The organism is Mesorhizobium carmichaelinearum (genome assembly GCF_900199455.1).
GTDB lineage: Bacteria > Pseudomonadota > Alphaproteobacteria > Rhizobiales > Rhizobiaceae > Mesorhizobium > Mesorhizobium carmichaelinearum.
The window spans coordinates 223032-338110 of the sequence record NZ_FZQR01000004.1 but is presented as its reverse complement, the minus strand read 5'-3'; the positions used below and the strand labels follow the sequence as shown (position 1 = coordinate 338110).

Sequence of the window (115079 nt, the reverse complement as noted above, 5' to 3'; positions counted from 1 at the left end):
TGCCCGCCATCCTGAGCTTTACCGGCTGCATCTGGCCCATATCGATTGCGACGCATTCTACGCGGCGATCGAAAAGCGCGACAACCCGGCACTCAAGGACAAGCCGCTGATTATTGGCGGCGGCAAACGCGGCGTCGTTTCCACCGCATGCTACATCGCCCGCATCCGGGGCGTGCGCTCCGCCATGCCGATGTTCAAGGCGCTCGAGGCCTGCCCCGAGGCGGTCGTGATCCCGCCCAACATGGAAAAATATGTGCGTGTCGGCCGCGAAGTGCGTGCCATGATGCAGGCGCTGACGCCACTGGTTGAGCCGCTGTCGATCGACGAGGCGTTTCTCGACCTCGCCGGCACCGAACGCCTGCATGGCCTGCCGCCGGCCGTAGTGCTGGCGCGTTTCGCGCTGGCCGTCGAGAAGGAGATCGGCATCACCGTTTCGGCCGGCCTCTCCTATTGCAAATTCCTCGCCAAGATCGCGTCGGACTTCCGCAAGCCGCGCGGCTTCTCGGTGATTGGCGAAGCCGAGGCGATCGGCTTCCTGGCTGACCAACCGGTGACGATGATCTGGGGCGTCGGCAAGGCGTTCAACGCCACGCTGGAACGCGACGGCATCCGCACCATCGGCCAGTTGCAGACGATGGAGCGCGGCGATCTGATGCGCCGCTATGGCACAATGGGTGATCGGCTCTACCGGCTTTCGCGCGGTGAGGACGTCCGCCGCGTCGACCCCGACCAGGACGCCAAGAGCGTATCGGCCGAAACCACTTTCGACACCGACATCGCATCGCTGGAGGAACTGGTGTCGGTGTTGAGGGGCCTTTCGGAAAAGGTCTCGGCCCGGCTGAAAAAATCTGGCATTGCCGGGCGGACCGTGGTGCTGAAGCTGAAGACCCAGGATTTCAAGCTGCGCACGCGCAACCGCCAGCTCGGCGACCCGACCAGGCTCGCGGACCGCATCTTTCAGACCGGCGTGGAGCTGCTCCGCAAGGAAACCGACGGTACGAAATTCCGGTTGCTCGGCATTGGCGTCAGCGACCTCTCGGACGACGACAAGGCCGACCCGCCGGACCTGGTCGACGTCCAATCGCGCAAGCGCGCCATGGCCGAAGGCGCCATCGACGCGCTGCGCGACAAGTTCGGCCGCAAGGCGGTGGAAACCGGCTATACGTTCGGCAGGGGCCGCGATGCCCACCCCCCGGAGCCGCTGGAGGACTGAGCGCGGTCAGGTCCGCGTCAAGTCTATACGGCTCGTTACCACGTTCTTGCCGGTTTTCGGGTCGGTATCCGTGACCGTCAGCCGAATGCCGTTCTCGCCTCTCTTCTCGACCGTCATCCGCGCCGTGCGATCGCCATTGACCTCCTGGGCCCAGCGGATGCCAAGATTGATCGCGTTGCCCGACCGGCTGCCGTTCAGCTGCGCCGGCCCGGTGCGAGATCCGACATAGACGCCACTGTATTTCGCACCTGTGACCTTCAGATTGGCGCTGATGGCCCGTGACACCACAACGAGACCGCGGCAATTGCCATCCAGGGAGAGCGAGGTCGAGGTCGCATTCGACTTGAAGCTGCAGGAAACACTGACGTTCGGCACGTCCGTGGTCACCTGGACAGTGCCCTTGCCGGCGAAATTGCCCTTGAACGACTGGAGAAATTTGGTCTCGTCGGCATGAGCCGCGCCCGCGGCTATCGCCAGGCAGCCAGCAAGCGCGACTTGCGCGAATGGTCTCATGAAACTCTCCTTGTCGATATTGGAAAGGCAGGGTTGCAAAGCAGGGACAAAATATCAGGACTCAACGCCCATGGCCGTATCGGGTTCCGCCCGCGACTGTTTTGCAACGCCATCACTGCGACTGGCCCAGAAGAATGGAACGACTAGCGATTGCGGCAAAAGCCCCGGCCTGCGAGATAGCTGCCATGGCACCCACCCCTTCGATCCCCAAGGCCGCGTTCTGGATGGCGCTGTCGATTACCTCGTTCCTGGGGATGTCGATCGCCGGCCGCGCCACGACAGCCGAACTCAACGTCTTCCAGGTGCTGGAACTGCGCTCGGTGATCGGATTCTTCATTCTGCTGCCGTTGGTCATGACGAGCGGCGGCTTTGCGGCAATGCGCACACAGCGCCCCGTCGCCCATATCGCCCGCAATGTCATCCACTATACCGGCCAGGCGGCCTGGCTTTATGCATTGACGCTGATCCCGCTGGCGGTGCTGATCTCGATCGAATTCACCACGCCGATCTGGACCGCAATCCTGGCGGTGACGTTTCTCGGCGAAAGGCTGAGCCGGCCGAAGCTGGCGGCAGTCGTGCTCGGGCTGATCGGCGTGGTGGTCATCGTTCGCCCCGGTGTCGGCTCGGTCGATCCGGGACATCTCGTCGTGCTCGGTGCCGCGGTCTGCTTCGGCATCTCGGTGGTCATGGTCAAGTCGCTGACGCGAACGGACAGCGTCGTGCGCATCATCTTCTGGATGCTGATCATCCAGTCGGCGCTCGGCCTCATCCCCGCTCTCTATATGTGGCGCACCCCATCGCTTGAACTGTGGCCATGGATCCTGCTGATTGCCTTCACCGGCATGTCGTCGCATTTCTGCATGGCCCGCGCGCTCGGCTATGCCGACGCGACCGTCATTTCGCCGATGGATTTCCTGCGCGTACCGCTGTCGGCTCTGATCGGCTGGCTGCTTTACCACGAGCAGATCGACGCGTTCACCGCCGGTGGCGCGCTGCTGATCCTGATGGGCAATCTGCTCAACCTGCAGCGCAAGCCGGTACAGGCAGCCGAAGTGGCGGCATCGTAACGCTGCCGCTGCTCAGTTTCCCTCGTCGGGTATGTTGAGAACATGCCCGCAGGCCTTGCAGTGCACCGCGTCCGGCTCATGCCGCTGCAGCCCGCATTGCGGACAGGGGAAGAACACCTTGGCCGGCCGGAAGATCGCCTGCGCCAGCCTGACGAACAGCGATATGCCGATGATCATGGTGACGATCGCCGTCAGCTTGCCGGCTATGCCCGGCAGCACGATGTCGCCGAAGCCAGTTGTCGTCACCGTGGCGACGGTGAAATAAAGCGCGTCGATATAGTTTTCGAGCCCGGCGCCGTTGCGGAAAAAGAAGGTGTAGACGAAGCCGGTGATGACGAAGAGGAACGTCAACAGGTTGATCACCGCGTGACTTGCTTCGCGCCAGGGCCTGAGGCCACGCATCTCGAAATGCCGCCAGATCGAACCGCTGCGCGACAGCGACCATAACCGCAGGATGCGCAGAAAACCGAGGTTGGCGAGCGCCGTCGGCATCAGCAGCGTCAACAGGATGAAGACATCCACCCAGAAGGTCGGCTGCTTCATCAGGCGCAGCATGTCGTTGGAGGCCAGCAGCCTGGCGATGAGATCGGCACCGACGAGCGCCGCCGCCGCATAATCCAGCCACAGGAACGAAGCCGATTGCTGGATAACCGGTGTCGCGATGAAAAAGGCGATGATGGCCAGATCGATGACGACTGCCGCAACCTGAAAGCGGAAGGCGGCTGGCGTGCGCCCGTGGTAGAGCCTGCGCAGCGTGTCGCGCAGCCGCGCCAAGACCGACCCGTTCTGCAACTCGCCTCCGGCATCGCTGTTCATGACGAATGCGATAGCGACTGTGTCGCCACCAGTCCAGCCGGCCCGACGGCTCGAGCCCGGATCGCGCCAGCGCCCCCTGATGACCGGCGCGATCTATAGCGGACCCGATGCGATCTCAATCCAAAAGGGGCTGACCGACATCGATACGGTTGCCGTCGGGATCCTCGAAGACGAAGGCACGCAAACCAAAGTCCTTGTCGCGCAAGCCTTTGATGATGCGAAGACCATGCGCCTTGCATAGGTCATGCAGCGCGTCGGCGCTGTCGACCATCAGGTGAGCGACGTTGAACGGTGCCGGGCGATGATCCTTCTGCAGGGTCAGGTGAAGTTCGGCACCGTCCCGCTTGAGGATTATGAAACCGACCGGATTGCCGTTCTCGAATGTCTTGGAAAAGCCGAGGGCACCGCAATAGAAGGCGGTGGCGACTTGCATATCCTTGACGGGCAGTGTCGCCGCAATGCGTCCGAAATGCAGGGTTTTGGTGTCGTTCATCGTAAACCTCGAATGGCGGTTGCCGATCCTGCGCGATGGACGATGCCGGACGCGCGCCTCGACTTCCCTGTTATCGGTTCGATGAGACGGTGCCCACGTGTGCGTTCTATAGCTGATTGATCGCCGCGGCAAACGACGTTTGCTACACCAATTCCACTTCGACCACGCCGGGCACGGCGCGCATCGCCGAGGCGATCTGTGGCGAAACGCGGTAGCCGCCCTGCAAGGCGATCTCAACCTCGCCCTGCGCCTCTTCCTTGATGACGATGATGCTCACCTGGCTTTCACCGCGCTGCGTGAGCTGGGACTGGATGATCGCGGCAGGTCCTTCGTTCCTGACGAAAATGCGCAGCGCCTTCTGGATGCGGCTTGCCTCATCCTCCAGCGATTGCACGGAGTTGATGCGCAGATTGACGCCCTCGGGCCTGTCCTCCGCCGCGACCGTGATGACGACGGAGCGGCCGGCTTCCAGGAGGTCGCGGTACTGCGCCAAGGCTTCGGAAAACAGCACGGCCTCGTACTGGCCGGAGGTATCGGAAAACGCCACCACGCCCATCTTGTTGCCGGTGCGGGTCTTGCGCTCCTGCTTGCTGGTCACCGTGCCGGCCAGGCGGCCGGCGGAAGCGCCGCGCTTGACGGCGGCCGAGAACTCCGCCCAGTTCTGCACCCGCATCTTCTGCAAAGCCGCCTTGTATTCATCGAGCGGATGAGCCGAGAGATAGAAACCGACGACCTGGAATTCGCGGTGCAGCCTGTCGGCGGCGAGCCACGGATCCGTTTGCGGCAGATTGAGCGCCTGCGACTGAGCGCCCAGCGAGGCGCCGAAAATGTCGGCCTGGCCGGAAACGGCGTTCTGCTGGGCGAGCGACGCCAGCCCCATCATCCGTTCGACGCCAGCCAGCATCTGGGCGCGGTCGTGGCCGAAACAGTCGAGCGCGCCGGCCATGATCAGGCTTTCGAAGACCCGCTTGCCGACGATCTTGGGATCGACCCGCTCACAGAAATCGGCGAGGTTCTTGAATGGCTTTTCGCCACGCACGGCAACGATGTGCTCGACCGCCGCGTCACCGACACCCTTGAGCGCGGCCATCGAGTAATAGATGCGGTTCTCGCCGACCTCGAAAGGCCGGAAGCTTGTCATCACTGACGGTGCCAGCACCTCGATACCAAGGCGCAACGCGTCCTGGCGGAAATCGGCGAGCTTGTCGGTATTGCCCATATCAAGCGTCATCGACGCCGCCAGGAACTCGACCGGATAATGCGCCTTGAGATAGGCGGTCTGGTAGGAAACGACGGCGTAAGCGGCGGCGTGCGACTTGTTGAAACCATAGTCGGCGAACTTGGCCAGCAGGTCGAAAATGAAGTCGGCTTGCGGCTTGCTGACGCCGCGCTCGACCGCACCCGAGACGAAGCGCTCGCGCTGCTTGTCCATCTCGGCGCGGATCTTCTTGCCCATGGCGCGGCGCAGAAGGTCGGCTTCGCCGAGCGAGTAGCCGGACAGCTCCTGCGCGATCTGCATCACCTGTTCCTGGTAGACGATGACGCCTTGTGTCTCCTTCACCAGATGGTCAATCTTGGGATGGATCGACGCCATCTCCTCCTCGCCATGCTTTCTGGCGTTGTAGGTCGGGATGTTCTCCATCGGGCCTGGCCGATAGAGTGCCACCAGGGCGATAATGTCCTCGATGCAGTCGGGCCGCATGCCGATCAGCGCCTTGCGCATGCCGGCACTTTCCACCTGGAACACGCCGACCACTTCGCCGCGCGATAGCATGGCGTAGGTGTCCGGATCGTCGAGCGGGATCGTCGCCAGGTCGATGTCGATGCCTCGCCGGCGGATCAGTTTGACCGCCGTCTCCAGCACCGTCAGCGTCTTCAGGCCGAGGAAGTCGAACTTCACCAGCCCGGCCTGCTCGACATATTTCATGTTGAACTGGGTGACCGGCATGTCCGAACGCGGATCGCGGTACATCGGCACCAGTTCCGACAAGGGCCGGTCGCCGATGACGATGCCGGCGGCGTGCGTCGAGGCGTGGCGATAGAGCCCTTCCAGCTTCTGCGCCATGTCGAGCAGCGTCTGAACGATCGGCTCCTTCTCGGCCTCTTCGGCAAAGCGCGGCTCGTTGGCGATGGCGTCGGCAAGCTTGACCGGATTGGCCGGGTTCTGCGGCACCATTTTCGACAGCTTGTCGACCTGGCCATAGGGCATCTGCAGCACGCGGCCGACGTCGCGCAGCACGGCGCGGGCCTGCAGCGTACCGAAGGTGATGATCTGGCCGACCTGGTCGCGGCCGTATTTCTGCTGGACGTAGCGGATCACCTCATCGCGGCGATCCTGGCAGAAGTCGATGTCGAAGTCGGGCATCGACACGCGGTCCGGATTGAGGAAGCGCTCGAACAGCAGCGAGAAGCGCAGCGGATCGATGTCGGTGATGGTCGTCGAATAGGCGACCAGCGAACCGGCGCCCGAGCCACGGCCCGGCCCAACAGGAATGCCTTGCGCCTTGGCCCATTTGATGAAGTCGGCAACGATCAGGAAGTAGCCTGGGAATTTCATCTTCTCGATGATGCCGAGCTCGAATTCGAGCCGTTCGCGATACTGCTCGACCGTGTAACCCGGTGTCGGCCCGTGCAGCGCAAGCCGTGCGTCGAGCCCTTCACGAGCCTGGCGGGCGAGTTCCTCGGCCTCGGCCTTTTCGGCCGCGTCCTTGTCGGAGGCATCGCCGCCGGTGAAACGCGGCAGGATCGGGCTGCGGGTCTTTGGATAGTAGGAGCAGCGCAGCGCGATCTCGACCGTGTTGTCGATCGCTTCCGGCAGGTCGGCGAACAGCTTTGCCATGTCGGCCTGGCTGCGCAGGAAATTGTCCGGCGACAGCCGCCGGCGGGTGTCGACGGCGACGACCGAGCCTTCGGCGATGGCAATCAGCGCGTCATGCGCCTCATAATCATCGCGCGAGGAGAAAAACGCCTCATTGGTGGCGACAAGCGGAAGTTCGTGCGCGTAGGCGAGATCGATCGTCTGATGTTCGATGACCCGGTCGTAACCCGCGACCCGATCCAATTCGACATAGAGCCGGTCGCCAAACAGCGCCTTGAGCGTCAAAAGCCGCACCTCGGCCAGATCGCGGCGGTCCTCCTTCAAGGCGTTGCCGATCGGGCCGCGCGGCCCGCCGCTGAGGCAGATCAGCCCATCGGCCTTTCCCTCCAGCATCTCGGTTGTCAGATGCACGGCCTCGCCGGGCGGTGTTTCCAGATAGACGCGGCTGACCAGCCGGACCAGATTGGAATAGCCGGTCTCGGTCGCGGCGAGCAGCACAACCGGCCGCATCTCCGGGCCCTGCCGGCGGCGGTCGCGCTGGCCGTCGCTGTTCTCGCCGGAAAAAGCGAGCGCGGTCTGGCAGCCGATGATCGGCTGGATGCCGTCCTTCACCGCCTTCTGTGCGAACTCCAACGCACCGAACAGATTGTTGGTGTCGGTGACGGCGATGGCCGGCGCTTCGTCCTTCACGGCGTGGCCGACGATCTTGCCGAGTTGAAGCGCGCCCTCGAGCAGCGAATAGGCCGAATGCACGCGCAGATGCACGAACGGCCGCGCCGGCACCTCCGGTCGCGCGGCCGCGATCGCGGCTTCGCGCTTCAGAGGATCGCGTGGAAGTCTGTCATCCGCCATGGTTTCTCGCGCAGTCGAAGGCCTTGAGTCGATGGAGATGTATTGTCCGGGACCGGGCGATACCAGTCCAGCAGAAACCACCGCCAACCACAGGCTTCCGCCTGTTCAGGCGAATTCCATGATCACCGCGTCCACAGCCAGACTGTCGCCAGGCTTGGCGTTGAGTTTCGACACGACGAGATCGCGTTCGGCGCGCAGCACGTTTTCCATCTTCATCGCCTCGACCACGGCCAAAGTCTCGCCGGCCTTGACCTCTTGGCCCTCGGCAACAGCGATCGACACGACAAGGCCAGGCATCGGGCAAAGCAGCAGTTTCGACGTGTCGGGCGCCACCTTCTCTGGCATCAGTTTTTCGAGATCGGCGATGCGCGGCAGCATGGCGCGGGCGGTCACCGACATGCCTTTCCAGGCGATGCGAAGACCGTTGGCGACAGGCCGGATCTGGGCGACAACCCTGCGCTTGCCGACCGTGCCGCGCCAGATCAGGTCACCCGGACGCCAGTCGGATGAGACGGTCAGCGCCTTGCCGCCCTCGATCGACAGGTCGATCTCCATCGGGATGGAAATCATGCCTTCGAGGATGGACGCCCGGAGATAGTCGTCGCCGAGCTTCACCACCCAGTCGCGTTTGAGCACTCCCGAATGCGGCGCCAGCCGCCCGCCCAGCCGGTCAAGCCGGTCGCGGCGCAGCAACTCCACGGCAGTGACGATCGAGGCCAGCACGGCCTTTTCCCCGCTGTTCGGCACGACAGGTGCAAAACCGTCGGGATATTCCTCGGCGATGAACCCCGTCGATATCGCCCCTTCCCGCCAGCGCGGATGCTGCATCAGCGCCGCCAGGAACGGAATGTTGTGCTCGATGCCGTCGACGACAAAACTGTCGAGCGCTTCCGACATGGCGTCAATTGCCGCGATGCGCGTCGGCGCCCAGGTGCACAGTTTGGCGAGCATCGGGTCGTAGAACATCGAAATCTCGGAACCTTCGGTGACGCCGGTGTCGTTGCGGATGACGACATCGCCGAATTGCCCCTCCTCCGGCGGCCGGTAGCGGGTCAGCCGGCCGATCGACGGCAGGAAATTGCGATAGGGATCCTCGGCATAGAGCCGGCTTTCCACCGCCCAGCCATTCAGCTTGATGTCGCTTTGCTTCAGGCCAAGCTTTTCGCCGGCGGCGACGCGGATCATCTGTTCGACCAGATCGATGCCGGTGACGAGCTCGGTCACCGGATGCTCGACCTGCAATCGTGTATTCATTTCAAGGAAATAGAAGTTCTTGTCCTTGTCGACGATGAACTCGACCGTGCCGGCGCTCTGATAGTCGACGGCCCTGGCCAACGCCACCGACTGCTCGCCCATGGCCTTACGCGTCTTGGCATCGAGGAACGGCGACGGCGCCTCTTCCGCCACCTTCTGGTTGCGGCGCTGGATCGAGCATTCGCGCTCGCCGAGATAGAGCGCGTTGCCATGCGCGTCGGCCAGCACCTGAATCTCGATATGGCGCGGATCGACGACGAATTTCTCGATGAAGACGCGATCATCGCCGAACGAGCTTTTTGCCTCGGATCGAGCCCGATCAAAGCCGTCACGCACTTCCGACTGGTCCCAGGCAATGCGCATGCCTTTGCCACCGCCGCCGGCCGAGGCCTTGATCATCACGGGATAGCCGATCTCGCCGGCGATCTTTTCGGCGTGGTCGGCATTCTCGATGACGCCGAGCCAGCCGGGAACAGTGGAAACCTTGGCGGCGTTGGCGAATTTCTTCGATTCGATCTTGTCGCCCATCGCCTTGATCGCCTTGGGCTTCGGGCCGATGAAGACGATGCCTTCCTTCTCCAGCGCTTCGCAGAAGGCGGCGCGCTCGGAGAGGAAGCCATAGCCGGGATGCACGGCCTGAGCCCCGGTTTCCTTGCAGGCGGCGATGATCTTTTCAGGGACAAGATAACTCTGCGCGGCGGGCGAAGGCCCGATATGCACCGCCTCATCGGCCATCTCGACATGCACGGCATCGCGATCGGCATCGGAATAGACCGCGACCGTGGCAATCCCCATCTTGCGCGCCGTCTTGATGACGCGGCAGGCGATCTCGCCACGGTTGGCGATCAGGATTTTCGTGAACATGCTGAGGTCATTCCCCTCCGGTCGGTCGTTCCTTTTATGGCCTGTGCTTGCGGGGTCAAGCCGACCATGCAAATCACTGCCTTTCAATCGATTTGCGATTCCAATTCTTCGCTGTGGCCCAGTCTCGCCACCAGCTTCCAGTTGATCGTGTCGAAAAAACCTGAAACCTTGGAAAAAAATTCGCATTGGAGGACGCCTGATGAAAACCCGCGCCGCTGTCGCTGTCGCCGCCGGAAAGCCGCTGGAGATCATGGAGGTCGACCTCGACGGTCCGCGCGAGGGCGAGGTGCTGGTCGAGATCAAGGCGACCGGCATCTGCCACACCGACGAGTTCACTTTGTCGGGCGCCGATCCCGAGGGGCTGTTTCCGGCCATTCTTGGCCATGAAGGCGCCGGCGTCGTCGTCGATGTCGGCAAGGGCGTCACCTCGGTCAAGAAGGGCGACCACGTCATTCCGCTCTATACGCCTGAATGCCGGCAGTGCCCGTCCTGCCTGTCGAGAAAGACCAATCTGTGCACGGCCATCCGCGCCACCCAGGGCCAGGGCTTGATGCCGGACGGCTCGTCGCGCTTCTCGATCGGCAAGGACAAGATCTTTCACTATATGGGCTGCTCGACCTTCTCCAATTTCACCGTGCTGCCCGAGATCGCGCTGGCCAAGGTCAACCCGGACGCCCCCTTCGACAAGATCTGCTACATCGGCTGCGGCGTCACCACCGGCATTGGGGCCGTGATCAACACCGCCAAGGTCGAGCAAGGCGCGACATCAGTCGTCTTCGGCCTCGGCGGCATCGGCCTCAACGTCATCCAGGGCCTGAAGCTTGCCGGCGCCGACATGATCATCGGCGTCGATTTGAACAACGACAAGAAGGCGTGGGGCGAACGGTTCGGCATGACGCATTTCGTCAATCCGAAGGAGATCGGCGGCGACATCGTGCCTTACCTCGTCAACATGACCAAGCGCGGTGCCGACCAGATCGGCGGCGCCGACTACACGTTCGACTGCACCGGCAACACCAAGGTGATGCGCCAGGCGCTGGAAGCCTCGCACCGCGGCTGGGGCAAGTCGGTCATCATCGGCGTTGCCGGCGCCGGCCAGGAGATCTCGACCAGGCCGTTCCAATTGGTCACCGGCCGCACCTGGATGGGCACCGCCTTCGGCGGCGCGCGCGGCCGCACCGACGTGCCGAAGATCGTCGACTGGTACATGGACGGCAAGATCCAGATCGACCCGATGATCACCCATTTGCTGAAGCTGGAAGACATCAACAAGGGATTCGACCTCATGCATGAGGGCAAGTCGATCCGAAGCGTCGTCGTTTACTGAAGCAAAGCCACACGCCGCCGACCGACCGGCCAGCGACCTCTGTGGTTCATAACTGGGAGGAGAAAAGAATGGCGGAGAAACTGCATCCGAAAATCGACAATGGCCTGCCGAAGGAGAGCGCGAGCTTTGCCGGCGGCACGCTGGTCTGCGCTTGCACCAGCAAGCCGGTCAAGGTGAAGGTCAAGGGCCAGATCGCTCACAACCACGCCTGCGGCTGCACCAAATGCTGGAAGCCGGAAGGTGCAGTGTTCTCGGTGGTTGCCGTTGCCGGCACCGGCGATGTCACCGTCACCGAGAACGGCGACAAGCTGAAAGTGGTCGACGCTAGCGCGCTGATCCAGCGCCACGCCTGCACCGGCTGCGGCGTCCATATGCACGGCCCGGTCGAGCGCGACCATCCGTTCAAGGGCCTGACCTTCATCCACCCCGAGCGCTTCGTCGAGGATGGCTGGTCGCCGCCGGGCTTCACCGCCTTCGTCTCGTCAATCATCGAATCCGGCGTCGATCCAAAGCGGATGGACGGCATCCGGGCGCGGCTGAAGACAATCGGGCTGGAGCCCTATGACTGCCTCAACCCCGGCCTGATGGATTATATCGCCACCTGGACGGCGAAGAAGTCCGGCGCCTTGCCGGCCTGAACGCCATAAGATTTCAGGCAGGGGCCGGAAACGCTTCCGGCCCCTGTCCGTTTCGGAGAGACAATGCCTGCACCTGCCATCTACGTCGACGCCGACGCCTGCCCCGTCAAGGCCGAGGTCGAAAAGGTCGCCGAGCGCCTTGGCGTCGTCGTCACCTACGTCTCCAATGGCGGCCTGCGGCCGTCGCGCGATCCGATGATCCGCAATGTCGTGGTCTCCAAGGGCGCCGACGCCGCCGACGACTGGATCGTCGAGAACGCCAAATCCAACGATGTCGTGGTGACCGCGGATATTCCGCTCGCCGCTCGCGCCGTGGCGCTCGGCGCGCATGTGCTTGGGCCAACCGGGCGCCCATTCACGCCCGAAACCATCGGCATGGCGGTGGCGATGCGCGACCTCAAGCAGCATCTGCGCGAGACCGGTGAAAGCAAGGGCTACAATGCCTCCTTCGCACCGCAGGACCGTTCGCGGTTCCTCGGCGAACTCGACCGTATCTTGCGGCGCGCGCTGAAATCCGCCACACCCAGCTAGAAACCGAGCGCCATCCAGGGTGGAGACCGCCATGGCCGCCGAACCCCCGATCCAGAAACCCATGCAGCGCCACATGCTGTTCGCAATGTCGGCCTGCCTCGGCGCTGTGGCGCTCCTTGTGGCGCTGCTGCTGCATGCCCCGCTCGCCTATTCGATCGGCGCCAACGCCTTTTTCGCTGCTTACGTCATTCTTGTCGTCAGCCACATGCCCAAATTCACCGGCAAGTATCTGAGCAAGAATGCGCGCGCCACCGACATGCCGGTGCTGGTCATCTTCGCGGTGACGCTCATCGTCGTCGTGTTCGCCGTTATCTCGTTGTTCCTGCTGATCAATCAGAAGGACAGAGGCAATTCCGTCGAGCTCGGTTTCGCGCTGCTGTCGATCCCGCTTGGCTGGTTCACCATCCATGCCATGGCGGCACTGCACTATGCGCATGTCTACTGGATGGACGGCGACGCGGTCGACGCCGAAACCAAGAAGAAAATCCCGGTCGGCGGATTGCTGTTCCCAGGCGACAAGCGTCCGGAAGGCTGGGATTTCCTCTATTTCTCGACGGTCATCGGCATGACGGCGCAGACCGCCGATACCAACATCTCGACGACGCATATGCGCTGTGTCGTGCTTGTCCACTCGATCCTGTCGTTCTTCTTCAACACCGTCATCGTCGCGGCGGCCGTCAATCTCGCCGTCAGCCTGGGTGGTCCGTAATAAATCCGTGATCGGATGAAACATCGGTTTGGATCGCGACGTATCAGGAGGAGAATGAACGCGCAGGCCACGCCGCGAGGCCGGGAGAAGAGACAAGATGGAATCGGTTGCCAGAAGCCAATCCGCCACCGGGCCGGACGCCCCCGTGTCGAGCGACAGCACGCTGATCTACCGGCAGTCGCGCTGGACGCGGCTGACGCACTGGATCTGGGCCATCTCGCTGTTCTTCATGCTGCTTTCCGGCCTGCAGATCTTCAACGCCCGACCGCAGCTCTACATCGGCAAGCAATCCGGCTTCGGCTACAACAACACCATCTTCGAAATCGGCGCCGAAAACACCAACGCCGGTCCGCGCGGCTACACTGCAATCTTCGGGCACCGCTTCGACACGACAGGCGTGCTCGGTTGGTCAGGTCCGCCAGGCAACGAGACGGCGCGCGGCTTCCCGTCCTGGGCGACCATCCCGTCCTACTATGATCTCGGCACCGCTCGTGTCATCCATTTCTTCTTTGCCTGGATCCTGACGACGACCTTGCTCGTCTGGCTGGTCGCCAGCCTGATCAACGGCCATATCAGGCGCGATCTCGCCCCGCGCCTCGACGACCTCAAGCGGCTGCCGCGCGACATCGTCGACCACGCCAGGCTGAAATTCCATCACACACGCGAATACAACACGCTGCAGAAGATGGCTTATGGCGGGGTGCTGTTCGTACTGTTGCCGCTGATGATCATCACCGGCCTTGCCATGTCGCCCAGCATGAATTCGGTGCTGCCGTTCCTCAACGAACTGCTCGGCGGCCGGCAGACGGCGCGCACCATCCATTTCACCGTCATGCTGCTGCTCGTCGGCTTCTTCATCATCCACATCCTGATGATCCTGGCCGCCGGCCCGATCAACGAATTGCGCTCGATCATCACCGGCTGGTACCGCACCGACCCTCCCGCGCATGACGACAAGACGACCGAGAGGAGTGCCTGACATGGCGAAGTTTGAGATCAGCCCCAATTTTCAGATCAGTCGAAGAAAATTCCTGACCGCCGCCAGCCTTGGCGCCTCCGGCATCATGCTGTCGGGCTGCGACGCCTTCGACAGCCAGTTGAGCATCGGCAGCGGCCTGCGCAGTTTCCTCGAAAACGCCAATGGCCTGACATACCGCGCGCAGCGCCTGCTTGCCGGCCGCGATGCATTGGCGCCGGAATTCACAGAAGCCGATATCCGCCAGCCGCAGCGGCCGAATGGCGTTACCGCCCCTGACGATGACACCTACAAGGGCCTACTTGCCAACAATTTCGCCGACTGGCGGCTGGAGGTGTCGGGCCTTGTCGAAAAGCCGCTGTCGCTCAGCCGCGAGCAGCTTCAGAACATGCCGAGCCGCACCCAGATCACCCGCCATGACTGCGTCGAAGGCTGGAGCTGCATCGCCAAATGGACCGGCACGCCGCTGTCGCTGGTGCTCGACCAGGCGGTGGTCAAGCCGCAGGCGCGCTACGTCATGTTCCATTGCCTCGACACGATCGACCGCAGCCTGTCCGGCGACATCAAATATTACGGCACGATCGACCTGATCGACGCCCGCCACCCGCAAACGATCCTCGCCTACGGCGTGAACGGCAAGCCGCTACCGGTCGAAAACGGCGCACCGCTGCGCGTCCGCGTCGAGCGCCAGCTCGGCTACAAGATGCCGAAATATCTCTACAAGATCGAACTGGTCGACGGCTTCGCCAATGTCGGCGGCGGCCGTGGCGGCTACTGGGAAGACAATGGCTATGACTGGTACGGCGGGATTTGATGGAGTGAGACCGTGCAGGGTCCGTTGAGATTCAGGTCAGGCCGAGTCGAAAATGGTGGTTTCCGAGAACCGGAGCGGAGCGTACTTTTTGGGTACGTGAGCACCGGAAGCGCAGGAAACCGCCGTTTGCAGGCCGGCATCACCTGAATATCAATGGACCTAGGCGACCTTCTCGAGGAGCGGCCTTAGCGCCGGATGGATCTCAGGCGAGGCATGCTTGATCAGCGTCAGCAGCGCGCGCTCGTTTTCGTACAAGGGCCTGTCCAAGCCGATATGATCGACAAGCCATTTGGCTTCACCGGCATCGATTGTTTCGGCGCGGCGAGCCAAGGCCTCGGCCGCCCTGTTCTTGGCTTCCCACTCGGCCTCGATGTCATTGGGGGACCGGTAGGCCTCGATGATGCCGGCAAGGCCACCCGAGACCATGCGGCTGAAGAAGCCGCCGATTTCCGGATCGGTGTGTTCGAGGAAGCTTTCCTGGCGCAGCGCCACGTCGCGGGTCGGCGCTTCATAGCCGGCCGAGCACATAACGAAATTGGCGATCGCCTTGACGAAGAGGTCGTTCCAGGACGGATCGTTCTTGGCCTGGGCGGTCTGTTCGTTGATCTTGAACAGCACCTCGGCCTCGCCGCGGGTGATGGCGATGTTGCCGTCGCCGCCATGGGCGTGGAGGATGCGGCGCAGCAGCTCGACTTCCGCCTTGGCGATCAGTCCGGGCACCAGCGCGCCACCCAGCATCAGCGGCCCCTTGCCGTCGATGACGGCATGAGCGACCTGTTCCAGCGCATAGACGCAAAGCTTGCCCGGCGAGGATCTCGCCTCTTCCAGCACATGGACCAGCAATTCGAGTTCAGTGCGGCTGTCGACCATGCCGTCGCGCGAGATGGTGCGGACCAGCCAGTCGGCATTGTCCTGCGAGATGTAGCCCGACGGCTTTTCCTGATGGACGATGTAGTCGGTCACCGCCTCGACGAAGAACGGCGCCCACTCCGCGCATTTGTCCCGAGCCGTCTGGTCGAGCGCGAACAAGGCCTCGGCCTCGCCTCGAGTGACCACGCCATCGGCGAACACGTCTCGGCGCAGCATCACCACATCTTCCGAGGCAATGCGATTCTTCGACGTCAACCCCGCCACCGGCGCGCTCATGATCAGTTCGCCCATTGTCGTCCCCGTCCCCCAAAGCGTTACATCAGCCTGCTATATCAGGAGTGTCTTGAAAAACCGGCAAACGGCGTGGTTAGCGAAGACTTGTCGGCCAATGCATGTCGCCCCAAAAGACCGCAGCGGTTTTTGGGAGAACGATGTCGCTGGGAGGTGACAAGGTGTCGCCGACGGGCTATGGATGGCGCGTCGAGGGCTCGGTTCTGAGTCCTACCTGTTTGCGGGAGAGAGCAGCGAGAGCTGCCGCCGAAGGGGAAATCGCCCGAAATCTCTCAGGCAAAAGAACCGTAGACGGGAAAGACACTCTGGAAAGTCGGGGCTTGCCCCCGCGCCGAAGGTGTAAGCGCCGCTGACAGAGTTCCGGCTGCGCGAGTCTCTCAGGCTTCAGACAGAGGGGCACGGACTGGTCGCCATTCGCGGCCGATTGCGTGCGACTCTGGAGACGACATGACGGGCGACGACTCAAAACACCTTCCCCTCGAAGATATCCACGCAGCCGCCGGTGCGCGCTTCGGCGCCTTTGCCGGCTGGTCGATGCCGCTGACCTATCCGGCCGGCGTCATGAAGGAACATCTGCACACCCGCGAGCATGCCGGCCTGTTCGACATCTCGCACATGAAACTGTTCGAGGTCAGCGGACCAGGCGCGATTGCCTTGCTCAACCGCGCCTGCCCGCTGGATGCCGGTGCGCTCGAAATCTCGCAGTCGAAACTGTCCTTCTTCCTCAACGAGGCAGGCGGCATCCTTGACGACCTGATCGTCACCCGCCTCGGCGATACCAGGTTCATGGTGGTCGCCAATGCCGGCAATGCGGTCGCCGACGAAAAGCATCTGCGTGAGCTGGCCGCGAATTTTGATGTGAAGGTCGAGCCGCTCGAGCGCGTCTTCCTGGCCATCCAGGGGCCGGAGGCCTGGGCAGCCCTCTCCCGCGCAGGCATCGAGACCGGCTCGCTGCTATTCATGCACGGGGTCGAACCGCGGAAAGACTGGTTCATGAGCCGGTCGGGCTATACCGGCGAGGACGGTTTCGAGATCGGCCTGCCTGAAGCCGATGCGCGCGCCCTTGTCGCGAAGCTGCTCGAAGACGAGCGTGTGCTGTGGATCGGCCTTGCCGCGCGCGATAGCCTGCGGCTGGAGGCCGGGCTTTGCCTGCATGGCCAGGACATCACGCCGGAGACCGACCCGGCCGCCGCCGCACTGATGTGGGCGATCCCCAAGGACATCCGCGCTTCCGGCGCCTTCATCGGCGCAGACGCCCTGCGCGACGCCGTGGAACGCGGCCCAGCGCAAAAGCGCGTTGGGCTGAAGCCGGAGGGCCGCCAGCCGGTGCGCGCCGGTGCCGCCCTGTTCGACGCCGACGGCAATCCCGCCGGCCATGTCACATCGGGCGGCTTTGGCCCCTCGGCCGGCCATCCGGTCGCCATGGGCTATGTCGCTGCATCTCTGGCGAAGCCAGGCACACGGGTGTTCGCCGACGTGCGCGGCACGAAAATCCCCGTCGATATCAGTTCCCTGCCCTTCACCCCTCATCGCTACCGCAAAGGATGAATTCCATGGCAACGACCTATTTCACATCAGATCACGAATGGCTCCGCGTCGAAGGCGGTATCGCCACGGTCGGCATCACTGACTACGCGCAGGAACAGCTCGGCGACCTCGTCTTCGTCGAACTGCCGGAGACTGGAAAGAAGTTGGCCAAGGGCGACACCGCCGTCGTGGTCGAATCCGTCAAGGCGGCCTCTGACGTCTACGCGCCAGTCGACGGCGAGATCACCGAAGCCAACGGCACGCTGTCTTCCGACCCGTCGCTGGTCAACTCGGCGGCAACCGGCGCCGGCTGGCTGTGGAAGATGAGGTTGGCCGACGAAAGCCAGCTCGCCGGCCTCATGGATGAGGCCGCCTACAAAGCCCATATCGCCTGAAATCAGGACTAGAGATGATGACCACAGCACTCACCCCCTTCTCGGCCCGCCATATCGGTCCTGGCGTCAACGATGTCAGAGCCATGCTTGCCGTGATCGGCGTTCCCTCCGTCGAGACACTGATCAGCCAGGCCGTGCCGCAGTCGATTCGCCTCGACCTGCCGCTGACCTTGCCGGCGCCGGCCAGCGAGGCCGAAGCGCTGGCCGAATTGTCGGCGACCATGGCGAAGAACACGGTGCTGAAGAGCTTCATCGGCGCCGGCTATCACGGCGTCCACGTGCCGCCGGTCATCCAGCGCAATCTGTTCGAGAATCCGGCCTGGTACACGGCCTATACGCCCTATCAGGCCGAGATCAGCCAAGGCCGCCTCGAAATGCTGTTCAATTTCCAGACCTTGGTCACCGAATTGACCGGCCTGCCGGTGGCGTCAGCCTCGCTGCTCGATGAAGCAACCGCTGTCGCCGAAGCGGTCGGCATTGCGCTGCGCCACCACCGCGACAAGCGCACCAAGGTGGCGTTCGCCGGCACGCCGCACCCGCAGACGCTGGATGTCGTGCGCACCCGCGCCGAGCCGCTCGGCATCGAGATCGACGGCGAGACGATCGACGACAACACGGCCGCCCTGCTCGTCTCTTGGCCCGACACGTTCGGCGTCTATGGCGACCACAGGGCAGCGATCGACAAGGCCCGTGCCACCGGCGCGCTGGTCGTCTTCATCGCCGATCCGCTTGGCCTGACGCTGACGGATGCGCCGGCAAGACTCGGCGCCGACATCGCCGTCGGCCCGATGCAGCGCTTCGGCGTGCCGATGGGCTTTGGCGGCCCGCACGCTGCCTACTGCGCTGTCTCCGACAGGCTGACCCGGTTGATGCCCGGCCGCCTTGTCGGCCAGTCGACCGACAGCAAGGGCCGGCCCGGCTACCGCCTGGCCTTGCAGACGCGCGAACAGCATATCCGCCGCGACAAGGCAACCTCCAACATCTGCACCGCGCAGGCGCTGCTCGCCAATATGGCGACGGCCTATGCCATCTGGCACGGCCCCGCCGGGCTGCAGGCGATTGCCGGGCGCATCCACGCCCTGGCCAACCGCCTGGCGAGCGGCCTCGAGGCGGCAGGCGTGTCGGTGCTCGGCGCCAGCCGTTTCGACACGGTGACGGTGGTGGCGAAGGGCAAGGCCGCTGAAATCGCCGCCGCCGCCGAAAAAACCGGCCGGCTGCTGCGCGTCCTCGACGCCGACCATGTCGGCATCGCCTTCGACGAGACCTCGACCGACGCCGATCTCGACGCAATCGCTTCCCTGTTCGGCGCCAAGGCTGCCCCCTCGGCCGACAGCACCGTTCCCGGCAAGCCGCGTGGAAAAGAGTTTCTGACCCAGCCGGTGTTCAACGAGAACAAGTCGGAAACCGACATGATGCGCCTGCTGCGCCGGCTGGCCGACAAGGATCTGGCGCTCGACCGCTCAATGATCCCGCTCGGGTCATGCACCATGAAGCTCAATGCCGCGGCCGAAATGATGCCGGTGAGTTGGCCAAGCATCGCCAATCTGCATCCCTTCGCGCCGGCCAGCCATTCGGCCGGCTATCGCGCCATGATCGGCGAACTGGAGGGCTGGCTGTCGGAGATCACCGGCTTCGACGCGGTCAGCCTGCAGCCCAATGCCGGCAGCCAGGGCGAATATGCCGGCCTGCTCGCCATCCGCGCCTATCATCGTTCGCGCGGCGAAGGCCACCGCACCGTCTGCCTGATCCCCTCCTCCGCGCATGGTACCAATCCGGCGAGTGCGGCGATGGTCGGCATGAGCGTTGTCGTCGTGCGCTGCCTGGAAGACGGCAATATCGACATGGACGATATGCGGGCCAAGGCCAACGAGCATTCCAAAAATCTCGCGGCGCTGATGTTCACCTATCCCTCGACGCATGGCGTTTACGAAGAAGGCGCCCGCCACCTCTGCGCCCTCATTCACGAGCATGGCGGCCAGGTCTATTTCGACGGCGCCAACCTCAACGCGCTGGTCGCGCTCGCCCGGCCCGCCGATATCGGCGCCGATGTCTGCCATATGAACCTGCACAAGACCTTCTGCATCCCGCATGGCGGCGGCGGCCCCGGCATCGGCCCGATCGGTGTCAGGGCGCACCTGAAACCCTATCTGCCGGGCCATGTCACCGAAGGCTCCGCGCATGCAGTGTCGGCGGCACCCTTCGGCAGCGCTTCCATCCTGCCGATCACCTGGATGTATATCCGTATGATGGGCGCCGCGGGCCTGAAGCAGGCAACCGAGACAGCCATCATCTCGGCCAACTATGTGGCGACACGGCTCGCGCCGCACTTCCCGCTGCTTTACAAGGGCCGGCACGATCGTATCGCGCATGAATGCATCCTCGACACCCGCGTGCTCAAGGAGAGCGCCGGCATCAGCGTCGACGATATCGCCAAGCGCCTGATCGACTACGGCTTCCACGCCCCGACCATGTCGTTCCCAGTCGCCGGCACGCTGATGGTCGAGCCGACGGAATCCGAGCCCAAGCGCGAACTCGACCGTTTCTGCGAAGCGATGATCGCCATTGCGGGCGAAGCGGCGAAAGTTGCCAGGGGCGAGTGGCCTTTGACCGACAATCCGCTGGTCAACGCACCGCACACCGCCGCCGAGGCGCTGGCCGGCCAGTGGACCCATCCCTACTCGCGCCTGGAAGCGGCCTATCCCGCCGGCGACGCCGACACAGCGGCAAAGTACTGGCCGCCGGTGTCGCGCATCGACAATGTCGCCGGTGACCGCAATCTGGTCTGCTCCTGCCCGCCGCTGTCGGATTATCTCGGAGCGGCGGAGTAGCCAGAGCAGCTCACCGTTTCACGGAAACGGCGAACTGCTCTAACTCTTTGTTTTGACGCAATTCCGGACGGAAAACCGTTCACACTTTTCCTGGAATTGCTCTACGCTGAGCGCAAGGCCGGCTTGACCGGTTCGGCCTTGCCCATCCTTTTATGGCTGATGACGCAATTGCGGCCGGCGCGCTTGGCGGCGTAGAGCGCGGTGTCCGCTTCGGCCAGCACCTCGTCGAGGCTGCTGCCGTCGGCGCTGCCAAAGCCGATGCCGCCGCTGACCGTGCTGCGCAACGGACCGTGCGGGGTGGCAACGACTTCGGTGCCGAAGGCAACGCCGATCTTGCTGGCGAGATCATAGGCGCGCTCTTCCGTCATCCGCGACATGACGACGGTGAACTCCTCGCCGCCCAGGCGAAAGGCGTCGACGCCGGTTCTGGCATATTTCCGGATGACGGCGGCGAAGCGGCACAGGACCTGGTCTCCGACCGGGTGACCGTAGACGTCGTTGGTCCTCTTGAAATGATCGAGGTCGAACATGACGACCGCCATGAACGGACCAAAGGGGCGCTCGCCATGGAGTGACATCAATCCGCGACGGTTCATCAGCCCGGTCAATGGATCGGTCATGGTCTCGGCCTTCAGTTCGATCTGCGCCTGCAGATGGTGAAGCGAGAGCGTCAAGGCGCCGAGGCCGGTCATGCAGGCCACCGCAACGACGGAATTCAGGCGTTCGGCCCAGTTGTCCGGCGCCGCCCCGAGCGTCCACTGCCCCTTGGCCATCAGAACCGCGCCGCACAGGGCAAACGACACCGCACAGGTGCCGCTCAGGAACGAAACCACCAGCAGGATCCGGCGATCGTGACTGCCATTGACCCAGAACATGGCTCCGATCGTCGACAGCAGCACGGTGACCGTCGCGTAGGTGACGATGAAGCCGACACCGTCAAGGCCGAGGAAGGTCACGGCCGCGCAGATCGCCATGGCGGCAAGTGTCGGCAGGATCGCACGCCTGTGGTCCGGCACGCCGAGATACTGCATGGCCGAAATGCAGAGGATCAGGAAGCCCAGGCTGAGCAGCGCCAGCGCGATCTGGCAAAGCAGCGGATCAGGCCCCTTGGTGTAGCGCCAGAACAGGATCACATGCGCGACAAGCACGAGGATGCCGCACGCCACCGTCAGCACGAAACGCGCCCGCGGCGCAGTGAGCCAGATGGCAAACATGGTGACGGCCAGGCAGGTGCCCGACAGCGCGGCCGCGAGCAGGAGCGAACTGAAATCCAGCATATCGGGCGGAGGCCTCTCGAGCGTCGGCGGTTACGCCGCATTCTAGGTCAGCGGCTGTCCTCGGACATGGTTTTCAGCTGATCTATCGACCCAAGCTGCGGTTACGGTTTACAAAGCGTCGACAGTGCCTGTCTGGAAACCGCGCCCTCAGCCGGCGCGAGGATCAAGCGCGCGTCAGCCCTTGTTCAGCAGTGCGAGATTGGCGTTGACGACCGTGGGGTCGGCCATCCCGGCCTTCGCCTCGAGCAGCAGCGCCCTGGCCTTCTTCTTGTTGCCGCGCAACAGTTGCGAATAGCCCATATTGTTGACGATCTGCGGCTTGCGGCCGGCGACCTTCAAGAGCTGGCCGTAGGCACGGTCGGCAAAGTCGAAGCGGCCGAGCTCGTCATAGGAGGCGGCGAGCCCCATCCAGGCCTCGGCATTGTCGGCCTTCAACTCGACGGCCTTGCGGAAATGCTGTTCGGCGAGACCATAATTGGCGTCGCGAAACTGCGCCTTGCCTTGCGCCAGATCGGATGTGTCGACATCCTTGGCGGCCGGCTGAATGGCCGTGGTCTTGGTCGTGTCGACGTTGTTGTTCGTCGTGCACCCGGTGATCATCAGGACGGCCGCCATCGTGGCCGCCGCCGCAAATTTTATCTGACGCATGCCCTGCCCCGTCGCCCGATTTGCCGGGTCGTTCTTCAGGAAAGACACTACAGCACAGCGGTTAAGCTTCGGTGCCGAAATGCATCCAAGATTTGGTTTCAGGAATACCGGCCATTAACCACGGGGCCGCACCTCAAGCAGACGCGAACCGCGCTCTCACGGCGTGTCCAGGACCTTGAGCGCGACCGGAACCGGATAGCGGCTGCCGTCATAGCGCAGCCGGTACGTCTGGCTCACAGGCTTGCCGGGATGGGACTGGCACTCGCCATTCTTGTCGGGAGATGACGTGCCGGTATCCCTCCGCTCGACCACGATCATGTCGTGGTAGCCGCGATGGACCGTCGGGCTCATAGCCAGGCTGACCTGGCTCGAATGAAAGGATCCCGCACAATTGGTGTCGCTTTCGCCGCCATTGCTGGCCACAACGAGGCCGTCGAGCACCACGTGCAGCGCATCGCCGGCGATGGCGTAGAGCCGCAGGTCGGTTTCGCTGAAGGGATTGGGCTGCGAATGGTTGGCCATGTCGATGCGCAGGCCGAAGGCGGTGACACCGGGCGCCAGCCCATAGCGGCCGGAATCGAATTCGATGCCGCGGATGGCGACGGCATCGTCGTTCATCAGCCTCGGCTGCATAAGGCGCTGGCGTACCTGCAGGGTCTTCCTGTCGACGACCAGAAGCTCGATATCGCCAAAATGCTCGTCGTCGCTGGACCGGGCGCTGTCGATCAGCGGCACCGCGACCAGCAGCAGATCGTCATGGGCAGGCCAGACCTTGCAGACCAAGCCGGGCATAAGGTCCTGCGGATCCGCGAGCGCAATGCTGGTATGGGGTTCGAGCGTAAAGGAGTCGCCGTCGGCGCCTTTCTGAACCTTGGGATAGGCCTGCCGCAACAGCGCGGCAGCATCGCCGCAATCGTCTGCCGCGGCCTGGGCGGGCCACAGGCTGGCGGCGGCGAGAATGAGGGAGGCGGCACACAACACTATTCGCATGGGGTTCTCATGGCGCAGGGCCGCGTTCTGGCAGGATGATGGTTGTCAGCCCCTGCCCGGCGTTTGTCGATGATCATTTGCCGATTTTGCAGATGCCGATGTGCAGCTACCTGAACCGCTTTATCCAGCGTTCGCTGTTCCTTTCGTCACGGAATGCAGTTCGTCAACTGCTCAGGATTGTTTCAGCTGCGCTAAAATGTTGAAGTAAGGGGGCCGGCCTCCGTGTGAGGTGTCACTTGGATCCCATTGAAAGGAGGCAATAAACTCTTCTGCAGTCGAATTCTGACTGTTATCCGATTCTTGCGCAGATAAGTCCCAGTCATAGACAAATGGGGTTGGTATCGTTGGGCCGTTCTCTGTCGCCAGCCAGATGTCCACTCCAATTATTAAGTATCCAGATTCCTGCAGAATATTAATCACACTGAGCGCATCCTCCTTAGGCCAAGCAAGTTCCGACCTAGATCTATATGCTTTCTTTACGAGAGGTTTTGGCAGGATTTTTTCCCACTGCATTTTCTTATCCATTTTTCAAAAATCAAGAATTATGAGTGGATCCTCAAGTAAGTTTGGCGGCATCTCAGGCTCTAGTGGGACTTCGGGCTGTACAGGCCCTTGGAACGGCGGCGGCCTTACGCTCGCGCCCGGAACGTCGCCACTCTCCGGGCCAAATTTGAACCCCGGGCCCCCAACCTGCTTAATTTCACCTGTCCTATTGTTTACGACGACCGATTGACCTGTTGAAGGATCTATATATCGAGTGGCGGGGTCGCCGGTCGCTCTGTCGATTGCGTCGATCCGGTCTCCATTTCGAACCGCATCATCAATTTGGTCCGGTGTCCATCCCCTTGTTCGCATTTGCCTTTCAATCTTGCTCGAAAAGCTCAACCCTCCAGGTGTGCATGCTAGGCCTAGCACATCGGATAAATTGACAACGTTCCCTTCTACATAAGCGTAAAGGTTGCCTGCCGGATCGCTAATTTCCCCGATTGGGTCGCGAGATAGCCAGCGCCCCAGACTAGGATCGTAAGCGCGATAATTCGTCAGGTAGAGACCACTATCAGCATTATTCAGCATGCCCGCGTAGCCAAAGTCGGTAAGCGAGGCGGTGGCCTGAAGTGGATTGCCGTAAGGATCATAGCTATAGGCCGGTGCGTTGCTGGTGCTGGCAAAAACGCGCCGAACCGAGCCAATCTGATCCGGCCCATAGTAATATGTTTGAGACGGTGACGCGTGTACAAACTCGCCCTCGCCGTAGTACTCGCGTGATGTTGTGTTGCGAATTACGGTGACAGTGCACTTTAATCACTCTTCGATGCCCTGCGGCTGAACATCAGTGAAATTGGCCGTTCGTCATTTTGACGATGATCGGGATGACCGCGATCATCAGCACCACCGGCAGGATGCACACCGTCACCGGTATCGACATCTTGGCCGGCAAGGCATGCGCCTTCTCCTCGGCCAGCGACATGCGCTTGTGGCGCATTTCGTCGGAGAAGACGCGCAGCGCGCCCGACAGGCTGGTGCCGAGTTCCTTCGATTGCTGCAGCAGCGTGGCAAAGGAACGGACCTCGTCCAGGCTGAGGCGCTCGGCGAGCGCCTTCAGCGCATCGTCGAGGCTGCGCCCGGCCCGCAGTTCCAGCGACACCAGCTGCAGGTTCTGGCTGAGTGCCGGATAGGTCTTGGCAAGCTCCTTCGAGACGCGCTCGATGCCGGACTCCATGCTCATGCCGGCATCCGAGCAGACGATCATCAGGTCCATGAAGTCGGGAAAGCCGTTGCGGTATTCGCGCATCTTCTCCCGCACCTTCTGGGTCAGCACCAGGCCAGGCAGGAAATAGCCGGCCACGCCCGACAGGATGACGAACGCCCAGCGGCTGGCCATCGTCGCTTCGGCGCTGGCCATCCACTGGTTGAGGACAAAGGCGCCGAGCGCGGCGCCGATCAGCGCCGAGAAGCGGATGATGAAGAAGGTGCCAACGGCGCGCGGCTCCATATAGCCGGCCTGGATCAGCTTCATGCGCAACCGGGCGACATTTTCCGGATCGCTCTTGGCGTAGAATTCCTGCGCCCGCTTCACCGCCTTCTCGCGCACGACGCCGGTGTTCTTCTTCTGCAGCGGCTCCGGTTTCGCGGTCACGGCACTTTGGTCGACCTTGAGCCGGCGCTTCACCTCGTTGCGGTCGCCCTTAGCCATGACCATCGGCCAGGCAACCGCGACACTGCCCAGGGCCAAAAGCAGGATGGCCACCGGTATCAAGGAGGTCGGTGCAAGCGAGGCGAGGAACTCGATAAAGCCCTGCATGTCAGAACCTGAAATTCGACATTTTGAACATCATCAGATTGCCCAGCATCAGCCAGGCGACCGACCCGCCGATCAGGTACCAGGTTTTCGGCTCGCCCCAGACATCGCGGTAGAAGCCCGGCATCAGCGCCATGATGGCGGCAAACAAAAGCGCCGGTATCGCCGTCAGGATGTAGGCTGACATGCGGCCTTCGGTCGAGATGGCGCGCACCTTGCGGCGCAACTTGCCGCGCTCGCGGATCGTCAACGCCAGGCCATCGAGGATCTCGCGCAGATTGCCGCCCGAACTGGACTGGATCGAGACGGCGGTGATGAACAGCGGCAGATCCTCATGGCCGACCCTGTCGAACAGCGAATTCAATGCCGAGACCAGATCGGAACCATAGGTCACCTCATCGGCGATGACGCCGAACTCTGTGCCGATCGGATCGGGCATCTCGCGCGACACCATGGCGACGGCCACCGGCACAGGGTGACCGGCCTTGAGGCCGCGCGTGATCAGTTCCAGGGCCTCGGGCAACTGCATGCCGAAGCGCTTGAGCCGGCGCTTGCGCTTGAAGCGCATCACCATCACCGGCACCAACGGCAGCAGCACGACGAACAGGAGAAGCCCCATCAGCAGCGGCAACCCGTACCAGACCGCGACCAGGCTCATGGCCATCGCCACGCCCGAAGTGATCATCAGGAATTTCGACAGCGGCATGATCATGCCCGACTGTGTGCGCAGCGCGCGGAACCGATCCGGCGAGAGCAGCGAGGTGCCGGCGTCGAGGCCGCGCTCCTTGCGCAGCTGGATCAGCACCTGCTCCTGGCTGATCTTGTTTTCCTGCAGCTTCATGCGCCGGTTGATGGCGGTGCGCTTGTCGCTGCGGCCGGCATAGAGGAGATAACAGGCCTCGGCGATCATGATGCCGGTGAGCGCTGCTCCGGCATAGACGACATAGATTGCGCTCAGCCCGTCGAACACCTGGCTTACTCCTGCGGCCGGCCGGGTTCGAAATAGCGTCCGGGAAACTCGATGCCCATGGCGCGCATATCCTCAAGGAAGCGCGGCCGGATGCCGGTCGCCTCGAAATGGCCGAGAATGCCACCGTCGGCATCCATGCCGGTGCGCACGAAGCGGAAGATCTCCTGCGTCTGGATGACGTCGCCTTCCATGCCGGTCACCTCGGCGACGCTTGTCACCTTGCGCTTGCCGTCGGAAAGCCGGGTCAGCTGGACGATGATATCGATGGCGCTGGCGATCTGGCTGCGGATCGATTGCACCGTCATCGGCATGCCGGTCATGCCCAGCATCTGTTCGAGGCGCGAGATGGCGTCGCGCGGCGTGTTGGCGTGGATGGTCGCCATCGACCCCTCATGGCCGGTGTTCATCGCCTGCAGCATGTCGAAAGCCTCCTCGCCGCGGCACTCGCCGAGGATGACGCGGTCGGGGCGCATGCGCAGCGCGTTCTTGACGAGATCGCGCTGCTTCAACTCGCCATGGCCCTCAATGTTGGCGGGGCGCGTCTCCATGCGCGCGACATGCGGCTGCTGCAGCTGAAGTTCGGCCGCGTCCTCGATGGTGATCAGCCGCTCGTCTTCGGGAATGAAGGCCGACAGCGCGTTGAGCATCGTCGTCTTGCCGGTGCCGGTGCCGCCCGAGATGATCGTCGTCTTGCGGGCGTGCACCGCCGCCGCCAGCACTTCGGCCATGTTCTGGGTGATGGCGCCGAATTCGACCAGCTTGTGCAGGCCAAGCTTGTTCTTGGAGAATTTGCGGATCGACACCAGCGGCCCGTCGACGCCAACCGGGCGGATGGCGGCGTTGAAGCGTGAGCCATCCAGCATGCGCGCGTCGACCATCGGCTGCGATTCGTCGACGCGGCGGCCGACCGCGGCGACGATCTTGTTAATGATTCTAAGCAGATGCGCCTCGTCCTTGAACGGGATATGGACCTGCTGCAGCTTGCCTTTCTTTTCGATGAAGCAGTTCTGGTGGCCGTTGATCAGGATGTCGTTGATGTCGGGATCCTTGAGCAATGGCTCGAGCGGACCGAGGCCAACCATCTCGTCGACGATATCGTCGACCAGCGCTTCGAGTTCGACGGTGTTGATCGCCATCCGCTCCTGGCGGGTTTTTTCCGAAACGAAATCATGCACCTGCCGGCGCATCTCCTCCTTGGGCAAACGCTCCAGCGCCACGAGATTGATTTCTTCGAGCAGCATCCGGTGAATGCGTACGCGCGCATCGAGCACCTTGTTGGCGCTCTTTGCCGGTGCGACATCAGGCTTTGCCGGCGATGCCTTTCGGCTGGTCGGGATAACGACCGCATGATGCGCGACCGGCGTTGTATCAGCCGGACGCAGCGGGCGCGCGTCGCGGTTCTGCAGGGTGGAAAAACGGCTGGTCATCCGGCCTTCCTCCTCAAGAAGCCCTTGCCGAGACCGAACAGCGACTTCGACTTGGCTCCAGTCGCGGCCGCCTCCTCCGGAAGGATGATCTTCTTCAAATCGTTGACGACATTGGCGTTGGGATCGATCTCGTGCAGCGGCACGCCGCGGTCGACCGCCTCGCGCACCAGCCGGTAGTTGTTGGAGATGCCGCCGACGAAATGCTCGCCTAGGATTTCCTGGACGTCCGCCTGCTTGATGCCGTTGTCGAACATCTTCTGCTCGAAACGGTTGACGATGACGTTCGGCTTTACTTCCTTGCCGGCGGTCTCGTAGACCGCCTGGATCAGCCTTTGCGTGTGGCGCAGGCACGGCACCGTCATCTCGGCGACGATATAGAGCTTGTTGGAGCCGAGCAGCACGGTCTCCGTCCACGGAAACCAGGTGCGCGGCATGTCGATGACGACATTGTCGAAATAGGCCGAGACGAGGTCCAGCATGCGCACCACGACATCGGTCTTGAACGAGCGCATCTCCGCCGGATGCGTCGGCGCCGCCAGCACGCACAGTCCGCTGGCATGCTTGGACAGCATCACGTCGAGCAGTTGCCGGTCGAGGCGTTCGGGCTGGTTCTCGATCTCGGTGATGTCGAAGCGCGGCTCGAGGTCAAGATATTCGGCGCAGGCGCCCTGCTGGAAATTGAGGTCGACCACGCACGTCGAGGCGCCGCGCGTCACCGAATGATGCAGCTGGAACGCGGTCTGCAGCGCCAGTGTCGTGGTGCCGACGCCGCCGGCCGCCGGCATGAAGGTGTAGATCTGCGACTCGGTGTTTTCCTCACGCCCCGGCCCTTGCAGAGCCCGCACCACCGAGCGCACCAGATCGGCCGTGGTGATCGGCTTGACCAGGAAGTCCGCGACCTTGAGCTGCACCAGGATGCGCACGGCGGCGGCGTTGAACTCCTGGGTGACCACGACCACCGGCGCCTTGCCCTCCAGCCGGCGCATGATGCGCTGCAGCGACTCGACCTCCTCCAGCTTCGCCGCGTCCATGTCGACGATGATGGCGCCGAAATCGGCCTCCTGGACCTCGCCGCGCAATTCGGTGACATTCTTTTCCACCGCCGCGAGCTGGATGATCTCGGAGGCGGCGAATGCGGTCCGCGTGTCCTGCACGAAGGTCCTGTCCGTCGATACGAGCAGGATTTTCCGGGTCTTGATGCCGTTTGCCATTTTTTGTCAGCCTGTGAGCTTGATCGCCCTTTGGGGTCAGTTGCCCGCGGTGCCCGTGGGCGTCTGAGATGCCTTCGCGCCCGCCGCCTGATCGGGCGTGACAGGTCCGGCATCGCCACGCTTGGCAGGCACGAGAAGCCTGGTGTTCTGGACGCCGTATTTCCACGGGTCGACCATCTGCATGACGGTGTTGGCGGCCTGGGCGTTGCCGGCACCCGACGTCACCCCTTCGCTGCGGACATAATCGTCGCTGGTGCAGCCGCCGACCAAACCGGCAAGAAGCAAGGCGATGCTCGATCTCAGGACCAGTCGCATGGCTTCAGTCCTTCGGCAGGTCGAGGAAATGCCCGACCGTGGTGGCGGAAGCGGTCCGTCCGGCGCTGCCATCGGCCAGCGCCAGCGCGCGGCCGCTGTCCGACGCCTTCACTTCCTCGGTGTTGTTGAGGAAATAGTCGGCATTGCTGGCCGGCTGCGTGCCGCCGGTCGGCTCGACCATCTTCTTCGACGGATCTACCGGCTTGACCAGATAGGGCGTGACGATGATGACCAGATCGGTCTCGCGCCGCTGGTAGGATTTCGACGAGAACAGGGCCCCGAGCACCGGCATCTTGCCGAGGCCGGGAATGCGCGACGTGGTGATGTCGTTTTGCGACTGCAGCAGCCCTGCGATCATGAAGCTCTGGCCGTTCTTGAGATCGACCGACGTCCTGGCGCGGCGTACGATGAAGCCCGGCACGGAGATAGTGCCGATGTTGTAGGAGGACGACGCATCGATCGAAGAGACTTCCGGCGCGATGTCGAGGCTGACCAGCCCGTCCTTGAGCACGGTCGGCGTGAAGTCCAGGCTGACACCGTATTTCTTGTAGGTGACGGAGATCTTGCCGTTGTCTTCCGAAACCGGGATCGGGAATTCGCCGCCGGCCAGGAAGCTCGCCGTCTGACCGGAACGGGCGATCAGGTTCGGTTCGGCCAGCCGTCGGGCAAGGCCGCGCTCTTCCAGCGCCTTGATGGCGATATCGACCGACGCACCGTTCGACAGCAGCCGGCCGATGATTTCGCCGGTCCCTGCCGCCGGCACGGCGCCTGGATCGAGAGTCACATCGCGCCCGCCCAGGCCATAGGCGAAATTGGCGCTGTATTTGGCGCCGAGATCCTGGCCGGCCTGGCGGTTGATCTCGACAAAGCGGACGTTGAGCTGAACCTGCTGCGAGGACGAGATGTTGACCGAGTTGATCACTTCCTCATTGCCGGAAAAGCGGCTGGCGATCTTGCTTGCCTTGTCCGCCGCCACCGCGTCATCGGCCTCGCCCGACAGCACGACGCGGCCATTGGCCGAGCCGACCTTGATCTTGGCGTCCGGCACGCTGGCGCGGATGGTGCTGGCCAGCTGGTCGGTGTCGAGCGTCACCTCGATGTCGATGGTGCCGACAAGCTGCTTTTTGTCGTCGAACAGCGCGATGCCGGTGGTGCCGAGATTGTTGCCCAGCACGTAGAAGGATTTGTCGGTCAGTGGATTGACGTTGGCGATCTCCGGATCGCCGATGACGATCTGGTAGAAGGCAGCGCTCGTCATGATTGTCTTGGGCTTGCCCTTGGCGACCTTGATCGACGCATTCTTGGTCGACGAGACATAGACCACATCATTGTTCGCCTTGGCCGCGCCGGGCGCGAGCATGCCGCTCGCGGCCAGTGAAACCGCCATCGCCAGGATGCGCACGAAGCGCAGCCGGCCCGTCATTCGATATAGGGTACGCATCAACATTGCCCTGTCCCGTCCGGTCCCCACCGGCCTTTACTTCTGGTCCCGCGCAGGAACCTGATATTCCTCGGCCTTCGTGCCGCGCGTCACGACGATTGTCTTGAATTTCGGCTTCTCCGGCTCCTTGGTCATCGCATCGAACAGCGAGCCGGCCGCCGCCTGAGCCTTGGCCGCCACCGATCCGCCGAAGGAAGAGATGGTGGTGACGCCGTTCTTGCCATCGCCGCCTTCGCCCGCGGAACGAAGCGACAGCGACAGCGTGCCGACGGTGCGGGCAAGCGCCACTTTCTGCGCACCTTCGGTCGTCACCTCGATGGTCACCGAATTGGAGATCTGTGGCGTCGTCTGGCGCACATCGGCACCCTGGCCGACGCTCAGTACCTTGGCGTCGGCAACGACGATCTCGGAGGTGACGGTCGACCCGGCCGCCCCTTGCGCGTTCTTGGCCACTTCCTGGATTTCGCCGGCATCGCGCGTCAGCACGACATCGACGCGGTCGCCCGGCGTGACGAAGCCGCCGACACCGGCGATCTCATCGGTGCGGATGGTCACCGCCCGCATGCCGGGGGTCATCATGTTGGAAAGCGTTGCACGGCCATTTGGCCCCGACAGCTTGGTCAGCAGCACCGGTTCGTTGACCTCGATCGGCGAGAGCACGACGCGGCTGCCTTCGCCGAGCAATCCGTCGATGGTCGGGAAGGCGCCCTGCGGCAGGGAATCCTGCGGCCACGGGATTTCGCTGAGCTTGGCGCGGTCGAGTTCCATGCCGTAGCGCAACGGCGCGTTCGCCACCACGATGGTCTTGAACTCGATCCTGGGCGGTGCCGGAGCGGCGATCGACGCCGTCTTCTCCTCGGCATTGGGTTTGGTCTGGCTCTTGACCCAGAAATCCGCGGCAAAGATCGAGATCGCGCCGAAAACGGCGGCGATGCCGATCATCGTTATGGCCTTGCCCCTCACGCCGAAACCCCTGATGCCCGCAGTTTCTTGTTATGTTGGGCTCACGCTAGGCCGCTTTGTTAAAGAAACAGGAATGCGGAATGGCGGCATTCGATCTATTTCCGCCCGCTTGGTTATCGAATGGTTTTAGGATAAGAGGGGTCAGATCCCCGAACGTAACAGGAACCTCCGTCGCTTGGCGCTGAAAAGCGTGGCAGTATCGACGGGTGATTCGCAGCACCGGACCGTATGGCAGGCATGGACGACAACAACGACCTCTTCGGTAATATGGACAAGCAGCCGCAGCCTGTTCGCACACCCGCGCGCCCGGCGGATCCGCTGGTGCAGGCGGCAGCCAAGCGCCCGGCCGCGACCAAGGACGGCAGCGAAGGCTACAGCGCCGCCGACATCGAGGTGCTCGAAGGCCTGGAGCCGGTGCGCCGCCGGCCGGGCATGTATATTGGCGGCACCGACGACAAGGCGATGCACCATCTGTTCGCTGAGGTCATCGACAATTCCATGGACGAGGCGGTCGCCGGCCATGCCACCTTCATCGATGTCGAGCTTTCGGCCGACGGGTTTCTGACCGTTACCGACAATGGCCGCGGCATCCCGGTCGATCCCCATCCGAAATACAAGAAGCCGGCGCTCGAAGTCATCATGACGACGCTGCATTCGGGCGGCAAATTCGACTCCAAGGTCTATGAGACCTCGGGCGGCCTGCACGGCGTCGGCGTCTCCGTCGTCAACGCGCTGTCCGACCATCTCGAGGTCGAAGTGGCGCGAGGCCGCCAGCTTTACCGCCAAAGATTCTCGCGCGGCATTCCGGTAAGCGGTCTGGAGCACCTCGGCGAAGTCCAAAACCGCCGCGGCACCAAGACCCGCTTTCATCCCGACGAGCAGATCTTCGGCAAGGGCTGCGCCTTCGAGCCGGCTCGGCTCTACCGCATGACGCGTTCGAAGGCCTATCTCTTCGGCGGCGTCGAAATCCGCTGGACCTGCGATCCCTCCCTGATCAAGGACAAGGACCCGACGCCGGCCAAGGCTGAGTTCCATTTTCCGGGCGGCCTGAAGGATTATCTCAAGGCGTCGCTCGGCGACGACTTCCAGGTGACGCGCGAAATTTTCGCGGGAAAAAGCGAAAAGCAGGGCGGCCATGGCTCGCTCGAATGGGCGGTGACCTGGTTCGGCGGCGACGGCTTCATCAATTCCTACTGCAACACCATCCCGACGGCTGAAGGCGGCACCCACGAGGCCGGCTTCCGCAACGTGCTGACGCGCGGCTTGCGCGCCTATGCCGACCTGGTCGGCAACAAGCGTGCCTCCGTCGTCACCTCCGAAGACGTCATGATCTCGGCGGCCGGCATGCTGTCGGTGTTCATCCGCGAGCCCGAATTTGTCGGCCAGACCAAGGACAGGCTGGCAACGATCGAGGCCATCCGCATTGTCGAGACCGCGATCCGCGACCCGTTCGACCATTGGCTGGCCGACAATCCGCAGGAGGCCTCGAAGCTGCTCGACTGGGTGATCGCGCGCGCCGACGAGCGGGTGCGCCGGCGCCAGGAAAAAGAAGTGTCGCGCAAGAGCGCGGTGCGCAAGCTGCGCCTGCCGGGCAAGCTCGCCGACTGCACGCAGAACGCCGCGGCAGGTGCCGAACTCTTCATCGTCGAAGGCGACTCGGCCGGCGGCTCGGCCAAGCAGGCGCGCGACCGTGCCAGCCAGGCGGTACTGCCATTGCGCGGCAAAATCCTCAACGTCGCCAGTGCCGGCAACGACAAGCTGGCCGCCAACCAGCAGATATCGGACCTGATCCAGGCGCTCGGCTGCGGCACACGTTCAAAATACCGCGACGAGGATTTGCGCTACGACCGCGTGATCATCATGACCGACGCCGACGTCGACGGCGCCCACATCGCCTCGCTTTTGATCACCTTCTTCTACCAGGAAATGCCGGCGCTGGTGCGCGGCGGCCACCTCTTTCTGGCGGTCCCGCCGCTTTACTCGATCAGGCAAGGCGGCAAGGTTGCGTACGCCCGCGACGACGCGCACAAGGACGAGCTCCTGCGTACCGAATTCACCGGGCGCGGCAAGGTCGAGCTTGGCCGCTTCAAGGGTCTGGGCGAAATGATGGCCTCGCAGCTCAAGGAGACCACCATGGATCCGAGGAAGCGCACGCTGCTCAGGGTCGATGTGAACGAAATCGATTCAGCCACCAAGGACAGGGTCGATGAGCTGATGGGCACCAAGCCGGAAGCCCGCTTCCGCTTCATCCAGGAACGTGCCGAATTCGCCGAAACGGAAGTGCTGGATATCTAGCCGCCAGCCGGTCCATAACAGGCTCGACTTGCGGAGACGAGCATGTGACCGGCGCCCGGCTGAAAGCCTATTTCGAAACGAGCCTGGCCGGACTGACGCAACCGACGCGCTCGGACTGGATTTTCGCCCTGCGCACCGTTTCGGCCGGCCTGATCGCGCTTCTCGCTGCCTACGCCCTCAAGCTCGACCACCCGCAATGGGCGATGATGACGGTGTTCATCGTCGCCCAGCCGGTTGCCGGCATGGTGCTGGCGAAAGGTTTTTACCGGTTGCTCGGCACGCTCGCCGGTGGCGTTGCGGCGATCGGCATCACCACCGTCTTCGGCACCAATCCATGGGTACTGGTGACGGTACTCGCTGTCTGGATCGGCATCTGCACTCTGGTTTCTTCGCTGCTGCGCAATCCCGAAGCCTATGGTGCGGCACTTGCCGGCTACACCGCCATGATCATCGGCCTGCCCGCCTTCGGACAGCCGCATCTGGTCGTCGACCTCGCGGTCGCGCGTTGCGCGGAAATCGTGCTTGGCATCGTCTGCGCCGGCGTGACCAGCCGGCTGATCCTGCCGAAACTGGCCAGTGACGCTATCATTTCTCGGCTGAAACGCTGCATTCTCGATCTCGCCACCTATGCCGCGGGAGCCTTCTCGGGAGGTGATCCGGCGACACTTTCCGCACTGCATCGCAAACTCGTCGCCGACACCCAGACGCTGGGCGAGATGCGCGCCTATGCCAGGCTCGAGGCGCCGAGCTTCGCACCGCGCGCCCATCCCGTCCGGCGCACCATCGGGCAACTGCTCTCGGCGCTGTCGGCGGCCCGTGCGCTGCATTCGCACGCCGCTCCGAAAAACGCAGCCCTTATCCCGGTGCGCTCGGAATTGCAGGCGCTTGTCAGCGAGCTGGCGGCCAAGCCCGGCGCCTTGGATGACACCACGCCCTGGGTGGCACGCCTCGACGCCATCTCGGCCAAGGCCCGGCAAATGCCCGATGCCACGACCGATCAGGGCGACGACAGGGTCGGCACCATCACCCGCCTCACCATCGCCGCCGATTTCGCCGAGGCCTTCAAGCAGGTGCTGCGTGGTCTCGACGCCTTGCGCGCTCCCGCCACGCGCCCGGTTCGCGGCAGCAGGCAGCCTGCTCTGGTGGTTCACCGCGACTACCCCGGCGCATCGCGCAATGCCGTGCGCGCTGCCCTTGCCACCTTGCTGGTCGCGGCCTTCTGGTTGACGACGAAATGGTCCGAGGCAGCGGGCACGGTCATTCTCGTTGCCGTCGTATCCAGCCTTTTCGCCGCTCGCCCCGACCCGGTGCAGGTGTCCTGGGGCTTCTTCAAGGGAACGCTGCTGGCCTTGCCCTTTGCCTTCCTCGTCGGCCAGATCGCATTACCCGCCCTGCCCGGCTTCGGCTGGTTCGTCCTGTTTGTCGTGCCTATTCTGGTGCCGACGGCGCTGGGCATGGCCAATCCGCGCTATGTCGGCGTAGCCACGGCCTTCGCCATCAACTTCCTCGCTTTCCTCAGCCCGCATCAGGCGATGACCTATGATCCTGGCCCGTTCTTTGCTGGCTCGGCGTCGGTGCTGGTCGGTATCCTGCTGGCAATCGGCGTCTTCATTGTCGTGCTGCCCGCCGATCCGTGGCTCGCAGCCAATCGTATCGTGCGCGCCATGCGCGAGGATCTGGCGCGGCTTTGCCTGCACGAGCGCGTGCCAAGGCGTTCGGCCTTCGAGAGCCTCGCCTATGACCGGATCAACCAGCTGATGCCGCTGGTGCAGAACTCCGGCAGGAAGGGCGAGGCGGTCCTGGGTGGCGGCGTCGCCGCCGTCACGGTCGGCCTGGAGATCCTGCGGCTGCGCGATGCCAGCCAAAACCACGCCATCCCGCCCGAAACCACACTTTCGATCGCCAACTTCCTGAGAGGGCTGGCGCGCGAATTGCTCTTCCGCGCCCCCGGTGATCCGCAGACAGCGACCATCGCCGTCGCCAGGCAGTATGCGGCGGGCATCGCCCAGCGAAACGCCCCCGGCGACATGCTGCAGATCGCGGCATCCCTGCGCATCATTGCCGCTGCGATGGAGGATTTTCCGGATTTCTTCGCGAGGGATAAAACTTAGGCCGCGGCAATCACCAGCGCGTGCCCACGCGCGTTCTCGCGCAGCGCATCGAGATGGATCGACTTGACCAGGGCGGCGAGATCACCTTCCGCGGACTGCCCACCCAATTCCTTGAGCATCAGCCAGCTGACTTCCTGTACGCCGGCGACGCGCTTGCCATTGGCGACCTCACGCCAAATCTTCAGCGCGCGCAGGATGATTGCATGCGTAGGGGCAGCCAGACCTGCACTACGGAACAATGCCTGCAAGGCCACATCGTGGCCGCCGGCCAGCAGCGCCCTCACCCGCGGCTCGGATTGCTGGCTGAGTGCCACCAGCGCGGAGCCGAAGAAATCGACCTTGCCATGCGCGATGGTGCGGATCAGGAAGCTTGCGGTGAGATCGCCGCGCAGCCTGAGATGCTCGATCAGTGCTGCGTGCTCTTCCTGGCGCGTGCCCTCGATCAACGTCACCGAGGCTTTGACGCAGGCGTCCCGCATGACGCGATCAGCACGCGCGGCGCCCATCAACGCCATGACCAGTGGTGATGTCTTCAATGTCTCGCCGAGCTTGATCAACAGCATATGCCGGCAGTCGGCAGGCAAGCGTGCATCCGATATCAGCGCCTCGCGCACCAGCGGCAGATGCCCGTGGCGTTCGGCCATGCGGCGGAAGCTTAGCGAAGCGATGTCGGCGCCGCTGTTGGCCAGCAGCACGGCGCAGGCTTCCGCCTCGCCGATCTCGGCGATGGCCGCCGACAGCGCCATCGAGACAACAGGACGATCAGCGATAAGCTTCTGCGTTGCCTTCTGGCTCGCCGCCACGCGGTTGATCAGATCGGCGTCGGTGAGCAGCGGCGAGCGCGCCAGCACGACACCGGCGACTTCCGGCTGGTCGGATGCCAGCGCGCTGATGATCTGCAGCGGCGCATGCTGGCTCATGGAGAGCGCTTCGGCCATCGCCAGCCGCACTTTTGATGAGGCATCGTCGAGCAGCAGCGTCAGCGCCGCTTCTGCGGCACAGCGATCCTCGAACGGCAATTCGGAATTGACATAGGCCCGGGCCAGCGCGTTGGCCGCAGCGGCGCGCTCGGACACTCTTGCCGTGTAGATCCATTTCAGGAAATGCGAAACAACAACCATGCCCGTCTGCCTACGCCCCTTGCCGGAGGGTTCCCGGCCCCGCTGGAGACGGTAGGCAGAAATGGTTTACGAACGGTTCACCATGTTCATTAACTGGCTTGCGAGCGCTGGATGCAGCGCCTATCAACCGTCAATCAGCGCAGGAGACTGAAAATGGCCGGCCTATATCTCGAGGAATTTGTTGTCGGCCATGTCTTCCAGCACACGCTGCGCAAGACCGTGACCGAGAGCGACAACATGCTGTTTTCGGTGATGACGCTGAACCCGCAGCCGCTGCATATCGACTTCGATTTCGCCGCCAAGAGCGAGTGGGGCAAGCCGCTGGTCAACTCGCTGTTCACGCTCGGCCTGATGATCGGCATTTCGGTCAACGACATTACGGTCGGCACGACGGTCGCCAATCTCGGCATGAAGGAAACCACCTTTCCGCATCCGGTCTTTCACGGCGACACCATCCGCGTCGAGACCACGGTTATCTCGGTGCGCGAGTCCAAATCGAAGCCCGATCGCGGCATCGTCGAATTCGAGCACCGCGCCTACAACCAGCATGGCGACCTTGTCGCCAAATGCACCAGGCAAGCGATGATGCTGAAGAAGGCCGCCTGATGCGCTCGTTGCTGTTCCTCCCCGGCGATTCCGAGAGAAAACTGGAAAAAGGCTTTGGCGCCGGCGCCGACGTGGTGATCGTCGACCTCGAAGACTCTGTGGCCCCACAGAACAAGGCTGCGGCGCGCGACATCGCGGCACGCTTTATCGCCGAACGCAGGGGGCAAACCAGCTCGGCGATCTACATCAGGGTCAACGACCTCTCGACCGGATTGACGGACGATGATCTTGCCGCGCTCGTTCCGGCAAAGCCGGACGGCATCATGCTGCCCAAGTCCAACAGCGGCCAGGACGTCCAGCAGCTCTCGGCAAAGCTCAGGGTTCGCGAGGCCGAGAACGGCCTGCCCGACGGCGCGATCAAGATCCTGCCGATCATCACCGAAACGCCGGCGGGTGTGCTCGCCGCCGCCACCTACGCCGGCGCGAGCGCGCGGCTCGCCGGTCTTACATGGGGCGCGGAAGACCTGTCGGCGGCGATCGGCGCACGCACGGCCCGCGACGAGCAAGGCCGCTACACCGACGTGTTTCGCCACGCTCGCCTGACGACCATCCTTGCGGCCGGTGCCGCCGAGGTCGCGGCGATCGACACCGTGTTCCCGAGTTTTCGCGACATGGCGGCCTTCGCCGCGGAATGCACTGAAGCCGAGCGCGACGGCTTCACCGGCAAGATGGCGATCCACCCCGATCAGGTGCCCGTCATCAACGCTGCCTTCACGCCCTCGGCCGAGGCGGTAAAACAGTCGGCGGCAATCGTCGCGGCGTTCGAAGCGGCGGGAAATCCCGGCGTCGTCGGCATCGACGGCAAGATGTTCGACCGCCCGCATCTGCGCCTGGCCGAACGGTTGCTGGCACGCGCCAAGGCAGCCGGGATCTCCGCTTAGTCCCGCGCCAGCACGATGATCCGATCCTCCGGCAGATAGGCCAGCGCTTCCGACTTCAGCGGATTGACGGTGACGCCGCCCAGTGCCCGCTGGTCGGCATCTCCGGCGCGGATGCGCCGGTAGCCTATGGCGATCTCGCCGCGCAACCGCGCCGACTCCGCTATCGTCCAGAAGGTTACCGGCTGATCGATGGCGACATAATCGGCGACCGGACGCATATAGATTTCGGAACCCTGCTCGTCGAGCAGGTCATCGAAGATCGCAGCCAGGTGCTGGTTCTCGGACGCCTGCGCCAACATCAGGCTGACCAGCCGGTTGCTGACGACGAAATCATCGGCCTTGGTCACCGCCGCAAGCTCCCGATTGCGCACGTCGATCATCTCGCTGACGATGGAGATGTGCAGGCCGGTATCATCGGCGATCTTGCGCAGATGCAGCAGCGTCACCAACGTGCGCGTATCGGCCGGCTGCGCGGCCATGGTTTCGCTGTAGCCGAGGACGAGCACGTGGTCGTAGGACGGCACGTCGAGGCTTGAAAGCGCCGTGCTGCTCGACGTGTCGGTGATGCGGCAGGAAACCGACAGATTGTCACCGGCGACCGGCAGTCCGGCGACTTCCTGCTCAAGCCCAGGTGTGTCGGCGGCGATGGTCAGGATCGAACCGGGCGCGACGTAGCGCGACAGTTCATAGGTGATGATCGGCCCGCGCCGGTTCCAGCCGAGGATCAGCGTGCGCTCCGGCTTCGGCTCGACGGACCGAGGCCCGCGGATCGCCGCCGCGTCGATCTTGATCCCGGTGCTGCCGAGCTTGATCGCCGCGTCGTCCTCGGCAATGACAATGGCGCGCAGGTCCTTGCCGATCACCAGCTCCGACGGCGGGTTGAGATTGACGCTCCCCTTTTGGTCGCAAAGCCCGATCAGCGCGCAGTGCTCATACGCCATCACTGCCTCGCCAAAGGTCTTGCCGGTGAGATCAGGCTGCTCGATCGTATAGATTTCGCAGCCGTCGAAATCGAGCAGCTCCGAATAGACGCCGCTGAGGCCCGACTGCCGGCTCGAATGCACGACGATGCGCGAGATCAGTTGATCGGCCAGCACCAGCTGCACCTCGGCCCCGCCGACGACGCGGGCGACCTCGGCGTTCTTGCCGTCGCGGATTTCGGCGGCGATGTTGTACGGGTCGGTGCGCCGGTTGGGGTCGTTGACCAGCGCCAGCACCGTCTTGATGACCTGCGAATCCGGATCGTCGCCATCCGGCGACAGCACGATGACCGACCGCGAACTCTGTGGATTGACGATGGCGAGATCATAGAGATCGGTCGGATCGCCGCTGCGGCAGATGATGCGCGTGTTGCCCAGTTTGCCGACCTTGGCCGCGATCTCATCCTCCATCGCGACCTTGTCCATATTGGCCATGACGACGATGCGCGGTCGGCGGCGGCTGGCATTGGCAATGACGAGTTCGGAGATGACGTCGAAGATCGACGGCGACCAGTTGAGGATGATGGTGTGGTCGGCCTCGAGCACGCGCGAGCGGCCCTTGCGCAGTTCATCGAGCTTGCCATCGACGCCGGCGCTGAGCACGCCGATAAGGGCCGACACGACAAAAATGCCGGCAAGCGTGACGACCAGCATGACGAGGCGGAAGGCCCAGCCGGTATCGCCGCCCATCGTGCCGGAATCGAGCGTGCGCATCAGCGATTCCCAGAACGCTTCGAAGAAGCCCAACGGCTCGCCGCCCTCCGGCGCGATGCGGGTCACCGCAAGGAAAGCCGCGGCGGCGATGATGATCAGCAAGGAAACGACTGCAAGCCAGCCGATCAGCGCGATCGGGCCGGCGGCCATGCTCTTGTCGAAGCCGTAGCGCAGCCGGGTTCCCAGCGAGTATCGTTTCTTCATGCCGCCGGTGCCCCCGTACTATCCCCAAGGCCGATGCGCCGACGCAACGCCGAAGCCGCTCTCTTAACCTGTGTTTGGAGGAAGGGGAATCGCTTTTCGCGTGGTCACGGAATCAGCCGGGATGGCGAACCTGACGCACTGGTCTGGTACGGCTGCTACCAGACCATCGGGATCAGGCGGTAGCGCACCCGGGTTGCGTAGTCGTCATAGCCGCGCAGGCCGGTGCGAAGGGTTTTCTCCTCGATGAAGGTGCGGATGGCCAGGAGAATGATGAACACGAGCACCGATACCAGCCCCCACCACGAGCCAAGCAGGAGTGCCGTGCCGGCGAAGAAGAGGATGGCGCCGGCATACATCGGGTGGCGGACATAGCTGTAGGGGCCCGTGGTGATCACGCGCTGTCCGCGCTCATCCTGGATCTTCACCACGGGCGCCGCGAAACTGTTCTCCAACATAGTCAGGTAGCAGATCCAGATGCCGACCAGCAGGACCAGCGCGCCGACCACCTGCGCCCAGACGGGAACCGCCGACCAGCCGAAACGGAAGTCTAGCCCCATGAAAATCTGCCAGCCAAAGATGGCGATGAGAAGTATGGAGAGCAGGATCTTGTCGGCCGCGGCCTGATTCTTCTGGATGGGAGGGCTCAGCCGCTCATTCATCAGGCCTGGATCGCGCCGCGCCAGCGCCACGCCCATGGTGAGACTAAGCCCCACCATCACCACCAGGTAGATCCAGGCACCCGGCCAGGCAAGCGTGTCGGCTGACAGGAAGAGCAAGGCGCCCATGACGCCGAACCAGATGAATGTCTGAAGCACCAATTTCGCGATCATGATCGACCTTCCACTGTATGCCCCTCGCCGGCATTGGCAGAAATAGACCAATGGTCTACCATACCGACCGATGGTCTATAAATCAAGCGGGCGATCTGTTATCCCGTGCTGGACGGGAACGGCCATCGCGTGCAGAAGGTTTCGTCATGCCCCGTGTCATCAAGCATCCGGAACTCAGGCGAGAAGACATCCTGGACCATGCCCAGGCGCTGTTCCTGACGCAGGGCTATGACAGAGCGAGCCTCAACGACGTGATTGCCTCAGCCGGCATCTCGAAGGGCGCCTTCTATCACTACTTCTCCTCCAAAGAGGCTCTTCTCGAAGCACTGGCCGACCGCTTCGCGAGACAGGCACTGGCAGGCGTCCAGGGTATACTCGATGATCCCGGCCTCGACCCGCTTGGCCGCCTGAATGGCCTGCTCAGCCAGTCGCGGCAGGCCAAGATCGAGACCGCGGCGGAGGCCTGGGCTCTTTTCGAGACGATGTTCCGGCCTGAGAACCTCGTGCTTTTCCATCGCATCAATCTGGCGGCCAGCGCATCGTTTTCACCCCTGCTGGTCAGGATCATCCGGCAAGGTGTCGAAGACGGCACCTTCAGGACCTTCGATCCCGAGGGTGTCGCCGACATCGTCATGCAGTTCGGCTTGGCCACCCATGACGTCGTCGCCAAGGCAATCGCCAGCGGCAGCGACGCCGATATGGAGGTCGCGATCGAAATCCTGGAGAAACGCGTCAGGCTCTACGAGATCGCTCTCGACCGCATCCTCGGCCTTCCCGACGGCAGCATTCGGATCGGAGAGCCCGGCTATATCAGAGCCGTCATGACAGCCCGACGGAAAGCCGACAAGGCAGGGTGACCTGCCAGGTCCTGAAACCTACTCCTTACCCCAGCGTGGCCGGCGCATCGAAAAGACCTCGTCGACGCTGGCGTAATCCATATAGCCGAGACGAGCGACATTGCCGGCCTTGGTGATGTCGAACAAGCCGTCTTTCAGGAAGGCATCGTCGATGTGCACGCCGATCACCTCGCCGGCGACGACGACCGCACTGGTCGGGGTTCCGTCCAGCGCCTTTGGGCGAAACACTTCGGTCACCCGGCATTCCAGTGCGGCCGGCGCTGCCGCCACGCGCGGCGGCCTGACGAGACGTGAAGGCGCCATGGCGAGATCGGCGTAAACGAACTCGTTGACGCCACGCGGCGCGTTGACCGACGTGTAATTCATCTTCTCCGCAAGATCGCGGCCGACCAGATTGGCGACGAACTCACCGGTCTCCTGGGCAAAGGAAGCGCTGTCCTTCTCACCTTCCGAGGAGAACCAGACAATGAAGGGTCGCGTCGAAAGGGCGTTGAAGAAAGAGTATGGCGCCAGATTGATCTCGCCTGCCTTGTTCAGCGTCGATATCCAGCCGATCGGCCGCGGCGCCACGATCGCCTTCGACGGATCATGCGGCAGCCCGTGCCCCTTGGACGGCTCGTAGAACATTCAGCCCGCCCAAGGCCCAGAGTAATCGGCATAGAGCTTTGCCGGGTCGGGCCGTGGCCGCTCCGGCGCTGGCCCGGCATAAGAGCCGATATGGATGAAACCGACCACGCGCTCCTGCGACGCCAGTCCGAGGATCGCCCTGCCCTCCGGCACGTCGGAATACCAGTTGCTGATCATGTTGGTGCCATAGCCCAGCGCATTGGCAGCAATCATCAGATTCATCGCCGCCATGCCGCCGGACAGGAACATTTCCCATTGCGGGATCTTGGGGTTCTCCTTCGGCACCGACACCACACCGATCACCAGCGGCGCGCGCGAAAAGCGCGCCAGTTCCTGGTTGCGGCGGCCCTCAGACAGCGGCCCTTCCCGCTCTTCGGCAAGCGCCGCCAGCTTTTTGCCGATCTCGATGCGGACATCGCCGCGATAAACGATGAAGCGCCACGGCTCGAGCCGGCCATGGTCCGGCACGCGCGTGGCGGCGGCAATCATCGTTGCGATATCGGCGTCGCTGGGCGCCGGCTCCTTGAGGTCGGGAATCGGTGCCGAATTTCGGGTCAGCAGGAAGTCGATGATCGGCGACGCCATCGGCGCAAGTCTCCTAAACACTCTGTTTTGAGCTGAAGCGCACCATCGGGAATTCGGGCGGCTCGGGCAAAGGCGCGCAAGCGCCGGGCTGAAGAGTCATGGATTGGACTCTTAAGCCTTGAAATTGCCACCGCCATGGGCTTCAACGCAAGGCATGTTTGAGGGGCGACTGCGTCTTTTCCTGGTCTGGCTCTGCGCCGCGCTGTTCCTGCTGCCGGTCTCCATGGCCGCTGCGCAGCAAAAGGACGGCGTCGGCGACCTGAAACTTCCTGGAATTTCGAGCTATGCGACGCCCAAGAGCGAAACCCCGCTGGCGCTTGGCGGCGGTGGCTCCATCACTTTATCGGCCCAGCTGACCGACAAAGGCACCGACATCACCCGTGGTCTCGTCTGGCGTGTCTTCAAGCCTGAAGCCGTCAACGGCAAATTGCCGATGGTCGCCTCCGCCCATGGCGGCAGCGCCGTCTTCCAGCTCGAGCCCGGCAGCTATCTGGTCCATGCCTCCTATGGCCGCGCCGGCGCCACCAAGCGCATCACTGTCGGCAAGGAAGCCAAGCGGGAAAGCCTGGTGCTCGATGCCGGCGGCCTGAAGCTCGACGCGGTTCTGTCCGGCGGCGTGCGCATTCCGCCGAAGAAACTGCGCTTTTCGATCTATGAGGGCACCGCCGAGGCCAATGGCGACCGCGCGCTGATCATTCCCGATGTCGAGCCCAACAGCGTCGTGAGGTTGAACGCCGGCATCTACCATGTCGTCTCGACCTACGGCGCGGTCAATGCGGTCATCCGCTCCGACATCCGCGTCGAGGCCGGCAAGCTGACCGAAGCCACCGTCGAGCACCACGCAGCCGAGATCACCATGAAGCTGGTGCGCGAAGCCGGCGGCGAAGCCATCGCCGACACGTCGTGGTCGCTGCTCAACGAATCGGGCGATCCGATCAAGGAGACCGTCGGCGCCTTTGCCTCGATGGTGCTTGCCGAAGGCGACTACACCATCATCGCCAAGAACCGCGACCGCATCTACCAGAAGGATTTCACGGTCGTGGCCGGACAGAACCAGGAAATCGAGGTTCTCGCGACCGAGGCCGCGGCCATGGATCCGGAAGAAGGCGCAGACTAGCCTTCAGCCGTATGTTCCCGATCTCAGGCAGCCAGCTTGGTGCGTGCCGGCAGGAAGGGAATGCGGCGGCGCGGCAGCTGCGGCGCCAGGTCGAACACCCCGCGGTAAAGCCGGTCGAGCAATATTTTGCGGTCACGCAGCGGCTCCAGTTCGCTCCAGCTCAGCACATCGCCGACGCGCACGTCGATCGCCTTGCCGGACAGCCGCGCGAATTCGTGGATGAGCATCGAAAGGCGCAGTGTCAGCGACGCCTTGCCGACGAATTTGGCGACGCGGCCGTCGCGTTCAGCCATGTTCATCGGCCCGCTGACCAGATGGAACAGCCTGCCGTTCTGTCCGGAAAAATGCATTGGAATGACGGACGCCTTGGCATCCTGAACCAGGCGTGCCGGAAACATCTTCCATGGCAGGTCGCGCGCCCGGCCAAAGCCTTTCGGCGCGGTGGCGACACCACCGGCGGGAAACACCACGATGGTGACGCCCTCCTTCAGCAGCCGCACCGCCTCGTGGCGCACGGCCATGTTGTTCTTCAGCGCTTCCTTGGTCTCGGAAAAATCGATCGGCAGCGAATAGGGCTCCATCTCGCGGATCTTGAGCAGATCCTTGTGGATCATCACCCGGAACGGCCGCCCCAGCTGCTCCACCAATGAGAGCACGGCGATGCCGTCGCCGATGCCGAACGGATGGTTGGCCACGATCACCAGCGGTGTGTCCGGCAATGGCGCGGGCGGCCATTGGTCGGGGGTGCGTATGCGCACGTCGATGAGGTCGAGCATGCGGCTGAACACGCGCTCGCCTGATGGCACCACCTGACGGCGCCAGAAATCATAGAGCGCGGCATAACGGTCGCGCCCCGACAGGCCTTCAATGGAATGGATGACCCAGCGCGTTAGCACCGGTTGGTGCGGATTGGCGTAGGAAAGTTCGGGAAATGGTTTTTCGCGCAATTTCAGCTTGAGCATAGCGATTCATTACAAGATCGGCGTGACAGGGATATGAAAATGGCGGTGGATCGCTCCACCGCCATTCCTTGGGACTATGCAGATCAGGCAGCGCGTTTGCGCCTGCGATCCGGCGTCACCGCTTCTTCGGTCAGTTGCGCGATCGCCTCGGCAAGGCCAAGCGATTCCTGGTCGCGCGAGCCAAGCCGGCGCATGTTGACCGTCTGTTCCTCCGCCTCGCGTTTGCCGCAGACGAGGATGACCGGCACCTTGGCCAGGCTGTGCTCACGGACCTTGTAGTTGATCTTCTCGTTGCGCAGATCGGCTTCCGCCAGCAGCCCGGCAGCCTTCAGCTTTGCCACCACCTCGGTCGCATAGCCGTCTGCCTCGGAAGTGATCGTCGCCACCACCACCTGCAGCGGTGCGAACCACAGCGGGAAATGGCCGGAATAGTTCTCGATCAGAATGCCGAGGAAACGCTCCATCGAACCGCAGATGGCGCGATGCACCATGACCGGCTGCTTCTTTTCTGAATCCGAGCCGATGTAGAAGGCACCAAAGCGTTCCGGCAGGTTGAAGTCGACCTGCGTCGTGCCGCACTGCCATTCACGGCCGATGGCATCCTTCAGCACATATTCGAACTTCGGCCCGTAGAAGGCGCCCTCGCCCGGATTGATCGAGGTCTTGATCCGGTTGCCGGACCTTGTCCTGATCGTCTCAAGCACATTGCCCATGATCGCCTCGGCATGATCCCACGCCTCGTCGGTGCCGACCCGCTTGTCCGGCCGTGTCGACAGCTTGACGCTGACCTCTTCAAAACCGAAATCGGCATAGGTCGACAGGATCAGATCGTTGATGCGCAGGCATTCCGCCGCGAGCTGCTCTTCGGTGCAGAAGATATGCGCATCATCCTGCGTAAAGCCGCGCACGCGCATCAACCCGTGCAGTGCGCCTGAAGGTTCGTAGCGATGCACATTGCCAAATTCTGCAAGTTTTACGGGCAGATCGCGATAAGACTTCAACCCATGCTTGAAAATCTGCACATGGCCTGGGCAGTTCATTGGCTTCAGCGCAAAGACCCGGTCGTCGTCGGTGTCGTCACCGGCGACCGTCACCTTGAACATGGCGTCGCGATACCAGCCCCAATGGCCTGACGTTTCCCACAGGCTCTTGTCCAGAACCTGCGGCGCGTTAACCTCCTGGTAGCCCTGCTCGTCGAGACGGCGGCGCATGTAGTTGACCAGGTTCTGGAACATCTTCCAGCCCTTGGCGTGCCAAAAGACCACGCCCGGTCCCTCCTCCTGGAAATGGAACAGGTCCATCTCGCGTCCAAGTTTGCGGTGGTCGCGCTTCTCGGCCTCCTCCAGCATCGTCTGGTAGCCATCGAGCTGCGCCTGGTCGACCCAGGCGGTGCCGTAGATGCGCGTCAGCATCGGGTTGTTCGAATCGCCGCGCCAATAGGCGCCGGCCGCCTTCATCAGCTTGAAGGCATTGCCGATCTGACCGGTCGAGGCCATGTGCGGACCGCGGCAGAGGTCGAACCAGTCACCCTGGGCGTAGATCTTGAGGTCCTGATCCTCGGGAATGGCGTCGATCAGTTCCAGCTTGTAGCGCTCGCCCTTGTCGGCGAAGACCTTCTTGGCCTTGTCGCGCGACCAGACCTCCTTGGTGAACGGTTTGTTGCGCGCGATGATCTCGCGCATCTTCTTCTCGATCACCGGAAAGTCGTCCGGCGTGAACGGCTCGTTGCGGGCGAAGTCGTAATAGAATCCGTTCTCGATCACCGGCCCGATGGTCACCTGCGTCCCCGGCCACAATTCCTGCACGGCTTCCGCCAGCACGTGTGCTGCGTCGTGACGGATAAGTTCAAGCGCGCGCGCATCGTCGCGGGTGATGATCTCGACCTTGCCGGACTTGCCGAGCGGGTCGCTGAGGTCGCGCACGGTGCCGTCGATGGCGTAGGCCACGGCCTTCTTGGCCAGCGACTTCGAGATCGATTCGGCAAGGCCGGCACCAGTCATCGCCGCGTCGTAGTCGCGGACGGAGCCATCGGGAAATGTCAGGGAAACGGAATTCAGCATAAGGTTCTCCTATCCAGTCCCGCAAACGAGCGCGGGTGGTTGAAAATGCATGTCACCCAAAAGTGTATGGCGGTTTTGGGGTTACGACATCCATAAGTGAGCCGGATGCATCCGGCAGCGGGCGGGTTTTAGAGGCAGTGCCGAGCCAGGTAAAGAGCACTGATTGGCCTGGCCGTCAGGAAATGTCGGCAGGGATGTCGCAGGCCCGTCGCCCAGGCTTGCGAATATCCCCGCAATCTTATGGAATTGTCGATATGGAAGACGCAACACCCAGCCGAACCGCCCTTGGCGTCGCACGTATGAGGGCCCTGCATCAGTTTTCACCGCAGGCAGGGCTGTTTCGCGATCCCTACGCGATCGCGATTCTGGGTGAAGCGGCTCCCACGGCACAGGAGCTTGAACAGGAGGACGAACGCCGCCGGCGCATGCGCCTGTTCGTGGCGGCGCGCGCCCGCTTCGCCGAGGACTGGCTGGCGGCGGCGGTGCGTCGCGGCATCCGTCAGCTCGTCGTGCTTGGCGCCGGCCTCGACACGTTTTCGCTGCGCAATCCATATCCGGACCTCAGCGTGTTCGAAGTCGACCATCCGGCCACGCAAGCCTGGAAACGCAAATGCATTGCCGATAGTGGTCTTGTCGAGCCAGCCGCCACCACATTCGTACCGGTCGATTTCGAGCGGCAAAGCCTGTCCGCGGAATTGGCTGCGGCCGGTTTGCAGTCGACCGAGCCGAGCTTCTTCATCTGGCTGGGGGTCGTGCCCTACCTAACGAAAGAAGCGATCTTCAACACGCTGTCGTGGATTGCCGGCGTCCCCGGCTCGGAGGTCGTGTTCGACTACAGCGAACCGGCTGAGAACCGCGATGCGGCGGGGCAGGCTGCGCTGGCCTTCCATGCGGCGCGCGTCGCTTCTGTCGGCGAGCCATGGATCAGCTTCTTTGTTCCAACCGACCTGGCGAAATCCCTGACCGAGCTCGGCTTCGACGAGATCGAAGATATCGAGAGCGGCGATATGGCCGCCCGCCTTTCCGGGGCGCCGAAGGCAACAACGGCCAACTCCGGCGGCCACATCATCCGTGCCCGCCGAACCGCCTGACCAAGTTTATTTCATCAGCAGCGGCAGATCCTTCAGAAACCCGGAGCGTGTGCTCCAGCCCTTCGGCACATCGGTGCGCTTGGTGTCGACGATGAGACGCGCAAAGACGATCTGCTGACCATCCTTCTTTGCCCAGCCGACGAACCAGCCGAGCGAACGCTTGTCCCTGATCTTGTCGGCATCGTTGGCGAGCCTCGTGCTGCCGGTCTTGCCCTGCACCGTCCAGCCACCAGCCTGGAATGTCGGGATGATCGCTGACGTCATGTCGTAGGCCTTGGCCGAGACCGGCAGCTTGCGCGCCAGCAGCTTGCGCAGGAAATCGACCTGCTCGACCGGCGTGATCTTGAGTGAGGAATTCACCCAGGAATGGGTCAGGCCATCATTCTTGCCGGGATTGCCGGAGACGTCATTGTTGCCGTAGCCGAGTTTCGAGACATAGCCGGCAAAGGTCTCCGCCCCGAGCCGGCGCGTGATCTCGCGGGAGAACCAGATAATCGAATCGCGTTCCCAGATCACCGGATCGACGGTCTTCTGATCCCGCTTCACCGCATTGAATTCGGGCTTGTAGTCCCAGCTCGGTGTGTGCTCGTCGCTCAGGATCCCGGCGTCATAGCCGATCAGCGAAAGCGGCACCTTGAACGTCGAGGCCGGGCTGAAGCGCTGGTCGCAGGTGCCGTCCCGGTAGAGTGTCTTGCCGGTTGCTGCATCGGCGATCAACGTGCACTGCACATCCCCAAGCGGCGCTGACTGCGCGCGCATCGGGAACCCCAGCAGCCAGGCGAGCAGGAAGAGCACTCCAGCCACGATAAAGGGAAGACGGTCGATGTTACGCATTGATGCTCGCTCCAGAAGGGGTGTTCGCGAGCGGGCTTAGCGAGGTCTCTTGTCTCGATTTTGTCTCAAATGCGCAGTCTTTGTGCAGGCTTGCGTTAACCCTACTGGATCGTAAACATGCGCCGCCGCCCAAAGCGTGATCGACGCAATCAGGCCTTCGTTTCGGCGCTCTTACGGCCGATCCGCCAGTACCGCCAGGGCATGAACCAGACGTAACGATCCGCCAGCACTTCCGGCACCAGGTCGATGCCATGCGTGCCGAAGGGCCCGCAGCGCAGCACCCGGAAAAAGCCCATCCAGCCGCCGGCCCACAAGCCATGGCGGGCGATCGCCTCATGCGCATATTCCGAACAGGTCGGCAAATGCCGGCAGGAATTGCCGACAAAGCCGGACAGCGTCAGCTGGTAGAGGCGCACGAATGACGTGCCGAAGAGACGGCCAGGCGTCTTGCGCCACGGGCCGGGCCAGTTGCGGCCGCGCCCCGGCGGCCTGGCAGTGTGGGCATGCCCATGCGGGTCGTGCACCGCAGTCTCCGTATCGCGTTCTTCCCGCGATAGATGTGAGCTTCGTCGGTAGAACGCAATCCCTCCGCCCTTATCCGCCATGTTGCCATGGGCGGGAGCGGCGAAACGGCTGCCTGTCGACAGGAGGCGCCCAGCGGCCGGGGCCGGCCGGCTCGTCGCTGCGCTTTGCATGATGCATGTCGTCGCGCCATTGGAACGTTGCGATCCGCATGACATCGCCGAAAATGTTCAGGAACTGGATCATGATCGCGTCTCCTTTGACGCGATTAGACCGCCGCTGGCCTTGGCCTTCAAACGAGTATAATTTCCACTTCGGATAACCCTGGATTATGTGAAATGAAGCGCGGACGCCTGCCGTTGACGGCATTGAGGAGTTTCGAGGCGGCCGGCCGGCACCTGAGTTTCAGCAAGGCCGCCGAGGAGCTTTTCGTCTCGCAGGCGGCGATCAGCCGGCAGATCCGCGAACTCGAAACCTTCCTGCGCCAGCCCTTGTTCGAACGTCACCATCGCCGCGTCGAACTGACGGATGCCGGCCACAGGTTGCTCGCCCAATTGGTCAGGAGTTTCGACGACATCGACAGACTGCTTTCGGAATTGGTCGCTGTCCCCGCGCAGTCCGTGGTTCGTGTCAGCGTCGAGCCGTCGCTTGCCTCAGTCTGGCTGGTGCCCAGGCTCAACCGGTTTCGCCAATTGCGGCCCGACATCGACGTCTCGCTCGAAGTCGACCCGAGGCTGATCGAATTCCGCAGCGATCAGCCTGAGCTTGCCCTACGCTTCAGCGCCCATGCCATCTCCTGGCCTCGCAGTCAGGCCGAGCGGCTTGCCTCGACCGTCGATTCACCGGTTCTGTCGCCAGCACTGCTCGCCTCGGGCCCTGCCCTTGAGAAACCGATCGACCTCGCCAGCTACACACTTTTGCACGAGGAAAACCGCCAGGGATGGGCGCGCTGGTTCGAAGCGGCTGGCGTCCCCGTCGACGCCGTGCCCGCGCGAGGTCCCATGCTGGCGGACGCATCGCTTTCAAAGCAGGCCGCCCTGCTCGGACATGGCGTGGCGCTGGGCGACCTCTTGCAGATCGGTGGGGAAGTCGCAGCCGGCGCGCTGATCAAGCCATTCGATATCGACGTTGCATCCGGCGCCTACTGGCTGGTGGCCAGGAGCTTAAAGGATCTTTCCGAGCCAGCCGCGGCTTTCGCTGACTGGCTGAGAGGCGAATTTGCCGAAAGCAGACGGACTCTTGAAGCAACGGCTTGAACCGGTTCCCGAGCCTGGCTCCAGCTACTTTGCCTTCTTGTATTTTTCGAGAAATTTGTCGATGTCGTTCGCATCCACCTTCGAAGGCCCAGCCGGCGGGGCTTCTGCCGGGTTGAATGTGAGGACGACATCGCGCCACAGATCATAGTGGGCCGCGTAGGGTATCAGCCCGGGAAATGGCGCGCAGCGTGTGATCGCTCGAACGGCGGTCTCGGCAACCTTGTCCGGTGGCGGTGTGACGGGACCGAGGATCTTTGGCGGGCCGGCGAGCGATCCGTCCTTGTTCAGGCTGATCTGAACGCGTGCAATGCTCGTGGTATTTGCAGGCATGTTCCAGCAGACCTGGACGGCCTTCATGAGATAATCGCCGATATCGCGCGTGACTGCCACGTCGGCCCGGCTCGTGCCGCAGGTCGACAAAAGCGCGCCGGCAAGGCTCCAGATGAACACCAAGTCGCAGAAGGAACTGTGTTGCGAGCGGTCGCGACGTCCGCGCATGGTGAAAAAACGCAAGGTCAGGCCGCTTCTTCGGCGCGCTTCTTCTCGATCTGGCCGATGGCGTCGACCACGGCGTCGAAGGTCAGCATGGTCGAGGCATGGCGTGCCTTGTAGTCGCGCACCGGCTCCAGATACTTCAGGTCGGCGAAGCGCCCCTCGGGCGGCGCGCCATTTTCCTTCAGCATCTTCAACATGGTGTCGCGCACCGTGCGCAATTCCTCGGCGCTGGCGCCGACGACATGCTGCGCCATAATGGAGGACGAGGCTTGGCCGAGCGCGCATGCCTTCACGTCATGGGCGAAATCGGTGACCACGCCGTCCGCCATCTTGAGATCAACGGTAACGGTCGAGCCGCAAAGCTTGGAATGCGCCTTGGCGGTCGCGTCAGGATGATCGAGCCGGCCGATGCGGGCGATGTTTCCGGCGAAACCGAGAATTTTCGCGTTGTAGACATCGTTGATCATTATTTTCCAATCCGTCGCCGCCAAGCGAACAGCGATTGCCGCTGCTGCGTCTTCCTTTCGCTCGCTACGACCTTATATAATGCTGGCAGTCCGGTAACGACAAGGCGATGAGCGCCGCTGTCCTGGCCGGGAAGTTCACGCCGCTTACGGGGCTGGAAACGGGGCGAGTTTCCGACACCGAAAGGTCGTGGTCCGTTCAACTCGTTCCTCCTTGGAGAGGAACTACGGGAGACGCCTTTTATGGATGCCGTCATCAAGAAATTCATGCCCCAGTCCGCCTATATGGAAAAGCCGGTCACCGACCGGCCGAGCGAAGCAGAGGTCGAGGCCGCCGTGCATACGTTGCTGCGCTGGACCGGCGACAACCCCGACCGCGAAGGGCTGATCGACACGCCCAAGCGCGTGGCCAAGGCCTATCGCGAAATGTTCGGTGGCTACGACATGTGCCCGGCCGAGGAACTCGGCCGCACCTTCGAGGAGGTCGCCGGCTACGACGATCTCGTCATCGTTAAGGATATTCAGTTCCATTCGCATTGCGAGCACCACATGGTGCCGATCATCGGCAAGGCGCATGTCGGCTATCTGCCGGATGGCAAGGTGGTCGGCCTGTCCAAGATCGCGCGTGTGGTGGATATCTTCGCCCATCGCCTGCAGACGCAGGAAGCGCTGACCGCGCAGATCGCCGGCGTCATCCAGGATGTGCTCAACCCTCGCGGCGTCGCCGTCATGATCGAGGCCGAGCATATGTGCATGGCCATGCGCGGCATCCGCAAGCAGGGCTCCACCACACTCACCTCCACCTTCACCGGCGTCTTCAAGGATACGCCCGAGGAGCAGGTTCGTTTCGTCACCATGGTGCGCGGCGGGGCGTAAGCCCCTCCCCGGCATCACGGTCAACAGGAAAATAGACCGGCGATGTCGGCACTGGAATTTCCCAAAGCTCCGTCAGACAAGAAGGCCCTGGAAGAAGGCGCGGTGTTTTCACCGCGCTTCGATGCGGCCGGCCTCGTCACCGTCGTCGTCACCGATGCCGAAGACGGCATGCTGTTGATGGTCGCGCATATGAATGCGCAGGCATTGGCGCTGACGCTGGAAACGGGCATCGCCCACTACTGGTCGCGCTCGCGTAACGCGCTTTGGAAAAAGGGCGAAACCTCGGGCAATTTCCAGCATGTCGTCGAGATGCGCACCGACTGCGACCAGGATGCATTGTGGCTGCGCGTGAAAGTGTTGGGCCACGACGCAACCTGTCACACCGGCCGGCGTTCATGCTTTTATCGGACGGTGGGGCTGGTCGACGGCAAGGGGACGCTTCTTGACGACGGCAGCAAGCCGCTGTTCGATGCGGAAAACACGTATCGGAAGCCGTCAGCTTGAACCTTCTACTTCACACCAACCACACAGATTCATCATTTCGATACGGCCCGTCCGTATATTAGCCTTGGGACAAGGGAGATCATGATGCTCGAGTGGGCGTCATTGCGGACCAGACCAGATGTCAGGGAGGCCAACGGCCTGACCTCTCACGGCGGCGCGTCCGATCCGAAATCTCCCAAGAAAACAGGCATTTCGCTCGCTCTGGGCGGTGGTTGCGCCAGGGGCTGGGCTCATATCGGCGTGCTGCGCGCGCTCGATGAAGCCGGCATTGAAGTTTCGATGATCGCCGGCACCTCGATCGGCGCGCTGGTCGGCGGCTGTTATCTCGCCGGCAAACTGGACGAGCTGGAAGAGTTCGCCCGCAGCCTGACCAAGCGGCGCATTTTCGGCCTGCTCGATCTCAATCTGCGCGGCAGCGGCCTGTTCGGCGGCATGAAGCTCGACGCCCGTCTGCGCGAACATGTGAACGGCATCCGTTTCGAGGACCTGCCAAAACCCTTTGTCAGCGTCGCATCGGAAATCCGTACTGGCCACGAGATCTGGCTGTCGAGCGGCTCGCTGATCACGGCCATGCGCGCGTCCTACGCATTGCCTGGCGTGTTCGAGCCGGTGAACTGCAACGGCCGCATGCTGGTCGACGGCGCGCTGGTCAATCCGGTGCCGGTATCGGTCTGCCGCGCCTACGAGCAGCCGCTCGTCGTGGCGGTCAACCTTCACTACGACCTGTTCGGCCGCGCTGCCGTGATAAAACACAGCGCCGGCGAACTGGTTGTCGAAAAAGACGTGCCGCGCGCCGGCCGTGTCGACGCCGAGCACCAGTCGCATCAGAGCCGCCTCGGCATCACCGGCGTCATGGTCGAGGCCTTCAACATCATCCAGGACCGCATCTCGCGCGCCAGGCTTGCCGGCGATCCGCCCGACATGTCGCTGCAGCCGAAGCTCAGCCATATCGGCCTCACCGAATTCCATCGCGCCGACGAGGCGATCCAGCTCGGCTACCAGGCGACGATGGCGCAGATCGGCGAACTGACCCGGCTGCAGACCGTTCTCGCCTAGTTACGCACCGGCCAGCCAGCTGCATAGAGTCAGCCGCAGCTACGCCCTTGCCGCGTCGACAACGCGGAATTGCACCGTGCGGTTGCCGTTCCAGTGATTGCCCGACAGCGAACCGGCGACATGCACGGTCTTGCCCCGGTTCTTGAACAGGAATTCGCCAAGTGCGGTGTCGACGGCGCGAAAGGCGATCGCCTGGATGCGGCCGCCGCTGTCCGACTGCAATTCGCAGCGGATGTGGTTGGTGCCGACGGGCCGGGCGTCGGCCAGCCGATGGCGCGGCAGCACGAAGACCGGTGCGACGTGGCCGGCGCCGAAGGGACCAGCCTTTTCCAGCGCATCGAGCAGGCTGAGCGTCGCGCCTTCCGCGGCAAGCGCACCGTCGATCGCCAGGCTTTCCTCGTCCTGCAGCCGAAACACGTCGGCGGCCGCCCGTTCCTCGAAGAATGCCCTGAGTTCGCCGAGCTTGGCGCGCTCCACGGTGATGCCGGCCGCCATGCCATGGCCGCCGCCCTTGACGATCAGCCCGGCATCGGCGGCTTCACGCACCAATCGGCCGAGATCGAAACCAGACACCGAACGACCCGAACCGGTACCGATGCCCATAGCGTTGAAGGCGATGGCAAAAGCTGGCCGGCGCGCATGATCCTTCAGCCTCGAGGCGAGCAGGCCGACAATGCCGGGATGCCAGTTGTTGCTGGCGGTGACGACGATCGCCGGTCCGTTGCCACCGGCAAGCTCGGCATCGGCCTCGGCACGCGCCGCGGCCAGCATCTCCTGCTCCATCTGTTGCCGTTCCTGGTTCAGCCGGTCGAGCGTCTCGGCGATGGTCCGCGCCTCGACCGGATCGTCCGTCGCAAGCAGCCGGCTGCCGAGCGCCGCATCGCCGATGCGCCCGCCGGCATTGATACGTGGACCGATCAGATAGGCGAGATGAAAGGTGCTGATCGGTTCGCCAATACGGGAAACCCGCGCCAACGCGGCCAGGCCTTCGTTCTTCTGTTGGCGCGCCATTTGCAGGCCCTTGACGACGAAAGCGCGATTGACGCCGGTGAGCGGCACCACATCGCAAACGGTAGCGAGAGCCACGAGATCAAGCAGCGAAAGCAGGTCAGGCGGCGCGGCATCGCTCAGGCCACGCAGGACTTTTGCGGTCTGCACCAAGGTGAGGAAGACGACACCGGCGGCGCAGAGACGGCCCTGCCCGGAAAGATCGTCGTCACGGTTCGGATTGACGACGGCAATCGCCGCCGGCAACGCGCCGCCGACCTGGTGGTGGTCGAGCACCACGACATCGGCGCCGGCTTCGTTGGCAGCATCGACGGACACGGCACTGTTGGTGCCGCAATCGACGGTGACGATCAGCGTCGCACCGCGCGAAACGAGCTCGCGCATGGCATCGGGGTTGGGGCCGTAGCCTTCGAAGATACGGTCCGGAATATAGATTTCCGACGGTATGGAGAAATGCGCCAGGAACCGCTTCAGCAAGGCCGACGAGGCAGCGCCGTCGACATCGTAGTCGCCAAAGATCGCCACCTTTTCCCTCGCCATCACCGCCGCGGCGATGCGGGTGGCGGCCTTGTCCATGTCGGTCAGCGAGGCCGGATTGGGCAACAGGTCGCGGATCGTCGGGTCGAGGAAGCGCTCGGTCTCATCGGCGGTCACGCCGCGTCCGGCAAGCACGCGCGCGACGATGTCGGGCACGCCATTGCCCTGCGCGATGGCAAGCGCGACCATGTCCTGCCGCTCGGTCAGCCGGTGCTCCCAGGAGAGCCCGGTCGCCGACTGCCTGACATCGAGGAAGAGGCGCCTGTCCCCCATCATGCGCTTTGCCAATTCATGGTTGGCAGCAGGATAGTGCATATCGTCCAAAAAGTGTGCAGCGGTTTTGGGATAACGCCATGCACAACAACAGCCTGAAGCGCCTCGCCTGAACGCGACGCGCTTCAGGGCCAAGGGCGGGCAAAGCCAATCGGTTCGCGGCGGGTGGCGTCGCAGGAGAATTCAAGAAAAACTACGCTTTCCGCTTTTCAGCCTGGCGCCGGATCCATTCGTCGGCCGCATCCCCCATCGTCTTTTCCCGACCGTCCTTGAGCCAGGCCATGAAAGGTCGATCGAACCTGAACGCATCGCCGCATTCGCGGGTGAAAAAGCTGCGCACATTCTGGGTGTTGCGATAGGATTTCGTGATGGGCGTGGCACGCGAAATCGAATCCGCGTGCCAGTCGAACGCTTTCATCGTCAATCCTTGCGCGGCCAGGGTTCAGATGCAGCCAAGGGCTAACAACTGCGGTGCGGCTTCGCAAGCTGCTCTAGAACTTATCCAAATCCTGGTGCCGGGCCTTGATCTCGCGCACGGTCCGCGACGAGGAGCGCAGCACGATCGTGTGCGTGGTGATATAGGTGCGGCCGAACTTGACGCCCGCCAGCATGTTGCCGTCGGTGACGCCGGTGGCTGCAAACAGCACGTCGCCGCGCGCCATGTCTTCCGCCTGATAGATCCGCTTCGGATCGGAAATCCCCATCTTCGCCGCGCGGGCCATCTTCTCGGGTGTGTCGAGGATCAGCCGGCCCTGCATCTGGCCACCGGTGCAGCGCAGTGCCGCCGCGGCCAGAACGCCTTCCGGGGCGCCGCCGGTGCCGAGATAGATATCGATGCCGGTTTCTTCCGCGTCGGTTGTGTGGATGACGCCGGCGACGTCGCCGTCACCGATCAGCCGGATCGCGGCGCCCGTGGCGCGCACGGCATCGATCAGCTTGGCATGGCGCGGCCGGTCGAGGATGCAGGTGGTGATGTCGGTCACCGCGACGCCCTTGGCTCGCGCCAGGCTCGCGATGTTTTCGGCCGGCGAGGCATCGATATCGATGACGCCTTCGGCATAGCCCGGACCAATGGCGATCTTGTCCATGTAGACGTCGGGCGCGAACAGCAGGCTGCCCTTCTCGGCGATGGCAATGACGGCAAGCGCGTTGGGCAGGTTCTTGGCGCAGATCGTCGTGCCTTCGAGCGGATCGAGCGCGATGTCGACCGCCGGACCTTTGCCGGTGCCGACCTCCTCGCCAATATAGAGCATCGGCGCCTCGTCGCGCTCGCCCTCGCCGATCACCACCGTGCCCTTGATGGCAAGGCGGTTGAGCTCCTGGCGCATGGCATCGACCGCGACCTGGTCGGCCGCCTTCTCGTCGCCGCGCCCGCGCAGCCTGGCAGCCGCCACGGCGGCCCGTTCGGTGACGCGCACCAGTTCCATGGTGAGTATCCGGTCAAGGCCGGCGACAATGTTCTGGGCCACATTCATTTTCGGGAAATCCTCGTTCGCGTAGCGCCTCCCGCCGGAGGCGCGCCTGTTTTGTCAAACGAGCATGACAACGGCAAGACCTGCCGCAGGTTTTATCGAAAGGTCAGCAATATCAATCGATTGAACCGCATTCCCAACAAGAAGGCGGCCCGGTCGGAAACGACCGGACCGCCTTCTTGGTACCCAAATGGTGGCTCTCGCGATCTAGAAAACCGCGAGGTATTTGAGCAGCGAAATGATGCCGATGATGATGACGATAACCTGCACGATCTGTCGCATCCTGGCGTCGAGCGGCAGGCGCTGCACCAAATAGAGAACGAGAATGATGACGAGAAATGTGATCAGAATGCCGATCAGCATGGATGAAGCCATAATGCCCTCCTGGAAATGATTCCTGAAACGGGAGCCGGCAACGCCGGCTCAAGCCCGACGCGCTCAATACCAGCGGCGCGACGTGTCGTTGTTCAATGACTGGCCAACGGCAATCCCGGCCAGAAAGCCGAGCAAGCCGATCACCCCAACCACGGCGGTCGTCGTGCCCGGATTTTCGCGGGCGACGTCAGAAACCGCCTGGGCCTGGTTGCGCAGCTGCTGTGCTGTGCGCGACGCGCGCGCCGCGGCCGTGTCGTAAAAATCCGAAGCCTGCTCGCTGGCGTCATCGAGCATTTCCGCGCCCCGCGCCGAAATGCTCTTGTTGATCTTGGTGATCTCCTTGCGCAGCTCGGCGATCTGCTTTTCCAGGGTTTTCTGGATGTCGTCGATGCCTGGCGTGTCGGACTTGTTGGTATCGGCCATGAAGTGGCTCCCTTGGTTGCTGACCAAGAGAACGGTGCCGCAACGATTTCGTTCCGGTCTATTCGCGGCTGATCGCCAATCGGATCGACCGCAAGGCCGGCGGAGATTCTTCCCCGGAGACGGAGCTACCCTGCCCGCTCGATGCGGATGACCTGCGGCTTGTCGGTCAGATGGCCGTCCTTGGTGATGCCGTCGACGGCCTTGCGCACGGCGGCCTCGGTGGTCTCGTGCGTGACGAGGATCACCGTCTTCTGCGCCTCGGCCTCGCCATTGACCGCGTGCTGGACGATCGATTCCAGCGAAATATCGTTGTCGGCCATGCGCTTGGCGATCGCGGCGAAGACGCCGATGCGATCATGCACGGTCAGCCGGATGAAGTAGCCGCCGGCGTGGCTGCGCATCTGCGCCTTCTTGTAGGGCCGCAATTCCTTCGCTGGCCGTCCGAAAACCGGACCATGCTGGAAGCCGGGCCGGCTCTTGGCGATATCGGCGACGTCGCCGATGACGGCCGAGGCGGTGGCATTGCCGCCGGCGCCGGGGCCGGAGAGCAGCAGTTCACCGAGGATATCGGTCTCGATCGCCACCGCATTGGTGACGCCGTGCACCTGCGCGATGACGGAGGCGGTCGGCACCATGGTCGGGTGCACGCGCTGCTCGATGCCGCTTTCGGTGCGCTGGGCGACGCCCAGCAGCTTGATCCGGTAACCGAGATCGCCAGCCGCGCGGATGTCGGCCTGGGTGATGTTGGAAATGCCTTCCATATAGATGTCGTTGGCGGCGATTTTGGTGCCGAAGGCAAGGCTGGTCAGGATCGACAGCTTGTGCGCGGTGTCGTGCCCCTCGATGTCGAAGGTCGGATCGGCCTCGGCGTAGCCCAGCCGCTGCGCATCCTTCAGGCAGGCATCGAACGAGATGCCTTCGGCCTCCATGCGGGTCAGGATGTAATTGCAGGTGCCGTTGAGGATGCCGAACACGCGGGTGACCGAATTGCCGGCCATCGCCTCGCGCATCGTCTTGATGACGGGAATGCCGCCCGCCACCGCCGCCTCATAGTTGAGCAGTACGCCCTTCTTCTCGGCGATCTCGGCCAGCGCCACGCCATGCTTGGCGAGCAGCGCCTTGTTGGCGGTGACGACGTGGCGGCCGGCTTCGAGCGCCGCCTTCACCGACAGGCGCGCCGGCCCTTCGTCGCCGCCGATCAGTTCGATGAACACGTCGATCTCGGCGGTCTGAGCCATCTTGACCGGATCGTCGAACCATTTTGCCGAACTGACATCGACGCCACGGTCGCGCTTCGGATCGCGCGCCGAAACCGCTGACACGACAATGTCGCGCCCGCATTGCCGGGTCAGTTCCGCCGCTTTGTCGCGCAGCACACGCGCCACCGATGCACCGACCGTACCCAGTCCGGCAATTCCAACACGCAGAGCTTCAGCCATGGAAGGCGACGTCCCTCAAATCAGATCGAATTTTTGCTTACCGGTGGGCGGACAGCGGCACCACATTGTTGGGCTGCTTGGCGCTGCTCGACAGGAAGCGCTTGATGTTGCGCGCCGCCTGGCGGATCCGGTGCTCGTTCTCGACCAGCGCCACGCGCACGAAATCGTCGCCATGTTCGCCGAAGCCGACACCGGGTGCCACCGCCACGTCGGCGTGCTCGATGAGCAGCTTGGAGAATTCGAGCGAGCCGAGATGCTTGAACGGTTCGGGGATCGGCGCCCAGGCGAACATCGATGCGGCGGGTGCCGGGATGGTCCATCCAGCGCGTCCGAAGGAATCAACCATCACGTCGCGGCGCTTGTGATAGATGTCACGCACCTCGGCGATATCGGCGCCGTCACCGTTCAGCGCATGCGCCGCCGCCACCTGGATCGGCGTGAAGGCGCCGTAGTCAAGATAGGATTTCACCCGGGTGAGCGCCGAGATCAGCCGCTCGTTGCCGACCGCGAAGCCCATGCGCCAGCCGGGCATGGAGAAGGTCTTCGACATCGAGGTGAACTCGACGCAGACATCGATGGCACCCGGCACCTGCAGCACCGAAGGCGGCGGATTGCCGTCGAAATAAATCTCGGAATAGGCAAGGTCGGACAGGATGATGATGTCGTTCTTCTTCGCGAACGCCACCACATCCTTGTAGAAATCGAGCGAAGCGACCAGCGCCGTCGGGTTCGACGGATAGTTGAGGATCAGCGCCAGCGGCTTCGGGATCGAGTGACGAACACCGCGTTCCAGCGCCGGAATGAAACCGTCATCGGGCTCGACCTGCAGCGAACGGATGACGCCGCCTGACATGATGAAGCCGAAAGCGTGGATCGGATAGGTCGGGTTCGGGCACAGGATGACATCGCCGGGCGCGGTGATCGCCTGCGCCATATTGGCGAAGCCTTCCTTCGAGCCGAGCGTGGCCACCACTTGCGTGTCGGGGTTGAGCTTCACGCCGAAGCGGCGCTGATAATAGGCGGCCTGGGCGCGGCGCAGGCCCGGAATGCCGCGCGAGGAGGAATAGCGATGCGTGCGCGGATCGCGCACCACTTCGCACAATTTGTCGACGATGGCCTTGGGCGTCGGCAGGTCCGGATTGCCCATGCCGAGGTCGATGATGTCGGCGCCGCGCGAACGGGCGCTGGCCTTGAGCCGGTTGACCTGCTCGAACACGTAAGGCGGAAGCCGGCGGACCTTGTGAAACTCTTCCATGGCAGTTCCAGACAGCAAAAGGGGTATTGGGCGCGCGCTATATACTCATTTGCAGGTAGGGTCGAGGGTGGGATCGCATTTGCCTTCGATCTGCTCCAGCGTCTGCGGGCCATGCTTCTTGGCCAAATCCGTCAGTGCCGCCTGATTGCCGGCAGCTCCGCCACCGCTTTTGGCGCCCTGCGCGTTCTTGGCGGCCTTGAGTTCGGCGAGCTTGGCCTTGCTCTCATCCGCGGTGAACTGTTTGTTCGCCACCTGCGGCGGGATGTTGAGGTTCGGGAAAGTGCCGGTATCCTTCGGGCCTTGATTATCGGCCATGGGCACCGGACCGTTGGTATTCGTGCTCGAACACCCGGCGATCCCCAACAGGGCGATCGCCACGCTGACGCGACAAAAGCGTGCCGCGCTAAAAAAAACAGTCTCGCCAATATTAATCGTCATATTGTTTCCTTGGCATCCGAGGTAGAGCGAGATTGGACCCTGTCGGATGTCCCATGTTAATATGTCAAGAAAACGCTTCGGGAGGAACCCCGCGAACCATGTCCAAAACACCCGATTCGGGCAAAGCGGAAGATGACGAGCCTTCGACCGTCGAGCAATATCTGGTGAAGGATCCGGAGCGCTTTGCGTTGAATATGGCGCGCATGATCGAGCAGGCCGGCAAGGCGGCGTCCGCCTGGGCCGAACCGCGCGAACGCGGCGAAGTGCGCGACCACGTCGCCGAGCCGGTCGTCGACATGGTCAAGACCTTCTCGAAACTCAGCGAATACTGGCTTGCCGACCCGCAGCGCGCGCTCGAAGCGCAGACGCGGCTGTTCGCCGGCTACATGACCGTATGGGCAAACGCCATCCAACGCGTCAGTCCCAACGCCGAAGCACCCGACGACGCCGTCAAGCCGGAGCGCGGCGACAAGCGCTTCCAGGATCCGGAATGGGGCCGCAACGCCTTCTTCGATTTCCTCAAGCAGGCCTATCTCGTCACCTCGCGCTGGGCGTCCGAACTGGTCGATCACGCCGAAGGTTTGGACGAGCACACCCGCCACAAGGCGAGCTTCTATGTCAAGCAGGTGTCCAACGCCATCTCGCCGTCGAATTTCATCCTGACCAATCCGGAACTGTTTCGCGAAACCGTCGCTTCCAACGGCGAGAACCTGGTGCGCGGCATGAAGATGCTGGCCGAGGACATCGCCGCCGGCAAGGGTGACCTGAAACTGCGCCAGGCCGACTATTCGCCCTTCGAGATCGGCCGGAACATCGCCACCACGCCCGGCAAGGTGGTCGGCCGCAGCGATGTCGCCGAGATCATCCAGTATGATCCCGCGACCGAAACGGTGCTGAAACGCCCGCTGCTGATCTGCCCGCCCTGGATCAACAAGTTCTACATACTCGACCTCAACCCGCAGAAATCCTTCATCCGCTGGGCGATCGAGCAGGGCCACACCGTCTTCGTCATCTCCTGGATCAATCCCGACGAGCGCCACGGCGCCAAGAGCTGGGAAGCCTATATCAGGGAAGGCCTGCAATACGGGCTCGATACGATCGAGAAGGCCACCGGCGAGCGGGACGTCAATGCCATCGGCTACTGCGTCGGCGGCACGCTGCTGGCGGCGGCCCTGGCGCTGATGGCCGCCGAGGGCGACGACCGCATCAAGTCCGCGACCTTTTTCACCACGCAGGTCGACTTCACCCATGCCGGCGACCTGAAAGTGTTCGTCGACGAGGAACAGGTCGCGGCGGTGGAAAAGTCGATGAACGAAAAGGGCTATCTCGACGGCACCAAGATGGCGACCGCCTTCAACATGTTGCGCTCCGGCGACCTGATCTGGCCCTATGTCGTCAACAATTACATGCGCGGCAAGGACCCCCTGCCCTTCGACCTGCTCTACTGGAATGCCGATTCGACCCGCATGGCGGCGGCCAACCACTCCTTCTACCTGCGCAACTGCTATCTCGATAATACGCTTTCGCAGGGCACGATGGAACTCGCCGGCCACACCATCTCGCTGGGCGACATCACCATCCCGGTCTACAATCTCGCCTCGAGGGAAGATCATATCGCGCCGGCCCTGTCCGTCTTCCTCGGCTCGAAATATTTCGGCGGCAAGGTCGACTATGTCATGGCAGGCTCCGGCCATATCGCCGGCGTCGTCAATCCGCCCGCATCCAACAAATACCAGTACTGGACCGGCGGCGCGCCGATCGGCGATTTTAACCAATGGATTGCCACGGCCACAGACCATCCGGGATCCTGGTGGCCGCACTGGCAAAGCTGGGTAGAGGCCAAGGACAACACCCGCGTGCCTGCCCGCAAACCCGGCAAGCATATGAAAACCTTGGGCGATGCTCCCGGCACCTATGTGAAGGTACGTGTGTAACGGACTGTAATGTGTGGTGAGTTGACGGCTTGTCAAAAGCGGGCGAAATGGTGTCGTCAACCATCAAGCAGCCGTAATTCGGCAATCACTGCAAAAATACTTCCAGGCTTGCGGATTTGACACAGGTCTCGTTTCCGGATCGGAGACAAAGGTCACCTCGACGCAGATATCTCAGGGCTGCGCCAAGGCATACCGACCGGACATCGAGGGGGAATTTGACTTTGAAATCAGCAGGATGGAGCCTCGCAAAGGGAGAACGCCGCGCCATCGTGGCAGCGCTCTGCTCTGTGCTCCTGGCCTCCTGCACATCGGCCGGCGACCCGACAATGTCGGTCGGCATGCCCGGCTACAACGCCTCCGCCTCGGACATCAATGCGGCCGCCACCGGCAAGCCGATCACCACCGCCGATTCGACATCTCAGACGACGACAACGCAAACGACCGTGATGAGCGAGGGCGATACGACGCTGCCCGAAAAGGTCGCCTACGTGCCGATGACCAAGCCGCAAGCCGCCTTCCCGCTGACGACGCCGGCCGGCGCTGAAACGATCGTGGGACAAACGCCGCAGGCCTTGCAGCAGCCGGCACAGACGGCGCAGCAGTCCGATGCGGTCGCCCAGAAGATCGCCGCCGCCGACGCCGCGGTGACAACGCCTAAGCCGGCCGCAGCACCTGTGATGAACAATCCGGTCTACGTGACGGCGGGTGAGGCGCCGCAAGCCGAGGCGCCAAAGAAAAAAGGCTTCCTGGCCTCCATGTTTGGCGCCACGCCCGCTTCGGCCACACCCGCTCCGCTGATCAACACGCGCACAGGCGAACAGCCGCAGGTGCAGGCCAAGCCCGCGCCAACCGCACCGGCAAAGCCGATCATCACGCTGGCCTCGGCCGACGCCACGGCAAAACCGATACAGTTGGCCTCGACCGGTGACGACGCCGGTCACATCACGGGTAGCGATGCCTTGCCCGGCGTGCGCCAGACGGCGCTGTTCGAGATCAAGCGCAAATCCGGCCTTGACGATGAAAGCGACGTCGACCTCAATGAGGACGAGGGTCCAATCGGCGGCTCCTATCAGGTCGCGTCCGCCGCCGGCATGGCCAGGCTCGCGCCCAACGGGCTGCTGAGGCAGAACGAAAGCGTCGACGTCGCCTGCCTGAAACCGTCGCTGGTGCGCGTGCTGAAGACGATCGAAGGCCACTACGGCCGCAAGATGGTGGTGACCTCGGGCTATCGCGACCCCGCCCGCAACCGCCGCGCCAACGGCGCCAAGAATTCGCTGCACATGTATTGCGCCGCCGCCGACATCCAGGTGCCCGGCGTCTCCAAATGGGAGCTGGCGAACTACATCAGGACCATGCCTGGCCGTGGCGGCGTCGGCACCTATTGCCACACCGAATCGGTCCACGTCGACGTTGGCCCCGAGCGCGACTGGAACTGGCGCTGCCGCCGGCGCAGCGGCGGTGGCGACGACGGCTAGTGGCGGGATTTGACGGGCCGGAGCCTGTCGGCAGCCAAAGCCATTCAGGCAATGTCGCTCCAGTGGACAATTCCAAACTTTTGAGATTGGCCGAAGCGTCCCCAACTTCGTCATCCACGGGCGCAGCAGGAGCGAAGCTCCGTCGCGAAGACCCGAGGATCCATGCCGGGAGTCAACTGAGGAACGCAGCGGAGCAGAATTCTGCACCGTTTGCGGCGCTCCAACGTCGCGGCATGGATTCTAGGGTCTGCGCCGCGTCGCTCCGCTCCTTGCTCCACCCTAGAATGACGAAGCGATGGGCGTTTCTGCCAATCGCCAAGCCGCGCGGCGGTGATGCCCAACCCTGGCGAATTCGCCAATCTGGCAGGTCCGCAAAAAAGTTGTCCAAGGCGGCAACTGACGGGTTGCCGGTTGCGCACAACGTCAGTATAAGCCGCTTCGTCTGAGCGCGCCCATCGTCTAGCGGTTAGGACACCGCCCTTTCACGGCGGTAACAGGGGTTCGATTCCCCTTGGGCGTACCAGCATTTTCAACCGCTTAGCCGAACACATCACTCCCCTGTCCAATTTTTTGGTCAATATCCCCTCGCGAATCCTCTTGCTTGCAATTAGCTACGGCCCTGCGAGTATCGGCATTTAAAGCCTTTGCGGCATGGCATGAGGGTAATGCCGATTGATTTTCGGCTTGATGCGCTGACCATCCGCTCAATCCTTATGACAGTGAAGGCTTGAGGCTTTTCGGCCATCGCTCGGCCATGCGCTCCTTCGTTCGCATGTTGCCCCGATATTGGCATGAGCGCATATATCCCAGCCAGCCGGCGCCGCCCGTCCTCAAGGCCCTGTCCGGTCAGGCCCAGCGGCCACCGCTGCCAGTCCCCTCTCGCAACAAGCTGCTGGGCCGCGGGTTATTGGGCTACCCAGCCGCAGGAGGCCGTACCGGCCCTGTGGGGTTCCACCGGATAAACTCCACTTCCTTCCCGGTGACATCTCGCACAGCACCACCTAGTGGAGGGTCCGTGTTGCCCTGTAGTGCTCTCAGTGTGGCATGATGCTCTTGTGCAGCGCTTCCGCCACCTCCAGAAAGCACTCGATTTCAGCCTCGGATAACTTGCTTGGAGCGTTTTGATCTGGCCATTGGCGGTCTCCGTTTTGAGGGGTTCGCCGCAACGAGAGGATTGCTCGCCGAGATCGAACTCGCAAGAGGGAGGATACAGTTGTCAACTGCGGTAGCCTGGCTAGTCAGACCAAGCCCCTCCCAGCGGCCTTTCCACCGTAGCCGGTGCCTAGGTCAACCCGCCTCTAAAGGCCAGTTTTGATCCACGGATCGGCGTCGTATCCCAGGCGCGGCTTTTCCGGCGTTGTCCCGTCTGGCAATTTGGCTGTTCCGGTCAAGTTGCAGTCCAGCTCTGGCCTCGGCTTCTTGCTCGAATGTTTCGTAGAGCATAGGGCCGTAGCATCACTGACCGCGACCTTCTTCTCCTTGGCAACGGCGACACCAGTCGCAGCGACCACGAGTACGGCGCAAAATATAACCACTTTCATCGCACTTCCCCACGGTTTCGCATCCCCAAGATGCTGGGAGTGACGTTACGTCACTTTTATATTAGCGCAAGCGAATATTAAGCCTCTTGGCCCGCTCCTGCCGGTACACCGTGGTCAGCGACGGCGCGCAGGCAAGCCTGACGGTCTAGAAAGGCCTCGCCAGCGCGCGTTCTGTCTGGCCTCTGTCCTACGCCGCCGCATCGTCCCTCGTGTCCTGGTGGCTGCCTGTGGCCAGCCTAGCCCGATGCTCTTGCAATACGAACCCTCAGATTAACCGTTCCAATCCAACATATTAGCAAATACTTGTATTCCTCATAAAGCCGGATCATTATCCAACCATCAGGTCGCTGAAGGGGTAGAGCGCCATGGAACTGAGTTGCTATGATCAAAGCGGGAGCATTTTTGCATCACCCGCCTTCCTGAACCTCACGGCTGTTTTCATCATTCTGGCCGCCTTCGCCGTTGCGCGGTTGATTGCAATGTCGCGCGCGGATTCCCTTGACCAGTTTCAGCCCGCGCCGATCCAGCCGGCAAGTTAAGGGACTGTCGTTTCTTGCCTTTGGCGGACATGCTCTTGACGGTGTGCGCAATAGCGATGTTGTGGGAGCGCCATCTTGTTTGTTGACTACTACGAGCTTTTGGAAATCAGCCCGAATGCCAACTCGGAAACCATAGAACGGGTATTTCGTTATTTTGCTATGCGCTACCATCCTGACAATCAGGACACCGGCGATGAATCACGCTTCAGCGAAATCTTGGAGGCCCACAATGTGCTCAAAGATTCCGTCAAACGCGCGCAGTATGACATTCAGTACAAAGACCATTTGAACCTGCGAACAGAATTGGTTGGAGAAGCCAGTAACAGCACAACCATCGAACGTGACGTTGCCATTCAGGAAAAATTGCTCTCGCTGCTTTACGTCAAACGCCGACAGGACGTAAACAATCCCGGCATTGGTGACACTGAAATCGAACGGTTGTCAGGCTGCCCGCGAGAACATCTTGAGTTCCATCTTTGGTACCTGAAAGCCAAGGGCTGGATCGGAAGGATCGAAAACGGGACGTTCGCGATCACCGTGGAAGGCATCGATCGCGCCAATGCCGAACATCGTCGTGACACGACGACGAGACTGCTGGACCATGCAGGCTGAAAAGCGGAAGCCCGAGTGAGGCTCGTATCGACTAACCGCCGACCAGCGGCACGGTGACGGTGGTGGCGTAGTTGATCGGAAACGTGTTGAGGTAAGGGAAGTCGACGACAAAGGCATAGGTGGCGGTCAGATGCGCCATGCGGAAGCCGCCGCTCGCCGGGTCGATGGCGATCGTCACGTTCACATCCTTCAAACCCAAGGCCAGCAATTTCTGTGTGGCGATCGACTGGATGTCGGCCTGGGTCAACGTGTTCTGAAGCTGCAGCGAGCGCGACGACGTTTCCAGCGTATAGCGGACGCTGGAGACGGAGTTCATCGACCAGCCCAAGGCGAAGATCCCGAACAGCAATAAGATGAGGAAGGGCGCGATCAGCGCGAACTCCAACCCGGCCCCGCCCGATCGGTTCCGCCTGAACGCGCCAGCCCTACCGAACACGGATCACCTCCAGGTGGCCGATGACGCTCGGACCAGAAAAGACACCGAAGGTGAAGGGCGGCGTCCAAGTGGCGGATGCCTGGATCTGGACATAGACCGATGGCACTTTTGGCCCGCTGCACAGGGTGGAAGCATCGACCACGGTCGTCCCGCACATGTAGATCCGGCTCAGCGTGACCTGGCCGTCCACCGGCCGCTTCTCCCAGCTCGCAATGGCTACGGCCTGCGTCGCCGTATCATTGCTCGAGCCTGCCATCACCAGGTTTGCCGCTGTCTTGACGCCGGCACGCATCGACAGCGAACTCGTCACATAAGACCAGCCATCGATGATGCCGAGCAGCGCCGCGCACAGGAAGGGCAGGACCATAGCGAACTCGACCGCGGCAACGCCTGCTTTGTCGCTCAGGATCGGCATCGATGGGGGTTCCACGGAGACTACTCCACCAGCGCCACGGACTGCGCCGCCGGAATGTCGCGCATTCCGAGGCTCGTGCAATCCTGATTGATGGTTGTGCTGCCGGACCATTGAATCGTATTGGCGACGACCTGGGTGCAGCCGCTGTTGCCCGAGAAGTTGCCAAGATAATTCACTTGCTGTTTGGGGAAGTAGATGGCCCCGGTTAGCAGCGAATCCGCTGTGCCATTGAATGTGCTGGATGCGCTGTTGCCGGTCCTGTCGCCGTAGAACAGCACACCGGAATAGGTGCCCGAGGTCGGCGCGCTAAGCTTCACGGAGGCGTTGCCATTCATGCTGACGATGGAACTGCCCGACATGAAGATCGTCACACCGCTGCCGATGATGGCCGCGTTGGCGTTTATCTTGAGATCCCCTTGAACGACATAGACGCCGGGCGAAAGGGTGACATTGCCCTTCAGCGTCATGCCGCTGCAATAGGTGCCTGGACTCAGCGTCGCCTTGTTGTCGTTCTGGCAAGGGTTCGAGGCCGCCGGGGTCGGCAGGTCGGCAAATGGATCGGCGGCAGGCAGCGCCTGGGTAATCGGTGCCGCGCAGACAGTGGTGACGGGATTGCTGAGAGAGACGCCGCCCGCCGATATCAGGCAATCGACCTGAAGGCCCGCCGAGCCCTGAAGCTTGATGGCGTCCGAGGCGATCGAATTGGACATTATCACGCAGCCGGTGACCTTCACGCTGGTATTGCCTGAAAACAGTACAGCCTGCGAGGCGGTCGGATCGAGTGCCTCCATGCAGGCTTTCGAGGCATTGGTGATGAGGGCCACCGCCCTCGCCTGCTCGGGAACCTTGCCTTGCGTAAAGATCGAGGTGAAAATCCGGTCGAGGTTCTGGCCGACGATAACCTCAACCGCTTTCTTCGCCGTGTTCGGTCCGGATACAGGCGGCGTGTTGACGACGATCGTGCCCGAGCCCAGCCCATTGCTCGCTGCCGACTGGGTCGCGGCCGCCACGATCGTCGGCGTGTCGGAACCCGAGATTTTCTCCAGCGCGCCGGCATAGGCCGCGGCATCGGCCGTCGCCTGCAGCTTCAGGCTGCTATAATACCAGTAGGAGGTCTCCACTCCGAAGCCGGCGGCGCCGACAACGATCGGCAGGCTGAGGGCGAAGATGGTGGCGACATTTGCACTTGTACCCCGGCGTATACCGGTTGCCATGAGCCGAATTAGGGTGAAGCAATTCAAAGCCATAGCTTGAATTAGAAAGCACGCATATATGAAGGAACGGCTAAAAAGTTCCGTTCATTTTTTGGATTGGCTTCAAAACACCCGACCGTTGGCTGACCGGTGCACGCAGACATCGCTGATGAACAAAACGCACCGTGGGCGCCAGCGAAGGCAAGCGCCGACGCCTCAGAGCTGCCAGCCCGCGATAGTGCGCCATGTACCGACTGGCGAGCGATCCGTGCCCTCGCCTACCAGTTCACCCTGAACCCGACATTGCCGCCATAGGTCTGCACCCGGTCGCCGAACTTGCCGTCGAAAGTGGCGAACACCGAGGTGTTGGAGCTCCAGTTCAGCTTGACGCCGGCGTTGACGGTGACCGCGTCCTCGGCAGCCGCTGCCCCCTGGACGACGAAGGCATAGCCGGGGGCCGCCTGGAAGGTGGGCTCCACCGAGCGGTCCGGATTGAACTCGTGCAGCCAGGCGGCACGGCCCCAGGCCTGCAGCGTCTTCGTCTCGCCGATGGCAACCGTCGTGTCGAGCTGCAGGCCGAGCGAGACCGGCAGCGAGATGACCGTGCGGCTGTCGAAGTCGAGGCCGAGCGCTCCGTCGCTGGTCGACTTTTCCGAGAAGGCCTGCATTGCCAGTGCCTGGAACTGCAGTCCGGCGAACGGCGTGATGGCGCCGGCGCCGACTGGCTGCCGCCAGCCGGCCTCAAGGCTGGTGCCGAAGCCGGCGCTCATGAAATCGCCGGTCCAGTGTTCCCTGGTGATTGCCGGCACTGGATTGAGCGGATTGGGCGCGCCAGGCACCGAGGTGAAGCGGTCGGTCGTATTGCTGTAGAGATCCATCGCCAGCGAACCGTTGATGTAGAACTGGCCCCATTTGCGTGCGCCATAGGCACCGGCATGGCCGCCGATGATGTTGCCCGAGGTTTCGCGATCCGGCACGGTGAAGGATCCGGCGACGCCGCCGAGCGCAAAGCCCATCAGGACATCGGGATCGCCTTGCGAGTCGAGGCCGACGGCGAAGTTACCGGATTTGTAGCCAAGGGCCGCGCTGCCGACCACGGGATCGCCGGAAGCCACGCCCGAATTGCCGCCCGCCGTTGCCCAGTAATTCCAGCGCTGCGGGTTGGGCGCCTTGGTCAAGGCATCGAACGGATGCGCCTTGCCCGGCGGTTCGGCATAGGCCGCCTCAGGCACTTTCAGCGACTGGCTCATCGGATCCGTCGACAGGCCCATGCGCCAGGCATCGGACTGCCGGTTCATCTGCGCCAGGAAGGTGTTGTTGGCGTCGAACTCCGGCTGCTGGAAGCCGCTGATGCCCTCGCCAGAGATCGTGTCGTAGACGGCGCCAAGCTGGTCGAGCGTCGGAATGTAGAAGATCGCGTTGGCAATCTTGGTGAAGTTCGGCGACGTCAGATCGGTCTGGATCGCGTTGATCGCCTGACCCACCGCGGTCTGGTTTTCGGTCAGGCCGGTGCGGGCGAAATTGATGTCGACATCGAGGACGATATCCTCAGGATTCGGATACTTCAGCGAATACTGCGCCACCGCGCTCGGGATCGTATCGAGCTTCAGTCCATTGTCGGTGACACCGCCCTGCGCCTCCAGGATGATGTAATCCTGATTGCCCGGCTTTGCCGCGCCGGGGTTCATGATGTTGATGCTGACCAGGCCATTGACGTCGGCGGTCCCGCTCACATTGATGCGGTCCGCTTCAGGGTCGAGATCGAGATCGAGCAGATAGACGCCGCCAAGCGACTGCGACCAGTTGCCGGTGACTTCGGTGGTCATCACGCGGTCGAGGCCGCCGGGAGCGGCAAAACCGTCATTGTTGAACTGGCCAGGCAGGTCGAGATAGACCGTGTCGCCCATCAGGTAGACCGCGTTGGTCTTGTTGTTGAAGATGTTGAGACCGGCGCCGAGGTCCATCGATCCGACCGTCAGGTACTTGTTGTCGAACGTTTCATTGCCGACGCCGCCGCGCATGGCGTAGCCGTCGATCAGCGATATCGAACGGACGATGCCGTTGTTGGTCAGCAGATTGTCCTTGCCGTCCTTGTAGCCGATGCCGGCACCCGCACCCGACCCGCCGGTGATCGTCACGCCGCTGGCGATGGTGACGTTGATGTCGCCATTGTCGGCAATGTCGCCGGTGCCGCCGGCACTCTGCTCCATCAGCGCGAAGGAATTCTTGCCGGTGACCGCGAGGTCGGCCGTCTGCGTGAAGGTGATGGCACCGCCGGTGCCACCGCCGCCGGCGCTGCCCATGAAGCCTTGCGGGGCCATGGCCATAATCATGCTGCTTGCGGCCGGCGCCTGGTCGAGGCCGAGATAGTTGCCGGAAAAGCCGCCGACGCCACCACCGCCGCCGATGCTCTGGCCGAACACGCCGACCGAATTGTCGCCGGTGATCAGCATGGCGACGTTGCTGTTGATGGTGACCACACCGCCATTGCCACTGCCGCCGGCGACGGCCTGGACGATGCCGTCGGTGCCTGCGGTTACGACGCCGCCACCACCACCGACGGACTGCGCGAAGATGCCGACCGAGCCATTGCCGGTGAGCCTGATCTGCCCCGTATTGGTGACGGTGACGTCGCCGCCCTTGCCGGTCGCGCCGGTATCGCCGCCGATGAACACCGGCACGCCGATCGCCGCGGCAATCGCTGTGCCGCCCGAGCCGCCGCCACCGCCGACCGATTGCGCGAAGATCGCAACGGAATTGTCGCCGTCGAGCTGCATGGCGCCATTGTTGATGACGGTGACAATGCCACCGTCGCCGCCAGCAGCACCCTTGCCGCCGAGCGCGATGGCAAGGCCGGGCGGACCGCCCGATACGGAATAGGACGCGCCGCCGGCACCGCCGCCGCCACCCACCGACTGCGCCATGATGCCGGTCGAGCCAAAGCCCTTTGTGTGGATGATGCCGTCGCTGAAATTGGTGACATTGACGTTGCCGCCCTTGCCATTGGCGCCGCCGTCGCCGCCGATGCCGAAGGTGAAGGCGCCGGGCGCGGGGCTCGCCGCCACGCTCATGGCGCCCGTGCCGCCGCCGCCGCCGATCGATTCAGCGAAGATCGCCACCGACGAGGCCGACACTGTCGTGATGTCGCCATGGTTGTTGACGGTGACGATGCCGCCATCGCCCGAACTGCCGCCGCCACCGCCGACGCCGATCGCGACCGGCACGATGCTGACGCCGAAGGCGCCACCGCCCGAGCCGCCACCGGCACCGACCGACTGTGCGAAGATGCCGTGTGCGCCAACGCCTTCGACCGTAATCGTGCCATTGGCATTGTTGTTGACGGTGACCGCGCCGCCAGAACCGGTGCTGCCGGCGGTGGTGCCATTACCGACATCGCCACCCTTGCCGCCGACGGCGATGAAGCCGATCGCGCGGCCGCCCGAACCGCCGCCGCCGCCGATCGACTGTGCGTTGATGCCGTCCGCGCCGGCGCCATAGGTGTGCAGGCTGTTGTTGTTGGTGACATTGACGATGCCGCCGATGCCGGACGAGCCGCCGGCGCCACCGATCGAGATAAGGGCCGGGATCGAGCCGGTGATGCCGCCATTCTTGCCGCCGCCCGAACCACCGCCGCCACCCACCGACTGCGCCTGGATCGCGTAGGAATCGATGCCATGCGTCTCGATCATCGCGTCGTTGATGACATCCACCTGGCCGCCGGAACCGCTGGCGCCACCTGAGCCGCCGACCGCGATCGCGCTGATGCCGAGCGAGCCGCCGGCGCCACCGCCGCCACCAATCGTTTGCGCGAAAATGCCAACCGAATCATCGGCATGGGTGAGGATGCCGCCATAATTGTTGACCGTGACATGACCGCCGGTGCCGCCCGCCTTGCCCGAGCCGCCGAGCGACAGCAGGCCGCCAGCGCCACCGCCCGTGCCACCACCGCCACCTACCGACTGCGCGAAGATGCCAGCCGAATAGCCCTGCTCCGGGTCAGCGCTCGGCGCGCCCTCTGCCGGCGGCGTCGGCGACGTGCCGAATGTCTGGATGATGGCCACACCGGCCTGGCTGAGGTCGGTCTTGCCGTTGGTGACGGTGACCGAGCCGCCATTGCCGGCGGCCTTGCCCTGGCCGCCGATGCCGACAGTGCCGAGCGCGCCGGCTTCGCCGTCGCCGCCATCGCCGCCGCCGCCGCCGATCGACTGGGCGTGGATGCCGTCCGACTTGGTGCCGTGGGTCGTGATCACGCCTTCATTGGCAACGATGACGGTACCGCCATTGCCGCCGCCGGCGCCATTGCCGCCAATGGCGACCGTGCCGGACCTGGTCAGGCTGCTGGTGCCGAGCGGCTTCAGGAGCAGCGTCGGATCGACCGGCACGTAAGGTATCGCCAGCAGGCCGCCCGTGCCCACATAGGCGTCGCCGCCAATGCCGCCGCCGCCGCCGATCGACTGCGCGACGATGCCGGACGACTTGTCGCCATGCGTGGTGATGAAATCATAGTTGCCGACATCGACGGTCTGGGCGTCATTGCCGGTTCCGCCGGCGCCACCGACCGTCGCCTGGAGGTTCCAGTTCGGCTTGCCACCGGCCGGTTCACAGACTTTCGGAAGGGTGCATTTCGCGCCAAGCTGCAACGAGATCGAATTGGCGCGACCGCCTGTGCCACCGCCGCCGCCGATCGATTGCGCCAAGATGCCGAAGGCGCCCATGCCGTTGGTTTCGATGCCGCCATACTGCCTGATGGTGACGTTCCCGCCCGTGTTGCCGTTGCCGGCCGAGCCACCAACGGCGACGCTGACATTGACCTGCGTGCCCGCATTGTTGCCGTTGAGGCCGAGCACGCCGGTGATAGCGTTGCCGCCGGAGCCGCCGCCGCCGCCGACCGATTGCGCGAAGATGCCGTAGGCGCCGTCACCATTGGTCACGGTCTGGCCGGCCGCGAGCAAGGCGGTCTGCAACAGGCCGTGATTGGTCACGAAGACGTCGCCGGCAAAGCCGGCGTCTCCGCCGAAGCCGCCGACGGTCACGCCGGCATTGAAATTGGTTCCGGTGCCGAGCGAGCCGATGACGGCCGAGACGGCCATGCCGCCATTGCCGCCGCCGCCGCCGATCGACTGCGCTTGGATGGCGTGCGATTCGACGCCGTAGGTCGAAATCGCACCGGTGTTGTCGATCGTCACCTTGCCGCTGTTGGTGCCGGCGCCGCCGAAGCCGCCGACGCTGGCCGACAGGGTCTTGGCATCGGTGCCGGCAATCACGCCGGAGATCGCCATGCCGCCATTGCCGCCGCTGCCGCCGACCGATTGTGCGAACAGGCCGACGGACTGATCGCCGGTGGTGATGGTCGAGCCGTGGCGCGTCAGCAGCACTTCGCCGCCGGTGCCACCGCCGCCGCCCTCGCCGCCGACCGCGGCGGTGATCTGGTTGCCGCCCTCACCGAGGTTGAGCGCTGCCGCCACGCTAAGCCCGCCGGTGCCGCCGCCACCGCCGACCGATTGCGCCAGCACGCCGAAAGCCTTGGCGCCGCCGGTCTGGATGATGCCGGTGGAATCGACCGTGACCTTCTCGGCGTCGCCACCCGAACCAGCACCCCCACCAAGCGATACCGAGACCGCGCCGTTCTTGCTCGGGTTCTTGCCGAGCGAACCTTTGATTGTCGCGGCAAAGGAGAACCCGCCATTGCCGCCACCGCCGCCGACGGACTGCGCCAGGATGCCGTTCGCGCCATTGCCTTCGGTCAGGATGTTGTCCACCGAGGTGACGTTCACGGTCTTGCCATCCCCGGAACCCGCGCCGGAGCCGCCGACAGAGACGGCGATCGCGGCCTTGGCATTCTGGCCGGTGACCGAAACGGCACCTGAGAAGCCGCCATCGCCGCCGCCGCCGCCGACCGACTGCGCGAAGATGCCATTCGAATCCCCGCCAACGGTGTGAATGGTCGCGTTGTTGTTGGCGAGCGTGGTGCCGACATTGCTGTTGACGATGACGCGGCCGCCATCCTGGCCGGCACCACCATTGCCGCCAACGCTGACGCTGGCGCCGCCGGCGCCATCGACCACCATCTCTCCGGAAATGGCGAAGCCGCCGGTACCGCCGCCGCCGCCGATCGACTGGGCAAGGATACCGTTCGCCTTGTCGCCGGTCGTGTTGATCGTGCCGATGTTGTTGACCGTGACCAGCTGCGAGGTACCGCCCTTGGCGCCGGCACCGCCGACAGAAACCGCAGCGGCCGCTTTCTGGCCGGCGCCGGCGATGGTGACCGCGGCTCCGCCATTGCCGCCGCCGCCGCCGACCGATTGCGCCAATATGCCGTTCGAACCGTTCTTGAGGGTGACGATGTTGCCAGTCGAGGTCACGGTGACCGTGTCGGCATTGCCGCCGCCCTTGCCGGAACCGCCGACACCAACGCCGATCGCGCCGGCCCCCGTGGTGATCGCCAGCGCGCCGGAGAACCCGCCATTGCCGCCGCCGCCGCCGATCGACTGCGCCAGTATGCCGTCGGCCTTCAAACCTTCGGTCCTCAGGTCGCCGGTCGAGGTGACGGTCACCGCTTTGCCGTCGCCGCCATTGTCGCCGGAACCACCGACACCGACGGCCAGACTGCCCGTGCCCTGGCCGGTCAAAGTGCCGGCCACGGCGCCACCGCCATTGCCGCCACCGCCGCCGACAGATTGCGCGAAGATCGCATGCGAGCCGTCGCCATCGGTTTCGATGTTGCCGTGGCTGGTGACGGTGACGACCGCGGCGTCGCCGCCGCTCGAGCCAGAGCCGCCAACCGCGACACTCGCCGCCATATCCTTGCTGCCGGCCAGTGCGATGGCAAAGCCGCCATTGCCGCCACCGCCGCCAATCGACTGCGCCATGATGCCGAAGGAATCTTTGCCTCCGGTCAGGATGTTGTTGTAGCTGGTGACGGTGACCGTATCGGCGGTCGAGCCGGATCCGGCGCCGCCGCCGATGCTGACGCCCAGCCCGCCGCCGCCGAGCCCGACGCCAAGGCTGCCGGCGAAGCCGCCCGAACCACCACCGCCGCCGACCGACTGCGCGAAGATGCCGGAGGAATTGTCGCCCTGGGTCCAGATCGAAACCGTGTTCGACGACGGCGCCTGCAGCACCGGCTGGCCATTGGAGTCGACGAGGCTATAGCTGTTGACGATCACCTTTCCGGCGGTCGAGCCGGTGGCGCCCGTGCCGCCGACGCCGACGCCGATGCCGGCATTGCCTGTTGTGGCCGAGCCGGCGACCGCGAAGCCGCCATTGCCACCGCCGCCGCCAATCGACTGCGCCAGTATGCCGTTGGAGAATTTGCCTGTCGTCGTGATCGTGCCGGTGCTCGTCACCGTCACGTCCTTGCCGACGCCGCCGACGCCGCCTTTGCCGCCGATCGCGACCGACGCCGTCGCCGCATCGGGATCGCCGAGCGCACCGGTGACGGCAACGCTGAAGCCGCCATTGCCGCCGCCGCCGCCGATCGACTGCGCGATGATGCCGGACGAATTGTCGAAATTGGTCGAGATGTTGCCGGTCGAGGTGACCTTGACGATGTCGGCGCTGCCGCCACCGGCGCCGCTGCCGCCAAACGCCACGCCGACGGCGATCGACTTGCCGCCGCCGAGCGTGCCGGCGAAGCCGCCATTGCCGCCGCCGCCGCCGACCGATTGCGCCAGTATGCCGGCAGCGCCCGTGCCGCGAACACCACCTGATATGAAGCCGGCGCCCGTCGAGATGTTGCCCGTCGAGATGACTGTGACATCGAGGCCGTTGCCCGCCGCGCCACCCTTGCCGCCCAGCGCCACGCCGATACCGGCATCCTTGGCCAGCGCCAGCGAAACGGTCGAGCCGCCATTGCCGCCGCCGCCGCCGACCGACTGCGCCAATATGCCGATTGCCTGATCACCATAGGTGGTGATGTCGCCGGTCGAGGTGACGCGGACCGTCTCCGCGCTGCCGCCGCCCGCACCATTGCCGCCAAGTCCGACCGCGGCGCTGACGCCCTGCAAAGTGATGGCGCCGGCGCCGGCAAAGCCGCCATTGCCGCCACCGCCACCGACCGACTGCGCCATGATGCCGATCGACTGGTCGCCATGGGTTTGGATGTTGCCGGTCGAGGTCACCGTCACCTCGCCGGCACTCTGCCCGCTGCCGCCACTGCCGCCGACGGCCACCGAAGCGCCCAGTGCCCCGGTTGTGAACGTGCCGGCGACGCTGAAGCCGCCATTGCCGCCACCGCCGCCGATCGACTGCGCCAGGATGCCGTCGGACTGTTTGCCGTAAGTGGCGATGTTGCCGTAGCTGGTGACGAAAACGTCCTTGCCGACGCCACCGGTGGCACCGCTGCCGCCGACCGAGACCGCTGCCGCGCCGCCGGCGCCTTCATAGGAGCCGGAGACGCTGAGCGTCACGGCAAAGCCGCCATTGCCGCCGCCGCCGCCGATCGACTGCGCCAGGATGCCGGTCGAGTTGTCGTCTATCGTCAGAATGTTGTTCTGCGTGACGGTGTTGCCGACCTTCTTGCCATTGTTGACGGTCGCCGTTCCGGCATCGCCGCCGCCCCCGCCGGTGCCGCCGAGGCTGACACCGACGCCGACAAGCCCACCCGCCGCGAGGCTGCCGGAGAAGCCGCCATTGCCGCCACCGCCGCCGATGCTTTCGGCCTGGATGCCGACCGCATTCTTGCCTTCGGTGACAAGGTTCCAGGTGCCGGCATAGGCGGTAGCGACTGTATGGCCGGCGCCGTCGGCATTGACGGTGACGTTGCCCGCATTGCTGCCGTCGGCGCCCGCACCGCCAAGGCCGACGCTCGCCGCGCCGCCGCCAAGGGCGGCCGAGACGGTGAAGCCGCCATTGCCGCCGCCGCCGCCGACCGACTGCGCCAGGACGCCGGCCGACTTGTTGCCTTTTGTGTGGATCGAACCGGAACTGCCGACAATGACGTCGGCACCATAACCACCGCCGGCACCCTTGCCGCCAATATTGACGGCAATACCGACCGCGCCGCCGATGGCACCGCCGATCGAATAGCCGCCATTGCCGCCGCCACCGCCGACCGATTGGGCAACGATGCCGCCGGCATTGTTGCCGGCCGTCGAAATGTCGCTGAGGCTCGATACGGTGACGAGTTTCGATGCACCGCCGGCGCCGCCATCGCCGCCAATACCGATCGCCGCCGCGAATGTCCCGGTGGCGTTGACCGCCACCGCGATCGCGGCGCCGCCATTGCCGCCGGTGCCACCGATCGATTGCGCGAAGATGCCGCGCGATCCCTGGCCATAGGTGGTCAGCGAGCCGGCGGTCTCCACCGTCACGATGTTGCCGTCGCTGGCATTGCCGGCAGCCCCGCCCATGGCGAGCGCAAGCACGCCGACCGCGCCCGAAACCGAAAATCCGCCATTGCCGCCGCCGCCGCCGATCGATTGCGCGAAAACGGCATCCGACTGGTCGCCATGGGTGATGATCGAATAGGCGGTATCGTTGGCGTCGCGCAGCACCTCCACCGCGCCGGACATGCCACCACTCCCGCCGGCGCCGCCAATCGCCACGCTGAAGCCGATGCCGCCGGAGAAAGCACCACCGCCATTGCCGCCGCCGCCGCCAACCGATTGCGCGAAAATACCGGCGGAATTGACCGAGCCGGCACCATTCTTTCCGGTCTCGATATCGCCGGCATTGATCACCGTCACCCGCGCGCCGTTGCCGCCGGCGCCGCCCTTGCCGCCGGCCGAGAACAGGCCGCCGGAGGTGCCGCCATTGCCGCCGCCGCCGCCGACCGACTGTGCGAAGATGCCGGCGGACTGCTTGCCGTCGGTGCTGATCGAACCGGCGGCGGTGTTCGTCACTTCGACGATGCCGCCATTGGTGGTCGAGGCGCCGTCGCCGCCAAGCGACACGAGACCGCCGGAATTGCCGCCATTGCCGCCACCGCCGCCAATCGACTGCGCCAGGATGCCGTTGGACTCCTGGCCATGGGTGACGATCGCGCCGGAATTGGTGACGCCGACGGTCACGACATTGGCCGGGCCGCCATTGCCGCCGAGACTGCCGCTGCCGCCCGAAGCGAACAGGCCGAAGTTCGAACCGCCGTCGCCGCCGCCGCCGCCGATGGTTTGGGCCAGGATGCCCTGCGAATTGTTGCCCCAGGTGGTGATGTTGGCATTGTTGGTGACCTGGACGATGCCGCCATTGCCACCATTGCCACCACCGCCGCCCGAGGACGAAAACAGGCCGAAACCACCGGCACTGCCGCCACCGCCGCCGCCGATCGACTGCGCGGCTATGCCGTGCGAATAGATGCCATAGGTGGTGATTGTCGTGCCGACGCCGGTGAAGACATTGGCGTTGCCACCGGCACCGGCCGGACTGCCGCCGCCCGGATTGAAGACCAGGCCGCCGCCGCCACCGCCATTGCCGCCATGGCCGCCCTGGCTGATGGCCGCGATGCCCGCAGAATAGTTACCCAGCGTTTCGACACTTCCGCTGTTGAAATTGACGGTGGCGTTGCCACCGCTGCCACCCAGCCCGCCATCGCCGGCATCGCCCGAAATGCCCTTGGCATCGCCACCGTCGCCGCCATCGCCGCCGACGCTGCTCGCGACGATGCCCGCATTGGGGCAAGCCGTCGGCAACACGCAATTGTTGCTTGTCCTGATGGCGCCGTCGACGTTGACCGTAATCACACCGCCGTCGGCGCCATTGGCGCCGTCACCGCCATCGGAGAAGACGTAGCCGTTGCTGCCATTGCCGCCGCGGCTGCCATTCGAGGCGCCGAGAACACCGATGGTGCCTGTCGCGATCACCGCGCCGCTGTTGGGCGTATTGGTGTTGGCGGTGGGCTGATTGTAGTTGACCACAAGTGTCGGGCCGGAATTGCCCGAAGGCCCGCCGGCGGCCTTGACCGGCGGCGCGACGCAGCTTGTTCCGGCAGGGGCGCCATTGGCGACCGCGCAGCTCTCGGCTACGGCGGGATTGCCGTTCTGGGCGGGTTTTTCCGGGGTGATGACGCAGTCGGCCGCATTGCCGGTGCTGCAGGTATAGTGTTGGACTTCCGTCGCCGCCGACGGGCTCGCGCCCGAACCGGTCAGCGATATGCGGCTGGGGTCGATCGTCAGCGTGTTGACGTTGAGCGTCGTGACGCCAGGCGCGGTGTAGCTGATGTCAGACTGTGTTCCGGCTCCCGCGCAGGTCTCGACGCCACCACTCGGCCCCGTGCAAGTCGCTTCGGCAGGACCCGTCGAGCCGACGAACAGTGTCAGCGCCATGAGAATGGCCGCCACCGCCGCAAGCCCTGAAAGGCCAAGAAATCTCTGTTTCAACCAGCCAGAAACAAAGCGAGACTCGGCTGCGCCCCTCCCAACACGAGTCATCATCACCCCCCTGACCCGCGCCGCCCCCGGCGCGAATCTGCCCTTGCTAATGCAACCTAACAGATTGCAATGGCAATAAGCGCTCCTAAGAATAGAGGTGATGTAAATTAGGTGCAGTGTTGCCGTTCAAGCACAGAGCCCCACAGCAATCGGCAGCGTTTACGCGCTATTGGAGAAAATAGCGTATCGCAATAGTGCAATCTTTGCTTCAGGCGGAAAGAACTGGAGCCGGCTCAGCAGCCAGACCGGCCGAAAGCTCTCTTTGTACGGCCAGGAAAAACCTGCGCACTTCATCACTGGCTGTGGCTCTGTCTCTGCCCGACCCAACAACGAGGTCAAGCAATTCGGCTGCTTTAGCCCTCCAGAACGAGGCTGCAGGTTCGCCATGCAGATCGTAGAGCTTGGCTGCAACTTCCCTGACCAGGAATAGCTGACGGTCGATCGGGAATGCACGGACTTTTTCTGGGGACATCTTCCAAACCATGAACTGACGCAACGAATCAACCATTGCTGAACAAGCAATGGCGTAGCCTCCGATGTGGAAACGGAAGCTTAACGCCGCGGTCGATGCGTCGTCATAGGACGAGATGCGCGTGATGATCCGCAAACAAGATCATCATGTTCATTCAAGCAGAGTTGGTTGGGAAGCGGAGTGGTTATGGGGCGAACGGCCCTCAAGCCTGCAACGCCCTCGCCTCGCCGCCACGCTTGCGCGGCGCCATCATGTCGCTGGCCATCAGTCCGGTGACGCGGCAGAACGCCATGAACGCACGGCAGGCATCCTCGGTCTTGACCACGTCAACCGTGGCGCCGAAGCAGGCGTTGAAGGCTTTTTGATACACCGCCCCCTGCCGGCGTGCCGGCCAGTCCTGAAGAAAATCCAGCGCCTGGTCGACGCTGTAAATCTCTTCGACGGGCAAGCCGGAGCCTTGCGCAATGCGCACCGGCACCTCGAATTGCAATCTGTCCATCAGGCATCTCCCGAACCGGCGTCGCCCAAGCAACGCCGTTCGTCGTCAAAAGTTGCTTTGACCGGCTAGTGCCACGCAAATGTGTCGTCACTGCGGAAACGGCGGTTCTTGCTGCAAACGGGCCAAGGAAGTTTGCCGGCACCAGCTAGGCCGGCAGAACTTTCCAAGTTGGCGGCGCGATTACTGGTTGGCCGGGTCGGTCTCCGCGTCGAAGGCCATGCGCACCACTGTCAGCAGAACGTAGGCCGACGGCAAGGCGAACATCGCGCCAAGGACGAGCGCTCCGGTTCCCGACAGATAGAGCGTCTCGGCGATCGCCCAATAGACGGTTCCGATACCGATGAACGCCTGGACGGACAGAAAGGAAGCAGCCGAGGCCGCACGCGTCAGGCTTTTGAATGTCTTGATACGTTGTTGCATTTGCAATCATCCGGAAATGACGCGCCGCACCACTCATGCGCGGCTGAAAAGCCGCCGCACGGGTCGCGACGCGAATAGCTTGAACTGGAGGTGAAGTGCGGTCCTGGACCGCTCAGGCCTGCGTGGGCGGCGGCGCACGCGGCTGGTTGGCGCTCGCGCTCGGAGCGGAGACCGCGCCAGATCCGGCAACAACAACCGCCGGCAACGTCGGGGCGAGCCAAAGGAAAACAGCTTGCGGAGCCGGCAGTGCCGGATGGCCGCCGGCGAACTTGGCCAGCACAGGCCGGGTGGTGCGAACCTCCAGCGCCTGCGCCTTGTTGGTGACGCGCAGCAGCGCCGCCACTTCGCTCGACCGTTCGACGCCAACGCTGGCACCGCCCTGTGCGGGGTCCGCGAAGGTGGGCACGTCGGGCCGGCCGAGGCACAGCATCGCCAGCAGCACCAGGCCCATCAGACATGAGCAGGCTGCGGTCAGCGGCGCTTCAAGCGATCTGGCGCGCTTCAGGGTTGGACGCGATCTCCAAAACATCGTCCCGCCCTAGCCCACGATGGCCGGAAAGGAAAGCAAACCATGTGAAAACCGGCAAGAGACCGCCCTAGCGACACGAATATCCGGGCGGCTCGGGCTGCATCAGGCAGTTCTTCCTTGAACCTTTTGCCTCCAAGTGCCAAATCTGGTGGGATTTTCACGCCAGCACAGCGCCCAGCCTCCTATACGGACAAAATGGTCACCTATCTCGACGCCGCCACGGCCCCCCTCAGAAACACAGGCCAGATCCGCCTCTATGGCGAGGACGGTTTTGCCGGCATGCGCAAGGCATGCGACCTCACCGCGCGTTGCCTGGACGCGCTGGTGCCCATGGTCGCGCCCGGCGTCACCACCGACACCATCGACCGTTTCGTCTTCGAATTCGGCATGGACCACGGCGCGCTGCCGGCAACGCTCAACTACCGCGGCTACACGAAATCGTCCTGCACCTCGATCAACCATGTCGTCTGCCACGGCATTCCCGACAATAAGCCGCTGAAGGATGGCGACATCGTCAACATCGACGTCACCTACATCCTCGACGGCTGGCATGGCGATTCCTCGCGCATGTATCCGGTCGGCACGATCAAGCGCGCCGCAGAGCGGCTGCTCGAAGTCACCCATGAATGCCTGATGCGCGGCATCGCCTCGGTCAGGCCAGGCGCGCGCACCGGCGCCATCGGCGCCGCCATCCAGACCTATGCCGAGGCGGAGCGTTGCTCGGTGGTGCGCGACTTCTGCGGCCACGGCGTCGGCCAGCTCTTCCACGACGCGCCGAACATCCTGCACTATGGCAGCGCCAATGAAGGCGTCGAGATGCGGCCCGGCATGATCTTCACCATCGAGCCGATGATCAATCTCGGCCGGCCGCATGTAAAAGTGCTGTCGGATGGCTGGACGGCGGTGACGCGCGATCGCTCGCTGTCGGCGCAGTACGAACACACGATCGGCGTGACCGACACGGGCTGCGAGATTTTCACGCTCTCGCCCAACAACCTCGACCGGCCCGGCCTGCCGGCTTAGCCCGCATCCGCGCCCACCGGAACCTGCAAGGTCACGAGCTGGGCGCGCCAACCTATGGAATAAGAAGCAGGCTTCCGGTTGTTCGCCCGGCTTCGAGTTCCGTGTGGGCTCCAGCTGCATCGCGGAGTGCAAATTCCCCACCGACGGCCGCCGTGATGTTCAGACGAAAGGCATCGATCAGGGCTGCCGCGGCTTCGGCGTAGAAAGCCTGGTCGCCGGTCGCGGCCATGATGCTCGGGTGAGCGAGAGCGCGGTTGGGCCGCAACTGGTCGAGTGAAACAGGAGGGATCGGCCCGGCCGCCTGGCCGAAGCTCACGGCAGTGCCGAATGGCCGTATGCATTGGATCGTCTTGGCAAGCATGGTGCCACCAATGCCGTCATAGCCGACATCCACGCCGCGACCGCCCGTCAGCTCCATGACCTCTCTGACGAGATCGGCGTCGCGTCCGACGATGAGATGGTCGGCGCCGTGAGCGCGCGCAAGAGCGGCTTTTTCCTCGGAGCCGACCGTGCCGATCACCGCTGCGCCCAGATGTTTCGCCCAACGGACCAGAATAGCCCCAAGACCACCAGCCGCCGCATGGACCAGGATAGCGGTGCCGGGCTTCACGGCATAAACGCGGTTGAGCAGCATGTAGGCCGTCATGCCTTTCAGCGTCGATGCCGCCGCTGTATGCGATCCGACCCCTGCCGGTAGTCTGATCGCCCGCTCCGCCGGCAAAAGGCGCGTGGAACTGTAGGCGCCTACCGGGGCTCCGGCATAGGCGACACGGTCGCCCGGGACAAGCAACGCGACTTCCGGGCCGACGGCCTCGACGATCCCCGCTCCCTCGGCCCCCAGCACATGGGGATAGGAAGGCAGCGGGTAGATGCCCTTGCGATGGTAGATATCGAGAAAATTGACGCCGATCGCCTCATGACGGATCCGTATCTCCTTCGGACCGGGAGATTGCGGCGCGCGCTCCGACACCTGCAACTGGTCGATGCCTCCCGTGGCGGTCAGCGTAACGGCGATATCCATCCTCATTCTCCAATCTGGTGCTTCATGGATGAATGGCAGATGGCAAGCTGATTGAAAATTCCCTATAATTTGCCAGTCCATGGGAAAAAACGATCAGATGCCGGATTGGGAAGACTTGCGCCATTTCCACGCCCTTTCCCGCCTGGGCACGCTCTCGGCGGCTGCCCGGGCCCTTGGTGTGGAGCATGCGACGGTGGCCAGACGCGTGGCGCATCTGGAGGAGAGGATCGGCGCCAAGCTCGTCGACCGCCGCGGGCGGCGCCTTTCGCTTACCGCCAAGGGCCAGCAGATCGCCAGCATCGCGACACGCATGAGCGAAGATGCGCTGATGATCGAGCGTGCGGCGCTGAATAGCGAAAACCGGCATACCGGCACCGTCCGGGTCAGCGCCCCGCCTGCCCTGGCGACCGCGCTGCTGGCGGAGCGCTTCGTTGGCCTCCGGCAAAGGCATCCCGGCATCAATATCGTGGTCATCGGCGAGACGCGCTACGCCTCGCTTGGACGGCGGGAGGCGGACATTGCCGTGCGCATGGCGCGGCCGGAACAGGGCGACCTGACCGTCACCAAGATCGGCGAGATAGGTTTTAGCCTCTGCGCCGATCCCGCCTATCTGGCCGCGACGCGCGAAAAGGACTGGTCCTTCATAGGGTATGAGGAAACCATGGCCTCGTCGCCACAGGAAAGGCTGCTTGCGCAAATTGCCGGAAGCCGTCCGGTCGCCATCCGCGCCTCGGGACTGGAATTCCAACTGGCCGCCGTCAAGGCCGGCGGCGGCGTTGCGCTGCTGCCCGATTTCATGGCGGCGGATCTGAATTTGACCAGGCTGCCTTTGCCGGGCGAGCCGCTGACGCGCGAGCTCTGGCTGGTCGTGCACACGGATATCAAGGATGTGCCGCTGATCCGCGCGGTGATGGACGGGCTTGGCGGCAAGGTTGGATGAGCGAGCTTGCCTGCCTGCGCAATGGTTCACCCGGTCACGCAATGCGAAAGCAGCTTCGGCGTGGTTGGCAGTTGCGGCTTTCAAACTGTCGCCAAAAAAGCTCGACCGTCCCAACCTGCCGGCCTAGTATTTCGCCGGGTCGGGCGGCAGCTTTGTCCGCGTGATTGGGTGGGGGCATATGGAAAGCACGGACGAAGACGAGCGGAGTTTCTTCTCCGAGGTACCGGTTCGGCCCGCGGCGAAGGCGAGGCCCGCTCCAGCCGAAAAACCTGGATATCTCGGCCATCGCGACCGCTTGCGCGAGCGCTTTGCCTCGGCAGGCCCTGATGCCCTGCCCGATTATGAGCTTCTGGAGCTCTTGCTCTTCCGGCTGATCCCGCGCACCGACACCAAGCCGGCCGCCAAGGCGCTGCTGGCGCGCTTCGGCACGCTGGCCGAAGTGCTCGGCGCGCCCATCAACCTGCTGCAGGAGGTCAAGGGCATCGGCCCGGCGGTGGTGCTCGACCTGAAAATCGTGGCGGCGACAGCGCAGCGCATGGCGCATGGCGAAGTGCATGGCCGCGAGGTCCTGTCGTCGTGGACGCAGCTTCTCGCCTATTGCCGCTCGGCCATGGCCTTCGAGGCGCGCGAACAGTTCCGCATCCTGTTCCTCGACAAGAAGAACGCGCTGATCGCCGACGAGGTGCAGCAGACCGGCACCGTCGACCACACGCCCGTCTATCCCAGGGAAGTGGTCAAGCGGGCGCTCGAACTGTCGGCCACCGCGATCATCCTGGTCCATAATCATCCCTCGGGCGATCCGACGCCGTCGCGCGCGGACATCGAGATGACGAAAGAGATCATCGAGGCGGGCAAACGGCTGGGCATCGCCGTGCATGACCACATCATCATCGGGCGCAAGGGATACGCCAGCATGAAGGGCCTGCTGCTGATCTAGGGCGACGACCAATAAGGTGGCCCGCTCGTCTTCGCCGACAGGGAAGCAAGAGCGTTTCTCGCATGGCGCATACCGACCAGGTTTTGCTCATCGACTCCTGCATTCCAGCGCGTTTCCGACCAACCGCTCGACGACATTGGCGGTACTAGGACTATGGTCTGGCCGGCATGGGACTTCAGTAGCACAGCGACCTCACGGCGTTTATTTTCATGAAATATCAAATAGTTATGCCACCTACCATCATCGAGATCGCGCATTGCGATCGCATTTGTCTAAAGTTTACTCAGTACGATTAGCGGATTCTCATATTAGCTGATCTAGCGCGGTTGGGCGGAGGCGGCGATTCCCCGAGGAGACACCATGACAAACCGAAAAACTCTGTTCGCGGCGCTTGCCGCATTGGCGCTTCTGGCGTCCCCGGCGCTCGCTGGAGCCGGCGGCAACGGGCACGGCAATGGCGGTGGCAACGGTGGCGGCAACGGCGGTGGTAACAGCAACGGCAACGGCGGCGGTAATGGCAATGCTGGCGGCAATGGCAATGGCAACAGCGGCGCCTCGCATGGCAAGTCGGCATCGGCTCCAGGCCATGTTGGCAAGGTGGACGCGGACACAACGACCTCCACCACGGTCGACACAACCACTCAGGTCGCATCCGTGCCCAAGGAGAAAAACATCCATGCCAAGCTCGGCCGGCTGAACTCCCTGCAGCGCAACATCAACGCCTATATGAATTCCAAGAGCAAGAAGTTCGCCGGCATCCAGGCCTTTGTGACACAGTCGGCGAAAGCCAAGGTTGCTCAGGCCGCGGCTGAAACGGCAGCCGCCACGGCGGCGGCGGCCCAGGCGCAACTGGATACGCTGAATGCGCAGCTGACCGCGCTGCAGGCGGATCCGACCGCTACGCCTGAACAGATCCAGGCGGTAAAAGACCAGATCACGGCTCAGCAGGCTGTTGTCGACGCCGACAACGCGGCGGCCGACGAGGCAGAGGCGGCAGCTGCTACGGCGACCGTTGGCACCGACCAGGCATCGCTCGATGCAGCGCTGACGGACATGGCCAACAAGCCCGTCGATGACGACGTCACGGCCTGGGCCCAGGGTGTCCTTGCCGACAAGATCGACCAGATGGCCACCAAGATCGAAGCGCAGACGACGCCTTAAGGCGTCGAGCAAACCTGCAGTATCCTGATTACCCAAGACCATGCCGTCGGGTCCGCCCGGCGGCATGGTTGTTTCTGGCCGTAGCAGAAAAACGCCCGACGGCCATTCCGCGGCGGCAGCTACTCGCTGAGCTGCTGGAAGGCGCTGCGGATGGGCGTTCGATCAGGCGCCGCGGATCGAACGAAATACGGAAATTTGAAAATCGTTCAATCATGGAAAGAGCAATCCAGTCATCCCAGCCTGATTGGATCAATCTTCCAATGAACAAGTGCGATCTCTCGTTTTTTGGAAAACAGTTTCGTTGAGGCGCCGCACTTCCACTGTTACCGTTTGAAACGCTTCAATCGGAACCAGGCAATTGCAACGCAAGCGCCCTACCATAGCGGATGTCGCACGAACCGCCGGTGTCTCCATCGGCACGGTGTCGAACTTCATCAATGGCACCGCCGGCCTCAGGGAAGATACTCGGGACCGCATCGAGAAGGCGGTCGCCGCGCTGATGTATCGGCCGAGTTCTTTCGCCCGCTCCCTGCCCGGCCGCGCGCCCCGCAGGCCGAAAAATCTCGATCACCTGCCCAGGCTTCTGGTCGCCGGTCGCGTCAGCGTCGACTTCCTGTGCCGTGTCGACGTGCTGCCGCATCGCGATGATCGGATTACCGCCAGCCATATCGAAAAGGCGCTGGGCGGCCCGGCCGCCAATCTCGCGGTTGCCGCGGCCGGCGTAGGGGCCCCCTACGCGCTTGACGTGGAACTGGCGACAGCGGTCGGCAGGGACGCCGAGAGCGACTGGGCTTTGGGCGAACTCGCCAAACTGGGTGTGCACGCCCTCCCCATCCGCAGCACGCCCAACAACCGGCTTTCCCAAGCGATCGTCATCATCGAGCGCAACGGCAGCCGCACCATCATCAGCGAACCGTTCGAGCTTGGCGAGGTCGACCTGACCGCCAATCTGGACATCCAGCCCGAGCAGCGCCCGGCCTGCCTGCATATCGAAGGCTTTCACTATGAGACGATGACCGCCTCCATCGCGCGCTTTCATCAGGCCGGCTGGAAGGTCAGTCTGCATTCGGCCGGCCTGCCCAAAAGCGCGCGCACGCCGGAGGCTTTTACGCAGATGGTCAGGCAGATCGACCTGACCTTCATCAACGATGTGATGATGCGTGAGATTTTCGGTTTTCGCACCGGGATGGCGAGCATGATCGAAGAGGTGCGGCTGATGCTGTCACGCATCAAGCCACGCGGAACCGTCGTGCTCACCCTTGGCGAGTTTGGCGCGGTGGTCTTCCCGGCTGGTGGCGGCCCACAGATCGAGGTGCCGGCACTGCCGGTCAACCGGGTCGATGCCACCGGCGCTGGCGACAGCTTCGCCGGCATCTTCCTGAGCCTGTGGCTGCATGGCGCCTCGCTGGACGCCGCCGCCCGCTATGCCGCGATCGGCGCAAGCCTGACGACCACGGTCGAAGGCGCGCAGGGCTACATCGCGGATTTTGCGACCCTGAAGGCGACCGCTTTAGCGAGCGACACTGTTATGACAAGTTAAATCAAAGGCTTATCGATTTCTGGACATCCGCCCACCGGGCGAAATCAGGAGAAAATGATCATGGCGAAAGCAAAAGTCCTTCTGGTCGGCGAGAGCTGGATGAGTTCGGCGACCCATTACAAGGGCTTCGATCAGTTCGGCAGCGTCACCTTTCATCTGGGTGCGACACCACTCGTTGCCGCCCTGAAGGACAGCGAGTTCGAGCTTGAATACATGCCGGCTCATGAGGCTGTCGAAAAGCTGCCTTTCACCATGGAGGGCCTGTCGCAATACAAGGCGATCATCCTCTCCGACATCGGCGCGAACTCGCTGCTGCTCCATCCCGATGTCTGGCTGCACGGCAAGACGGTCCCCAACCGGCTCAAGCTTCTGCGCGACTGGACGCTGGCCGGCGGCGGCCTAATCATGATCGGTGGCTACTTCTCCTTCCAGGGCATCGACGGCAAGGCGCGCTGGCACCGCACGGCTGTCGAGGATGCGCTGCCGGTGACCTGCCTGCCCAACGATGACCGGCTTGAGATCCCCGAGGGCTTTCGGCCTGAGATCATCGGGCCCAGGGATCACCCGCTGTTTGCCGGCATCGACGGTGAATGGCCCATTCTTCTCGGCGCCAACGAAGTCGTTGCCCGCGACCGGGTCGATGTCGAAGTCCTGGCACGGCTGCCGCAGGACCAGGGCGGCCACCCGCTGCTGGTCACCGGACGCCATGGCAAAGGGCGCACCCTGGTCTGGACGTCGGATATCGGCCCGCACTGGCTGCCGAACAGTTTCGTCGAGTGGCCCGGCTATGCGCGCCTTTGGACCAACGTGCTGCGCTGGGTGAGCAAAACCGTTTAGCCGCTCAGCCCGATCAGCAACCGCTGGGGAACCACCATGACAGAACCTTTTCTTGTCGCCAAGAACATCGCCAAGCGCTTCGGCGCGCTGACGGCGCTTTCAAATGTCGACCTGGAAATCCGTTCCGGCGAGGTGCTGGCGCTGCTCGGCGACAATGGCGCGGGCAAATCGACCTTCATCAAGATCCTGGCGGGCGCTCATCCGCCGAGCGAGGGAGAACTCGTCATCGAAGGCAAGTCGGTCGCGTTCTCTTCGCCCAAGGATGCAGCCTCGTCGGGGATCGCGACGATCTTCCAGGAACTGGCGCTTTCGGAAAACCTCTCGATTGCCGAAAACGTCTTTTTGGGCCGGGAATTGAAACGCTCCATTTTTGGTGTTCCGTTCCTGAAGCGCCAGGAAATGCGCCAGCGCGTCGACGGCCTGCTGAAAGAACTCGACGCCCATATTTCCGATCCGGAAGCGCCTGTCGGCAGCCTGTCGGGCGGCCAGCGCCAGGCCGTCGCCATCTGTCGGGCGCTCAATCTGAACGCCAAACTGGTCATCATGGACGAGCCGACGGCGGCGCTTGCCGTCGCCGAGACCCGCAAGGTGCTGGCGCTGACGCGGCGGCTTGCCGCGCGCGGCTGTGCCGTCGTCCTCATCAGCCACAACATTTCCGAAGTCTTCGAGGTTGCCGACCGCATCGTCGTGTTCCGGCGCGGCCGCAAGGTGGCCGAACGGCTGGCGGCCGAAACCAATCACGAGGAAGTCGTTTCGCTCATAACAGGCGCTCATCCCGACGTGCGGGCGCTCGAAAAAACAAACTGAAACGCACGTCATTTCCAGAGAGGATCAAACCAAAATGCTTTCACAGCTCAAGAAAGTGCTCGCCGCCTCCGCGCTCTCCCTCATTGTTGCAACGGCAGCCCATGCCGCCGACAAGCACAAGGTCGCCTTTGTCCCGCAGCTGATCGGCATCCCCTATTTCAACGCCATGGAAGCCGGCGGCAATCGAGCCGCCAAGGACCTTGGTGTCGATTTCATCTATTCCGGTCCGGTCGACACCAATCCGGTCGACCAGTTGCAGATCGTCCAGAACCTGATCGATCAGGGCGTCGAGGCGGTCTCGGTCAGCGTGCTCGATGCCTCCAGCATCGCCCCGGTGGTTGAGGCAGCCAAGGCAAAGGGCATCAAACTGTTTACCAGCGACAGCGATGCGCCCGACAGCGGCCGCGCGGTCTATGTGGCGCAAGCAACCGACGAGGGCCTTGGCACCACGATCATCGACGAACTCGTCAAGCGCGTCGGCGAGGACGCAACGATCGGCATTGTCTCCGGCGAGGCGACGGCGTCCAATCTCAACGCCTGGATCGGCTTCATGCAGAAGCAAACCAGCGCCAAATATCCGAAGCTGAAGCTGCTTGCTCCGCAATTTGCCGGCGGCACGGCGGAGCGCGCCGCGCAGATCTCAGGCGATCTCATGGCCGCCAATCCCGATATCAAGGCCATCATCGCCGTTGCATCCTCGACCTGCCCGGGTGTCGCCCAGGCGATCGAGACCGCCGGCAAGATCGGCTCCGTCATCGGTGCAGGCTACTGCAGCCCGAACACGGCGCGCTCCTACCTGAAGAGCGGCGCCTTCGGCTTTACCGTGCTGTGGGATCCCGAGCAGCTCGGCTATCTCACGGTCTGGGCCGGCAAGCAGCTGATCGACGGCAAGACCTTTGAGGCCGAGAACAAGATCGCCGGCCTCGACAAGCCCGTCACCTATGACGCCGCCAAGGGCATCTTGCTGCTCGGGCCGCCGGCTGTCTTCACCAAGGACAATGTCGACAAGTTCAACTTCTGAGCCTGACATGAGCGCGGTGCGGCAGTCTGCAAACGGTGTGTTCTCCATGAACGGACGAGAGTGGTCTCTGCTTGTCGCCTGTTTGCTGGCGATCGTCATCTTTTCTGTCGCATCGCCCCACTACGCCACCTCGGGCAATGCGGCGACGGTGCTGCGCAACAGCGTCGAGCTGCTGCTGACCGGCCTTGGCATGACCTTGCTTCTGGCCATGGGCGGCATCGACGTGTCGATCGGCATCGTCATGGGGCTCGCGGCCATCGCCATCGGCCGCGTGCTTGGTGCCGATGGCAATCCGGCGCTGGCTCTCCTTGTCGGCCCGTTGGTCGGGGCCTTGTTGGGATGCGTGACGGCAACCGTCGTCGTCCTCGGCCGCGTTCCGGCCATCGTCGGAACGCTCGGCCTGCTCGGCGTCTACCGCACCGCCGTCTTCGTCCTGCTCGGCGGGCAATGGCTTTCCGGCCTGCCCTCGAGCCTCACCAATGTTCTTGCAACGACCGTACTCGGTGTCCCCGTGCCTGCCTTGGTGATCGCCATTGCCTATCTCATCATCTGGCTGGCGTTGCGGCGAACGCCATACGGGCTGCATTTGCTGGCGATCGGCAATTCGGAGGAAAAGGCGCGCCTGTCGGGCATCCCGGTCATCAAGACCCGCTTCATGACCTTCCTGATCAGCGGCTTCCTGACCGGCATTGCCGCCACTTTCTATGTGGCCACCTACCGCAATGTCGAAATGACGATCGGCAGCACGCTGGCGCTCGATGCCATTGCCGCGGTCATTCTCGGCGGCACCAGCATATTGGGCGGCAAATGCAGCCTGATCGGCACCGTGCTCGGCGTGCTGCTTCTCAGAATCCTCCAGAACGGGCTGCTGCTGATCGGCGTCCCCTCGCTCTGGCAGCCTGTCGTAACCGGCGTTCTCATCATCGGCGTGCTTGGTTTCGAGGCCGTCTCCAACCGGCTGCCGCTTGGCCTGATACAGCGGGCCCGCGCATGAAGACGCTCCGCACCCTGCAGGGCCCAGCCCTCACCTTGGCCTTGCTCTGTGGGCTCTGGCTGATCGTGATTGTCGGCCTGCTGGCGCTCAGGCCTTCGGTTTTCAATCTCGGCACCGTCACCACTGTTCTTCAGTTTTCGACGATCCTGGCCCTGGTCGGCCTCGGCCAGGCGCTGGTCATCCTGGCCGGCGGCGCCGGCATCGACCTTTCGGTCGGCGGCGCGGTCTCGCTCTCGGCCATCCTTGCCATGCTTTGCGTCAAGCTGGGCTTGCCGCCTGTTCTGCTGCCGGCCATCTGCATCCTGGCCGGGGCGCTGCTCGGTGCGTTGAACGGATGGCTGGTCAACGGGCTCGCCCTTCTCCCCTTCATCGCGACGCTGGGCACATTCTTCGTCTATTCCGGCGCAGCACTTGCCGTCACCGGCGGCGCCGCGCAGGCCGGCGTGCCCGCATGGCTGCTTGTGTGGGGGCGTGGCGTCGTCATGGGCATCCCCATGCCGTTTCTCACGCTTGCCATCCCGTGCTTCGTATTGGCCGGCCTGGTGCTGATCTCGACGGCCTGGGGGCGCTGGATCTACGCCATGGGCTTCAATGAACGCTCGGCCAAACTGGTCGGCATTCCGGTCGATCGCGTGCGCTTCATTCTCTATTGCTTGAGCGGCGCGCTCGCCGGCGCGGCCGGTCTGGTTTCGCTGGCCTGGCTCGGCAGCGGCAGGCCCAACATCGGCCAGAACCTCGAACTCGAATCGCTGACCGCCGCCATGTTGGGGGGCATCGTCATCACCGGCGGGCGCGGTGGCGTCGGCGGCGTGTTCGCGGCCGTCCTGCTGCTGGTCACGCTGAAGACCGGCCTTCTGCAATTGAACATCAACACGGTTTGGCAGGTGGGGATTGTCGGCGCCCTTCTGGTTTTCGTCCTTCTCGCCGACCGACTGTCCCAACGTTGGAGATCATGATGCAGTCCAAAGAAGAGATCATCGCCGCACGCGTCGAGGCAGCCGCCGACCGCATCGTCGCAACGCTGAGCGATCTCGTCGCCTTCCCTTCCATCGTGAAATCCAATCCCAAGGAGGCCGGGCCGGGTGAGCGTGACTGCCAGCTCTATCTACAAAAACGCATCGAAGCGCTCGGCTTCACGACCGATCTCTGGGATCCAGACGGGCCGGCGCTCTACGAAAAATACAAGGGCCGCGCCGGCGCCAACAAGGGCCGGACTTTTGACGGCCGGCCTAATCTCGGCGGCCTCCTGAAGGGGACGGGCGGCGGGCGTTCCATCATGCTCACTGGACACATCGACGTCGTCCCGCCGGGCGCCGCCAGCCATTGGACGACCGACCCGTTCCAGCCCGTCCTCAAGGACGGATTTCTGCACGGCCGCGGCACGGTCGACATGAAAGGTGGCGTCGCCTGCATGCTGATGGCCGTCGAGATCTTGAAAGAGCTCGATATCCCTCTGTCCGGCGACATCGTCTTCACGACTGTTGTCGATGAGGAAATCGGCGGCATGGGCTCGCTCGCCATGGTCGATCGCGGCTTTCACGCCGACGCCGGCATCATGACCGAACCGACGGCGAACAAGATCGCACCGCTTTGCCACGGCATATTGTGGGGCAGGATCATCATCGACGGCATAGGCGGCCATGCCGAACTCACGCCGAATGCCTGGTATTCGAGCGGCCCGGTCGATGCCATCCAGCTTTGCCGGCAAATCCTCGACGGCATCGACATCCTTAACCGGCGCTGGATGTTCGATCCCCGAAAAAACCATCCGCTGATGGACCTGCCCAACCAGATCATCGTCACCCAGATCAATGCCGGCGAACACCCCTCCTCCATGGCAGGACGCGGCGAGATCATCATCGACGCGCAATACCTGCCGAGCGAGCATGACGAGTTCAGGCTGGGCGGCAACGTCAAACGCGAGATCGAAGAGCATATCGCCAATGTCTGCCAGGCGGACCCCTATCTGCGAAAGCACCCGGCCCGCATCGAGTGGATCCTCGACGCCGATTGCGCCGAGATCCCGTCGGACAATCCGTTCGTCGGCGTCTTTCAGCAGGCGGTCGAGGAAGCCAAGCTGTCACCGGTTCTCAGCGGTTTCGGCGCGCACAGCGACATCGGCCTGCCGACCGGTCTTGGCAACACGCCGACCGTCAATTTCGGCCCCGGCGACCCGGCGCAAGCGCATCAGCCGAACGAACGCGTCTCGGTGCGCGATCTCGTCGATTGCACAAAGGCGATTGCGATCGCCGTCGAGAAATGGTGCCGCTAGCCTCACCCGCCAAATCGCGGTTCCGGAACGCCCGTCACGCCCAAGCCGGTGATGGCGAACAGGCTGCCGCGCAGGACACCGTCGCCGGGAAAGCGCGGCAGCGGCGGCTTGGCCATCGAGGTCACGTAGAGCGTGTCGAGCTTCGGCCCGCCGAACATCACGCTGGTGATCTTCTTCACCGGCATGTCGATGATGCGATCGACGGTACCGTCCGGCGCATAGCGCACCAGGCGGCCGTCATAGACCAGCGCATTCCAGAGATAGCCCTGGGCATCCACAGTCGAGCCATCGGCGGCCCCGCCCTTGCTGGTGTCGACGCGCACGAAAGTGCGGCGGTTGGTGGCAGCCCCCGTGGCGATGTCGTAATCGTAGGCCCAGATCTCGCCGGTCCAGGTGTCGGCGAAATAGAAGGTGCGGTCGTCCGGGCTCCAGCACGGACCGTTGGAGCAGATGATGCCGGAATCGATCCTGGTGACGGAGAAATCCGGATCGAGCCGGTAGAGCCCGCCTGACGGCCCCTCCTCCATCGTGTCCATCGAGCCGGCGAAGAAACGGCCGCGCCGGTCGACCTTGCCGTCATTAAGACGGTTCATCGGCCTGTCCGGCTCCGGATCATGGATCAGCGTCACATCGCCAGAGGCGAAATCGAGCAGATGGAAGCCGCGCTGCAGCGAGACCACCGCGCCGCTGCCATCCCTACGCAGCGCCATCGAACCGATCTTCATCGGCACGTCCCAGGAGCGGATCTCGCGCCCGTCGGCGGTGGCGCGGAACACGCGCCCGTCGAAACTGTCGATCCAGTACAGGCGCTCCTGTTCGACGTCCCACAGCGGGCCTTCGCCCAGCGTCGTCTTCACGTCCACCACGACTTCGATCTTCATGCCATCCTCCTCTGTTTCGGCGACTGCAGCGACTGGTCAGAAGGCGACCTTGTCGCCGCCCTTCAGCGCCAGGATCTCGCGCGCCTCGTCCGGCGTCGCCACCTCCATGCCAAGCCCCTCGATGATCTTGCGCGCCAGCAGGACCTGTTCGGCGTTCGACTTGGCGAGCTTGCCCTTACCGGCCCACAGGCTGTCCTCCAGCCCGACGCGAATGTTGCCGCCGAGCGCTGCAGACTGCGCGGCGATGCGCAACTGGCTGGCGCCGGCGCCGAGCACCGACCAGCGGAACTGGTCGCCGAACAGCCGGTCGGCGGTGCGCTTCATATGGGCGACGTCTTCCGGATGGGTGCCGATGCCGCCGAGCAGCCCGAACACCGACTGCACGAAGAACGGCGGCTTCACCAGCCCGCGATCGGCGAAATGGGCGAGGTTGTAGAGATGCGCAATGTCGTAGCACTCGAACTCGAAGCGCGTGCCATTGTCGTAGCAAGTCGCCAGAATGTACTCGATGTCCTTGAACGAGTTGCGGAAAACGAGGTCACGCGTCGCCTCCAGATGCGGCTTTTCCCAGTCGAACTTGAAGGTCTCGTATTTGTCGGCGAGGTGATAGAGCCCAAAATTGATCGAGCCCATGTTGAGCGAGGCCACTTCCGGCTTGAACTGGGCGGCCGGGCGCACGCGCTCCTCGACCTTCATGTAAGGGCTGCCGCCGGTGGTGATGTTGATGGCGGCATTGGTGCCTTGCTTGACGCGCGGCAGGAAGCGGGCAAAGGCCTCCGGCGTCTGGTCGGGCTTGCCGGTTTCCGGATCGCGGGCATGCAGATGCAGGATCGCGGCACCGGCCTCTGCCGCCGCGATCGCCTCCGCGGCGATCTGATCGGGCGTAATCGGCAGATAGGGCGACATGGTCGGCGTATGGATCGCCCCCGTCACCGCGCAGGTGATGATGACCTTGCCCTTGACCGCCGATGCGCCCGATTTGCGGCTGGTTTCTTTCATTGTCCGAACTCCTGATCCGATTTCTTCTTGTGCGCCGCCAGCGCCATCAGCCGGCGATCCCGCCAGACCTGCCGCTCACTCAGATTTTCCCTGGGCAGGCGGTTGCTGCGCTCGGCCTCGACGGTTGTCATGACCTCACCCGCCCAGTCGACGCGGCGCAGCATCTGCGGAAAGATGTTGGAATAGATGCCCTGGTAGCGGTCGACATAGTCGCGCACGCCGCCGGGCGCGTTGAGGTCGATGGTCTCGAACGGCCCCATGAAGGACCAGCGCAGCGCCAGCCCGTCGCGGATGCCGATATCGACATCCTCGACACTGGCGTAGCCGTCAGCGACAAGCCGGAAAGCTTCCTCCAGCAAGGCGCCTTGCAAGCGGTTCATGATGAAACCGTCGAGCTCGCGCTTCATCACCAGCGGCGCGTGGCCGGCATCGATGAGGAAGGCGCGCGTCCTTTCCAGCGTCTCGGCGGATGTCCACGGCGCCGGCACCACCTCGGCCGCCGGAATGAGATAGGGCGGGTTGATCGGATGGACGACCAGGCAGCGGTGCCGCCCTTGCAGATGGTCGGTGAATTTAGACGGCAACAGCGCCGAGGTGGAACTGGCGATGATCGTTTGCGGGCCGGCAAGGCCATCGATCAGAGAGAAGACTTCCCGCTTCACATTGAGGTTTTCAGGCGTGTTCTCCTGGACATGGGCTGCATCGGCTAGTGCCTCCCCAAGCTCGGCGACGATGGCGATGCGGCCAAGCACGGCGTCGACGGACTGCCCGCGCAGCAGATCGTTCGCGGCAAGATCGCCGAGCACACCTTCTATGTAGTCGCGGGCGCCACCCGTCGCGGCAGGCGACTGGTCCCACATGCGCACATCATGGCCGGCGCGAGCGAAGCTGATCGCCCAGGCCCGCCCGATGAACCCGCTTCCGACAATCGCGACATTGGCCATGGATTGTTCCTCAAAGTGTTTCGACGTTGCCGTCGACGCCGAGCGACTGGCCCGAAATGTTGATGCCCGCGTCGGACAGCAGGAACGCAACCATCGAGGCCACGTCATACGGGCTGGTCATGCGGCGCAGCGAGATGTTCTGCAGATAGCGCCCGGTCATCTCTTCATGGCTGATGCCGACCTGCTTGGCGCGTGCCGCGATGACGCCTTCGATGCGCGGTCCCTCGATGATGCCGGGCAGGATGGCATTGACCCTGATGCCGTGCGGCCCAAGCTCCTTGGCGAGGCTCTGCGTGAAACCGATGACGCCGAACTTGGCCGCCGAATAGGGTGTACGGAACGCGTAGCCGTGGCGGCCGGCCGCCGACGACATCGACACGATCGAGCCGCCGCCCCCCGCCTTGATCAGCGGCACGGCGCGCCGCGCGCACAGGAACTGGCCGGTCAGGCAGATATCGATGCAGCGCCGCCAGTCGTCCGGCTCGATCTCGTCGACGCCACCGGTCGGCCCAGCAATTCCGGCATTGTTGATCAGCGCGTCAAGCCCACCGAGCTTTTCCTTGACCGCCTCGAACAGCCGGTCGACGTCATCGTCGCGCGAGACATCGGCCTTGACCGCTGCAACCAGGTCGATCTTGCCCGGAGCCGCGGCCAGCGCCTCGTCGGAAACGTCGCAGACGACGATGCGTGCGCCGAGCCGCGACAGCGTTTCGGCGATGGCGAAGCCGATGCCGCCGGCACCCGCCGTCACCAGCACGCGCTGTCCTTTCAGCCCGGCCAGAAATTCGTCCGCCGATGCGGGTGCCTTTGCGCTCATCGTCCTGTCCTTTTCATTGCAGCCGCCGTTCGCGCAGCGCCATGACGGCACCGAGAACGACCAGCCCGTAAAGAATTGCCCTGGTGGCGTAGGGCAACGTGGTGCCGGCCAGCAGCATCTGCAGCGCCGTCAACAGCAGCACGCCGCCGAGCATACCGAGATAATGGCCGCGCCCACCGGTGATCAGCGCGCCGCCGACCACCACGACCGCGATTGACGGCAAGAGATAATCATCGCCCATGCCGAGGCTTGCCTGGCCAGAAAAGCCGGTCAGCATGATGCCGACAACAGCGGCACAAACGGCCGACAGCATATAGACCAGGATCAGCGTGCGCTCGACGCCAATGCCGGACAGCCGCGCCGCGCGCAGCCCGTTGCCGATGCCGTAGACCCGGCGTCCGAACGGCGTGCGCCCAAGCAGCAGCACCGCGCCGGCCACAAAGACAACCATCAGCAGCACGATCGGCGTCACGAAACCGAGCTTGGCCGTCATGAACCAGCGCAGCATCGGCGAGGAAAACCCGGCCGGCGTTCCCTGCGAATAGATCAGTGCGAAGCCCTGCAGGATGCCGTTGGTGGCGAGCGTCATGACGATCGGCGAAATGCCGAGATAGGCAATGCCGAAGCCATTGGCGAAACCGATGGCGCAGGCCATCACCAGCACGACCGGCAAGGCGTAGAGCAGCGCAGCATCGGAGCCATTGACCATGCCGGCCAGGATGATGCCAGAAATGCCGATCGTCCACGGCACGGAAAGATCAAGGCCGCCGGTCAGGATGACGGTTCCCTGCCCCAGCGCGAGAACGGCGAGGAAGGACGACAGCACCAGCAGCGAATTCCAGTACCCCGGGTTGAGAATGGTGCGGCCGAGCCAGACCTGGGTGACGATGACGATGATGAGCAGGCAGACATAGGCAGGCAGCGCATAGCGCAGCGTCTCGGCGTTGCGCAGGCGGAAAGCCGGGCGCGGCGATGCCAGACCGCGCTGGTTTTGCGTAGGCCCGGCGATCTTCAGCCGCCGGTCGATCGCCTCGATCTGCGAGGGCAATATTCCGGCGCGCCAGGCGGCGATCCGGGCGCGGGCCGCACGCAACTGCACAGCGAGCACCGACGCGTGCGACAAGGATCCGGCAAGGGCCGCCAGCACCAGAATGGTGCCTTCCGCGATGGTCGAATAGTAGGCCGACACGTTGAGCACCAGCAGGATGTTCACCACCATCATCAGGATATAGGCGCCGAAGACGGTGCCCACCGGGCCACCCTGCCCGCCGCCAAGGCGCGTGCCGCCGACCACGACCGCCGCGAACATCGACAGAAGCAGCGGATTGCCGACCAGCGGGTCGCCGCTGCCGGTCTGTGCGCTGATGAACACGCCGGCAAGGCCGTAGCAGCCGCCGGCGATGACATAGACGGCAAAGCGCACCAGAACGACATTGATGCCGACGGCAGCAGCCGAATCCGGGTCGCTGCCGACGGCATAGAGCGCCGTGCCGAAGCGGGTTCCCTTCAGCCAGAACCAGGCGAGCAGAACGACGCCGATCACCACCAGCGGCATTGGCAGCCAGCCGGTGATTGCGTCACCCAGATAGAAGGTGCCGAGATCGGGCGACACGAAGCCACCGGGCTTGTCCATCACCAGCAGCGTCACGCCTTGCAGGATGAACATGGTGGACAGCGTCACCACGATGGGCTGCATGCGCAGTACCGCGATGAAGAAGCCGTTGAAGGCGCCCACCGCCATGCCAACGCCGATGCCGACGGCCGTCCACAAAAGGATGCTTGCGCCTGGCGCCATCGGGTCCATGCTCGATGCCAGCACGACATTGACCAGCGAGATCACCGCGCCGGCGGACAGGTCGAAGCCGCCTGAGAGGATGACGATGGTCTGGCCGACCGCGGCCAGCGCCGAGGTCGCGCCGCCGCTCGACAGGAACGACACGTCGAAATAGGTCAGCGGCCCGGCACTGATCCAGTCGACGATGAAAAGCAGGGTCGCAAGAACGATAGCGGCGATCAGCGCGCCGCGATGGCGTGTCAGCGCGCGGCGCAGCCCGAAGCCAGTGGAAACAGGAGAGGAAATTGCTGCGCTGCTCATGCGGCTTCTTCCCCGGCATGGCCGAGCGCCGGCCGCATGATGGCGGGCTCGGTGATGGCGTCACCTTCGAGCTCGGCGGCGATGCGCCCGTCATAGAGAACCAGGACCCGGTCGCATTGGTGGACCAGTTCGGGAATCTCGGTCGAGTGCAGCAGGATCGAGCCGCCGGCGGCGACGTAGTTTCGCATCATCACATAGAGCTCATGCTTGGTGCCGACATCGATGCCGCGGGTGGGATCGAACAGAAGCAGGATGCGGCTCTGCGCCACCAGCCATTTGGCGATGGCGATCTTCTGCTGATTGCCGCCGGAAAACGCCCCTGCCCGCGTCCACAGCGCGCGGCGGTCGACCTCGACAGTGGCGAACGCCTCCTCGACGGAGCGGGTCTCGGCGGCGGCGTCGACAAGGCCGAAGCGTGTGAAGCGCGACACCACGGGCAGCGTGGCGTTCTGGCTGCCCGACAGTTTCAGGAACAGGCCTTCGGATTTGCGGTCCTCCGGCACCAGGCCGATGGCCATGTTGGGCCGCAGCGCATCCGCAGGCGAGCCAAGCCAGACCTTGCGGCCGTCGACAAGCACGTCGCCGCGGGTGATTTCAGCCATGCCGAAGCAGGCCAGGAACAGATCCTGCTGGCCCATGCCTTGCAGTCCGGCAATGCCGAGTATCTCGCCCCGGCGCAGGTCGAAGCGCGCGCCGTCAAGCTTGCGCCCGACCTTGAGGTCACGCACGCCCAGCACCGGCGGCCCAAAAGCCTGGGCGCCGTCGGGCTTGGGCGGGAAGGTCTGTTCGATGGAGCGTCCGATGATCTTTTCGATGACGTCGGCATCCGAAACATCGGCGACCGGCGCGGTGACGATGTGGCGGCCGTTCCTCAGGATCGTCAGCGTGTCGCAAAAGGCGCGCACCTCGCGCATGCGATGGGTGATGAAGACGATGGTCGTGCCGGTCGCCTTCAACCTGGCGATGATGTACCCCAGCCAGTCGACATCGCGGCCAGCAAGCGTCGAGGTCGGCTCGTCGAGCAAAAGGATACGCGGCTTGCGATAGACGGCCCGCGCGATCTCGATCTTCTGCCGCACCGAAAGCTCGAGTTCGCTGACCTCCGCGTCGAGATCGACGGAAAAACCGAGCTCGTCGATATGGCGGCGGACAGCCTTGCGCGCGGCATTGCGCCGGATCAGCCCGGAGATGCCGACGGGAGCGTAGGGCAAAAGCATGTTGTCGAGGACGGAGAGATCGCGCACCAGGGTCATCTCCTGGAACGCCGTCTGCACGCCGAGCGCATGGGCCGCGCGCGGCGCGCCGTAGCCGATCTCCTTGCCGAAGACCTTGATATGACCGGCACTGGGCCGCACCAGCCCCGACAGCAGTTTGACCAGCGTCGACTTGCCGGCGCCATTCTCACCCAGCAGCGCGTGGACGCTGCCGGGCGCGATGCGGAACGACACGCCGTCCAGCGCGACGGTCGGGCCGAACGCCTTGCCGATGCTGTCGATCTCGATGGCGGGGAGCGCGGAATGTTCTGTCATATCCTCGATCGCAGGCTGCGCACTTCTGGGACACCACGCATCAGCGCGGATCGACGATGCGCGGACAAGACATCCGCGCATCGTCGCGATTTGCCGGGGAGGCTCAGTTCTCCGGTTGCCCGACGAGCGCAGCGTTGAGGCCGATCTCGGGCGTCTGGTCCGAAAAGATCGAGGCGAACCAGCCGGGATTGGACACCAGCGACGGCTTGAAGACGTTGCAGCCGGCCTTCATCTCCGCCCAGGTGCCTTCGTCGCACAGCTTGATCGTCTCATTGGTGACGAGCGGCAGCGGCAGGATCGTGGTCTTCGGCACGTCCTTGCCTTCGATCGCTTCGACGGCAAGTTTCAGCGCCAGCGCCCCGGAATAAGGCGGCGAGGCATAGGAAATGCGTTGTGCGCCGGCCGGTGCATAGGGCGGAGCGGCACCCTCGACGTCGGTGCCCTCCGGCAGCATCTGGATGCGGCCGCCATTGGAGCCCTCGCCGGCGCAAGGCAGGAGTTCGCTGGCCTTCTTGCCGGCTTCGAGCTGCATCGAGTTTGCGGTGAAGCAGCCGACCTGCATCCACAGCCCGTTTATGTCGTTCCAGTTGCGCGTGGCGAGGATCTTCGACAGCTCGGTGCGGGCGACTGCCTGGCTCCACATGCCGACGGCCTCGCCGACAATCTTGATTTCCGGATACTTGGCAAAGACTTCCTTGGCGGCCTTTGTCCGTTGATCGTCGACGGATGTTCCGGGAACACCGGTGATGGCGATGATGTTGCCCTTGCCATTGAGCTTCTTGACCAGCCATTCGGCGGTCACCCTGCCCGCTTCCAGCTGGTCGATGTGGACATTGTAGGCACAAGGCTCGGTGATCTCGGCGTCATAGGCGAAGACCTTCACGCCCTTGTCACAGGCATTCTTCACGACCTGATTGAGCGCGGTCGGCGAGATCGGATAGACGACGATCGCCTCGGCGCCGCTTTGCACCATGGCATTGATCTGCTGGATCTGGCGTTGTGCATTAGGCCCGGCGACCTGGACCTGCAGGTCGACCTTGTCGGCAAGGCTCTTGTGAGCGGCCATGGCCTTGATCATGTTTGCCGCCTCGGCCTGCCAATCATTGCCGATGTAGCTCATGCTGAGAAAGATCTTGTGCTTCTCGGCGGCTTCGGCAGCCGACAGCCCAAGGGCACATACAGCCATGCCGGCCAGCAGCGCGAGCCGCCGGACTTTCAATCCGATACCCATGTGAATTCCTCCCGATACGAACGACCGAATGCCTCCCAAGGGCACGAGACGTGGCCCTTGTCATTCGATGTCGGCGACCGTATCAGCATTTGATCAAAGATCAATGATAAAATAACTTGACGGCAAAGCGACAGGCGCGGACGCTTGACGCGACAGCCGGAACCCTGCATTCCGGGAACGGGTTGAGGCGCGGCCTTGCGCGGAAAGGTTGATGGGAGATGGCCGGAGCGGCGTTCAGGAAGCCTGGTGTCGAGATCGTGCCCCTGTCCAGGGAGACGCTGCAGGACAGGGTCTATCGCCACGTGACCGAATTGATCCTCGACGGCAGCATCGTGCCGGGCGAGATGGTGACGGTGCAAAGTCTCGCCGACGCTTTCGGGGTCAGTCCGATGCCGGTCAGGGAGGCGTTGCGGCGGCTGACCGCGGCCAATGCTTTGATGGTCGTTTCAGGCCGCTCGATCGGCATTCCCGCACTCAGCCGCGCGCGCCTTATCGATCTCAGGAATGTCCGCTTCGAGATCGAGGCAATCGCCGCTGCCTGGGCAGCCGAGCGCATCGACGATCACGGCATCGCGCAGCTTGGCCAGCACTTGACCGCACTCGAACAGGCCAATGCGGCGGGGGACGTCAAATCCTATCTGCGTGCCAACTATGCCTTCCATTTCTCCATCTACCGGGCGGCGGGCTCGGAAAACATCCTCAACATCATCGAGAATTTGTGGCTGCAGATCAGCCCCTATTTCAACATGCTGCATGATTCCGGAAACTATTCGACCGCCAACGAGCACCACCAGGCGATGTACGCGGCACTGCGCAACCGCGACGCCGAAGCCGTCCGCCAGGCCATCCGCGCCGACATCGACGCCGCCTTCGACGTCCTGGTCGATCTGCTGAAATAGAATTGATAAGCCGGCTAGAATAAACGCGCGCCTCCGCTCACATTCTCCTCGAGCGCGGTCCGGAATTCCCGCTCGAACGCCTGCTGCAACATGGACGAGACCTGAGCCCTGTTTCTGACCATGTAGATGTGGCAGAGAAGACCGGGGCTGAAGGGCCGTATCGTCAATTTGCCTGCCCATCGAGCCGCCGAGAACGGGTCGACGATCGACACGCCCAGACCCTGTGCGACCAGCGCGCATGCCGTATCGGCGAACGGTGTTTCGAAACGGTAGCCGACGGCAACCCCAGCGTCATCCAGCGCGCGCTCGATATCCTGCCGGGTGCGGTCCTCGCGGCCGAGCGCGATGAATTCCTGACCTTCAAGCTGGGCTGCGAAGATCACGCTGTCATCGGCGAATGCATGGTCGAGCGGCGCCACGCAGACGCATTCGGTCTGGAAAATCAGATCGCAGGCGATTGCCGGATCCACCACCGGCATCTGAATGAGGCCGATGTCGATCTCCTTGTTTTCCGTCAACTCCGCGATCCGCAGCGAAGCTGCCGGAAAGATGCTCATGCGCGCCTTCGGGTGATGCCCGGCAAATGATTTCAGGAAACGCGGCAAGACGATGCTGGCAAGCGCCGGATAGACACCGATCATCAGCCGCCCGGCTTCCAATTGCCTGATATCTCCAGCCAGGCGCCGTATCCTTGCCATTCCCTTGACGATCCGCCCGACCTCCTCGTTGAGAAGCGTGGCTTCCGCCGTCGGAACCAAGCGCCCCGCCCGACGAATGAAGAGAGGGATTTTCAGCGCATGTTCCAGGTTCGAGATATGCGCGCTGACCGAAGGCTGGGCGATATGCAGAATCTCGCTCGCGCCGGTGACCGTCCCTGCCTCCATGACCGCCCGGAATGCTTCAAGCTGCTTGTAGTTCATCAGCCATCCTCGGCTCCAGTGCCGCAAAACCTATAGGAAAAAACTATATTGTGCGCAACATTTCATATTGGAATGCGTCGGAAGATTCCTTTCTAGTCGGGCGAATAACCCGCTCCAGTCAGTCCTGGATAGGCATTCGCCGACAGCGGGAAAGATCGATGCCTCGCCTGCCCGTGTGAGGATATCGGTTTTTCCTATCGTCGGCGGTGAGGCTGCGGGCGTTTCAAAAACAAGAGTGGGAGCTTCGCATGATCAGAAATATCATCCTGGCAGCAGCTGTATCGCTGGCTGGCCTTTACTCAAATGGTGAGGCGTCGGCGCAGGACGCGCTCCACATCCGCATCGCAACCGAAGGCGCCTATGCGCCGTGGAACTATACGCTCTCGGATGGCACGCTTGCCGGCTATGAGATCGATCTTGCCAAGGAATTGTGCAAGCGCATGAACGCCCAATGCGAGATCGTCGCGCAGAACTGGGACGGGATGCTGCCGGCGCTGAACGCCGGAAAATTCGATGCCATCATCGCGTCCATGGGCGTAACGCCGGAGAGGGAGAAAGTGGCCGCGTTTTCGGATCCCTACTCCACCGCGCCCAACGCTTTCCTGGCATTGAAGGGCAGCGGCTTGGCGCAGGCCCTGCCCTGGCATGACAAGTTCGATCTCCGCGACAAGGCCTCCGGATCAAAGGACATTGTCGAAAAGCTCGACGCAGCACTCAAGGGAAAAGTCCTCGGCATCCAGGGATCGACGACAGCCGGCAAATTTGTCGACGAGTATCTGAAGGACGCGGTCACGGTCAGATCCTACAAGACGCAGGACGAAGCCAATCTCGATCTTCTGGCGGGTCGCATAGATCTCACAATGGCCAACATCACGGTTCTCGCCGAGGCGCTGAAAAAGCCCGATATGGCAGAGGCTGAACTCGTAGGACCGACCTTTCTCCTGGCCAGTGGAACGAGCGTGGCCTTGCGCAAGAGCGACACCGCTTTGAAGGACAAGTTCAACGCCGCGATCCACGCGGTCAACGCCGACGGATTCAACAAGGCGCTGACGGAAAAATGGTTCGGCGTCGATATCTCCGTGAAGAATTGAGCGGACGAGCGCGAGCAGCGCTGGGTCTTACCGCGATTATTGCCCCTGACGAGATAAGCGACCCGGCGCGCTGGGTCGCCCTGCACATCTCTCATGCGGCTTGTTTCAGGGATGTAAGCATCCAATGACCCCTGCCCCACGCTGCTGCGCTCTGCGCGACGAGCCACCGCAATGACTGCATCCGATTTTGTTCTGGGATTTGGCGAGGCCGGCTGGGGAACCGCACTGCTTCAAGCCGCGATGATAACGCTTTCCGTGGCATTGACCGGCTACGCCTTCGGCCTCCTGGTCGGAAGCTTCGGCGCATGGGCAAAGATCAAGGGCGGCGTTCTTCCGCGATTGATCGCCGACGCCTACACCACCGTCCTTCGCGGCATACCCGACATTCTCGTCATCTATCTCTTCTATTTCGGCTCAAGCGCGGTCCTCACACCGCTGGCCGGCCTGTTCGGCATTTCGGGTTTCATCAGCCTGCCGGGCTTCATGGCGGGTGCGCTGGCGATCGGGCTGGTGTCGGGCGCCTATCAGGCCGAGATCATGCGCGGCGCCTATCGCGCTGTCTCGCCCGGAGAGATCGAAGCGGCGATCGCCGCCGGCATGTCCCGCCTGACGATGTTTCGCCGCATCATCGCGCCGCTGGTGCTGCGGCACGCCCTGCCGGGTCTCGGCAATGTGTGGCAACTGGTGCTCAAGGAATCCGCACTGGTCTCGGTCACTGGCCTCGTGGAAATCCTCCGGCAAGCGCAGATCGGCGCCGGATCGACCGGCCAGCCCTTCACATTCTTCTTTGCCGCCGCCGTCCTGTATCTGGCCATTTCGTCGTTCTCGACATGGCTTCTGCGGCAGGCCGAAGGGCGGCTCGCACTCGGCACGAGGCGGACCTGATGGATCTTCCGTTCCTCTACGAGACACTGCTGAAGCTTCTGACGGGAGTGCCGCTGACATTGCAGCTCGCAGTATCCTCCGTCGGGCTGGGTGCCGTTCTGGCTGTTATGCTCGCCCTGGCGCGGCTATCCGGCCTGCGGCTCCTGGCCTGGCCCGCATCCTTCTACGTCTTCATCTTCCGCTCCACGCCGCTGCTGGTGCAGATCTTTCTGATCTATCATGGGCTCGGCCAGTTCCATGCGGTGCGGACCAGTTTTCTCTGGCCTCTCCTGCGCGAACCCTATTGGTGCGCGCTCATCGCCCTGACCTTGAACACCGCTGCCTATTCCTGCGAGATCGTTCGGGGTGCATTGCTGTCGGTTCCATCAGGCCAGATCGAGGCCGCGCGGGCCTGCGGCATGTCGAGCTTCACGCTCCACCGCCGCATCGTCTTCCCGCTTGCCTTGCGCCACGCTCTGCCGGGATACGGCAACGAATTCATCCTGATGATAAAATCGACGGCGCTGGCCTCCATCATCACGCTGATGGAGGTGACCGGCCTGGCGGCCCAGCTCATTTCCGAATCCTTCCGCGCCATCGAAATCCTGATCGTGGCGGCCGCGATCTATCTGTCCATGAATTTCATCGTCACGCGCCTCGTCCAGTGGGCCGAATACGCACTGAGCGCCGAGCTGAGACCGCCTCCGGCTGCGGCATCCGGGCAAGGAGCAACCTTATGACTGACCAGCTCAAACCAGCCGTGCGCCTGACGGCGCTGCGCAAGAGTTTCGGCGCCTTCGAGGTGCTGAAAGGCATCTCGCTCGAGGCGATGGAAGGCGATGTCGTCTCGATCCTCGGCTCCTCCGGCTCCGGCAAGTCCACGATGCTGCGCTGTATCAACATGCTGGAGACGCCCGATAGCGGGCGGATCGAAGTCGGCGGCGAGACCATCCAGTTGAAGCAGGCCGGCGGCAGGACGCGGCCGGCCGACAGGCATCAGCTGCAACGCATGCGCGCAAGCATCGGCATGGTGTTTCAGAACTTTAATCTCTGGTCTCATATGACGATCCTGGAAAACCTGATCGAGGCCCCAATCCACGTCCAGAAGCGTTCGCGCGCCGATTGTGTGGAGGAGGCTGAAGCGTTGCTGGAAAAGGTCGGCATTGCCGAAAAGCGCAATCACTACCCCGCCCATCTGTCCGGCGGCCAGCAGCAGCGGGCGGCGATCGCCCGTGCGCTGGCCCAGCACCCGAAAGTCATGCTTTTCGACGAGCCGACCTCCGCGCTCGACCCGGAGCTTGTCGGCGAGGTGCTGCGTGTCATGCGCGCGCTCGCCGAGGAAGGCAGGACGATGCTGGTCGTCACCCATGAAATGGGCTTCGCCAGGGACGTCTCCAGCAAGGTCGTGTTCCTGCACAAGGGCGCGGTCGAGGCGGAAGGCTCTCCGCACGATATGTTCGCCACCGGCCGGTCCGACTGCTTCCGGCAATTTTTGTCCGGCGGCGGCGGCTTGAAGTAAGCCAACTTTCCCACGCAAGCGATACACACGAAAATATCCGAGAAGGAACTGACAGCATGACCACACAGGCCACCGCGTCTGAAATCGTGATCGTCGGAGGCGGCATCTACGGTGCGAGCCTCGCTTACGAACTGGCGCATACCGGCAGGACCGTGACGCTGCTCGAGGCCGACGACATCGCGGCCGGCGCATCGGGCGGCTCTGGTGAACGGGGCGTGAGGGCAAACAGCCGCGACTTGCGCGAACTGCCGATGGCGACTGTCAGCTTCCCGCTCTGGGCCAGATATCAGGAACAGTTCGAAGGCGGCGTCGGCTACCGCCGGACCGGCGGGCTTCATCTCTTCAGCATCCCCCACGGCGCTCACGAGCATGAAGTGCGCGGCACGATGGAAGCCATGGCCATGACACAGAACGCGCTTGGCGTTCCCTCTCAGCTTCTCAATCGTGACGAAACGCTGGAACATGAGCCGGAATTGTCGGGGGATCTGATCGGCTCGGTCTACTGCAGGGATGACGGCGTGTGCGATCACACCTTCGCCACGCAAGCCTTCGCCAGACAGGCGCGTAAGGCCGGAGCGATCTTGCGCACCGCAACGCGCGTCACCGAAATCCTCCACACCAAAGGGAGGGCAACGGCGGTGAGGCTGGCGAGCGGCGAAGTTGTGCCGGTTGGCGAAAAACTCGTTCTCCTGGCCAACAATGGCGTCCTGCCGCTGCTGAACCCGGTTCTCCAGCCGCAGGAAATCATGCCTGTCATCACCTTGATGCCGCAGATGATGTTCGTCACCAACCCGCACGGCAAGAAGATCAATCATCTCATCGGCCATGCCCACCGCAAACTGTCGGTGAAACAGATCCAGGATGGGACGCTGATGCTTTCAGGCGGCCAGAGCGTTGCCTATACGCCGGAGGGGCGTTGGAAGGGATCGCTCAGTTCCGTAGCTCTCGGCCTGACCGATGCCATAGCAACCTTACCCTTCATCGACGAGTCCTCTTTCCTGAAGGTCGATGCGTCCCGCGTCGAGAGTTGTGCGATTGACGGTATCCCGATCGTCGACACGCCTGCTGCCTTGCACAACACCATCTATGGGTTCGCCTGGACCGGCCATGGCTTCGCCATCGCCCTTGGCTTCGCCAAATACCTTACCGAGTGGATCGTCAGCGGTGAAAAGCCGCAAGCGCTCGAAATCTTTTCGGGAAAACGATTTCAGGCGCCGCATCCCGGCTAGGGCGCCGCTTCCCATTTGCCTCTATTGGCCGCCACCCTGTTCGAGACCGTCGAAATACACCTCGAAGTACCGTCTTGCCAAGATCGACGTCAGGCTCCGGTCGGCGAAAAGCAACGTTTTGCACATCAAATAGTGGGCTCTGGAATTTCAACCGGAAAGCGAGCATGATGCGGCCTGGTATTTCGCAGGCCTGCTTCGCGCGTGGCGAAATATCCGGAGGAACGGGACATGGCCATTGCGCTTGTACTCGTTTTGATCGTTGTGGGCTCGGTGTTGTTCCACTTCCTGAGCCCATGGTGGTGGACGCCGATTGCCTCGAACTGGGACTATATCGACAACACCATCATCATCACGTTCTGGATCACCGGCGCCGTCTTCGCCGCCGTCGTGCTTTTCATGGCCTATTGCGTGTTCCGCTTCCGTCACCGGGAGGGCAACCGCGCCGCTTATGAACCGGAGAATAAGCGGCTGGAATCGTGGCTGACGATCGTCACCGCGGTCGGCGTGACCTCCTTGCTGGTTCCTGGCCTGTTCGTCTGGAGCCGCTTCGTCACCGTTCCGAGCGACGCCACAGAGATCGAGGTCATCGGTCAGCAATGGCAGTGGAGCTTCCGCTTGCCCGGCAAGGACGGCAAGCTCGGCACGTCGGACACCCGCGACGTATCAGCTGACAACCCGCTCGGCGTCATCCCCGGCGATCCCAACGGCCAGGACGATGTCGTGGTCGAAGCGGCGGACCTGCATCTGCCGGTCGGCAAGCCGGTCAAGGTGCTGCTGCGCTCGATCGACGTGCTGCACGATTTCTACATACCGGAATTCCGCGCCAAGATGGACATGATCCCGGGTTCGGTCACCTATTTCTGGTTCACCCCGACCAGGACCGGAAGCTTCCAGGTCCTGTGCGCCGAACTGTGTGGCCAAGGCCATCCCCTGATGCACGGCATGGTCATGGTCGACACCGAACAGGACTACCTGGCCTGGCTCGGCCAGCAGCAAACTTTCGCGCAACTGTCGACGCCCCAGAAAACAGGCTCGGCAGACCAGACGCCGGACAGGACGATGCCGTCGGGTTTGAAGGTTGCAGCACAGCTCGAAACGGTCGGGTCTCGCTGAAAAGAACACGGAGGTGTTCCTATGGTCGACGTAACACCCGCAGATGCCGTTCCGCCCGCCGAAGTCGGCGAGATGGAACTTTACCATCCGCACAGTTGGTGGACGAAATACGTCTTCTCGCAAGACGCCAAGGTCATCGCCATCCAGTATTCGGCGACGGCAACGTCGATCGGCCTTGTGGCGCTGGTGCTGTCCTGGCTGATGCGGCTGCAACTCGGCTTTCCCGGAACGTTCGACTTCATCACCCCGGAGGCCTACTACCAGTTCATCACCATGCATGGCATGATCATGGTGATCTACCTGCTCACCGCGCTCTTCCTCGGCGGCTTCGGCAACTATCTCATCCCGCTGATGGTCGGCGCGCGCGACATGGTCTTTCCCTATGTCAACATGCTGAGCTACTGGATCTACCTGCTCGCCGTCCTGGTTCTGGTGTCGAGCTTCTTCGCGCCGGGCGGACCGACAGGTGCCGGCTGGACGCTCTACCCACCGCAAGCCATCATGAGCGGCACGCCCGGCGGCCAGGACTGGGGCATCATCCTGATGCTCTCCTCGCTGATCTTGTTCATCATCGGCTTCACCATGGGCGGCCTGAACTATGTCGTGACGGTGCTACAGGGCCGCACGCGCGGCATGACGATGATGCGCCTGCCACTGACGGTCTGGGGCATCTTCACCGCGACCGTCATGGCGCTGCTCGCCTTCCCGGCACTGTTCGTCGCTTGCGTGATGATGCTGCTTGACCGCACGCTCGGCACCTCCTTCTTCATGCCGGCGATCTCCGAGATGGGCGAGCAACTGCCGCACAATGGCGGCAGCCCGATCCTGTTCCAGCATCTGTTCTGGTTCTTCGGCCATCCCGAAGTCTACATCGTGGCGCTGCCGGCCTTCGGCATCGTCTCCGACCTGATCAGCACCCATGCGCGCAAGAACATCTTCGGCTATCGGATGATGGTCTGGGCCATCGTCGGCATTGGCGCGCTGAGCTTCGTGGTCTGGGCGCACCACATGTATGTCAGCGGCATGAACCCCTATTTCGGCTTCTTCTTCGCCACCACGACATTGATCATCGCCGTTCCCACCGCCATCAAGGTGTACAATTGGGTGCTGACCTTATGGCGCGGCGACATCCATCTCACCATACCGATGCTGTTCGCGCTGGCCTTCATCGTCACCTTCGTCAATGGCGGGCTGACTGGGTTGTTTCTCGGCAACGTCGTCGTCGATGTTCCGCTGTCCGACACAATGTTCGTCGTCGCCCATTTCCATATGGTCATGGGTGTCGCCCCGATCATCGTGGTGTTCGGCGCGATATACCATTGGTACCCGAAGGTCACCGGCCGCATGCTCGACGAGACGCTGGGCCGGTTCCATTTCTGGGTCACGTTCCTCGGCGCCTACCTGATTTTCTTCCCCATGCATTATCTCGGCCTGATGGGCGTGCCGCGGCGTTATGCCGAACTGACCGACATGACCATAATGACGGAGTCGGCCCATCACCTGAACTCGTTCATCAGCATCATGGCCTTCATCGTCGGCTTCGCCCAGATGGTCTTCCTGTTCAATCTGATCTGGAGCATCCGCCATGGCCGCGAGGCCGGCGGCAACCCGTGGCGGGCCACGACGCTGGAATGGCAGACGCCGCAAACACCGCCGGCGCATGGCAATTTCGGCAAGGATCTGCCCATCGTCTACCGCTGGGCCTACGACTACAGCGTGCCGGGTGCCAAGGAGGACTTCATCCCGCAGAACGTGCCGGGCGCCTTCGCCCCCTCCAGGGAGCCGGCATGAGTGTCATCCTGGTCTTCTTGCTCGTGATCGCCGGCTTTGCCGGCTGGTGGCTTTCGCACCAGCGGCTGACAGCGAAGCCATGGCTCGAGCAAGGTCTGGCCAGCGACATTGTCGACTTCGACCGGTCGGCTCTACCCACCGCCAAGATCGGCCTCGGTGTCTTCCTAGCCGTCGTCGGCTGCCTGTTTTCGCTCTTCACCAGCGCTTATTTCATGCGGATGGCGGTGTCGGACTGGCAGCCGCTGCCGTTGCCGCGGCTGCTCTGGCTCAACACAGGCGTGCTGGTGCTGAGCAGCGTCGCGTTGCAATGCGCCGTATTCGCCGCGCGCAAAGGCCAGATCGACAACGTCCGGCTCGGCCTTGCCACGGCCGGGCTGACTGCGCTCGCCTTCCTGGTCGGACAACTCGTGGCGTGGCAGCAGCTAACCGAAGACGGCTACCTGCTCAGCGCCAATCCAGCCAACAGCTTTTTCTACCTGATCACCGGGATGCATGGCCTGCACATACTGGGCGGTCTGATCGGTCTCGGCAGGACGACCGCCGGCGCCTGGAACGGAGTGCGGCCGCA

The 115079-nt window shown here is 63.3% G+C and carries 102 protein-coding genes, 1 tRNA gene and 1 riboswitch (2 of these 104 cut by a window edge); of the genes, 48 read left to right on the top strand and 55 right to left on the bottom strand.

Going from position 1 to position 115079, the window contains the following annotated elements; all coding sequences use genetic code 11:
• Nucleotides 1-1213, top strand: partial view of a DNA polymerase IV gene (locus CKW40_RS11485; RefSeq protein WP_095200010.1) — the 3' portion only. It extends 116 nt beyond the left edge of the window; the window shows 1213 of its 1329 coding nt (coding positions 117-1329); its start codon lies beyond the left edge, outside the window; its stop codon occupies nucleotides 1211-1213.
• Between the two features lie 6 nt (nucleotides 1214-1219).
• Here the strand turns inward: CKW40_RS11485 and CKW40_RS11480 are convergent, their stop codons facing one another.
• Nucleotides 1220-1726: a hypothetical protein gene (locus CKW40_RS11480; protein ID WP_095200009.1), complete on the bottom strand. Its 507-nt coding sequence runs from the start codon at nucleotides 1724-1726 to the stop codon at nucleotides 1220-1222.
• A 185-nt stretch (nucleotides 1727-1911) separates the two neighbouring features.
• On the opposite strand from CKW40_RS11480, the gene CKW40_RS11475 reads away from it, so the two are divergent.
• Nucleotides 1912-2793 (top strand): DMT family transporter, encoded by an 882-nt coding sequence (locus tag CKW40_RS11475; protein ID WP_095200008.1) that lies wholly within the window; start codon nucleotides 1912-1914, stop codon nucleotides 2791-2793.
• 12 nt (nucleotides 2794-2805) lie between these two features.
• On the opposite strand, the gene CKW40_RS11470 is transcribed toward CKW40_RS11475, so the two are convergent.
• From CKW40_RS11470 to CKW40_RS11455, 4 genes are all read right to left on the bottom strand, one after another.
• Nucleotides 2806-3609 (bottom strand): ion channel, encoded by an 804-nt coding sequence (locus CKW40_RS11470; protein ID WP_095200007.1) that lies wholly within the window; start codon nucleotides 3607-3609, stop codon nucleotides 2806-2808.
• Between the two features lie 115 nt (nucleotides 3610-3724).
• Nucleotides 3725-4102 carry a VOC family protein gene (locus tag CKW40_RS11465; protein WP_095200006.1) on the bottom strand — a complete coding sequence of 126 codons (378 nt, stop codon included), beginning with the start codon at nucleotides 4100-4102 and terminating at the stop codon, nucleotides 3725-3727.
• 142 nt (nucleotides 4103-4244) lie between these two features.
• Nucleotides 4245-7772, bottom strand: a complete 3528-nt coding sequence (gene dnaE / locus CKW40_RS11460) for a DNA polymerase III subunit alpha (RefSeq protein WP_095200005.1) — start codon at nucleotides 7770-7772, stop codon at nucleotides 4245-4247.
• Between the two features lie 105 nt (nucleotides 7773-7877).
• Nucleotides 7878-9890: an acetyl-CoA carboxylase biotin carboxylase subunit gene (locus CKW40_RS11455; RefSeq protein WP_095200004.1), complete on the bottom strand. Its 2013-nt coding sequence runs from the start codon at nucleotides 9888-9890 to the stop codon at nucleotides 7878-7880.
• A gap of 199 nt (nucleotides 9891-10089) precedes the next feature.
• On the opposite strand from CKW40_RS11455, the gene CKW40_RS11450 reads away from it, so the two are divergent.
• The 6 genes from CKW40_RS11450 to CKW40_RS11425 all read left to right on the top strand — a co-directional run bounded on the left by CKW40_RS11450 (nucleotide 10090) and on the right by CKW40_RS11425 (nucleotide 14885).
• The gene (locus CKW40_RS11450) at nucleotides 10090-11217 is read left to right on the top strand and encodes an S-(hydroxymethyl)glutathione dehydrogenase/class III alcohol dehydrogenase (RefSeq protein WP_095200003.1); all 1128 of its coding nucleotides are present in this window, start codon (nucleotides 10090-10092) and stop codon (nucleotides 11215-11217) included.
• A 68-nt stretch (nucleotides 11218-11285) separates the two neighbouring features.
• A complete protein-coding gene (gene gfa, locus CKW40_RS11445) occupies nucleotides 11286-11855 on the top strand; it encodes an S-(hydroxymethyl)glutathione synthase (protein ID WP_095200002.1) in 570 nt (189 codons plus the stop codon).
• Between the two features lie 63 nt (nucleotides 11856-11918).
• Complete coding sequence (locus tag CKW40_RS11440) at nucleotides 11919-12386, top strand: YaiI/YqxD family protein (RefSeq protein ID WP_056572226.1); 468 nt, start codon at nucleotides 11919-11921, stop codon at nucleotides 12384-12386.
• A 31-nt stretch (nucleotides 12387-12417) separates the two neighbouring features.
• Nucleotides 12418-13095, top strand: a complete 678-nt coding sequence (locus tag CKW40_RS11435; protein ID WP_095200297.1) for a DUF1345 domain-containing protein — start codon at nucleotides 12418-12420, stop codon at nucleotides 13093-13095.
• A gap of 97 nt (nucleotides 13096-13192) precedes the next feature.
• The gene (locus CKW40_RS11430; RefSeq protein ID WP_095200001.1) at nucleotides 13193-14074 is read left to right on the top strand and encodes a cytochrome b/b6 domain-containing protein; all 882 of its coding nucleotides are present in this window, start codon (nucleotides 13193-13195) and stop codon (nucleotides 14072-14074) included.
• A 1-nt stretch (nucleotide 14075) separates the two neighbouring features.
• Nucleotides 14076-14885, top strand: a complete 810-nt coding sequence (locus CKW40_RS11425; RefSeq protein WP_095200000.1) for a molybdopterin-binding protein — start codon at nucleotides 14076-14078, stop codon at nucleotides 14883-14885.
• Nucleotides 14886-15044: 159 nt separating this feature from the next.
• Here CKW40_RS11425 and CKW40_RS11420 read toward each other — a convergent pair whose 3' ends face one another.
• Nucleotides 15045-16046, bottom strand: coding sequence for a hypothetical protein (locus tag CKW40_RS11420; RefSeq protein ID WP_095199999.1), 1002 nt, complete (start codon nucleotides 16044-16046; stop codon nucleotides 15045-15047).
• Between the two features lie 211 nt (nucleotides 16047-16257).
• Nucleotides 16258-16344, top strand: a riboswitch (glycine riboswitch).
• Nucleotides 16345-16493: 149 nt separating this feature from the next.
• On the opposite strand from CKW40_RS11420, the gene gcvT reads away from it, so the two are divergent.
• The 3 genes from gcvT to gcvP are packed head-to-tail and all read left to right on the top strand — an operon-like array spanning nucleotide 16494 to nucleotide 20796.
• Nucleotides 16494-17594: a glycine cleavage system aminomethyltransferase GcvT gene (gcvT, locus tag CKW40_RS11415; RefSeq protein ID WP_095199998.1), complete on the top strand. Its 1101-nt coding sequence runs from the start codon at nucleotides 16494-16496 to the stop codon at nucleotides 17592-17594.
• A gap of 5 nt (nucleotides 17595-17599) precedes the next feature.
• Nucleotides 17600-17968: a glycine cleavage system protein GcvH gene (gene gcvH / locus CKW40_RS11410; RefSeq protein ID WP_095200296.1), complete on the top strand. Its 369-nt coding sequence runs from the start codon at nucleotides 17600-17602 to the stop codon at nucleotides 17966-17968.
• Nucleotides 17969-17982: 14 nt separating this feature from the next.
• Nucleotides 17983-20796 (top strand): aminomethyl-transferring glycine dehydrogenase, encoded by a 2814-nt coding sequence (gene gcvP, locus CKW40_RS11405; RefSeq protein WP_179297925.1) that lies wholly within the window; start codon nucleotides 17983-17985, stop codon nucleotides 20794-20796.
• Nucleotides 20797-20897: 101 nt separating this feature from the next.
• Here gcvP and CKW40_RS11400 read toward each other — a convergent pair whose 3' ends face one another.
• From CKW40_RS11400 to cpaB, 12 genes are all read right to left on the bottom strand, one after another.
• Nucleotides 20898-22073, bottom strand: coding sequence for a GGDEF domain-containing protein (locus tag CKW40_RS11400; RefSeq protein WP_095199997.1), 1176 nt, complete (start codon nucleotides 22071-22073; stop codon nucleotides 20898-20900).
• A 174-nt stretch (nucleotides 22074-22247) separates the two neighbouring features.
• Nucleotides 22248-22721, bottom strand: a complete 474-nt coding sequence (locus CKW40_RS11395; protein ID WP_095200294.1) for a tetratricopeptide repeat protein — start codon at nucleotides 22719-22721, stop codon at nucleotides 22248-22250.
• 156 nt (nucleotides 22722-22877) lie between these two features.
• On the bottom strand, nucleotides 22878-23711 hold the full coding sequence (locus CKW40_RS11390; RefSeq protein WP_095199996.1) for a PA3715 family protein: 834 nt from the start codon (nucleotides 23709-23711) through the stop codon (nucleotides 22878-22880).
• 171 nt (nucleotides 23712-23882) lie between these two features.
• Nucleotides 23883-24236, bottom strand: coding sequence for an Imm40 family immunity protein (imm40, locus tag CKW40_RS11385; protein WP_095199995.1), 354 nt, complete (start codon nucleotides 24234-24236; stop codon nucleotides 23883-23885).
• 3 nt (nucleotides 24237-24239) lie between these two features.
• Nucleotides 24240-24992, bottom strand: a complete 753-nt coding sequence (locus CKW40_RS44590) for an RHS repeat-associated core domain-containing protein (RefSeq protein ID WP_095199994.1) — start codon at nucleotides 24990-24992, stop codon at nucleotides 24240-24242.
• A gap of 49 nt (nucleotides 24993-25041) precedes the next feature.
• Nucleotides 25042-26013, bottom strand: a complete 972-nt coding sequence (locus CKW40_RS11375; protein ID WP_095199993.1) for a type II secretion system F family protein — start codon at nucleotides 26011-26013, stop codon at nucleotides 25042-25044.
• A 1-nt stretch (nucleotide 26014) separates the two neighbouring features.
• On the bottom strand, nucleotides 26015-26980 hold the full coding sequence (locus tag CKW40_RS11370; protein ID WP_095199992.1) for a type II secretion system F family protein: 966 nt from the start codon (nucleotides 26978-26980) through the stop codon (nucleotides 26015-26017).
• Nucleotides 26981-26985: 5 nt separating this feature from the next.
• Nucleotides 26986-28407, bottom strand: coding sequence for a TadA family conjugal transfer-associated ATPase (locus tag CKW40_RS11365; protein WP_095199991.1), 1422 nt, complete (start codon nucleotides 28405-28407; stop codon nucleotides 26986-26988).
• Nucleotides 28404-29618, bottom strand: a complete 1215-nt coding sequence (locus CKW40_RS11360; RefSeq protein ID WP_095199990.1) for a CpaE/TadZ family protein — start codon at nucleotides 29616-29618, stop codon at nucleotides 28404-28406. The genes CKW40_RS11365 and CKW40_RS11360 overlap by 4 nt, the downstream gene beginning before the upstream one ends.
• A gap of 36 nt (nucleotides 29619-29654) precedes the next feature.
• Nucleotides 29655-29933, bottom strand: a complete 279-nt coding sequence (locus CKW40_RS11355) for a hypothetical protein (protein WP_095199989.1) — start codon at nucleotides 29931-29933, stop codon at nucleotides 29655-29657.
• Nucleotides 29934-29937: 4 nt separating this feature from the next.
• Nucleotides 29938-31380, bottom strand: coding sequence for a type II and III secretion system protein family protein (locus CKW40_RS11350; RefSeq protein WP_095199988.1), 1443 nt, complete (start codon nucleotides 31378-31380; stop codon nucleotides 29938-29940).
• Between the two features lie 30 nt (nucleotides 31381-31410).
• On the bottom strand, nucleotides 31411-32337 hold the full coding sequence (gene cpaB / locus CKW40_RS11345; RefSeq protein WP_244571160.1) for a Flp pilus assembly protein CpaB: 927 nt from the start codon (nucleotides 32335-32337) through the stop codon (nucleotides 31411-31413).
• Between the two features lie 237 nt (nucleotides 32338-32574).
• On the opposite strand from cpaB, the gene parE reads away from it, so the two are divergent.
• Together parE and CKW40_RS11335 are read left to right on the top strand one after the other, a co-directional pair.
• Complete coding sequence (gene parE, locus CKW40_RS11340) at nucleotides 32575-34632, top strand: DNA topoisomerase IV subunit B (RefSeq protein ID WP_095200293.1); 2058 nt, start codon at nucleotides 32575-32577, stop codon at nucleotides 34630-34632.
• 44 nt (nucleotides 34633-34676) lie between these two features.
• Nucleotides 34677-36743, top strand: coding sequence for an FUSC family protein (locus tag CKW40_RS11335; RefSeq protein ID WP_095199986.1), 2067 nt, complete (start codon nucleotides 34677-34679; stop codon nucleotides 36741-36743).
• Here the strand turns inward: CKW40_RS11335 and CKW40_RS11330 are convergent.
• Complete coding sequence (locus tag CKW40_RS11330; RefSeq protein ID WP_095199985.1) at nucleotides 36740-37864, bottom strand: DUF2336 domain-containing protein; 1125 nt, start codon at nucleotides 37862-37864, stop codon at nucleotides 36740-36742. The two genes, CKW40_RS11335 and CKW40_RS11330, sit on opposite strands and share 4 nt — an antisense overlap.
• 111 nt (nucleotides 37865-37975) lie before the next feature.
• Between CKW40_RS11330 and CKW40_RS11325 the strand changes: the two genes are divergently transcribed.
• Both CKW40_RS11325 and CKW40_RS11320 read left to right on the top strand, forming a co-directional pair.
• A complete protein-coding gene (locus CKW40_RS11325) occupies nucleotides 37976-38470 on the top strand; it encodes a MaoC family dehydratase (RefSeq protein ID WP_439330977.1) in 495 nt (164 codons plus the stop codon).
• A complete protein-coding gene (locus tag CKW40_RS11320; protein ID WP_095200292.1) occupies nucleotides 38470-39351 on the top strand; it encodes an HpcH/HpaI aldolase/citrate lyase family protein in 882 nt (293 codons plus the stop codon). The genes CKW40_RS11325 and CKW40_RS11320 overlap by 1 nt, the downstream gene beginning before the upstream one ends.
• Here CKW40_RS11320 and CKW40_RS11315 read toward each other — a convergent pair.
• Nucleotides 39348-41249, bottom strand: coding sequence for a CASTOR/POLLUX-related putative ion channel (locus tag CKW40_RS11315; RefSeq protein WP_095199984.1), 1902 nt, complete (start codon nucleotides 41247-41249; stop codon nucleotides 39348-39350). The genes CKW40_RS11320 and CKW40_RS11315 overlap by 4 nt on opposite strands.
• A gap of 155 nt (nucleotides 41250-41404) precedes the next feature.
• The gene (locus CKW40_RS11310; protein ID WP_095199983.1) at nucleotides 41405-42079 is read right to left on the bottom strand and encodes a methyltransferase family protein; all 675 of its coding nucleotides are present in this window, start codon (nucleotides 42077-42079) and stop codon (nucleotides 41405-41407) included.
• A 146-nt stretch (nucleotides 42080-42225) separates the two neighbouring features.
• On the opposite strand from CKW40_RS11310, the gene CKW40_RS11305 reads away from it, so the two are divergent.
• A complete protein-coding gene (locus CKW40_RS11305) occupies nucleotides 42226-42936 on the top strand; it encodes a TetR/AcrR family transcriptional regulator (RefSeq protein WP_095199982.1) in 711 nt (236 codons plus the stop codon).
• An 18-nt stretch (nucleotides 42937-42954) separates the two neighbouring features.
• Here CKW40_RS11305 and CKW40_RS11300 read toward each other — a convergent pair whose 3' ends face one another.
• Nucleotides 42955-43563, bottom strand: a complete 609-nt coding sequence (locus tag CKW40_RS11300) for a flavin reductase family protein (RefSeq protein WP_095199981.1) — start codon at nucleotides 43561-43563, stop codon at nucleotides 42955-42957.
• Nucleotides 43564-44148, bottom strand: a complete 585-nt coding sequence (locus CKW40_RS11295; RefSeq protein ID WP_095199980.1) for a nitroreductase family protein — start codon at nucleotides 44146-44148, stop codon at nucleotides 43564-43566.
• 154 nt (nucleotides 44149-44302) lie between these two features.
• Here CKW40_RS11295 and CKW40_RS11290 point away from each other — a divergent pair, with 154 nt between their 5' ends.
• Nucleotides 44303-45265: an RgsD C-terminal domain-containing protein gene (locus CKW40_RS11290; RefSeq protein WP_095199979.1), complete on the top strand. Its 963-nt coding sequence runs from the start codon at nucleotides 44303-44305 to the stop codon at nucleotides 45263-45265.
• Between the two features lie 23 nt (nucleotides 45266-45288).
• Here CKW40_RS11290 and CKW40_RS11285 read toward each other — a convergent pair whose 3' ends face one another.
• Both CKW40_RS11285 and thrS read right to left on the bottom strand, forming a co-directional pair.
• Nucleotides 45289-46227, bottom strand: coding sequence for a lysophospholipid acyltransferase family protein (locus CKW40_RS11285; RefSeq protein ID WP_095199978.1), 939 nt, complete (start codon nucleotides 46225-46227; stop codon nucleotides 45289-45291).
• Nucleotides 46228-46310: 83 nt separating this feature from the next.
• Complete coding sequence (gene thrS / locus CKW40_RS11280; protein ID WP_095199977.1) at nucleotides 46311-48287, bottom strand: threonine--tRNA ligase; 1977 nt, start codon at nucleotides 48285-48287, stop codon at nucleotides 46311-46313.
• 254 nt (nucleotides 48288-48541) lie between these two features.
• Between thrS and CKW40_RS11275 the strand changes: the two genes are divergently transcribed.
• Nucleotides 48542-49378 (top strand): SAM-dependent methyltransferase, encoded by an 837-nt coding sequence (locus CKW40_RS11275; RefSeq protein WP_095199976.1) that lies wholly within the window; start codon nucleotides 48542-48544, stop codon nucleotides 49376-49378.
• A gap of 6 nt (nucleotides 49379-49384) precedes the next feature.
• On the opposite strand, the gene blaOXA is transcribed toward CKW40_RS11275, so the two are convergent.
• From blaOXA to CKW40_RS11260, 3 genes are all read right to left on the bottom strand, one after another.
• A complete protein-coding gene (blaOXA, locus tag CKW40_RS11270; protein WP_095199975.1) occupies nucleotides 49385-50212 on the bottom strand; it encodes a class D beta-lactamase in 828 nt (275 codons plus the stop codon).
• A 149-nt stretch (nucleotides 50213-50361) separates the two neighbouring features.
• On the bottom strand, nucleotides 50362-50736 hold the full coding sequence (yidD, locus tag CKW40_RS11265) for a membrane protein insertion efficiency factor YidD (RefSeq protein ID WP_095199974.1): 375 nt from the start codon (nucleotides 50734-50736) through the stop codon (nucleotides 50362-50364).
• Between the two features lie 70 nt (nucleotides 50737-50806).
• Entirely contained in the window at nucleotides 50807-50980 is a 174-nt protein-coding gene (locus tag CKW40_RS11260; protein ID WP_095199973.1) for a hypothetical protein, read from the bottom strand.
• 92 nt (nucleotides 50981-51072) lie between these two features.
• On the opposite strand from CKW40_RS11260, the gene CKW40_RS11255 reads away from it, so the two are divergent.
• Nucleotides 51073-51990 (top strand): LysR substrate-binding domain-containing protein, encoded by a 918-nt coding sequence (locus tag CKW40_RS11255; protein WP_095199972.1) that lies wholly within the window; start codon nucleotides 51073-51075, stop codon nucleotides 51988-51990.
• A gap of 24 nt (nucleotides 51991-52014) precedes the next feature.
• On the opposite strand, the gene tolA is transcribed toward CKW40_RS11255, so the two are convergent.
• Together tolA and CKW40_RS11245 are read right to left on the bottom strand one after the other, a co-directional pair.
• Nucleotides 52015-52503 carry a cell envelope integrity protein TolA gene (gene tolA / locus CKW40_RS11250; RefSeq protein WP_095199971.1) on the bottom strand — a complete coding sequence of 163 codons (489 nt, stop codon included), beginning with the start codon at nucleotides 52501-52503 and terminating at the stop codon, nucleotides 52015-52017.
• A gap of 2 nt (nucleotides 52504-52505) precedes the next feature.
• Nucleotides 52506-52952 (bottom strand): iron-sulfur cluster assembly scaffold protein, encoded by a 447-nt coding sequence (locus tag CKW40_RS11245; protein ID WP_095199970.1) that lies wholly within the window; start codon nucleotides 52950-52952, stop codon nucleotides 52506-52508.
• Nucleotides 52953-53192: 240 nt separating this feature from the next.
• Between CKW40_RS11245 and folE the strand changes: the two genes are divergently transcribed.
• The 3 genes from folE (at nucleotide 53193) to CKW40_RS11230 (ending at nucleotide 55385) form a co-directional block, all read left to right on the top strand.
• On the top strand, nucleotides 53193-53825 hold the full coding sequence (gene folE, locus CKW40_RS11240) for a GTP cyclohydrolase I FolE (RefSeq protein WP_095199969.1): 633 nt from the start codon (nucleotides 53193-53195) through the stop codon (nucleotides 53823-53825).
• Between the two features lie 42 nt (nucleotides 53826-53867).
• Nucleotides 53868-54329, top strand: a complete 462-nt coding sequence (gene hisI / locus CKW40_RS11235; protein WP_095199968.1) for a phosphoribosyl-AMP cyclohydrolase — start codon at nucleotides 53868-53870, stop codon at nucleotides 54327-54329.
• Nucleotides 54330-54410: 81 nt separating this feature from the next.
• Nucleotides 54411-55385 carry a patatin family protein gene (locus tag CKW40_RS11230; protein ID WP_439330976.1) on the top strand — a complete coding sequence of 325 codons (975 nt, stop codon included), beginning with the start codon at nucleotides 54411-54413 and terminating at the stop codon, nucleotides 55383-55385.
• 39 nt (nucleotides 55386-55424) lie between these two features.
• Here CKW40_RS11230 and recJ read toward each other — a convergent pair whose 3' ends face one another.
• The 8 genes from recJ to CKW40_RS11190 form a co-directional block, all read right to left on the bottom strand.
• Complete coding sequence (recJ, locus tag CKW40_RS11225; RefSeq protein ID WP_095200289.1) at nucleotides 55425-57206, bottom strand: single-stranded-DNA-specific exonuclease RecJ; 1782 nt, start codon at nucleotides 57204-57206, stop codon at nucleotides 55425-55427.
• A gap of 190 nt (nucleotides 57207-57396) precedes the next feature.
• Nucleotides 57397-57621 carry a DUF6434 domain-containing protein gene (locus CKW40_RS11220; protein WP_095199967.1) on the bottom strand — a complete coding sequence of 75 codons (225 nt, stop codon included), beginning with the start codon at nucleotides 57619-57621 and terminating at the stop codon, nucleotides 57397-57399.
• 73 nt (nucleotides 57622-57694) lie between these two features.
• Nucleotides 57695-58678, bottom strand: coding sequence for a class II fructose-bisphosphatase (glpX, locus tag CKW40_RS11215; RefSeq protein WP_095199966.1), 984 nt, complete (start codon nucleotides 58676-58678; stop codon nucleotides 57695-57697).
• Between the two features lie 204 nt (nucleotides 58679-58882).
• Nucleotides 58883-59050, bottom strand: a complete 168-nt coding sequence (locus tag CKW40_RS11210) for a Thivi_2564 family membrane protein (RefSeq protein WP_095199965.1) — start codon at nucleotides 59048-59050, stop codon at nucleotides 58883-58885.
• A gap of 63 nt (nucleotides 59051-59113) precedes the next feature.
• Nucleotides 59114-59473 (bottom strand): hypothetical protein, encoded by a 360-nt coding sequence (locus tag CKW40_RS11205; protein WP_095199964.1) that lies wholly within the window; start codon nucleotides 59471-59473, stop codon nucleotides 59114-59116.
• A 125-nt stretch (nucleotides 59474-59598) separates the two neighbouring features.
• Nucleotides 59599-60912, bottom strand: coding sequence for a homoserine dehydrogenase (locus CKW40_RS11200; RefSeq protein ID WP_095199963.1), 1314 nt, complete (start codon nucleotides 60910-60912; stop codon nucleotides 59599-59601).
• 37 nt (nucleotides 60913-60949) lie between these two features.
• On the bottom strand, nucleotides 60950-62167 hold the full coding sequence (locus tag CKW40_RS11195) for an LL-diaminopimelate aminotransferase (RefSeq protein ID WP_095199962.1): 1218 nt from the start codon (nucleotides 62165-62167) through the stop codon (nucleotides 60950-60952).
• Between the two features lie 45 nt (nucleotides 62168-62212).
• Nucleotides 62213-62605: a hypothetical protein gene (locus CKW40_RS11190; RefSeq protein ID WP_244571159.1), complete on the bottom strand. Its 393-nt coding sequence runs from the start codon at nucleotides 62603-62605 to the stop codon at nucleotides 62213-62215.
• Between the two features lie 98 nt (nucleotides 62606-62703).
• Between CKW40_RS11190 and phaC the strand changes: the two genes are divergently transcribed.
• The 5 genes from phaC to CKW40_RS11160 all read left to right on the top strand — a co-directional run bounded on the left by phaC (nucleotide 62704) and on the right by CKW40_RS11160 (nucleotide 68706).
• A complete protein-coding gene (gene phaC, locus CKW40_RS11185) occupies nucleotides 62704-64539 on the top strand; it encodes a class I poly(R)-hydroxyalkanoic acid synthase (RefSeq protein ID WP_095199960.1) in 1836 nt (611 codons plus the stop codon).
• 215 nt (nucleotides 64540-64754) lie between these two features.
• Nucleotides 64755-66014, top strand: coding sequence for a YcbK family protein (locus tag CKW40_RS11180; protein ID WP_095199959.1), 1260 nt, complete (start codon nucleotides 64755-64757; stop codon nucleotides 66012-66014).
• Between the two features lie 448 nt (nucleotides 66015-66462).
• Nucleotides 66463-66537 (top strand) — tRNA-Glu (locus tag CKW40_RS11175).
• Between the two features lie 1383 nt (nucleotides 66538-67920).
• On the top strand, nucleotides 67921-68094 hold the full coding sequence (locus CKW40_RS43720; RefSeq protein WP_179297924.1) for a hypothetical protein: 174 nt from the start codon (nucleotides 67921-67923) through the stop codon (nucleotides 68092-68094).
• 75 nt (nucleotides 68095-68169) lie between these two features.
• Nucleotides 68170-68706, top strand: coding sequence for a DnaJ domain-containing protein (locus tag CKW40_RS11160; protein ID WP_095199957.1), 537 nt, complete (start codon nucleotides 68170-68172; stop codon nucleotides 68704-68706).
• A gap of 31 nt (nucleotides 68707-68737) precedes the next feature.
• Here the strand turns inward: CKW40_RS11160 and CKW40_RS11155 are convergent, their stop codons facing one another.
• From CKW40_RS11155 to CKW40_RS11120, 8 genes are all read right to left on the bottom strand, one after another.
• On the bottom strand, nucleotides 68738-69142 hold the full coding sequence (locus tag CKW40_RS11155) for a TadE/TadG family type IV pilus assembly protein (protein WP_095199956.1): 405 nt from the start codon (nucleotides 69140-69142) through the stop codon (nucleotides 68738-68740).
• On the bottom strand, nucleotides 69132-69557 hold the full coding sequence (locus CKW40_RS11150; RefSeq protein WP_095199955.1) for a TadE/TadG family type IV pilus assembly protein: 426 nt from the start codon (nucleotides 69555-69557) through the stop codon (nucleotides 69132-69134). Before CKW40_RS11150 ends, CKW40_RS11155 begins: the two co-directional genes overlap by 11 nt.
• A gap of 20 nt (nucleotides 69558-69577) precedes the next feature.
• Nucleotides 69578-70804: a pilus assembly protein TadG-related protein gene (locus CKW40_RS11145; RefSeq protein WP_179297923.1), complete on the bottom strand. Its 1227-nt coding sequence runs from the start codon at nucleotides 70802-70804 to the stop codon at nucleotides 69578-69580.
• Between the two features lie 224 nt (nucleotides 70805-71028).
• On the bottom strand, nucleotides 71029-82011 hold the full coding sequence (locus CKW40_RS11140; protein ID WP_143748275.1) for an autotransporter outer membrane beta-barrel domain-containing protein: 10983 nt from the start codon (nucleotides 82009-82011) through the stop codon (nucleotides 71029-71031).
• Between the two features lie 313 nt (nucleotides 82012-82324).
• Complete coding sequence (locus CKW40_RS11135) at nucleotides 82325-82723, bottom strand: DUF6074 family protein (RefSeq protein ID WP_244571157.1); 399 nt, start codon at nucleotides 82721-82723, stop codon at nucleotides 82325-82327.
• Nucleotides 82724-82790: 67 nt separating this feature from the next.
• Nucleotides 82791-83087, bottom strand: coding sequence for a DUF982 domain-containing protein (locus tag CKW40_RS11130; protein WP_095199953.1), 297 nt, complete (start codon nucleotides 83085-83087; stop codon nucleotides 82791-82793).
• 180 nt (nucleotides 83088-83267) lie between these two features.
• A complete protein-coding gene (locus tag CKW40_RS11125; protein WP_095199952.1) occupies nucleotides 83268-83507 on the bottom strand; it encodes a hypothetical protein in 240 nt (79 codons plus the stop codon).
• Between the two features lie 112 nt (nucleotides 83508-83619).
• Complete coding sequence (locus CKW40_RS11120) at nucleotides 83620-84036, bottom strand: hypothetical protein (RefSeq protein WP_143748274.1); 417 nt, start codon at nucleotides 84034-84036, stop codon at nucleotides 83620-83622.
• A gap of 195 nt (nucleotides 84037-84231) precedes the next feature.
• Between CKW40_RS11120 and map the strand changes: the two genes are divergently transcribed.
• Complete coding sequence (map, locus tag CKW40_RS11115) at nucleotides 84232-85059, top strand: type I methionyl aminopeptidase (protein WP_095199950.1); 828 nt, start codon at nucleotides 84232-84234, stop codon at nucleotides 85057-85059.
• Nucleotides 85060-85111: 52 nt separating this feature from the next.
• Here the strand turns inward: map and CKW40_RS11110 are convergent, their stop codons facing one another.
• Entirely contained in the window at nucleotides 85112-86080 is a 969-nt protein-coding gene (locus CKW40_RS11110; RefSeq protein WP_095199949.1) for a quinone oxidoreductase family protein, read from the bottom strand.
• Nucleotides 86081-86177: 97 nt separating this feature from the next.
• On the opposite strand from CKW40_RS11110, the gene CKW40_RS11105 reads away from it, so the two are divergent.
• From CKW40_RS11105 to CKW40_RS11060, 11 genes are all read left to right on the top strand, one after another.
• The gene (locus tag CKW40_RS11105) at nucleotides 86178-87020 is read left to right on the top strand and encodes a LysR family transcriptional regulator (RefSeq protein WP_095200286.1); all 843 of its coding nucleotides are present in this window, start codon (nucleotides 86178-86180) and stop codon (nucleotides 87018-87020) included.
• Between the two features lie 178 nt (nucleotides 87021-87198).
• Entirely contained in the window at nucleotides 87199-87957 is a 759-nt protein-coding gene (gene radC, locus CKW40_RS11100) for a RadC family protein (RefSeq protein WP_095199948.1), read from the top strand.
• A 360-nt stretch (nucleotides 87958-88317) separates the two neighbouring features.
• Nucleotides 88318-89118: a hypothetical protein gene (locus tag CKW40_RS11095; protein WP_095199947.1), complete on the top strand. Its 801-nt coding sequence runs from the start codon at nucleotides 88318-88320 to the stop codon at nucleotides 89116-89118.
• A gap of 68 nt (nucleotides 89119-89186) precedes the next feature.
• Nucleotides 89187-89423, top strand: coding sequence for a hypothetical protein (locus CKW40_RS42860; RefSeq protein ID WP_143748273.1), 237 nt, complete (start codon nucleotides 89187-89189; stop codon nucleotides 89421-89423).
• Between the two features lie 53 nt (nucleotides 89424-89476).
• Nucleotides 89477-90658 (top strand): carbohydrate kinase family protein, encoded by a 1182-nt coding sequence (locus tag CKW40_RS11090; protein ID WP_095199946.1) that lies wholly within the window; start codon nucleotides 89477-89479, stop codon nucleotides 90656-90658.
• Between the two features lie 60 nt (nucleotides 90659-90718).
• A complete protein-coding gene (locus CKW40_RS11085; protein ID WP_095200285.1) occupies nucleotides 90719-91495 on the top strand; it encodes a glutamine amidotransferase in 777 nt (258 codons plus the stop codon).
• A 36-nt stretch (nucleotides 91496-91531) separates the two neighbouring features.
• Nucleotides 91532-92302 carry an ATP-binding cassette domain-containing protein gene (locus tag CKW40_RS11080; protein ID WP_095199945.1) on the top strand — a complete coding sequence of 257 codons (771 nt, stop codon included), beginning with the start codon at nucleotides 91532-91534 and terminating at the stop codon, nucleotides 92300-92302.
• 34 nt (nucleotides 92303-92336) lie between these two features.
• A complete protein-coding gene (locus CKW40_RS11075) occupies nucleotides 92337-93323 on the top strand; it encodes an autoinducer 2 ABC transporter substrate-binding protein (RefSeq protein WP_095199944.1) in 987 nt (328 codons plus the stop codon).
• 7 nt (nucleotides 93324-93330) lie between these two features.
• Nucleotides 93331-94317 (top strand): ABC transporter permease, encoded by a 987-nt coding sequence (locus CKW40_RS11070; RefSeq protein ID WP_095199943.1) that lies wholly within the window; start codon nucleotides 93331-93333, stop codon nucleotides 94315-94317.
• Nucleotides 94314-95273, top strand: a complete 960-nt coding sequence (locus CKW40_RS11065; protein ID WP_095199942.1) for an ABC transporter permease — start codon at nucleotides 94314-94316, stop codon at nucleotides 95271-95273. Before CKW40_RS11070 ends, CKW40_RS11065 begins: the two co-directional genes overlap by 4 nt.
• Nucleotides 95273-96589, top strand: a complete 1317-nt coding sequence (locus CKW40_RS11060; RefSeq protein ID WP_095200284.1) for a M20 family metallopeptidase — start codon at nucleotides 95273-95275, stop codon at nucleotides 96587-96589. The genes CKW40_RS11065 and CKW40_RS11060 overlap by 1 nt, the downstream gene beginning before the upstream one ends.
• 2 nt (nucleotides 96590-96591) lie before the next feature.
• Here the strand turns inward: CKW40_RS11060 and CKW40_RS11055 are convergent, their stop codons facing one another.
• From CKW40_RS11055 to CKW40_RS11025, 7 genes are all read right to left on the bottom strand, one after another.
• A complete protein-coding gene (locus tag CKW40_RS11055; RefSeq protein ID WP_095199941.1) occupies nucleotides 96592-97470 on the bottom strand; it encodes an SMP-30/gluconolactonase/LRE family protein in 879 nt (292 codons plus the stop codon).
• Nucleotides 97471-97506: 36 nt separating this feature from the next.
• Nucleotides 97507-98469, bottom strand: coding sequence for a 3,5-dioxohexanoate:acetyl-CoA acetone transferase (gene kce / locus CKW40_RS11050; RefSeq protein ID WP_095199940.1), 963 nt, complete (start codon nucleotides 98467-98469; stop codon nucleotides 97507-97509).
• Entirely contained in the window at nucleotides 98466-99413 is a 948-nt protein-coding gene (locus tag CKW40_RS11045; protein WP_095199939.1) for a 3-hydroxyacyl-CoA dehydrogenase, read from the bottom strand. The genes kce and CKW40_RS11045 overlap by 4 nt, the downstream gene beginning before the upstream one ends.
• A gap of 10 nt (nucleotides 99414-99423) precedes the next feature.
• Complete coding sequence (locus CKW40_RS11040) at nucleotides 99424-100230, bottom strand: SDR family oxidoreductase (RefSeq protein WP_095200283.1); 807 nt, start codon at nucleotides 100228-100230, stop codon at nucleotides 99424-99426.
• 13 nt (nucleotides 100231-100243) lie between these two features.
• Nucleotides 100244-102325: an ABC transporter permease gene (locus tag CKW40_RS11035; protein ID WP_095199938.1), complete on the bottom strand. Its 2082-nt coding sequence runs from the start codon at nucleotides 102323-102325 to the stop codon at nucleotides 100244-100246.
• Nucleotides 102322-103854 carry a sugar ABC transporter ATP-binding protein gene (locus CKW40_RS11030; RefSeq protein WP_095199937.1) on the bottom strand — a complete coding sequence of 511 codons (1533 nt, stop codon included), beginning with the start codon at nucleotides 103852-103854 and terminating at the stop codon, nucleotides 102322-102324. Before CKW40_RS11030 ends, CKW40_RS11035 begins: the two co-directional genes overlap by 4 nt.
• Before the next feature lie 103 nt (nucleotides 103855-103957).
• Nucleotides 103958-105085 (bottom strand): sugar ABC transporter substrate-binding protein, encoded by a 1128-nt coding sequence (locus tag CKW40_RS11025; protein WP_095199936.1) that lies wholly within the window; start codon nucleotides 105083-105085, stop codon nucleotides 103958-103960.
• A gap of 218 nt (nucleotides 105086-105303) precedes the next feature.
• Here CKW40_RS11025 and CKW40_RS11020 point away from each other — a divergent pair, with 218 nt between their 5' ends.
• Nucleotides 105304-105984 (top strand): GntR family transcriptional regulator, encoded by a 681-nt coding sequence (locus CKW40_RS11020; RefSeq protein ID WP_095199935.1) that lies wholly within the window; start codon nucleotides 105304-105306, stop codon nucleotides 105982-105984.
• Nucleotides 105985-105998: 14 nt separating this feature from the next.
• Here CKW40_RS11020 and CKW40_RS11015 read toward each other — a convergent pair whose 3' ends face one another.
• Entirely contained in the window at nucleotides 105999-106904 is a 906-nt protein-coding gene (locus tag CKW40_RS11015) for a LysR substrate-binding domain-containing protein (protein WP_095199934.1), read from the bottom strand.
• Nucleotides 106905-107152: 248 nt separating this feature from the next.
• Between CKW40_RS11015 and CKW40_RS11010 the strand changes: the two genes are divergently transcribed.
• The 8 genes from CKW40_RS11010 to CKW40_RS10975 all read left to right on the top strand — a co-directional run.
• A complete protein-coding gene (locus CKW40_RS11010; RefSeq protein ID WP_095199933.1) occupies nucleotides 107153-107995 on the top strand; it encodes a transporter substrate-binding domain-containing protein in 843 nt (280 codons plus the stop codon).
• A 171-nt stretch (nucleotides 107996-108166) separates the two neighbouring features.
• Nucleotides 108167-108880, top strand: coding sequence for an ABC transporter permease (locus CKW40_RS11005; protein WP_095199932.1), 714 nt, complete (start codon nucleotides 108167-108169; stop codon nucleotides 108878-108880).
• Entirely contained in the window at nucleotides 108880-109599 is a 720-nt protein-coding gene (locus CKW40_RS11000; RefSeq protein ID WP_095199931.1) for an ABC transporter permease, read from the top strand. The genes CKW40_RS11005 and CKW40_RS11000 overlap by 1 nt, the downstream gene beginning before the upstream one ends.
• Nucleotides 109596-110378, top strand: coding sequence for an ABC transporter ATP-binding protein (locus CKW40_RS10995; protein ID WP_095199930.1), 783 nt, complete (start codon nucleotides 109596-109598; stop codon nucleotides 110376-110378). Before CKW40_RS11000 ends, CKW40_RS10995 begins: the two co-directional genes overlap by 4 nt.
• A gap of 56 nt (nucleotides 110379-110434) precedes the next feature.
• Nucleotides 110435-111607: an NAD(P)/FAD-dependent oxidoreductase gene (locus CKW40_RS10990; RefSeq protein ID WP_095199929.1), complete on the top strand. Its 1173-nt coding sequence runs from the start codon at nucleotides 110435-110437 to the stop codon at nucleotides 111605-111607.
• Between the two features lie 228 nt (nucleotides 111608-111835).
• Nucleotides 111836-112720 (top strand): cytochrome c oxidase subunit II, encoded by an 885-nt coding sequence (locus tag CKW40_RS10985; protein WP_095200282.1) that lies wholly within the window; start codon nucleotides 111836-111838, stop codon nucleotides 112718-112720.
• 21 nt (nucleotides 112721-112741) lie between these two features.
• Nucleotides 112742-114511 carry a cytochrome c oxidase subunit I gene (gene ctaD / locus CKW40_RS10980; RefSeq protein WP_095199928.1) on the top strand — a complete coding sequence of 590 codons (1770 nt, stop codon included), beginning with the start codon at nucleotides 112742-112744 and terminating at the stop codon, nucleotides 114509-114511.
• Nucleotides 114508-115079 carry the 5' portion of a cytochrome c oxidase subunit 3 gene (locus tag CKW40_RS10975; protein ID WP_095199927.1) on the top strand. 133 nt of this gene lie beyond the right edge of the window, so only the first 572 of its 705 coding nucleotides appear in the window; it begins with the start codon at nucleotides 114508-114510; its stop codon lies beyond the right edge, outside the window. The genes ctaD and CKW40_RS10975 overlap by 4 nt, the downstream gene beginning before the upstream one ends.

What these genes read in the sequence shown, in the direction of transcription:
- CKW40_RS11480 (WP_095200009.1), bottom strand. Translation starts at nt 1,726, where the DNA reads ATGAGACCATTCGCGCAAGTCGCGCTTGCTGGCTGCCTGGCGATAGCC.
- CKW40_RS11475 (WP_095200008.1), top strand. Translation starts at nt 1,912, where the DNA reads ATGGCACCCACCCCTTCGATCCCCAAGGCCGCGTTCTGGATGGCGCTG.
- CKW40_RS11470 (WP_095200007.1), bottom strand. Translation starts at nt 3,609, where the DNA reads ATGAACAGCGATGCCGGAGGCGAGTTGCAGAACGGGTCGGTCTTGGCG.
- CKW40_RS11465 (WP_095200006.1), bottom strand. Translation starts at nt 4,102, where the DNA reads ATGAACGACACCAAAACCCTGCATTTCGGACGCATTGCGGCGACACTG.
- dnaE (WP_095200005.1), bottom strand. Translation starts at nt 7,772, where the DNA reads ATGGCGGATGACAGACTTCCACGCGATCCTCTGAAGCGCGAAGCCGCG.
- CKW40_RS11455 (WP_095200004.1), bottom strand. Translation starts at nt 9,890, where the DNA reads ATGTTCACGAAAATCCTGATCGCCAACCGTGGCGAGATCGCCTGCCGC.
- CKW40_RS11450 (WP_095200003.1), top strand. Translation starts at nt 10,090, where the DNA reads ATGAAAACCCGCGCCGCTGTCGCTGTCGCCGCCGGAAAGCCGCTGGAG.
- gfa (WP_095200002.1), top strand. Translation starts at nt 11,286, where the DNA reads ATGGCGGAGAAACTGCATCCGAAAATCGACAATGGCCTGCCGAAGGAG.
- CKW40_RS11440 (WP_056572226.1), top strand. Translation starts at nt 11,919, where the DNA reads ATGCCTGCACCTGCCATCTACGTCGACGCCGACGCCTGCCCCGTCAAG.
- CKW40_RS11435 (WP_095200297.1), top strand. Translation starts at nt 12,418, where the DNA reads ATGGCCGCCGAACCCCCGATCCAGAAACCCATGCAGCGCCACATGCTG.
- CKW40_RS11430 (WP_095200001.1), top strand. Translation starts at nt 13,193, where the DNA reads ATGGAATCGGTTGCCAGAAGCCAATCCGCCACCGGGCCGGACGCCCCC.
- CKW40_RS11425 (WP_095200000.1), top strand. Translation starts at nt 14,076, where the DNA reads ATGGCGAAGTTTGAGATCAGCCCCAATTTTCAGATCAGTCGAAGAAAA.
- CKW40_RS11420 (WP_095199999.1), bottom strand. Translation starts at nt 16,046, where the DNA reads ATGGGCGAACTGATCATGAGCGCGCCGGTGGCGGGGTTGACGTCGAAG.
- gcvT (WP_095199998.1), top strand. Translation starts at nt 16,494, where the DNA reads ATGACGGGCGACGACTCAAAACACCTTCCCCTCGAAGATATCCACGCA.
- gcvH (WP_095200296.1), top strand. Translation starts at nt 17,600, where the DNA reads ATGGCAACGACCTATTTCACATCAGATCACGAATGGCTCCGCGTCGAA.
- gcvP (WP_179297925.1), top strand. Translation starts at nt 17,983, where the DNA reads ATGATGACCACAGCACTCACCCCCTTCTCGGCCCGCCATATCGGTCCT.
- CKW40_RS11400 (WP_095199997.1), bottom strand. Translation starts at nt 22,073, where the DNA reads ATGCTGGATTTCAGTTCGCTCCTGCTCGCGGCCGCGCTGTCGGGCACC.
- CKW40_RS11395 (WP_095200294.1), bottom strand. Translation starts at nt 22,721, where the DNA reads ATGCGTCAGATAAAATTTGCGGCGGCGGCCACGATGGCGGCCGTCCTG.
- CKW40_RS11390 (WP_095199996.1), bottom strand. Translation starts at nt 23,711, where the DNA reads ATGCGAATAGTGTTGTGTGCCGCCTCCCTCATTCTCGCCGCCGCCAGC.
- imm40 (WP_095199995.1), bottom strand. Translation starts at nt 24,236, where the DNA reads ATGGATAAGAAAATGCAGTGGGAAAAAATCCTGCCAAAACCTCTCGTA.
- CKW40_RS11375 (WP_095199993.1), bottom strand. Translation starts at nt 26,013, where the DNA reads ATGCAGGGCTTTATCGAGTTCCTCGCCTCGCTTGCACCGACCTCCTTG.
- CKW40_RS11365 (WP_095199991.1), bottom strand. Translation starts at nt 28,407, where the DNA reads ATGACCAGCCGTTTTTCCACCCTGCAGAACCGCGACGCGCGCCCGCTG.
- CKW40_RS11360 (WP_095199990.1), bottom strand. Translation starts at nt 29,618, where the DNA reads ATGGCAAACGGCATCAAGACCCGGAAAATCCTGCTCGTATCGACGGAC.
- CKW40_RS11355 (WP_095199989.1), bottom strand. Translation starts at nt 29,933, where the DNA reads ATGCGACTGGTCCTGAGATCGAGCATCGCCTTGCTTCTTGCCGGTTTG.
- CKW40_RS11350 (WP_095199988.1), bottom strand. Translation starts at nt 31,380, where the DNA reads ATGTTGATGCGTACCCTATATCGAATGACGGGCCGGCTGCGCTTCGTG.
- parE (WP_095200293.1), top strand. Translation starts at nt 32,575, where the DNA reads ATGGACGACAACAACGACCTCTTCGGTAATATGGACAAGCAGCCGCAG.
- CKW40_RS11330 (WP_095199985.1), bottom strand. Translation starts at nt 37,864, where the DNA reads ATGGTTGTTGTTTCGCATTTCCTGAAATGGATCTACACGGCAAGAGTG.
- CKW40_RS11325 (WP_439330977.1), top strand. Translation starts at nt 37,976, where the DNA reads ATGCAGCGCCTATCAACCGTCAATCAGCGCAGGAGACTGAAAATGGCC.
- CKW40_RS11320 (WP_095200292.1), top strand. Translation starts at nt 38,470, where the DNA reads ATGCGCTCGTTGCTGTTCCTCCCCGGCGATTCCGAGAGAAAACTGGAA.
- CKW40_RS11315 (WP_095199984.1), bottom strand. Translation starts at nt 41,249, where the DNA reads ATGAAGAAACGATACTCGCTGGGAACCCGGCTGCGCTACGGCTTCGAC.
- CKW40_RS11310 (WP_095199983.1), bottom strand. Translation starts at nt 42,079, where the DNA reads ATGATCGCGAAATTGGTGCTTCAGACATTCATCTGGTTCGGCGTCATG.
- CKW40_RS11305 (WP_095199982.1), top strand. Translation starts at nt 42,226, where the DNA reads ATGCCCCGTGTCATCAAGCATCCGGAACTCAGGCGAGAAGACATCCTG.
- CKW40_RS11300 (WP_095199981.1), bottom strand. Translation starts at nt 43,563, where the DNA reads ATGTTCTACGAGCCGTCCAAGGGGCACGGGCTGCCGCATGATCCGTCG.
- CKW40_RS11295 (WP_095199980.1), bottom strand. Translation starts at nt 44,148, where the DNA reads ATGGCGTCGCCGATCATCGACTTCCTGCTGACCCGAAATTCGGCACCG.
- CKW40_RS11290 (WP_095199979.1), top strand. Translation starts at nt 44,303, where the DNA reads ATGTTTGAGGGGCGACTGCGTCTTTTCCTGGTCTGGCTCTGCGCCGCG.
- CKW40_RS11285 (WP_095199978.1), bottom strand. Translation starts at nt 46,227, where the DNA reads ATGCTCAAGCTGAAATTGCGCGAAAAACCATTTCCCGAACTTTCCTAC.
- thrS (WP_095199977.1), bottom strand. Translation starts at nt 48,287, where the DNA reads ATGCTGAATTCCGTTTCCCTGACATTTCCCGATGGCTCCGTCCGCGAC.
- CKW40_RS11275 (WP_095199976.1), top strand. Translation starts at nt 48,542, where the DNA reads ATGGAAGACGCAACACCCAGCCGAACCGCCCTTGGCGTCGCACGTATG.
- blaOXA (WP_095199975.1), bottom strand. Translation starts at nt 50,212, where the DNA reads ATGCGTAACATCGACCGTCTTCCCTTTATCGTGGCTGGAGTGCTCTTC.
- CKW40_RS11260 (WP_095199973.1), bottom strand. Translation starts at nt 50,980, where the DNA reads ATGATCCAGTTCCTGAACATTTTCGGCGATGTCATGCGGATCGCAACG.
- CKW40_RS11255 (WP_095199972.1), top strand. Translation starts at nt 51,073, where the DNA reads ATGAAGCGCGGACGCCTGCCGTTGACGGCATTGAGGAGTTTCGAGGCG.
- CKW40_RS11245 (WP_095199970.1), bottom strand. Translation starts at nt 52,952, where the DNA reads ATGATCAACGATGTCTACAACGCGAAAATTCTCGGTTTCGCCGGAAAC.
- folE (WP_095199969.1), top strand. Translation starts at nt 53,193, where the DNA reads ATGGATGCCGTCATCAAGAAATTCATGCCCCAGTCCGCCTATATGGAA.
- hisI (WP_095199968.1), top strand. Translation starts at nt 53,868, where the DNA reads ATGTCGGCACTGGAATTTCCCAAAGCTCCGTCAGACAAGAAGGCCCTG.
- CKW40_RS11230 (WP_439330976.1), top strand. Translation starts at nt 54,411, where the DNA reads ATGATGCTCGAGTGGGCGTCATTGCGGACCAGACCAGATGTCAGGGAG.
- recJ (WP_095200289.1), bottom strand. Translation starts at nt 57,206, where the DNA reads ATGATGGGGGACAGGCGCCTCTTCCTCGATGTCAGGCAGTCGGCGACC.
- CKW40_RS11220 (WP_095199967.1), bottom strand. Translation starts at nt 57,621, where the DNA reads ATGAAAGCGTTCGACTGGCACGCGGATTCGATTTCGCGTGCCACGCCC.
- glpX (WP_095199966.1), bottom strand. Translation starts at nt 58,678, where the DNA reads ATGAATGTGGCCCAGAACATTGTCGCCGGCCTTGACCGGATACTCACC.
- CKW40_RS11210 (WP_095199965.1), bottom strand. Translation starts at nt 59,050, where the DNA reads ATGGCTTCATCCATGCTGATCGGCATTCTGATCACATTTCTCGTCATC.
- CKW40_RS11205 (WP_095199964.1), bottom strand. Translation starts at nt 59,473, where the DNA reads ATGGCCGATACCAACAAGTCCGACACGCCAGGCATCGACGACATCCAG.
- CKW40_RS11200 (WP_095199963.1), bottom strand. Translation starts at nt 60,912, where the DNA reads ATGGCTGAAGCTCTGCGTGTTGGAATTGCCGGACTGGGTACGGTCGGT.
- CKW40_RS11195 (WP_095199962.1), bottom strand. Translation starts at nt 62,167, where the DNA reads ATGGAAGAGTTTCACAAGGTCCGCCGGCTTCCGCCTTACGTGTTCGAG.
- CKW40_RS11190 (WP_244571159.1), bottom strand. Translation starts at nt 62,605, where the DNA reads ATGACGATTAATATTGGCGAGACTGTTTTTTTTAGCGCGGCACGCTTT.
- phaC (WP_095199960.1), top strand. Translation starts at nt 62,704, where the DNA reads ATGTCCAAAACACCCGATTCGGGCAAAGCGGAAGATGACGAGCCTTCG.
- CKW40_RS43720 (WP_179297924.1), top strand. Translation starts at nt 67,921, where the DNA reads ATGGAACTGAGTTGCTATGATCAAAGCGGGAGCATTTTTGCATCACCC.
- CKW40_RS11150 (WP_095199955.1), bottom strand. Translation starts at nt 69,557, where the DNA reads ATGCCGATCCTGAGCGACAAAGCAGGCGTTGCCGCGGTCGAGTTCGCT.
- CKW40_RS11145 (WP_179297923.1), bottom strand. Translation starts at nt 70,804, where the DNA reads ATGGCTTTGAATTGCTTCACCCTAATTCGGCTCATGGCAACCGGTATA.
- CKW40_RS11140 (WP_143748275.1), bottom strand. Translation starts at nt 82,011, where the DNA reads ATGGCGCTGACACTGTTCGTCGGCTCGACGGGTCCTGCCGAAGCGACT.
- CKW40_RS11130 (WP_095199953.1), bottom strand. Translation starts at nt 83,087, where the DNA reads ATGGACAGATTGCAATTCGAGGTGCCGGTGCGCATTGCGCAAGGCTCC.
- CKW40_RS11125 (WP_095199952.1), bottom strand. Translation starts at nt 83,507, where the DNA reads ATGCAACAACGTATCAAGACATTCAAAAGCCTGACGCGTGCGGCCTCG.
- CKW40_RS11120 (WP_143748274.1), bottom strand. Translation starts at nt 84,036, where the DNA reads ATGTTTTGGAGATCGCGTCCAACCCTGAAGCGCGCCAGATCGCTTGAA.
- map (WP_095199950.1), top strand. Translation starts at nt 84,232, where the DNA reads ATGGTCACCTATCTCGACGCCGCCACGGCCCCCCTCAGAAACACAGGC.
- CKW40_RS11110 (WP_095199949.1), bottom strand. Translation starts at nt 86,080, where the DNA reads ATGGATATCGCCGTTACGCTGACCGCCACGGGAGGCATCGACCAGTTG.
- CKW40_RS11105 (WP_095200286.1), top strand. Translation starts at nt 86,178, where the DNA reads ATGCCGGATTGGGAAGACTTGCGCCATTTCCACGCCCTTTCCCGCCTG.
- radC (WP_095199948.1), top strand. Translation starts at nt 87,199, where the DNA reads ATGGAAAGCACGGACGAAGACGAGCGGAGTTTCTTCTCCGAGGTACCG.
- CKW40_RS11095 (WP_095199947.1), top strand. Translation starts at nt 88,318, where the DNA reads ATGACAAACCGAAAAACTCTGTTCGCGGCGCTTGCCGCATTGGCGCTT.
- CKW40_RS11085 (WP_095200285.1), top strand. Translation starts at nt 90,719, where the DNA reads ATGGCGAAAGCAAAAGTCCTTCTGGTCGGCGAGAGCTGGATGAGTTCG.
- CKW40_RS11080 (WP_095199945.1), top strand. Translation starts at nt 91,532, where the DNA reads ATGACAGAACCTTTTCTTGTCGCCAAGAACATCGCCAAGCGCTTCGGC.
- CKW40_RS11075 (WP_095199944.1), top strand. Translation starts at nt 92,337, where the DNA reads ATGCTTTCACAGCTCAAGAAAGTGCTCGCCGCCTCCGCGCTCTCCCTC.
- CKW40_RS11070 (WP_095199943.1), top strand. Translation starts at nt 93,331, where the DNA reads ATGAGCGCGGTGCGGCAGTCTGCAAACGGTGTGTTCTCCATGAACGGA.
- CKW40_RS11065 (WP_095199942.1), top strand. Translation starts at nt 94,314, where the DNA reads ATGAAGACGCTCCGCACCCTGCAGGGCCCAGCCCTCACCTTGGCCTTG.
- CKW40_RS11060 (WP_095200284.1), top strand. Translation starts at nt 95,273, where the DNA reads ATGCAGTCCAAAGAAGAGATCATCGCCGCACGCGTCGAGGCAGCCGCC.
- CKW40_RS11055 (WP_095199941.1), bottom strand. Translation starts at nt 97,470, where the DNA reads ATGAAGATCGAAGTCGTGGTGGACGTGAAGACGACGCTGGGCGAAGGC.
- kce (WP_095199940.1), bottom strand. Translation starts at nt 98,469, where the DNA reads ATGAAAGAAACCAGCCGCAAATCGGGCGCATCGGCGGTCAAGGGCAAG.
- CKW40_RS11045 (WP_095199939.1), bottom strand. Translation starts at nt 99,413, where the DNA reads ATGGCCAATGTCGCGATTGTCGGAAGCGGGTTCATCGGGCGGGCCTGG.
- CKW40_RS11040 (WP_095200283.1), bottom strand. Translation starts at nt 100,230, where the DNA reads ATGAGCGCAAAGGCACCCGCATCGGCGGACGAATTTCTGGCCGGGCTG.
- CKW40_RS11035 (WP_095199938.1), bottom strand. Translation starts at nt 102,325, where the DNA reads ATGAGCAGCGCAGCAATTTCCTCTCCTGTTTCCACTGGCTTCGGGCTG.
- CKW40_RS11030 (WP_095199937.1), bottom strand. Translation starts at nt 103,854, where the DNA reads ATGACAGAACATTCCGCGCTCCCCGCCATCGAGATCGACAGCATCGGC.
- CKW40_RS11025 (WP_095199936.1), bottom strand. Translation starts at nt 105,085, where the DNA reads ATGGGTATCGGATTGAAAGTCCGGCGGCTCGCGCTGCTGGCCGGCATG.
- CKW40_RS11020 (WP_095199935.1), top strand. Translation starts at nt 105,304, where the DNA reads ATGGCCGGAGCGGCGTTCAGGAAGCCTGGTGTCGAGATCGTGCCCCTG.
- CKW40_RS11015 (WP_095199934.1), bottom strand. Translation starts at nt 106,904, where the DNA reads ATGAACTACAAGCAGCTTGAAGCATTCCGGGCGGTCATGGAGGCAGGG.
- CKW40_RS11010 (WP_095199933.1), top strand. Translation starts at nt 107,153, where the DNA reads ATGATCAGAAATATCATCCTGGCAGCAGCTGTATCGCTGGCTGGCCTT.
- CKW40_RS11005 (WP_095199932.1), top strand. Translation starts at nt 108,167, where the DNA reads ATGACTGCATCCGATTTTGTTCTGGGATTTGGCGAGGCCGGCTGGGGA.
- CKW40_RS11000 (WP_095199931.1), top strand. Translation starts at nt 108,880, where the DNA reads ATGGATCTTCCGTTCCTCTACGAGACACTGCTGAAGCTTCTGACGGGA.
- CKW40_RS10995 (WP_095199930.1), top strand. Translation starts at nt 109,596, where the DNA reads ATGACTGACCAGCTCAAACCAGCCGTGCGCCTGACGGCGCTGCGCAAG.
- CKW40_RS10990 (WP_095199929.1), top strand. Translation starts at nt 110,435, where the DNA reads ATGACCACACAGGCCACCGCGTCTGAAATCGTGATCGTCGGAGGCGGC.
- CKW40_RS10985 (WP_095200282.1), top strand. Translation starts at nt 111,836, where the DNA reads ATGGCCATTGCGCTTGTACTCGTTTTGATCGTTGTGGGCTCGGTGTTG.
- ctaD (WP_095199928.1), top strand. Translation starts at nt 112,742, where the DNA reads ATGGTCGACGTAACACCCGCAGATGCCGTTCCGCCCGCCGAAGTCGGC.